The sequence below is a fragment of the Comamonas testosteroni genome, from assembly GCF_014076415.1.
Taxonomy (GTDB): domain Bacteria; phylum Pseudomonadota; class Gammaproteobacteria; order Burkholderiales; family Burkholderiaceae_C; genus Comamonas; species Comamonas testosteroni_F.
Map to the genome: position 1 here is coordinate 1,017,131 of NZ_CP043568.1, position 112,779 is coordinate 1,129,909.

The 112,779-nt window shown below is 62.2% G+C and carries 100 protein-coding genes, 5 tRNA genes and 1 pseudogene (2 of these 106 only partly in view); 52 read left to right on the top strand and 54 right to left on the bottom strand.

Annotated features, from left to right (window positions below):
- Positions 1-380, bottom strand: the 5' portion of a protein-coding gene (locus F0P97_RS04605) for a YfiR family protein (protein ID WP_182285801.1). 172 nt of this gene lie to the left of the window's left edge; the window shows 380 of its 552 coding nt (coding positions 1-380); its start codon is at positions 378-380; its stop codon lies off the left edge, out of view.
- Positions 377-1,636 (bottom strand): sensor domain-containing diguanylate cyclase, encoded by a 1,260-nt coding sequence (locus tag F0P97_RS04610; protein WP_182285802.1) that lies wholly within the window; start codon positions 1,634-1,636, stop codon positions 377-379. The genes F0P97_RS04605 and F0P97_RS04610 overlap by 4 nt, the downstream gene beginning before the upstream one ends.
- 243 nt (positions 1,637-1,879) lie before the next feature.
- Here F0P97_RS04610 and F0P97_RS04615 point away from each other — a divergent pair.
- Positions 1,880-3,214 (top strand): annotated as a pseudogene (locus F0P97_RS04615) (IS1182 family transposase).
- 602 nt (positions 3,215-3,816) lie between these two features.
- Positions 3,817-3,893, top strand: a tRNA-Arg gene (locus F0P97_RS04620).
- A gap of 53 nt (positions 3,894-3,946) precedes the next feature.
- Here F0P97_RS04620 and F0P97_RS04625 read toward each other — a convergent pair.
- The 5 genes from F0P97_RS04625 to F0P97_RS04645 form a co-directional block, all read right to left on the bottom strand.
- Entirely contained in the window at positions 3,947-6,292 is a 2,346-nt protein-coding gene (locus F0P97_RS04625) for a CHASE2 domain-containing protein (protein WP_182285803.1), read from the bottom strand.
- Between the two features lie 116 nt (positions 6,293-6,408).
- A complete protein-coding gene (locus tag F0P97_RS04630; RefSeq protein WP_182285804.1) occupies positions 6,409-8,115 on the bottom strand; it encodes a FecR domain-containing protein in 1,707 nt (568 codons plus the stop codon).
- 74 nt (positions 8,116-8,189) lie between these two features.
- Positions 8,190-8,900: a response regulator transcription factor gene (locus F0P97_RS04635; RefSeq protein WP_182285805.1), complete on the bottom strand. Its 711-nt coding sequence runs from the start codon at positions 8,898-8,900 to the stop codon at positions 8,190-8,192.
- Positions 8,901-8,979: 79 nt separating this feature from the next.
- Entirely contained in the window at positions 8,980-10,281 is a 1,302-nt protein-coding gene (locus F0P97_RS04640) for a tryptophan--tRNA ligase (protein ID WP_182285806.1), read from the bottom strand.
- A gap of 42 nt (positions 10,282-10,323) precedes the next feature.
- Positions 10,324-10,992 (bottom strand): site-2 protease family protein, encoded by a 669-nt coding sequence (locus F0P97_RS04645; RefSeq protein WP_003073892.1) that lies wholly within the window; start codon positions 10,990-10,992, stop codon positions 10,324-10,326.
- 226 nt (positions 10,993-11,218) lie between these two features.
- Here F0P97_RS04645 and F0P97_RS04650 point away from each other — a divergent pair, with 226 nt between their 5' ends.
- Positions 11,219-12,475, top strand: a complete 1,257-nt coding sequence (locus tag F0P97_RS04650) for a methyl-accepting chemotaxis protein (RefSeq protein ID WP_182285807.1) — start codon at positions 11,219-11,221, stop codon at positions 12,473-12,475.
- A gap of 1 nt (position 12,476) precedes the next feature.
- On the opposite strand, the gene F0P97_RS04655 is transcribed toward F0P97_RS04650, so the two are convergent.
- Genes F0P97_RS04655 through F0P97_RS04665 form a run of 3 tightly spaced genes read right to left on the bottom strand, consistent with a single transcriptional unit; the run spans position 12,477 to position 14,337 of the window.
- Positions 12,477-12,800, bottom strand: coding sequence for a hypothetical protein (locus tag F0P97_RS04655; protein WP_182285808.1), 324 nt, complete (start codon positions 12,798-12,800; stop codon positions 12,477-12,479).
- Between the two features lie 10 nt (positions 12,801-12,810).
- Positions 12,811-13,455 carry an L-threonylcarbamoyladenylate synthase gene (locus tag F0P97_RS04660; protein ID WP_182285809.1) on the bottom strand — a complete coding sequence of 215 codons (645 nt, stop codon included), beginning with the start codon at positions 13,453-13,455 and terminating at the stop codon, positions 12,811-12,813.
- A gap of 18 nt (positions 13,456-13,473) precedes the next feature.
- Positions 13,474-14,337: a 3',5'-nucleoside bisphosphate phosphatase gene (locus F0P97_RS04665; protein WP_182285810.1), complete on the bottom strand. Its 864-nt coding sequence runs from the start codon at positions 14,335-14,337 to the stop codon at positions 13,474-13,476.
- Positions 14,338-14,526: 189 nt separating this feature from the next.
- Here F0P97_RS04665 and F0P97_RS04670 point away from each other — a divergent pair, with 189 nt between their 5' ends.
- Positions 14,527-16,272 carry a methyl-accepting chemotaxis protein gene (locus tag F0P97_RS04670; protein ID WP_182285811.1) on the top strand — a complete coding sequence of 582 codons (1,746 nt, stop codon included), beginning with the start codon at positions 14,527-14,529 and terminating at the stop codon, positions 16,270-16,272.
- A gap of 310 nt (positions 16,273-16,582) precedes the next feature.
- A complete protein-coding gene (locus F0P97_RS04675) occupies positions 16,583-18,289 on the top strand; it encodes a methyl-accepting chemotaxis protein (RefSeq protein ID WP_182285812.1) in 1,707 nt (568 codons plus the stop codon).
- A gap of 67 nt (positions 18,290-18,356) precedes the next feature.
- Here the strand turns inward: F0P97_RS04675 and recJ are convergent, their stop codons facing one another.
- Genes recJ through F0P97_RS04695 form a run of 4 tightly spaced genes read right to left on the bottom strand, consistent with a single transcriptional unit; the run spans position 18,357 to position 23,490 of the window.
- Positions 18,357-20,096 (bottom strand): single-stranded-DNA-specific exonuclease RecJ, encoded by a 1,740-nt coding sequence (gene recJ, locus F0P97_RS04680; RefSeq protein ID WP_182285813.1) that lies wholly within the window; start codon positions 20,094-20,096, stop codon positions 18,357-18,359.
- Positions 20,093-21,064, bottom strand: a complete 972-nt coding sequence (locus F0P97_RS04685) for a phosphoglycerate mutase (protein ID WP_182285814.1) — start codon at positions 21,062-21,064, stop codon at positions 20,093-20,095. The genes recJ and F0P97_RS04685 overlap by 4 nt, the downstream gene beginning before the upstream one ends.
- A 52-nt stretch (positions 21,065-21,116) precedes the next feature.
- The gene (locus F0P97_RS04690; RefSeq protein ID WP_182285815.1) at positions 21,117-22,442 is read right to left on the bottom strand and encodes a sulfatase; all 1,326 of its coding nucleotides are present in this window, start codon (positions 22,440-22,442) and stop codon (positions 21,117-21,119) included.
- A 46-nt stretch (positions 22,443-22,488) separates the two neighbouring features.
- The gene (locus F0P97_RS04695; protein ID WP_182285816.1) at positions 22,489-23,490 is read right to left on the bottom strand and encodes a Bug family tripartite tricarboxylate transporter substrate binding protein; all 1,002 of its coding nucleotides are present in this window, start codon (positions 23,488-23,490) and stop codon (positions 22,489-22,491) included.
- 160 nt (positions 23,491-23,650) lie between these two features.
- On the opposite strand from F0P97_RS04695, the gene F0P97_RS04700 reads away from it, so the two are divergent.
- From F0P97_RS04700 to lolD, 3 genes are all read left to right on the top strand, one after another.
- Positions 23,651-24,121, top strand: coding sequence for a MarR family winged helix-turn-helix transcriptional regulator (locus F0P97_RS04700; RefSeq protein ID WP_182287105.1), 471 nt, complete (start codon positions 23,651-23,653; stop codon positions 24,119-24,121).
- A gap of 76 nt (positions 24,122-24,197) precedes the next feature.
- The gene (locus F0P97_RS04705) at positions 24,198-25,451 is read left to right on the top strand and encodes a lipoprotein-releasing ABC transporter permease subunit (protein WP_003066109.1); all 1,254 of its coding nucleotides are present in this window, start codon (positions 24,198-24,200) and stop codon (positions 25,449-25,451) included.
- Positions 25,444-26,133 (top strand): lipoprotein-releasing ABC transporter ATP-binding protein LolD, encoded by a 690-nt coding sequence (gene lolD / locus F0P97_RS04710; protein WP_182285817.1) that lies wholly within the window; start codon positions 25,444-25,446, stop codon positions 26,131-26,133. Before F0P97_RS04705 ends, lolD begins: the two co-directional genes overlap by 8 nt.
- 83 nt (positions 26,134-26,216) lie before the next feature.
- On the opposite strand, the gene F0P97_RS04715 is transcribed toward lolD, so the two are convergent.
- On the bottom strand, positions 26,217-27,641 hold the full coding sequence (locus F0P97_RS04715; protein ID WP_182285818.1) for a methyl-accepting chemotaxis protein: 1,425 nt from the start codon (positions 27,639-27,641) through the stop codon (positions 26,217-26,219).
- Positions 27,642-27,810: 169 nt separating this feature from the next.
- On the opposite strand from F0P97_RS04715, the gene F0P97_RS04720 reads away from it, so the two are divergent.
- From F0P97_RS04720 to F0P97_RS04760, 9 genes are all read left to right on the top strand, one after another.
- Positions 27,811-28,632: a TatD family hydrolase gene (locus F0P97_RS04720; RefSeq protein ID WP_232538128.1), complete on the top strand. Its 822-nt coding sequence runs from the start codon at positions 27,811-27,813 to the stop codon at positions 28,630-28,632.
- 99 nt (positions 28,633-28,731) lie between these two features.
- On the top strand, positions 28,732-29,268 hold the full coding sequence (locus F0P97_RS04725) for a DNA-deoxyinosine glycosylase (protein ID WP_182285820.1): 537 nt from the start codon (positions 28,732-28,734) through the stop codon (positions 29,266-29,268).
- Positions 29,269-29,283: 15 nt separating this feature from the next.
- Positions 29,284-30,147 carry a spermidine synthase gene (locus tag F0P97_RS04730; protein ID WP_182285821.1) on the top strand — a complete coding sequence of 288 codons (864 nt, stop codon included), beginning with the start codon at positions 29,284-29,286 and terminating at the stop codon, positions 30,145-30,147.
- Between the two features lie 67 nt (positions 30,148-30,214).
- The gene (locus tag F0P97_RS04735; protein WP_182285822.1) at positions 30,215-30,577 is read left to right on the top strand and encodes a FlxA-like family protein; all 363 of its coding nucleotides are present in this window, start codon (positions 30,215-30,217) and stop codon (positions 30,575-30,577) included.
- A 117-nt stretch (positions 30,578-30,694) separates the two neighbouring features.
- Complete coding sequence (locus tag F0P97_RS04740) at positions 30,695-32,497, top strand: GspE/PulE family protein (RefSeq protein ID WP_182285823.1); 1,803 nt, start codon at positions 30,695-30,697, stop codon at positions 32,495-32,497.
- Positions 32,498-32,688: 191 nt separating this feature from the next.
- Positions 32,689-33,177: a tripartite tricarboxylate transporter TctB family protein gene (locus F0P97_RS04745; RefSeq protein WP_182285824.1), complete on the top strand. Its 489-nt coding sequence runs from the start codon at positions 32,689-32,691 to the stop codon at positions 33,175-33,177.
- Positions 33,178-33,192: 15 nt separating this feature from the next.
- The gene (locus tag F0P97_RS04750) at positions 33,193-34,704 is read left to right on the top strand and encodes a tripartite tricarboxylate transporter permease (RefSeq protein ID WP_012837170.1); all 1,512 of its coding nucleotides are present in this window, start codon (positions 33,193-33,195) and stop codon (positions 34,702-34,704) included.
- Between the two features lie 126 nt (positions 34,705-34,830).
- Entirely contained in the window at positions 34,831-36,138 is a 1,308-nt protein-coding gene (locus tag F0P97_RS04755) for a DUF3422 family protein (protein WP_182285825.1), read from the top strand.
- A gap of 106 nt (positions 36,139-36,244) precedes the next feature.
- The gene (locus F0P97_RS04760; protein WP_182285826.1) at positions 36,245-37,042 is read left to right on the top strand and encodes an SDR family oxidoreductase; all 798 of its coding nucleotides are present in this window, start codon (positions 36,245-36,247) and stop codon (positions 37,040-37,042) included.
- A gap of 66 nt (positions 37,043-37,108) precedes the next feature.
- Here the strand turns inward: F0P97_RS04760 and F0P97_RS04765 are convergent, their stop codons facing one another.
- Positions 37,109-38,008 (bottom strand): DMT family transporter, encoded by a 900-nt coding sequence (locus tag F0P97_RS04765; protein ID WP_182285827.1) that lies wholly within the window; start codon positions 38,006-38,008, stop codon positions 37,109-37,111.
- Positions 38,009-38,158: 150 nt separating this feature from the next.
- Here F0P97_RS04765 and F0P97_RS04770 point away from each other — a divergent pair, with 150 nt between their 5' ends.
- Positions 38,159-38,974, top strand: coding sequence for an NUDIX hydrolase (locus F0P97_RS04770; protein WP_182285828.1), 816 nt, complete (start codon positions 38,159-38,161; stop codon positions 38,972-38,974).
- Positions 38,975-38,987: 13 nt separating this feature from the next.
- Here the strand turns inward: F0P97_RS04770 and F0P97_RS04775 are convergent, their stop codons facing one another.
- Positions 38,988-40,652, bottom strand: a complete 1,665-nt coding sequence (locus tag F0P97_RS04775; protein WP_182285829.1) for a Na/Pi cotransporter family protein — start codon at positions 40,650-40,652, stop codon at positions 38,988-38,990.
- Positions 40,653-40,863: 211 nt separating this feature from the next.
- Here F0P97_RS04775 and F0P97_RS04780 point away from each other — a divergent pair, with 211 nt between their 5' ends.
- Entirely contained in the window at positions 40,864-41,616 is a 753-nt protein-coding gene (locus F0P97_RS04780) for a hypothetical protein (protein WP_182285830.1), read from the top strand.
- Between the two features lie 60 nt (positions 41,617-41,676).
- On the opposite strand, the gene lspA is transcribed toward F0P97_RS04780, so the two are convergent.
- From lspA to F0P97_RS04795, 3 genes are all read right to left on the bottom strand, one after another.
- Positions 41,677-42,192 (bottom strand): signal peptidase II, encoded by a 516-nt coding sequence (gene lspA, locus F0P97_RS04785; protein WP_182285831.1) that lies wholly within the window; start codon positions 42,190-42,192, stop codon positions 41,677-41,679.
- Positions 42,193-42,309: 117 nt separating this feature from the next.
- Positions 42,310-45,165 carry an isoleucine--tRNA ligase gene (ileS, locus tag F0P97_RS04790; protein WP_182285832.1) on the bottom strand — a complete coding sequence of 952 codons (2,856 nt, stop codon included), beginning with the start codon at positions 45,163-45,165 and terminating at the stop codon, positions 42,310-42,312.
- A gap of 105 nt (positions 45,166-45,270) precedes the next feature.
- Positions 45,271-46,332: a bifunctional riboflavin kinase/FAD synthetase gene (locus F0P97_RS04795; protein WP_182285833.1), complete on the bottom strand. Its 1,062-nt coding sequence runs from the start codon at positions 46,330-46,332 to the stop codon at positions 45,271-45,273.
- A gap of 182 nt (positions 46,333-46,514) precedes the next feature.
- Between F0P97_RS04795 and F0P97_RS04800 the strand changes: the two genes are divergently transcribed.
- A complete protein-coding gene (locus F0P97_RS04800) occupies positions 46,515-47,072 on the top strand; it encodes an HNH endonuclease (RefSeq protein ID WP_003066139.1) in 558 nt (185 codons plus the stop codon).
- A gap of 62 nt (positions 47,073-47,134) precedes the next feature.
- On the opposite strand, the gene F0P97_RS04805 is transcribed toward F0P97_RS04800, so the two are convergent.
- From F0P97_RS04805 to F0P97_RS04820, 4 genes are read right to left on the bottom strand one after another with little or no spacing between them, the layout of a single operon-like run.
- Positions 47,135-47,623 (bottom strand): nucleoside deaminase, encoded by a 489-nt coding sequence (locus tag F0P97_RS04805; protein ID WP_182285834.1) that lies wholly within the window; start codon positions 47,621-47,623, stop codon positions 47,135-47,137.
- Positions 47,624-47,647: 24 nt separating this feature from the next.
- Positions 47,648-47,983, bottom strand: a complete 336-nt coding sequence (gene uraH, locus F0P97_RS04810) for a hydroxyisourate hydrolase (RefSeq protein ID WP_182285835.1) — start codon at positions 47,981-47,983, stop codon at positions 47,648-47,650.
- A gap of 29 nt (positions 47,984-48,012) precedes the next feature.
- Positions 48,013-48,528, bottom strand: coding sequence for a hydroxyisourate hydrolase (locus F0P97_RS04815; protein WP_182285836.1), 516 nt, complete (start codon positions 48,526-48,528; stop codon positions 48,013-48,015).
- A gap of 14 nt (positions 48,529-48,542) precedes the next feature.
- A complete protein-coding gene (locus tag F0P97_RS04820; protein ID WP_182285837.1) occupies positions 48,543-49,880 on the bottom strand; it encodes an MFS transporter in 1,338 nt (445 codons plus the stop codon).
- Between the two features lie 130 nt (positions 49,881-50,010).
- On the opposite strand from F0P97_RS04820, the gene F0P97_RS04825 reads away from it, so the two are divergent.
- The 3 genes from F0P97_RS04825 (at position 50,011) to F0P97_RS04835 (ending at position 52,734) form a co-directional block, all read left to right on the top strand.
- Positions 50,011-50,943 carry a LysR family transcriptional regulator gene (locus F0P97_RS04825; RefSeq protein ID WP_182285838.1) on the top strand — a complete coding sequence of 311 codons (933 nt, stop codon included), beginning with the start codon at positions 50,011-50,013 and terminating at the stop codon, positions 50,941-50,943.
- A gap of 68 nt (positions 50,944-51,011) precedes the next feature.
- Positions 51,012-51,563 (top strand): 2-oxo-4-hydroxy-4-carboxy-5-ureidoimidazoline decarboxylase, encoded by a 552-nt coding sequence (uraD, locus tag F0P97_RS04830; RefSeq protein WP_182285839.1) that lies wholly within the window; start codon positions 51,012-51,014, stop codon positions 51,561-51,563.
- Between the two features lie 223 nt (positions 51,564-51,786).
- On the top strand, positions 51,787-52,734 hold the full coding sequence (locus tag F0P97_RS04835) for a bestrophin family protein (RefSeq protein ID WP_182285840.1): 948 nt from the start codon (positions 51,787-51,789) through the stop codon (positions 52,732-52,734).
- 74 nt (positions 52,735-52,808) lie between these two features.
- Here F0P97_RS04835 and F0P97_RS04840 read toward each other — a convergent pair whose 3' ends face one another.
- From F0P97_RS04840 to F0P97_RS04855, 4 genes are all read right to left on the bottom strand, one after another.
- Positions 52,809-53,303, bottom strand: coding sequence for a nucleoside deaminase (locus F0P97_RS04840; RefSeq protein WP_182285841.1), 495 nt, complete (start codon positions 53,301-53,303; stop codon positions 52,809-52,811).
- A 162-nt stretch (positions 53,304-53,465) separates the two neighbouring features.
- Complete coding sequence (locus tag F0P97_RS04845) at positions 53,466-54,581, bottom strand: acyl-CoA dehydrogenase family protein (RefSeq protein WP_182285842.1); 1,116 nt, start codon at positions 54,579-54,581, stop codon at positions 53,466-53,468.
- A 131-nt stretch (positions 54,582-54,712) separates the two neighbouring features.
- Positions 54,713-55,894 carry an acyl-CoA dehydrogenase family protein gene (locus tag F0P97_RS04850; RefSeq protein ID WP_182285843.1) on the bottom strand — a complete coding sequence of 394 codons (1,182 nt, stop codon included), beginning with the start codon at positions 55,892-55,894 and terminating at the stop codon, positions 54,713-54,715.
- Positions 55,895-56,127: 233 nt separating this feature from the next.
- Entirely contained in the window at positions 56,128-56,814 is a 687-nt protein-coding gene (locus F0P97_RS04855) for a YceH family protein (protein ID WP_182285844.1), read from the bottom strand.
- An 86-nt stretch (positions 56,815-56,900) separates the two neighbouring features.
- On the opposite strand from F0P97_RS04855, the gene purN reads away from it, so the two are divergent.
- Positions 56,901-57,479 carry a phosphoribosylglycinamide formyltransferase gene (gene purN, locus F0P97_RS04860; RefSeq protein ID WP_182285845.1) on the top strand — a complete coding sequence of 193 codons (579 nt, stop codon included), beginning with the start codon at positions 56,901-56,903 and terminating at the stop codon, positions 57,477-57,479.
- Positions 57,480-57,529: 50 nt separating this feature from the next.
- Here the strand turns inward: purN and F0P97_RS04865 are convergent, their stop codons facing one another.
- Positions 57,530-57,787 (bottom strand): DUF1653 domain-containing protein, encoded by a 258-nt coding sequence (locus F0P97_RS04865; RefSeq protein ID WP_182285846.1) that lies wholly within the window; start codon positions 57,785-57,787, stop codon positions 57,530-57,532.
- A gap of 140 nt (positions 57,788-57,927) precedes the next feature.
- On the opposite strand from F0P97_RS04865, the gene F0P97_RS04870 reads away from it, so the two are divergent.
- Together F0P97_RS04870 and F0P97_RS04875 are read left to right on the top strand one after the other, a co-directional pair.
- Positions 57,928-59,259, top strand: a complete 1,332-nt coding sequence (locus F0P97_RS04870; RefSeq protein ID WP_182285847.1) for an RsmB/NOP family class I SAM-dependent RNA methyltransferase — start codon at positions 57,928-57,930, stop codon at positions 59,257-59,259.
- A 123-nt stretch (positions 59,260-59,382) separates the two neighbouring features.
- Positions 59,383-60,603 (top strand): fatty acid desaturase, encoded by a 1,221-nt coding sequence (locus F0P97_RS04875; RefSeq protein WP_182285848.1) that lies wholly within the window; start codon positions 59,383-59,385, stop codon positions 60,601-60,603.
- On the opposite strand, the gene F0P97_RS04880 is transcribed toward F0P97_RS04875, so the two are convergent.
- Entirely contained in the window at positions 60,578-60,973 is a 396-nt protein-coding gene (locus F0P97_RS04880; RefSeq protein ID WP_182285849.1) for a hypothetical protein, read from the bottom strand. The two genes, F0P97_RS04875 and F0P97_RS04880, sit on opposite strands and share 26 nt — an antisense overlap.
- Before the next feature lie 198 nt (positions 60,974-61,171).
- Between F0P97_RS04880 and F0P97_RS04885 the strand changes: the two genes are divergently transcribed.
- Positions 61,172-62,698, top strand: a complete 1,527-nt coding sequence (locus tag F0P97_RS04885; protein ID WP_232538129.1) for a PLP-dependent aminotransferase family protein — start codon at positions 61,172-61,174, stop codon at positions 62,696-62,698.
- 15 nt (positions 62,699-62,713) lie between these two features.
- Here F0P97_RS04885 and F0P97_RS04890 read toward each other — a convergent pair whose 3' ends face one another.
- The 4 genes from F0P97_RS04890 to trxB form a co-directional block, all read right to left on the bottom strand.
- A complete protein-coding gene (locus F0P97_RS04890) occupies positions 62,714-63,472 on the bottom strand; it encodes a hypothetical protein (RefSeq protein ID WP_182285850.1) in 759 nt (252 codons plus the stop codon).
- A 139-nt stretch (positions 63,473-63,611) separates the two neighbouring features.
- Positions 63,612-63,782: a 50S ribosomal protein L33 gene (gene rpmG, locus F0P97_RS04895; RefSeq protein ID WP_003058233.1), complete on the bottom strand. Its 171-nt coding sequence runs from the start codon at positions 63,780-63,782 to the stop codon at positions 63,612-63,614.
- A 20-nt stretch (positions 63,783-63,802) separates the two neighbouring features.
- On the bottom strand, positions 63,803-64,036 hold the full coding sequence (gene rpmB, locus F0P97_RS04900; RefSeq protein ID WP_003058229.1) for a 50S ribosomal protein L28: 234 nt from the start codon (positions 64,034-64,036) through the stop codon (positions 63,803-63,805).
- Positions 64,037-64,313: 277 nt separating this feature from the next.
- Positions 64,314-65,267, bottom strand: a complete 954-nt coding sequence (gene trxB, locus F0P97_RS04905; protein ID WP_182285851.1) for a thioredoxin-disulfide reductase — start codon at positions 65,265-65,267, stop codon at positions 64,314-64,316.
- Between the two features lie 258 nt (positions 65,268-65,525).
- On the opposite strand from trxB, the gene F0P97_RS04910 reads away from it, so the two are divergent.
- Positions 65,526-67,892 carry a DNA translocase FtsK gene (locus F0P97_RS04910; protein ID WP_182285852.1) on the top strand — a complete coding sequence of 789 codons (2,367 nt, stop codon included), beginning with the start codon at positions 65,526-65,528 and terminating at the stop codon, positions 67,890-67,892.
- A gap of 22 nt (positions 67,893-67,914) precedes the next feature.
- Positions 67,915-68,550 (top strand): outer membrane lipoprotein chaperone LolA, encoded by a 636-nt coding sequence (gene lolA, locus F0P97_RS04915; protein WP_182285853.1) that lies wholly within the window; start codon positions 67,915-67,917, stop codon positions 68,548-68,550.
- 112 nt (positions 68,551-68,662) lie between these two features.
- Here the strand turns inward: lolA and brnQ are convergent, their stop codons facing one another.
- The gene (brnQ, locus tag F0P97_RS04920) at positions 68,663-69,991 is read right to left on the bottom strand and encodes a branched-chain amino acid transport system II carrier protein (RefSeq protein WP_182285854.1); all 1,329 of its coding nucleotides are present in this window, start codon (positions 69,989-69,991) and stop codon (positions 68,663-68,665) included.
- 398 nt (positions 69,992-70,389) lie between these two features.
- Between brnQ and F0P97_RS04925 the strand changes: the two genes are divergently transcribed.
- The 5 genes from F0P97_RS04925 to F0P97_RS04945 all read left to right on the top strand — a co-directional run bounded on the left by F0P97_RS04925 (position 70,390) and on the right by F0P97_RS04945 (position 75,673).
- On the top strand, positions 70,390-71,730 hold the full coding sequence (locus F0P97_RS04925) for a replication-associated recombination protein A (protein WP_182285855.1): 1,341 nt from the start codon (positions 70,390-70,392) through the stop codon (positions 71,728-71,730).
- A gap of 350 nt (positions 71,731-72,080) precedes the next feature.
- Entirely contained in the window at positions 72,081-73,010 is a 930-nt protein-coding gene (locus F0P97_RS04930) for a branched-chain amino acid ABC transporter permease (RefSeq protein WP_182285856.1), read from the top strand.
- 9 nt (positions 73,011-73,019) lie between these two features.
- Positions 73,020-74,099 (top strand): ABC transporter permease subunit, encoded by a 1,080-nt coding sequence (locus F0P97_RS04935; protein ID WP_182285857.1) that lies wholly within the window; start codon positions 73,020-73,022, stop codon positions 74,097-74,099.
- A gap of 30 nt (positions 74,100-74,129) precedes the next feature.
- A complete protein-coding gene (locus F0P97_RS04940) occupies positions 74,130-74,912 on the top strand; it encodes an ABC transporter ATP-binding protein (protein ID WP_003067855.1) in 783 nt (260 codons plus the stop codon).
- A gap of 2 nt (positions 74,913-74,914) precedes the next feature.
- Entirely contained in the window at positions 74,915-75,673 is a 759-nt protein-coding gene (locus tag F0P97_RS04945) for an ABC transporter ATP-binding protein (protein ID WP_034362735.1), read from the top strand.
- A 146-nt stretch (positions 75,674-75,819) separates the two neighbouring features.
- On the opposite strand, the gene F0P97_RS04950 is transcribed toward F0P97_RS04945, so the two are convergent.
- A complete protein-coding gene (locus F0P97_RS04950; RefSeq protein WP_182285858.1) occupies positions 75,820-76,086 on the bottom strand; it encodes a hypothetical protein in 267 nt (88 codons plus the stop codon).
- Positions 76,087-76,173: 87 nt separating this feature from the next.
- On the opposite strand from F0P97_RS04950, the gene F0P97_RS04955 reads away from it, so the two are divergent.
- Positions 76,174-76,821, top strand: coding sequence for a DUF47 domain-containing protein (locus F0P97_RS04955; RefSeq protein WP_003067851.1), 648 nt, complete (start codon positions 76,174-76,176; stop codon positions 76,819-76,821).
- 19 nt (positions 76,822-76,840) lie between these two features.
- Positions 76,841-77,851 carry an inorganic phosphate transporter gene (locus F0P97_RS04960; protein WP_003076798.1) on the top strand — a complete coding sequence of 337 codons (1,011 nt, stop codon included), beginning with the start codon at positions 76,841-76,843 and terminating at the stop codon, positions 77,849-77,851.
- A gap of 105 nt (positions 77,852-77,956) precedes the next feature.
- On the opposite strand, the gene F0P97_RS04965 is transcribed toward F0P97_RS04960, so the two are convergent.
- A complete protein-coding gene (locus F0P97_RS04965) occupies positions 77,957-79,738 on the bottom strand; it encodes a putative bifunctional diguanylate cyclase/phosphodiesterase (protein ID WP_182285859.1) in 1,782 nt (593 codons plus the stop codon).
- 218 nt (positions 79,739-79,956) lie between these two features.
- A complete protein-coding gene (locus tag F0P97_RS04970; RefSeq protein WP_182285860.1) occupies positions 79,957-80,442 on the bottom strand; it encodes a TM2 domain-containing protein in 486 nt (161 codons plus the stop codon).
- Between the two features lie 282 nt (positions 80,443-80,724).
- Here F0P97_RS04970 and rpsP point away from each other — a divergent pair, with 282 nt between their 5' ends.
- From rpsP to F0P97_RS05000, 6 genes are all read left to right on the top strand, one after another.
- Positions 80,725-80,979: a 30S ribosomal protein S16 gene (gene rpsP, locus F0P97_RS04975; protein WP_003058210.1), complete on the top strand. Its 255-nt coding sequence runs from the start codon at positions 80,725-80,727 to the stop codon at positions 80,977-80,979.
- Positions 80,980-81,081: 102 nt separating this feature from the next.
- On the top strand, positions 81,082-81,651 hold the full coding sequence (rimM, locus tag F0P97_RS04980; RefSeq protein ID WP_182285861.1) for a ribosome maturation factor RimM: 570 nt from the start codon (positions 81,082-81,084) through the stop codon (positions 81,649-81,651).
- A gap of 53 nt (positions 81,652-81,704) precedes the next feature.
- The gene (gene trmD / locus F0P97_RS04985; RefSeq protein ID WP_182285862.1) at positions 81,705-82,484 is read left to right on the top strand and encodes a tRNA (guanosine(37)-N1)-methyltransferase TrmD; all 780 of its coding nucleotides are present in this window, start codon (positions 81,705-81,707) and stop codon (positions 82,482-82,484) included.
- Positions 82,485-82,623: 139 nt separating this feature from the next.
- On the top strand, positions 82,624-83,010 hold the full coding sequence (gene rplS, locus F0P97_RS04990) for a 50S ribosomal protein L19 (RefSeq protein WP_182285863.1): 387 nt from the start codon (positions 82,624-82,626) through the stop codon (positions 83,008-83,010).
- 111 nt (positions 83,011-83,121) lie between these two features.
- On the top strand, positions 83,122-83,820 hold the full coding sequence (locus tag F0P97_RS04995) for a CoA pyrophosphatase (RefSeq protein WP_182285864.1): 699 nt from the start codon (positions 83,122-83,124) through the stop codon (positions 83,818-83,820).
- A 47-nt stretch (positions 83,821-83,867) separates the two neighbouring features.
- Entirely contained in the window at positions 83,868-84,851 is a 984-nt protein-coding gene (locus F0P97_RS05000; RefSeq protein ID WP_182285865.1) for a CobD/CbiB family protein, read from the top strand.
- A 146-nt stretch (positions 84,852-84,997) separates the two neighbouring features.
- On the opposite strand, the gene F0P97_RS05005 is transcribed toward F0P97_RS05000, so the two are convergent.
- From F0P97_RS05005 to F0P97_RS05020, 4 genes are all read right to left on the bottom strand, one after another.
- Complete coding sequence (locus F0P97_RS05005; RefSeq protein ID WP_182285866.1) at positions 84,998-85,888, bottom strand: lytic transglycosylase domain-containing protein; 891 nt, start codon at positions 85,886-85,888, stop codon at positions 84,998-85,000.
- Between the two features lie 143 nt (positions 85,889-86,031).
- Entirely contained in the window at positions 86,032-87,018 is a 987-nt protein-coding gene (rsgA, locus tag F0P97_RS05010; RefSeq protein WP_182285867.1) for a ribosome small subunit-dependent GTPase A, read from the bottom strand.
- A gap of 5 nt (positions 87,019-87,023) precedes the next feature.
- Positions 87,024-87,362, bottom strand: a complete 339-nt coding sequence (locus F0P97_RS05015) for a 4a-hydroxytetrahydrobiopterin dehydratase (protein WP_182285868.1) — start codon at positions 87,360-87,362, stop codon at positions 87,024-87,026.
- Between the two features lie 19 nt (positions 87,363-87,381).
- A complete protein-coding gene (locus tag F0P97_RS05020) occupies positions 87,382-88,683 on the bottom strand; it encodes a M48 family metallopeptidase (protein WP_182285869.1) in 1,302 nt (433 codons plus the stop codon).
- Between the two features lie 30 nt (positions 88,684-88,713).
- On the opposite strand from F0P97_RS05020, the gene orn reads away from it, so the two are divergent.
- Both orn and F0P97_RS05030 read left to right on the top strand, forming a co-directional pair.
- The gene (gene orn / locus F0P97_RS05025) at positions 88,714-89,322 is read left to right on the top strand and encodes an oligoribonuclease (protein ID WP_003067823.1); all 609 of its coding nucleotides are present in this window, start codon (positions 88,714-88,716) and stop codon (positions 89,320-89,322) included.
- A 283-nt stretch (positions 89,323-89,605) separates the two neighbouring features.
- Entirely contained in the window at positions 89,606-91,681 is a 2,076-nt protein-coding gene (locus tag F0P97_RS05030; RefSeq protein ID WP_182285870.1) for a DEAD/DEAH box helicase, read from the top strand.
- 179 nt (positions 91,682-91,860) lie between these two features.
- Here F0P97_RS05030 and F0P97_RS05035 read toward each other — a convergent pair whose 3' ends face one another.
- From F0P97_RS05035 to F0P97_RS05070, 8 genes are all read right to left on the bottom strand, one after another.
- Complete coding sequence (locus F0P97_RS05035; RefSeq protein ID WP_182285871.1) at positions 91,861-93,093, bottom strand: multidrug effflux MFS transporter; 1,233 nt, start codon at positions 93,091-93,093, stop codon at positions 91,861-91,863.
- Between the two features lie 158 nt (positions 93,094-93,251).
- Positions 93,252-93,327 (bottom strand) — tRNA-Lys (locus F0P97_RS05040).
- Positions 93,328-93,376: 49 nt separating this feature from the next.
- Positions 93,377-93,452 (bottom strand) — tRNA-Lys (locus F0P97_RS05045).
- Between the two features lie 49 nt (positions 93,453-93,501).
- Positions 93,502-93,577: transfer RNA gene (locus F0P97_RS05050), tRNA-Lys, on the bottom strand.
- A gap of 49 nt (positions 93,578-93,626) precedes the next feature.
- Positions 93,627-93,702: transfer RNA gene (locus F0P97_RS05055), tRNA-Lys, on the bottom strand.
- A 79-nt stretch (positions 93,703-93,781) separates the two neighbouring features.
- Positions 93,782-94,660: an NAD(P)-dependent oxidoreductase gene (locus F0P97_RS05060; protein ID WP_182285872.1), complete on the bottom strand. Its 879-nt coding sequence runs from the start codon at positions 94,658-94,660 to the stop codon at positions 93,782-93,784.
- Between the two features lie 199 nt (positions 94,661-94,859).
- Positions 94,860-95,837 carry a GMP reductase gene (locus F0P97_RS05065; RefSeq protein WP_182285873.1) on the bottom strand — a complete coding sequence of 326 codons (978 nt, stop codon included), beginning with the start codon at positions 95,835-95,837 and terminating at the stop codon, positions 94,860-94,862.
- Between the two features lie 199 nt (positions 95,838-96,036).
- Positions 96,037-96,684 (bottom strand): TetR/AcrR family transcriptional regulator, encoded by a 648-nt coding sequence (locus F0P97_RS05070; RefSeq protein ID WP_182285874.1) that lies wholly within the window; start codon positions 96,682-96,684, stop codon positions 96,037-96,039.
- A gap of 106 nt (positions 96,685-96,790) precedes the next feature.
- Here F0P97_RS05070 and F0P97_RS05075 point away from each other — a divergent pair, with 106 nt between their 5' ends.
- The 4 genes from F0P97_RS05075 to F0P97_RS05090 all read left to right on the top strand — a co-directional run bounded on the left by F0P97_RS05075 (position 96,791) and on the right by F0P97_RS05090 (position 103,835).
- Entirely contained in the window at positions 96,791-98,287 is a 1,497-nt protein-coding gene (locus F0P97_RS05075; protein ID WP_182285875.1) for an efflux transporter outer membrane subunit, read from the top strand.
- A 121-nt stretch (positions 98,288-98,408) separates the two neighbouring features.
- The gene (locus tag F0P97_RS05080; protein WP_182285876.1) at positions 98,409-99,581 is read left to right on the top strand and encodes an HlyD family efflux transporter periplasmic adaptor subunit; all 1,173 of its coding nucleotides are present in this window, start codon (positions 98,409-98,411) and stop codon (positions 99,579-99,581) included.
- A gap of 7 nt (positions 99,582-99,588) precedes the next feature.
- Positions 99,589-101,169 carry a DHA2 family efflux MFS transporter permease subunit gene (locus tag F0P97_RS05085; RefSeq protein ID WP_054073547.1) on the top strand — a complete coding sequence of 527 codons (1,581 nt, stop codon included), beginning with the start codon at positions 99,589-99,591 and terminating at the stop codon, positions 101,167-101,169.
- Between the two features lie 182 nt (positions 101,170-101,351).
- Positions 101,352-103,835, top strand: coding sequence for a UvrD-helicase domain-containing protein (locus tag F0P97_RS05090; protein WP_182285877.1), 2,484 nt, complete (start codon positions 101,352-101,354; stop codon positions 103,833-103,835).
- A gap of 67 nt (positions 103,836-103,902) precedes the next feature.
- Here the strand turns inward: F0P97_RS05090 and F0P97_RS05095 are convergent, their stop codons facing one another.
- The 4 genes from F0P97_RS05095 to F0P97_RS05110 form a co-directional block, all read right to left on the bottom strand.
- Complete coding sequence (locus F0P97_RS05095; RefSeq protein WP_182285878.1) at positions 103,903-105,906, bottom strand: PhoX family protein; 2,004 nt, start codon at positions 105,904-105,906, stop codon at positions 103,903-103,905.
- Between the two features lie 231 nt (positions 105,907-106,137).
- A complete protein-coding gene (locus F0P97_RS05100; RefSeq protein ID WP_182285879.1) occupies positions 106,138-106,968 on the bottom strand; it encodes a BPSS1780 family membrane protein in 831 nt (276 codons plus the stop codon).
- Between the two features lie 111 nt (positions 106,969-107,079).
- On the bottom strand, positions 107,080-108,036 hold the full coding sequence (locus tag F0P97_RS05105; RefSeq protein ID WP_182285880.1) for a homoserine kinase: 957 nt from the start codon (positions 108,034-108,036) through the stop codon (positions 107,080-107,082).
- A 112-nt stretch (positions 108,037-108,148) separates the two neighbouring features.
- On the bottom strand, positions 108,149-108,511 hold the full coding sequence (locus tag F0P97_RS05110; protein ID WP_003076753.1) for a hypothetical protein: 363 nt from the start codon (positions 108,509-108,511) through the stop codon (positions 108,149-108,151).
- A gap of 100 nt (positions 108,512-108,611) precedes the next feature.
- Here F0P97_RS05110 and polA point away from each other — a divergent pair, with 100 nt between their 5' ends.
- From polA to F0P97_RS05130, 4 genes are all read left to right on the top strand, one after another.
- Positions 108,612-111,425: a DNA polymerase I gene (gene polA / locus F0P97_RS05115; RefSeq protein WP_182285881.1), complete on the top strand. Its 2,814-nt coding sequence runs from the start codon at positions 108,612-108,614 to the stop codon at positions 111,423-111,425.
- Positions 111,426-111,639: 214 nt separating this feature from the next.
- The gene (locus F0P97_RS05120; protein WP_198424709.1) at positions 111,640-112,320 is read left to right on the top strand and encodes an AzlC family ABC transporter permease; all 681 of its coding nucleotides are present in this window, start codon (positions 111,640-111,642) and stop codon (positions 112,318-112,320) included.
- Complete coding sequence (locus F0P97_RS05125; RefSeq protein WP_182285882.1) at positions 112,317-112,628, top strand: AzlD domain-containing protein; 312 nt, start codon at positions 112,317-112,319, stop codon at positions 112,626-112,628. Before F0P97_RS05120 ends, F0P97_RS05125 begins: the two co-directional genes overlap by 4 nt.
- Positions 112,629-112,760: 132 nt before the next feature.
- On the top strand, positions 112,761-112,779 hold the 5' end (the start) of the coding sequence (locus F0P97_RS05130; RefSeq protein WP_182285883.1) for a dienelactone hydrolase family protein. The gene runs 887 nt beyond the window's last position; the window shows 19 of its 906 coding nt (coding positions 1-19); its start codon is at positions 112,761-112,763; its stop codon lies off the right edge, out of view.

Here is a 112,779-nt window from a genome sequence, read left to right on the forward strand (position 1 = left end):
AAAATACCGTGCTTCTGGGCGTAGCCTATTGCGGCAAGACGAGCTGAATAACTGGTCAGCGTGATAAACAGCACATCGGTTTCACCGACTTGTTCAAGCCGGTTTGCGTAGCGCAACTCGATGGGTTTGTTATGAATTCGTTTATCCTGATACAAATGATCTAGCAACTGACCGAAAGGGTTGTCGTCGAGCAACGTTATGACGAACTTGTCGCGCGGCTTCACCGGCCACTCAATATAACTGGCGAAGCGACCAATGAATACTGCCTCCAGTTTTCGCTCCACGTCACTTGCCCAAGTCACCGAGGCCTGCATGAGTATAAGCAAGGCTGCCATCCATAATTTACTCAGCAAGACTCTCACTCCAATATCGACCGTCATGCCAAGGCATGACGGTTACGCCCCATATTTTTGGCGCGGTACAATGCTTGATCAGCTGCATAAATCCACTGTTCAATGGAATTATTTTCTTGCGGCGTTGTGGAAAACACCCCTAGGCTCACCGATACGTTCATGAACTCCCCAGGTGCATACTCGATCCTGCGTTCTTCCACGGCCAGGCGAATTCGCTCGGCAACGGCCACAGTGGTTTCCGACGTACCGCCATCGCAGAGCACAATAAACTCCTCGCCTCCAAAACGCGCGGCTAGATCATATTCACGAGCGCTGGCCTGCAATATGGAGGCAATTTCCCTGATAACCTTATCGCCAACAGGGTGCCCGTAGCGGTCATTGACGTGCTTGAAAAAATCGATATCCAACATTATCACGCCCAAGGCTTCCCTCTTGCGATAGGCGCGCGTCGCCATGGTTCGCATGGTTTCAATGGCATGGCGGCGATTGGCTAGGCCTGTGAGCGGATCGGTTGTCGCCAATTTACTCAGGCGCTCGTCACGCTCGCTAATCTCCGCGAGCATGGCGTTGAAGCCCTGATAGAGATCGTCGAACTCATCTCGGCGGCGGGAGTTTAGTCTGGAATGGTAATTCTTGGTCGCTGCCACTGTCTGCATGGCAGAAATCAAATCTGTGATCGGCTGAGTAAACAAGGCTCGCCATCGCAAGGACAGGAACAGAAGCATCACCAGGGTCACGATGGATGCAGTAATTTGCATGTAAATGAAATTACGTATTTTTGTCCAGAGCAACTCTGTATCAGAAACTAGCACCAGCGAACCGATGGACTTGCCTTCGAAGACAATCGGCAGCCGTACGCTCATATAGTTTTCTTCTATGAGCTCAACGAAATGCTCCTGTGAGCCCAGCTTGTCTGCTTGATTCAGCCGTTTATCTTGCAGTGCTAGCTTCAACAATTGCTCTGTCTCCCCTGCCAGCTTGAGGGAGCGATGTTCGGCCAGCGTCTGCCCGGATTCGTCGTTGACTGCGGCAAATAGGATGTGTGGGTCGGCATGCAAGGGCGCCAACATGTTTCTCGCACTGGCGGAATCGCTGAAAGCCAATGCGGCACGCATGTTTTCGCTGACGATGGCTGAAATTTGGTGCAAAACACGCAATGATGCTTTCGATTCACTGACATAAGTCGAATAAATCGCAATGATTGAGGATGTCAGCAACGCAAGCGCAGCGCTTAGACCAAGCAAAACAATCAGCTTGTGGCGAATGGACAATCGATCAAACATCGTCCAATTTTATCGACCAACAGGTTGATGCAGAACAGGTTAACGATGCCAATTTACAGCCAATGACTGCTCTACGGAAAAGCAGTCATCGGTATTTCCATAGCAAGCGCTCACAATTATCATGAACCCGCTGTTCGCGACCACGCGCCGGATGACTGCTGAGGGTCGAGGCTGTGTGAAAACCCTCTCGTAGCCAACCCATGACCTGAATAAAGTCAATTCATCTCGGTTTCGGGAGATGGCATGCCTCGATTCATTGAAGGTCAAGCGCGGCAGCAAGTGACGCTGATGCCGGAATGTCTGGAGGACTTTATTGCTGGAGACAACCCGGTACGTGTTGTCGATGCCTTTGTCAGCGAACTCAATCTGCAGGCTTTGGGTTTTGACGGTGCAGAACCTGCCTGTACGGGCAGACCTTCTTACCACCCAGCCGTGCTGCTCAAGATCTACATCTACGGCTATCTCAATCGGCTGCAATCGAGCAGACGGCTTGAACGTGAATGCCAGCGTAACGTTGAACTGATGTGGCTGACTGGGCGCCTGGCTCCTGACTTCAAAACGATTGCAGACTTCCGCCGTGACAACGGCTCCGGCATTCGCAATGTGTGCCGCCGATTCGTACTTCTCTGCCGTGATCTGAAACTGTTCAGCCAGGCGCTGGTGGCCATTGATGGCAGCAAATTCAAAGCCGTCAACACGCGTGACAAGAACTTCACCTTGGGCAAGATCGACAAGCGGCAGCAGCAGATCGAAGAAAGCATCCAACGTTATCTGACGGCTTTGGATACAGCGGACCGCACGCAGCCTGTGGAACTCGAAGCCAAGACCACAAGGCTCCAAGACAAGATCGCCATGTTGCGCAAGCAAATGCGGGTGCTCGATGCAGTGAAGGAGCAACTCAAAGAGCAGCCCGAGAAGCAACTCTCGATGCAGATCCTGATGCACGGTCCATGGCAACCAGTGGTCGAGGCTCGGGCATGGTGGCCTATAACGTGCAGGTGGCGGTCGATGCCAAACATCACCTGATCGTCACTCATGAGGTCACCAACCAAGGGCATGACAGAGCTGCTCTGGCATCCATGGCTCAAGCAGCTCGCAAGGCAATGGGAAAACGCAAACTGCAAGTTATTGCAGATCGTGGCTATTACAGCGGTGAGCAAATCAAAGCGTGTGAAGACACAAGCATTGCAGCCATTCTTCCCAAGCCCAACACATCAAGAGAACGGCTTACAGATGCGTCGTTACTGGAGCAGTGCGTGTACGCAATGCACGATAAAAGCCCAATGCACACCGAGCGACTACCGCCGCATCAGCCGATGGGAGCACGAAGACGTGCTGGAGCGAGCACAACGGCGCTTGGACCAAATGCCCGACGCCATGATGGTGAGAAGAAGGACAGTCGAGCACGTGTTTGGCACCCTCAAGCATTGGATGGGGTACACGCACTTCCTGACCAGGCGACTGCGCAACGTCAGCACGGAGATGAGCTTGAATGTGCTGGCTTACAACCTCAAGCGAGTGCTTGGAATCCTCGGGTTCGACAAAACGATGACGGCGATGCATCTGGTGGGCGGGTGAGCCCTTTTAAAACCGGGAAATTAGCGACCTCAAGGGCTCTGGAATGCAATGAGAAGGCTGAGGGTGCTCTTTGCGTCGAAGGCGCCTCAGTCGTGCTTGCCTGAAATCTGCCAGTTGGATTGTTCAGCCATTAATAGTTTTTTGCGTTTCCACACAGCCTCGGTCGAAAGCAGCCGTCAAAGTTACAGTCAACATGGCCACCAAATTGTGGTTCACTGTCCATGTAATTTCAGCCGCCTGTCTACGAAGCACTGGAATGGGTGCTCAAGTAAGACCGGAATCTGCATTAGCTGCCGGTCGTTTTCCGGTCCATAGCTGGGTGGCTGGTGCTTGTCTGGTGCAGCAATCGTGGACCGACGACGGACCAGACGAGTTGTGGAGGCCTTGCGGCACAAGGCTTGATGGACGAGACAAAAGGATTGTCAGTCCTTTTTTCCAGAACTCATAATCCTTTGGTCGTCGGTTCAAGTCCGCCACGCCCTACCAAGCTGCATGAAAGCCTGCCGTCTGTATCGATGGCAGGCTTTTTCTTTGCATGAGCGCGAAAAAGTTGCCGATTTCGTCCGAGAGCCGTTTTTGCACTGCTAGAATACAACCCTGTTGCGGCTGTAGCTCAGCTGGATAGAGTACTTGGCTACGAACCAAGGGGTCGTGGGTTCGATTCCTGCCAGCCGCACCACAAAACGTCAAGCCTCAGAACTGAAAAGTTCTGAGGCCTTTTCGTTTCTTGGCTCAGGCCTTGGGTATCAGCAAGGTGAAGCTGCTGCCTTGGCCCAGCTGGCTGCTTATCTGCAGACTGCCGCCATGGCGCTGTGCCACGGTACGCGTGAAGGCCAGGCCCAGGCCCACGCCATCCATGCGCTGGTGTTGCTGCAGGCGCTCGAACGGCTGGCTGAGTCTGGCCAGCGATGCTTCGTCCATGCCGGAGCCGTGATCGCGCACGGCGATGCCCCATTGGCTGTCTTGCTCGACAACAGCGACTTCCACTTGGGCACCGCCATCCCCAGTCTGTGGCTTGCCGTATTTGATGGCATTGCTCAGCAGGTTGATGACGGCGCGGTGCAGCAGACCGGGATCGCCATGTACGCAGGCTTCGGCATCCGGCAGCTGGAATACCAGTTGCATGTTCTGCTGCTGGGCAAGGGCCCAGCAATCCGAGACGGCCTGATCCGCCAGCAGACCCAGATCCAGGACTTCGTGGCGGTATTGCTGCTGCTGGGCTCTGGCCAGATGCACAAAATCGTCTGCCAGCTGAAGAGACGACTGGGCATAGCCCTCAATGCGGTCAAACAGTGCATCTTGCGACTCGATGCGCTTGCCTGTGCGCTGCATCTCCAGCAAGGTGATGATGGAGCCTATCGGGGCACGGATATCGTGGGAGATGAACTGCATGGCCTGATCGCGCTGCGCCTGTGCACTGCGCAGGTCGCTGATATCGACCAGGGTGATGAGCCAGCCTGAGGTGGGCGGTGCCTCGAAGCTCTGGCTCAGCAGCATCAGATGGCGGCCCTGGGTGTCGCGCCCTTCGCTCTGGTGTGACAGAGTGGCTTGCTGCAATGCGCTGTGCGTGAGCAGTGGCGTGCCGCTGGCAGTGCGGCCGCCGTCGCTGCCGGCGCTGCTCAAGCCGCGGAGCAGGGCGACGAGATCGTCACCTTGCTGGAGTTTGTGTCCCAGGCTTTCGATATAGCGGTGCGCGGCCGTGTTGGCAAGCAGCAGCAGCCCTTCGCGGTCGCAGACAAAAGTGGCCGAGGGCAACTGGCGCAGGCTTTCGCTGACGAAGTGATGCAATGCGCGCAGCTGGCGCGAGGCATGCTCCACAGCGCCGATCCGCTGATCGAGTGCATCGCTCTTGAGCGAGGGCGTGGGCAGGCCCTGGCCTTGCAGGTCGCGCAGCTCCAGCGCCAGAAAGCGTGTGGCGGCGCGCAGACGCAGCCAGCTCCAGAGCGGGTAGGCAAGCGACAGGCTCAGCAGTGCCGCAGCGGGGGCTGTCTGCACATGACCCCAACGCGGCGCCAAACCGGCTATCGACAGACTGAGCAAGGCCAGCAGAATGCTGGAAATCAGCCCGCCAGAAGGGCCGAGCCAGGCCAGGGCCAGCAGGCCCAGCAGCACGGGCAGCACATTGAGGCTGCGGTTGAGTGTGGCAGTGGCTGGCTCCAGATGTGTGTCCTGAAGGATGCCGTTGAGCACATGGCCCAGCATTTCCACATTCGAGATCAGGCGCGCATCAAAGCCGATGGGGGCTGTGAATTTTTCGCCAAGACCAGCGGCAGTGGCTCCAATCAGCACGTATTTGCCGCGAAAAGCGACTGCAGGGATATCGCCGCGCAGGATGTCGATATAGGAGTAGGTGGTGAACGGCGAGCCCAGGCTGTTCTGGCGGTCCCGCGAAGCCCGGGCAAAAGCGATGAACTGGGGCTGCAACCTTTGCCAGGAGTTGGCTGCAACCGGGTTTGCTGGAGTCGAAACAGATGGTTGGCAGGGGTGGGTGGTCTGGCCCACGCAGTGCAGGCTCAGCGCCATGTGCCACCAGAGCTGGCCGGCCTTGCCTTCCTGCGCATAAAAGCGTCGCACCACACCGTCGGCATCCACAGGCATCTGGGTGTGCCCCAGAGCAGCAGCCTCGCTGGCAAGGCTTTGTAAAGGGGCGGTGGCAGCGCTTTGCGCGGCGCGCGTGACGGGCAGCACTACATTGCCGCTTTTTTGCAGTGCTCGTTGCAGCAGCAGATCGTCGCCGGGGTAGTCCCAGTCTTCCTCGCTGAAGACCACGTCCATGCCGATGGCGCGGGGCTGCCCTTGAGTGATGCGCTCCAGCACGGCGGCGTGCAGTGCACGCCGCCAGGGCCAGCGGCCTATGCTGCCGATGCTGTCATCGTCGATGGCCACGATGACAACATCGGGCGAGGCAGGGCGCTGGTGCAGCCAGGCCGAGGTGTCCTGAATAAGGCCGTTGAGACGTGCCAGCTGCCCCGGGCCGCTGAGCCACCAGGTCATGCCGAGCAGGAAAGCGCTGAGCAGCAGCCAGCTCAGGCGCAGGTCCTGCAAGCGGTTTTTACGCAGGTTGGGAGCTTCAGCCATGTGGGTGATTCGGTGAGAAGCTCATAAAACAGTAGCTTCCAGCGCTTGCCACATAAGCGATCAAGATATGAATCCTATGAAGCTTCATGGAATTCAGGCGCTGGCAGCTATGGTTTTTACTGGCGCATCAGGCGTGAACCGTCGCCGGAAGTCAGCGCCTGCCCCTCGGACGAGGTCACCCAGTTGCCGGTCTGGAATTGGCGTGCGACGGAGAGATTGCTGCGCAGGCCGTTGGCATCCTCGACCTGCATCTGCAGATAGTAGGTGCCAGGAGGCAGGCCCTGCGTGCTCCACTGAGGCTGGGTCATCCAGGTGTCGATCAGGGGCGCAGTAAAACCGGCGTCGCTGGCCACCACGATACGGTAGCGTTGACCCTCTTCACCTGCCCAGTGAATATGGCTGCTGCCTTCGCCGGGCGCGCCGCCGATCTGCAGCTCGGGCGATTTGGGTGCCAGGGCCAGTTTCATCTTTTGCGGGGCTGCGAAGGGGCCCGCGTCTGGCTGGCCGTTGCCGAGCTTGCGGATGCTGCCTACGCGCCACATATATTCGCCGACAGGCAGCTTGGCCAGCGCCTCGGCAGGCAGGGCACAGTCCTTGAGGTCGCTGGCGTCGATGAGCGGCTGGGCAAAGCTGCCGTCGGCGGTGGCCACCTGGATGCGGTAGGCCGAGGCTTCCGCCACCCGGGTGCATTGCAGGCCGTGCTGGCCCTGTCCGATGGTGGCTTCAGGTGCTGGAGACGCATAGAGCGGCGGCACCGGATGAGCCTTGACGCGCAATGCTTGCAGGCTGCGTTTGCCGGGAATGCCGTTGGCGTCGATGGCGCGAATGGCCGCAATGTAGCTGCCGTCTTCCACACCCGTCAGGCGTGCAGGTGACCGTGTGAACAGGCCACCGCGCACGATCTGGGTCAGATCCTTGTCCTGAGCCAGCAGCACTTGGTAGCGCACTGCACCAGCCATGGCAGGCAGGGGCAGGCTGACCCAGTTGGCGTCTTCGACAAGAGCGGGCCAGGCCGCAATATCGGGAGCCACCAGCATGGCTGTGGGCCTGCCGATCTGACCGTTTGCGGAAACGGACAGACCTTGACCTGGCCTGAGCAAGGCTGAGGGCTGGCCCGTTTGCACGGCGACCGAGCCTTCGTCGACGGCAGCAGCCGTGCGGCCCTCGTCATCGCTCATTACCAGAAACTGGGTGCCGCGCACGCTGGTCGAGGCTGCCGGGGTGCGCACCTCGAAGCGGCGCTCGCCATTGGCCTGCCTGGACACTTTTGCTTCGATCGCTCCCTCACGCAAATCGATGACGGACTGCAGACTGCCGGCTCGGCCTTTGCGGCGCATCTGGCGCAGCTCGACATCGGATTCGGACTGCACGCGCACCAGTGAGCCATCTGCCAGACGCACGGAGACAAAGGCATTGGCCGGAACCTGGAGCGAATCGCCTTCCTGCAGCAGCTGGCCTTTTTGCACGGGCTGAGGTGGCGGGTTGACGGAGTCTGCGAGATGGCTCACAGAGCGTGTGCTTTGCACATCGCCTTGCACAAACACCACCGAAGCCATTGCGGCGCGCAACAGGCGCGTGGGAATCTCCAGCAACGAACCGGGACGCAGACGCAAGGGGTCTTCCACCTTGTTGTGGCTTTGCAGCGCTGTCCAGCGCTTGTGGTCGCCCAGATAGCGTGCTGCCAGCATCTCCAGCGTATCTCCAGTCACCACGCGGTGGGCAATGGCATCGTTGCCGCGGGGCGTGATCTGGGCATGGGCCAGACCTGTTGCCGTCATCCCTCCAAACGCCACCCACAGCATGCCTGCACCCAGAATGGGCATGGGGGAGCGGACGGAAAAGAGGTTTTGACGTAAATCAGGCATTTTTGGAAGCGGGGTTATGGGGGCTGCCGGACTCAGGCAGCTGGGGCTGCGGGCTGCGCAGCTTCGGGGGCGTCCAGGCGGTAACCATAGCCATAAACGGCTGAAATGGCATAGGGCTGACCAGCGCGCAGGTTCAGCAGATTGCGCAGGCGCGAGACATGGGTGTCCAGCGAGCGCGACTGCACCTCGGCGTTATGGCCCCAGACGACTTCGCGCAGATGATCGCGCGAGAGCAAGCGGCCCTGGTTCTGGAACAGCGTCAGTGCCAGCGTGTATTCACGGTGCGTGACCTCCACGGGCTGGCCGTCCATCTCTATGTCATTGGTAGTGGTGAGAAAGCGGTAGGGGCCGAAGTCCAGCACGCTTTGTGCGGTCAGCGGATAGGCGCGGCGCAGCAGAGCGGAGATGCGAGCACGCAGCTCGCCCGCACGTACGGGCTTGATCATGAAGTCATCGGCGCCGCAGGCCAGGCCTTCGACAATGTCGGCCTCTTCGCTGCGGTGGGTCACGAAGATGATCGGCACTTCCTTGCTGATCTGCTCGCGCACCCAGCGCACGATATCGGGTCCCTTGACATCGGGCAGCTCCCAGTCAATCAGCAGCAGATCGAAGCTTTCGCGGCGCAGGGCTTGCTGCAGGGCAGCCCCCTTGAGGTAGGAGTGACAGCTGTGCCCGGCTTCCGTCGCGACTTGTTGCAACAGTTCCAGTTGTAGTGGATCGTCATCCAGGGCAGCAATGCGCATCGGTAGTTCCTTTATTGCGAAGGATTAAATCCGCGCTGCCTCGCGAGTGCAGAGGCAGCGTCCATCGGGCAGCGAGGAGCTATTGCTCGGCCGCCTCACGCAGTTGTTCCAGAGCCTGGATCACCAGATCATCGCTGACACCATCCAGTATTTGCAGGCGCGGCTTGATGGCCGCCAGAGCCGTCGCGCCTTCACGCTGCAACTGGGCAATGTTCTGGCCCGCTTCCTTGGGGGCTGCAAAGCCCAGGCTTTGCAGCAGCAGTTGACCGTCAGCGGCCACCAGTTTGAAGTAGAACTGGCCATCGGATTCGCGATACTGCTTGAACTGGGGCAGTGCAGTCTTGGCGGCCTTGGTCTTGGCCTTGCTGGCCTGCGCCAGATTGCGGATGCCCACGGCGCCGCGCAGCTGCTGCAGCAAAGGAGTCGCCAGCTTGCGTGCCTTGACGGCACCGGCCTGAAGAATCTCTTCCAGCTCTGCGGGGTGGGCAATCAGGTATTCATAGCGCTCGCGCATGGGGGCGATTTCACGGTCGATGCGCTCGAACAGTGTCTGCTTGGCATCGCCCCAGGCAATGCCTTCGGCATATTGCTGGCGCAGGGCGGCGCTTTCCTCTTCGCTGGCAAAGCCCTGATAGATCTGGAATAGTGCCGAGCCTTCGACTTCCTTGGCCTCGCCGGGGGCGCGCGAGTCGGTGGTGATGCTGTTGATGAGCTTCCTGAGCTGTTCACGCGGCGCAAACAGCGGAATCGTGTTGTTGTAGCTCTTGCTCATCTTGCGGCCGTCAAGGCCGGGCAGGGTGGCTACAGACTCCTCCACCACGGCCTCAGGCAGCGTGAAGTACTCGCCGCCGTAGATATGGTTGAAGCTTGACGCCATGTCGCGCGCCATCTCAAGATGCTGCACCTGATCGCGGCCCACAGGAACCTTGTTGGCGTTGAAGATCAGAATGTCGGCACCCATGAGCACGGGATACATGAAGAGACCGGCGGTCACGCCGTCGTCAGGTTCGCTGCCGGATGCGTTGTTCTTGTCCACCGCCGCCTTGTAGGCGTGGGCACGGTTGAGCAGGCCCTTGCCGGTCACGCAGGTCAGGAACCAGGTCAGCTCCGGAATCTCGGGGATGTCCGACTGGCGGTAGAAGGTCACATGCTCGGGGTCGAGACCGGCGGCCAGCCAACTGGCGGCGATTTCGATGGTCGAGCGCTGCACGCGCTCGGGGTCCTGGCACTTGATGAGCGCGTGGTAGTCGGCCAGAAAGTAGAAGTTCTCCACATTCTTGTCGCGACTGGCTTCGATGGCGGGGCGCATCATGCCTGCGTAGTTGCCCAGGTGTGGGGTGCCGCTGGGGGTGATGCCGGTCAGAAAACGGGTGGTGCTCATAGGGATCAACAACAGATATCAGTAGCAGACCAGGTGCGGGGTTCAGCGCAGCAAGGCCATGAAGGGGTAGAGGATCAGATCGATGGCCGAGTAGCCCAGGCTCATCAACGGGCGCAGCCAGTAGCTGCCGACCACACCGGCAATCACCAGTGCCATGACGATGAAAAAGCCATAGGGCTCGACACGCGCCACCAGTTGCGCCTGCTTCCAGGGCAGCAGACCGACCAGAATGCGGCCGCCGTCCAAAGGCGGCAGCGGAAAGAGATTGAAGGCCCACATCACCAGATTGACCAGAATGCCGGCGCGGCACATCTCGAGGAAGAAGCGCTCGTGCAGACCTGAGCCTACCAAGACGATCAGCAGCAGGCCCCAGAAAACGGCCTGCACGAAATTGGAGGCGGGACCGGCCAGCGCTACCCAGATCATGTCGCGCTTGGGGTGGCGCAGATGGTCAAAGCGCACGGGCACGGGCTTGGCGTAGCCGAAAAGAAACGCGCCAGAGGTAGCGAAATACAGCAGCAGCGGCATCAAGATGGTGCCGATAGGGTCGATATGCTTGATGGGGTTGAGCGTGATGCGGCCCATCATGGCTGCCGTGTTGTCGCCAAAGTGACGCGCAGCATAGCCGTGCGCCGCCTCATGGATGGTGATGGCGAACAGCACGGGCAGTGCGTAAATCAGTACGGTTTGTATGAGTTCGGTGAGTTCCACGCACTGATTGTCTCAGACGCCGCGCCAAGCTGCTGTCTTGTGCCGGGACAAGCCGTTTGCTGTTGCAGAAATACGGGTTGCACATAGTTGTGTGGTAAACCAGATGTTGCAAAATGCAACTCGCGCAAATCCGTGGTTGCTGCCTGCACAGCGGAACAGGTTTTGTGCGGGTTGACGAAATCAATACATAACACGGCGTTCGGCAGGACAGGGCAAGGGGATCAATATGACGGTAAGCAAGCGACTGGTGATTGCATTTGTCAGCATCAGTGTTTTTGTCCTGGCTTTGATGGGAATTGCCTGGTCAGCGATGTCTGATGTGCTGGATGTGTTGAAGGCGGGCTCGCTCACGGCGCAGCAGTCGCAGAACTTGATGGCGGAAGTCGAGCGTTCGCGCTGGTGGTTGCTGGCACTGGGTGCCTGGGTCTGCATTTCCTGCACCTGGTCCTGGATCAGCCTGCGCCGCCGCATCGTGGCTCCCTTGCAGGAAGCCATCCTGATTGCCGAGACCGTGGCGGCAGGTGATTTGAGCAAGGAATTCTCTTCGAATGCCGAAGGCGAGTTCGGCCGTCTTCTGACTGCGCTGAGCACCATGGAAGACACGCTGACCGAGCTGGTGGGCCGTATCAAGCAGTCCACCGATTCGCTGGCTGTTTCGGCCTATGAAATCGATGCGGGCAACATCAACCTCTCCAGCCGCACCGAGCAGCAGGTCAGCGCGCTGACCGAAACCGCAGCCAGCATGGAGCAGCTCACCGTCACCGTGCGCCAGAACGCAGAGCGCGCTCACTCGGCCAGCTCTCTGGCGGTCGCTGCATCGGCCACGGCCGGACGTGGCGGTAATGTGGTGGACCAGGTCGTTCACACCATGGATGCCATCAGCGGCAGCTCGCGCAAGATTGTGGACATCATTCAGGTCATTGAAGGCATCGCCTTCCAGACCAATATCCTGGCCCTCAATGCGGCCGTGGAAGCGGCCCGCGCCGGAGAGCAGGGGCGCGGCTTTGCCGTGGTGGCCAGCGAGGTGCGCTCGCTGGCGCAGCGCAGTGCCGAAGCAGCCAAGCAGATCAAGGAGCTGATCACGGCCAGCGTGACTCAGGTGGAAAGCGGCTCTGGCCTGGTGGGCCAGGCCGGCAGCACCATGAAGGAAATCATGCAGTCCGTGGGTCAGGTCACAGGTCTGCTGAGCGAAATCTCCGGGGCGCTGCAGCAGCAAAGCGAGGGCATCGCCCATGTGAATACGGCCGTGGCTCACATGGACAGCACCAATCAGGAAAATGCGGCCCTGGTCATGCAGGCCACGCAAGCCGCTGCTGCGCTCAATGCGCGCACACAGGATCTGCAGCAGGCGGTGGGGGCCTTCAAACTCGATGACGATGAGTCACCTGGTCTGGCTCCTGCTGCCATGCCGGCTCCGCGCGGAGTTGGGGCCGCTCAGGCGCGTCCAGCTCGTGCCCGCGAGCTGGCCTATGAAGAGCTTTGATTCAGCGAATTTCGTGCAAATGGCCGTAAATGGCTGCGACGGTAAAGCCGAAATGGAGGCAGATAGCCGTTCCCAGCAGGACTCTGCGGCGCAGTATGGAGTCATCCGCCTGTGCCGACAGTCCTGGCGAGACATGGAATGACTTGCCTCTGGCATAAGCCAGAATCGTCCAAGCCGTCCAGAGGGTGGCGAGGGCATAGACCGTCCATAGCTGGGATGTCTGCCGAAACGCCAGCGCCACGACCAAAGAGCAAGCGCACAAAGAGACGATGAGCCAGGGCCAGCGGCGCTGAACAAAGTCTTGCGGTCGCTGCTCTTCTTGCATGAGGCCGTGCCTATTCGGCCTGAAGGCCTATGTCTTTCAGGCTGCCCATGCCCTGGCGCACCACGACGGGCGAATTGTTCAAGGCCATGGGCGTGAGGTCCAGCACCGTGGTGGGTTGCTGAGGACAGGCGCCGGAGTCGACCACGGCGTCCAGCTCATGGGGGAAGCGCTCCAGAATCGACTCGGCATCATTGAGCGGCTCGGTCTCGCCGGGCGCAATCAAGGTGGTGGCCAGCAAGGGCTCGCCCAGTTCTTCCAGCAGCAGTTGCAGACCTTTGCGATCCGGCACGCGCAGGCCGATGGTCTTGCGCGAAGGGTGGCTCAGGCGCTTGGGCACTTCCTTGCTGGCTTCAAGAATGAAGGTGTAGGGGCCTGGCGTGGCCAGCTTGAGCAAGCGGTACTGGCGGTTGTCCACTCGGGCATAGTTGGCCAGCTCGGACAGGTCGCGGCACAGCAGCGTGAGGTGGTGCTTGTCGTTGATCTGCCGGATGCGGCGCATGCGGTCCACGGCATTCTTGTCGTCCAGGTGGCAGACCAGGGCATAGCTGGAGTCGGTGGGTACGGCAAGAATGGCACCCTTGCGCAGCATGTCCGCCGCCTGCTTGATGATGCGCGGTTGCGGGTTCTCTGGATAGACTTCAAAAACGGTGGTCATGCCATCTCTCTCTGTGATTTATGCACGCTGTATGCGGTCCTGCAGCAGCTCCCAGACGGGAGTGAGCTGGCTGGGCAGATAGGGCAGCTGCCCCAGGTCTATCTGCGATTCATCGGGGCTGTGAAAGTCGCTGCCGCGTGATGCGGCCAGGCCGAATTCCAGGGCCAGATCGGCATAGATCGCATATTCGTGCGGGCGGTGGCTGCCGGTCACGACCTCCACGCCCTGGCCGCCGAGTTCCTTGAACTTGGAAAACAGCGCATATTCCTCGTTATGGCTCAGGTCGTAACGCGCCGGGTGAGCAATCACGGCCACGCCGCCGGCATCCACGATCCAGCGCACGGCGTCCTCCAGATTCGCCCAGACATGGGCGACATAACCGGGCTTGCCTTCTGTCAGATAGCGTTTGAAGACTTCATAGGTGTCGCTGCAGACTCCGCTTTCGACGAGAAAGCGCGCAAAGTGGGTGCGCGAGATCAGCTCGGGGTTGCCTGCATGGCGCAGTGCTCCTTCATAGGCGCCTGCAATGCCGGCCAGTTCCAGCTGCCTGGCCATTTCGCGGGCGCGTGGACCGCGGCCGTTGCGCGTGTCGTACAGGCCTTGGGTCAGAGCGGCGTTGTCGGCGTCAAAGCCCAGGCCCACGATGTGTACGCCGCTGCCCGAGAAGCTGACGGAAATTTCAGTGCCTGTCAGATAGTCCAGCCCTGCTGACCTGGCTGCGGCTGCTGCCCGGTGCTGGCCGCCGACCTCGTCGTGATCGGTCAGCGCCCAGAGCTCCACCCCCCGCTCGGCAGCACGCAGAGCCAGTTGCTCGGGCGTCAGAGTGCCGTCGGAGACGACGGAGTGGCAGTGCAGATCGGCGTTCAGATAGGTTTTGGACACGGCTTGATTGTAGGCGGCTGTACGCAATCATGATTTGTGTCATGGCACTAGCGCTGTTGCGGTCGTGGCTTGTAACAAAGCTTAAATCTCCGGCCAGTATGCCGATTAAGGATTGGCTACAGCGCTTGTGAGTTTCTGAATTCGTTAAGGCTGCCACGGTGTTGCTTGATCTATTGAGATGGATAAAAAATGAAATTGAATCAGTTCTCTGTGTCACAAAAGCTGTGGGCTTTGGTGATTGGCTTGCTGGCGGGCTTGCTGCTGGTGTCTGCAGGCAGTCTGATCTATCTGGATCGCGTGTACGTGAGCATCTCCAAGGAGGCCACGCGTACCCGAATGGCAGCCAATATTGCCAGCGAGTGGCGTCATTTGACCGAGCAGAGCGTTGATCGCTCCATCGTCGCGGCCATTTCTTCCGAGGAAAACCTGGTGGAGCAGCAGCGAAAGCTGATGAGTGACGGGATTGCGCATATCACCGAGCTGCAGAAAAAGCTCAACGAGCTGGTCACTGACGAGGAATCACGCAAGGTGCTGGACGAGGTCGCCGAGCACAGGCGCGCGACGCTGGAGAGTAATGCCGCCGTGCAGGCCGCGCGCAAGGACAATGATTTTGCGGCGGCCTTCGATCTGGTTGAAAAGCGGCTGCGTCCCAACGCCAAGGTCTACGTGGATGCGCAGCGCAAGTTTGTGCAGTTGCAGGAGCAACACAGCCAGCGTGCGATTGCCGATGGCGAAGCACGCCAGTCTCAGGCCTATGTGGCTATCGGTCTGGTTTGCGGCCTGATCGTTCTGCTTGGCCTGGCGATGGCGGCTCTGATCCTGCGCTCGATCATCGCTCCGTTGAATGAGGCGGTAACTCTGGCCGACTCCATCGCTGCCGGCGATTTGACGGCAACGGTACGCAATGACCGTCATGACGAACTGGGTCGTCTGCTCAAGTCCCTGAACGCCATGGCCGAGCGCCTGCGCTCCGTCGTTGGCCAGGTGCGCTCGGGTGTGGAATCCGTCTCTTCGGCCTCGGGTCAGATTGCCACGGGCAACCAGGACCTGTCGGCCCGTACCGAGCAGACTGCTGCCAATCTCGAAGAAACGGCGGCCAGCATGGAAGAGCTGACGGCCACCGTCACCCAGTCTGCCGATACTGCGCGTCAGGCCAATCAGCTGGCATCGACAGCCGCCCAGGCGGCCGAGCAAGGCGGTCGCGTGGTGCAGCAGGTGGTGCAGAGCATGGGTCAGATCACCGACAGCAGCCGCAAGATTGCCGACATCATCGGCGTGATCGACTCCATTGCCTTCCAGACCAATATCCTGGCCCTGAATGCGGCCGTGGAAGCGGCACGTGCCGGTGAGCAGGGCCGTGGCTTTGCCGTGGTGGCGGGCGAGGTGCGCAGCCTGGCGCAGCGCAGTGCCGAGGCGGCCAAGGAGATCAAGCAGCTCATCACCACCAGCGTGGACAATGTGCAGTCGGGCTCGCAGCAGGTGGAGCTGGCGGGCCAGAGCATGAGCGAGATCGTGGCCAGCGTGCGTCGCGTCAGCGACCTGATCGGGGAGATCACGGCTTCGTCCACGGAGCAGCGCGACGGCATCAATCAGGTCAATCAGGCAGTGAGCAATCTGGACCAGATGACGCAGCAGAACGCGGCGCTGGTGGAGGAGTCCAGTGCGGCGGCACTGTCCATGCAGGAGCAGGCACGTCGCCTGGCCGAAGTGGTGTCTGTCTTCAAGCTCGGCCATGAAACCGGCTATGCCAAGGCTGCAGCACCCCAGCGTTCGACCAACCGTGCCATGCCAGCCATGGCGCCAGTGAAGCAGACTGCTGCCCCAGTCAGACCCGCGATCAAGAAAGCGCCTGCTGGACCGGCTCCCACTGCACTGAGTGCCGGCAAGGCCAAGCCTGCTGCGGACTCTGACGATGGGGACTGGGAAACCTTCTAAACCGCAGGCTGACACCCGCTTGCAAGCCCGCCGCTTCTGACAGGAGGCGGCGGGCTTTTTCATTCTGGCTCGCCAACTCCAGCTGTGTCGAAAAGCGGGAAAGTACTGAGAACTTCAGTCGTGCGCAATATGCAAAGCAGTTGTAACAATTATTAATATATTGAAGCAGCCTCGGGGAGAGTGCCCCGTGGAGGTGGAGGGAGGACGTCAGGGGCCAGGAATTGACCGGCAGAGTCATGCACAAGCCAGCCCGTAGTTCACGATGAGGACGTGCCTGTGTGTGGGTTCTTTTGTCTGGATTGGTTGGTTCATGAAGTTGTTTCAATTCACCGTGGCCCGGAAGCTGTGGGTATTGGTGATCGGTCTTCTGGCGGGCATGTTGTTGCTGGTGGCAGGCAGCCTGGCTTATTCCAAACGTGTCAACGAGGGCGTTCTTACGGCGGTGGTGGAGGCGCAGACTGCTGCTGCGCAGGCCAGGGAGTGGCGTATCCTGACCCAGATGAGCATGGATCGCTTCACGGCGGCTGCCATGTCCACGGAAGAGAATCTGGTCGAGCACCAGTACAAGGCCATGGCCGGCCTGATCTCCAGCATCAACGAGTTGCGCGACAAGGTGCTGGCACAGGTTCATACGCAAGAGGCCAAGAGCCTGATGGCCGATGTGAACACGCATAGAGATGCCTTGTTTGCGGTGAACAAGGAGGTAGATCAGGCCCGTCAAGCCAAGGATTTCGAGCGTTCGCAAAAGCTGATCGAAGAGCGGCTCAACCCGATGGCGCAAAAGTACTATGCGGCCCTGGATTCCTATGTGCAGCTGCAGGATCGTTACCGGGTGCAGGCGCTGGAGCTGGGTGAGTCCAGCCGCTCCAAGGCCTATGTGGTGATAGCCGTCGCTTGCTGCATCATCATGTTGCTGGGATTGGTGACTGGCCTGATCATCATGCGCTCCATCACCCAGCCTCTGCTCAAGGCCGTGGAGCTGGCAGATGCGATTGCCGAAGGCGATCTGAGCTTCAGAACCGGGCATGGCCGCGAAGACGAACTGGGCCGTCTGCTCAAGTCCCTGAACGCCATGGCCGAGCGCCTGCGCTCCGTCGTTGGCCAGGTGCGCTCGGGTGTGGAATCCGTCTCTTCGGCCTCGGGTCAGATTGCCACGGGCAACCAGGACCTGTCGGCCCGTACCGAGCAGACTGCTGCCAATCTCGAAGAAACGGCGGCCAGCATGGAAGAGCTGACGGCCACCGTCACCCAGTCTGCCGATACTGCGCGTCAGGCCAATCAGCTGGCATCGACAGCCGCCCAGGCGGCCGAGCAAGGCGGTCGCGTGGTGCAGCAGGTGGTGCAGAGCATGGGTCAGATCACCGACAGCAGCCGCAAGATTGCCGACATCATCGGCGTGATCGACTCCATTGCCTTCCAGACCAATATCCTGGCCCTGAATGCGGCCGTGGAAGCGGCACGTGCCGGTGAGCAGGGCCGTGGCTTTGCCGTGGTGGCGGGCGAGGTGCGCAGCCTGGCGCAGCGCAGTGCCGAGGCGGCCAAGGAGATCAAGCAGCTCATCACCACCAGCGTGGACAATGTGCAGTCGGGCTCGCAGCAGGTGGAGCTGGCGGGCCAGAGCATGAGCGAGATCGTGGCCAGCGTGCGTCGCGTCAGCGACCTGATCGGGGAGATCACGGCTTCGTCCACGGAGCAGCGCGACGGCATCAATCAGGTCAATCAGGCAGTGAGCAATCTGGACCAGATGACGCAGCAGAACGCGGCGCTGGTGGAGGAGTCCAGTGCGGCGGCACTGTCCATGCAGGAGCAGGCGCGTCGCCTGGCCGAAGTGGTGTCTGTCTTCAAGCTGGGACGCAATGTCGAGGCTTTCGCGACCACACCTATATCGCTTGCGAAAGTGTCTGCGACGATCAAGGCGATCAAGCCTGCGGCAGCCCTCCCCAGGCTGACAGAGTCCAGGCCCAAGGCCCGGTTGGTCGCGAGCACTGCGGATGACGAGAGCTGGGCACAGTTCTAAGTGTTGGGCAGCGTGAAAAGGGCTGCTGCCACGTTCGCTGTGGCGGCAGTCTTGGCTGGTGCGAAGATCAGAAGCCCATGTTGCCGGCACCACCCTCGAAGTCCTGCGCGGCTTCCACGAGAAACTGCACCTTGCGTTCGCCGCGCCATTCGTTGATGTCCAGGCGATAGGCCAGGGTGGTGCGCGCGGGCAGCGGGTCGGTGTGGTTGAACCAGATGCCGTCGATCTTGGAGCCATGGTGCAGCAGCTCCAGCTTCAGATGCTTTTCGCCGACCAGGCGCTGCGAGGTGATTTCCAGCTCTTCGCTGAAAGTCGGCGCGGCAAAGCCCTGGCCCCAGACGGCCAGCTGCATTTGTTCGATCAGGCTGGTGTCCAGCCATTGGGGCGAAAGCGGCCCGTCGGTCTCCAGCCTGCGCGTCAGTGTGGCTGCATCCAGCCACTCCCTGGCGACCTGGGCAAAAGCCTGCTCGAACTCGTCAAAGTGCGCTTCCTCTATGGTGCAGCCTGCTGCCATGGCGTGGCCGCCAAAACGCAGTATCAGACCGGGGTGGCGCTTGCTCACGAGGTCCAGCGCATCGCGCAGATGAAAGCCTGGAATGGAACGACCCGAGCCCTTGAGCTCATGCTCCTTGCCTGGAGCGCCACTGGCTGCAAAGACAAACGTGGGTCGGTGCAGCTTGTCCTTGATGCGCGAGGCCACCACGCCGACCACGCCTTCGTGAAAGTCGGGGTCGAACACGCTGATGGCCGGTGGCGGCGTCATGCCGTCCTCGCACAGACCTTCGGCCATGAGCAGGGCGTGCTCGCGCATGCTGACCTCGATCTCGCGGCGCTCGCGGTTGATGCTGTCCAGCATGCGTGCCAGATTGTCGGCGCGGCTGACATCTTCCGTGGTCAGGCACTCGATGCCAATGGTCATGTCGGCAAGCCGTCCTGCCGCGTTGATGCGCGGGCCCAGGGCAAAGCCGAAGTCGATGGTGGAGGCCATGTCAAAGCGGCGGCCCGATGCCTCGAACAGCGCGCGTATGCCGGGCTGCATGCTGCCTTTGCGAATCTGCTTGAGGCCCAGTGCCACCAGGCGGCGGTTGTTGGCGTCGAGCTTGACCACATCGGCCACCGTGCCCAGCGCGACCAGGGGCAGCAATTGCTCCAGCCTGGGCTGGTTGTGGCGATCAAAGCGGCCGCGGTTGCGCAGCTCGGTGCGCAGGGCCAGCAGCACATAGAACATGACGCCCACGCCGGCCATGGACTTGCTCGCGAACTCGCAGCCAGGCTGGTTGGGGTTGACGATGGCGTCCGCTGGCGGCAGGTGGTCGCCAGGCAAATGATGGTCGGTCACAACGACCGACATCCCAAGCTCCTTGGCCACGGCCACGCCTTCCACGCTGGCAATGCCGTTGTCCACGGTGATCAGCATGTCGGCACCGGTCTCCTTGACGCGCCGCGAGATGGGGGCGGTCAGGCCGTAGCCGTCGACCACGCGGTCGGGCACGAGATAGTCGGCATGGGCCGCGCCCAGCATGCGCAGGCCGCGCAGGCCCACGGCGCAGGCGGTTGCGCCATCGCAGTCATAGTCGGCGACGATGCACAGGCGCTTTTGCGCGGCTATGGCATCGGCCAGCAGTTGCACGGCAGCATCGATGCCGCGCAGGCCCGAGGGGGGCAGCAGCCGGGCCGGCGCATCGTCCAGCTCGTCGGCCGAGCAGACGCCTCGCGCTGCATAGAGCTGGGCCAGCAAGGGATGAATCTTGGCTTGCAGCAGTGCGGAGACACTATCGCTGGGGACAGATCTGGGAATTATTTTCATAGCATTTCCCGTAGATCAGGCAGGCGCTTCGTGCCAAAAACACTCTTTATCCTGTCCATCAGGCCGCGTGGCTGGCTTTGCCACTGCACGGCATTGCGCTCGCCGCAGAGCGTGAGCCTGACCGGTTCGCCGCGGGCAGCCCGCTGCTGCAGCTTGGCGATCAGGCCGTTGTCCAGCGCCTGCCAGGCCTTTTGCCAGCCTTGCACATTGCCTTGCAGAGCGGTGTGGCGCAGATCATCCACGCACACCGCCCGAGAGCTCGCAGTGGGCAGGCTGGCGAGGTCTCCCGTGCCATGCACCCAGAAGGAGTTGATGGGCGGCAGGCCGCGTTCGGCACGTCGGTCATTGAAGACATGGGTGTACAGCAGCATCTGCAGCTCGGTCTGCAGACGCTGAATGATGGCTCCCTGAATCGGGTCGGGCATCCAGGGACGCACGTCGCGGCCCAGCGCACGGTCCATCGATGCGGTGGCCAGGCCCTTGAAAGCCGCACCACGTGCCAGCCAGAGGTCGGCGCGCAGATATTCCAGCGTGATGCCGTCGTCGCTGAACCAGGGCGCGATCAGCGCCAGCAGCTGGCGGGATTCGTCTTCTTCCAGTGGCGCGCTGGCCGGGTCGGTCTGATGGACCTGGTCCGGCGTGATATGCCAGTGGCAGGGCGTGATGAAGGCACAGGCCTGGCTGCTGTCTCCAGCCGCCAGCGCAGCCCAGGGAATCAGCCCGGGTGTATCGGGCAGCTGCATGCCACGGGCCAGGGCTCGCTCGTGCGGGGGAGAGAAGTCCATCTCGTCGCCCTGCACCAGCGAGGTCGGCGTCAGTGTTGCCAGCAAGGCCTGCAGGTAAGGGAGTTGCAAACCGTCCCAGGCCTGGGGAATGTCGGCAGGGCCGCTGGCATAGGCAACAATGATTTCAGAGGCGCCTGTGCCCAGGGCTTGGGCGGCAGGCAGCAAAGGCGCGGTCAAAGACATGGGCGCTATTGTCGGGCATGGCCGCCGCCCGGGCATGGTGCGGGGTGCTTTGTCACCTCGCGGGCATATTTTTCAGGGTGTAGACCAGGCTGTAGCTGGCATCATCGGCGATGGCGGGCATGCTGGCATTCCAGTCGTCCCAGCGCTGGCGCATGGCCTGCAGGCGCTCGGGCTGCTGTCCGGCCAGATTGGCACGCTCGCGCTCGTCCTGCGCCAGATTGAACAGGTATTCGTTGTCTTCCACGCGCAGGTATTTCCATTCGCCTTCGCGTAGTGCGCGCTGGTTGCGGTAGAGCATGCGCCAGTACAGAGGCCGGGCAAACTCCGCACCGTCGGTGCGCAGCAGGGGTAGCAGGGAGATGCCGTCCAGCGGGTAGTCGGGGTCGGCGCTCACACCGGCTGCATCCAGCACAGTGGCCGACCAGTCCATGGTCATGCATGGCTGGGCACTGCTGCGATGGGCCTCGATCACGGCAGGCCAGTGGGCGATCCAGGGCACGCGGATGCCGCCTTCGGTCAGGTCCATCTTGCCGCCCACGAGAGGCCAGCTGTCCGAGAAGCGCTCGCCGCCGTTGTCGCTGGTGAAGACGATCAGGGTGTTGTCGAGCTGGTCGTTCTTGCTCAGTGCTTCGACGATCCAGCCAATGCCCTCATCCATGTGATGAATCATGCGGCGGTACTGGTGAATATTGCCTCCTTCCAGATGCGTGATGCCTGCTCCCAGTTGCTCGGCGGTCTCTCGGTCATCACGGGTTTCCCAGGGCCAGTGCGGGGCCGTGTAGTGCAGGCTCAGGAAGAAGGGGGCATCGCCCGCGCTCATGCGGTTGACGAAGTCCACGCTGCGCTGGGACAGCAGGTCGGTCAGATAGCCTTCGTCGTGGTGCTCCTCTTCGCCCACCCACAGGTCGTGCTGGCCCGAGCTGCTCAGATGGGTGAAGTAATCCACGCCGCCCGACATGGGGCCGAAGTATTCCTCGTAGCCTGAGCGCAGCGGGCCGAAGTGGGGAGGGTAGCCCAGATGCCATTTGCCTATCAGTGCCGTGCGGTAGCCCGCGCCCTTGAGCAGCGAGGCAACGGTGGGGATCTCGGGCGGCAGGCCCAGCCTGGCGCCCAGCGGCGTACCGCGCGTCTTGCTGTTGATGGGCTCTTCGGCCGCACCGCGCAAGCGGTATTGATAGCGCGCCGTGGCCAAGGCAAAACGCGTGGGCGAGCACACGGGTGAGTTGGCATAGCCCTGGGTGAGCCTGAGGCCGTTGGAGGCCAGGCGGTCGAGCACCGGGGATACCGGGCCGAACTCGGCATCGCGGCCGCCGTAGCAGCCCAGGTCGGCATAGCCGAGATCGTCGGCGACGATAAAGATGATGTTGGGGCGAGTCATGAAATGCGGGTCGTTGTTGTTATTGGCTGTAGGTCGGCTGGAGGCCTTATTCCATCTTCATGCCGGTGGCCTGGGCCAGGACGCGATAGCGGTCGGCCAGGGCCTGAATGCGCTTGACGGCCGCATCGCCTGTCAGCCCTTCGTAGACCATGTCGTTGACACGCATGCGCTCGCGCAGCGTGCCGTCCTTCATGGCCTTCTCGAACTGGGCCCGGATTTTCTGAACCAGCGGCTCAGGTGTGCTGCTGGGTACCCAGGCAGCGAAAAGCACTTCCTGCTGCAGCTCCTTGTGTCCCAGCTCTGCCACCGAGGGAACTTCCGGCAGCAAGGGGTTGCGCTGGGCCGTGGTCACCGCCAGCGCCGTGATCTTTCCAGTGGTCACATGGGGCAGCATGGCGGTGGAGCTGATGACGCCGCCATCCACTTCGCCCGAGAGCATCGCCAGCGTGGCAGGTGCATTGCCTTTGTAGGGCACGTGGTTGACCTTGGCCCCGGTGGCGTAGGTCAGGATGCTGGAGGCCAGATGGCCGGGGGTTCCATAGCCGGCGGAGCCCAGGGTCAGGCCCTTGTCCTTGCCGCGGGCGATGAACTGCTCCAGTGTCTTGATATTGGTTTTGGGACTGACAGCCATCAGCATGCCTTGCGAGGCGAACACCATGACGGGACGCAGGTCGCCATTTTTGAACGGCATGCTTTTGTAGATCTGCGGGTTGACGGTGAAGCTCGTGTCCAGGCCGATCAGCATGGTGTAGCCGTCGGCGGCAGCCTTGGCGACGTAATCGGCTCCTATGTTGCCGCCGGCGCCGGTGCGGTTTTCAACAACGAAGGGCTGCCTGGTTTCGCGTTGAAGTACTTCTCCTACGCCGCGCGCCAGTATGTCCACAGCCCCTCCGGGAGCGAAGGAGGCGATCAGTCGAACCGGCTTGCCGGGCCAGGCAGAGGCGGCGGCGCCATCGGCAGGCTGGCCCTGGGAGGCGAATGCCGTGCAGCCCAGCAGCAGAGCCAGGCTGGTTTGAAGAAGGCGGCGGGGTGCAGTCAGGCGGGCCATGGAATCACTCTCTGGTCTGAGGAAAGTGCTGGCATTTGCGAAAATCCCCAGCACTCCCCTTTGTCTCTGTATTGGGAATGCCCACTGTAGAAGTGACATCCATAATTGATCTAATCAACTCATCCCCGTGAATACCCGACAACCCACCTCCATTCAGCAGATGCTGTTGTTTCGCATCAGCCGCTTCTTTGGTGTGGCGGGCGGAATGGCCATGCGCATGTGCGAGGCCCGCTTCGGCCTCACGCGTCGCGAATGGGGCGTGATGGCGACGCTGGCGACCGAGGAGGGTTTGCTGTCCTCCGAGTTGGCACAGAAGGTGCAGCTGGACAGGGCGCGCACCTCTCGGGCGCTGAGCGGTCTGGAGGAGAAAGGCTGGGTGCTGCGCAAGCCTCTGGATGGAGACCGCCGGCGCGTGGCCATGTATCTGACCGATGAGGGGCGGCACATGTACGGCCTTATCCTGCCCGAGATGGTCAAGATTCATGCCGACATCGTGTCTGTCCTCAGCGATGAGGAGCTGGCCTTGTTTGACGACCTGCTGGCCAAGCTCCAGGCCCATTCGGTGACGCTGGAGCAGCAGGAGCAATACGCGGATCTGCCGCGCATAGGGCGCAGCAGGCCGCCTCGATAGAGGGGGCGGGCAGTCAGATTGCATAAGGCTGGCGCCGCCGGCAGGGCATTACCGGCAATGCCACAATGCTGGCAACATGCAATTTCCCTACGAACTGGCCGTGGGCTGGCGCTATACCCGTGCAGGGCGCGCCACACGCCGCAATGGCTTCATCTCCTTTATCTCGGGTGTCTCCATGCTTGGCATTGCGCTGGGCGTGGCGGCGCTGATCATTGTGCTGAGCGTGATGAACGGCTTCCAGAAGGAAGTGCGGGATCGCATGCTCAGCGTCGTCTCCCATGTGGAAATCTACGCCCCGCAGGGCGCGCCGCTGCCCGATGTGGAGCGCACCATGCGCGAGGCCAGAGCCAACCCCGACGTGGTGGGGGCCGCGCCTTTTGTGGCGGCTCAGGCATTGCTGGCGCGCGGCGAGGATATGAAAGGCGCCTTGGTGCGCGGTATCGATCCGGCGCGTGAAGGCGAGGTGACCGATCTGGCAGCCACCAGCGGGGAGGTGCTCAAGCGTCTGGTGCCCGGCGAGTTCAAGGTGGTTCTCGGCATCGAGCTTGCGCGCAACCTCGGAGTGAGCGAAGGCGATGTGATCACGCTGATCGCTCCCAGCGGACAGGTCACCCCGGCCGGCGTGCTGCCGCGCATGAAACAGATGACGGTGGCCGGTACTTTCGATTCCGGTCACTACGAATATGACTCGGCGCTGGTGATGATGCATTACGAGGATGCACAGCGCATCTTCCGCCTGGAAGGGCCGACCGGCATTCGCCTCAAGCTCAAGGATTTGCATGAGGCTCCGCGCGTGGCACATGAGCTGGCGGACACCTTGACGGATCGTTTGTTCATCCGTGACTGGACGCAGCAGAACAAGACCTGGTTTGCCGCCGTGCAGCTCGAAAAACGCATGATGTTCATCATCCTGACCCTGATCGTGGCCGTGGCGGCTTTCAATCTGGTGTCCACCCTGGTGATGAGCGTGCAGGACAAGCGTGCCGACATTGCCATCCTGCGCACCCTGGGGGCCTCGCCCTCGTCCATCATGGGCATCTTCATGGTGCAGGGCGCCATGGTCGGCGTCATCGGCACCTTGGCCGGTCTGGCGCTGGGGCTGGCGATTGCCTTCAATATCGACGTCATCGTGCCGGCCATAGAGCAGGCGCTGCATGCCAACTTCCTGCCCAAGGACATCTACCTGATCAGCAAGATGCCCAGCGAGCCGCAGTCCACGGACATCGTGCCGATCGCCGTGATTTCCCTGATTCTTTCTTTTGTGGCAACGATTTACCCCAGCTGGCGTGCCAGCCGCGTGAACCCTGCGGAGGCACTGCGTTATGAATGATGTTGTGATGGACCGGACCGTGCTGGAGGCACGCGGCCTGACCAAGCGCTTTGCCGAAGGCAAACTGGATGTGACCGTGCTGCAGGGCGTGGACCTGCAGGTTCAGGCGGGCGAGACGCTGGCAATCGTCGGAGCCTCGGGCTCGGGCAAGTCCACCTTGCTGCACTTGCTGGGCGGGCTGGATGCGCCCACCACCGGCAGCGTCAGCCTCATGGGCCAGCCCCTGCACCAGCTCAGCCCGCAAAAGCAGGGCGCGCTGCGCAACCGGCACCTGGGCTTCATCTACCAGTTCCACCACCTGCTGGCCGAATTTTCGGCCCAGGAGAATGTGGCCATGCCGCTGCGCATCCGACGCGACGCCAAGGAGGACTGCATGGACCGCGCGGCCGAGATGCTGCGCGCCGTGGGCCTGGGCCAGCGCATGGCGCATCGTCCGGCCGAGCTGTCGGGTGGCGAGCGTCAGCGTGTGGCCATTGCGCGTGCCCTGGTCACGCGTCCGGCCTGCGTGCTGGCCGATGAGCCCACGGGTAATCTGGACCGCGGTACGGCCGATACGGTGTTTGCGCTGATGCTGGAGCTCGCACGCAGCCACGGCACGGCGTTCGTGATGGTCACCCATGACGAAGGACTGGCCGCGCGCTGCGATCGCATGGTCAGGTTGGGGCTGGGACAGCTGGGTTGAATACGTCCAGATAAATCAAGGCCCGAGCCACTGCCTGTGCAGCGGCTCGGGCCCAATTTGTGAAACATGCCTGAAGCGCTTTATCAATAAGCGCTGACAGCTGCATTTCTGATAGCGATCGTGGCTTGCTCGCGAGCCGATGCCTGCAGCGGCACGGCGGGGCGCGGCTTGCCTGAGCCATGGTTGCTCGAGACATCCTGAGCCGTCAGGTCGTCGGTGACCTCGCGCAGCCTGGCGGACTGGGTCAGCGAAGTCTGTACCACTTCGCCCATGATCTGCGTGACCTGGCGCGATGAGTTCACGATCTCGGCCATGGTGGTGCCGGCTTCGCGCACCTGCGTCACCCCCTGGGTGACCTGGGTGACCGAGGTCTGGATCAGCTGCTTGATCTCCTTGGCGGCTTCGGCGCTGTGCTGGGCCAGCTGGCGCACCTCATTGGCCACCACGGCAAAGCCGCGCCCCTGGTCACCGGCGCGGGCCGCTTCCACGGCGGCGTTGAGCGCCAGCAGATTGGTCTGGAAGGCGATGGAGTCCATCATGCCGATGATGTCGCTGATCTTGCGCGAGCTGGCGCTGATGGATTCCATGGTGGTCACCACATCCTGCACGGTGCGGCCGCCGGCCTCGGCCACGCTGCAGGCGTCCTGGGCCAGCTCGTTGGCCTGGCGCGCATGGTTGGCGCTTTCGGTCAGCCCCTCCACCGTGGCGCGCAGGGTTTGCGCCGCGGTCACGCGGCGTGTGATGTTGGTGGCGAACTTGACGACCTTGAAGGGGCGGCCTTCGGCATCGAGTATGGGGTTGTAGCTGGCTTCGATCCAGATCTGGCGGCCAGCCTTGCCTATGCGCAGGTACTGGCCCGCATCGTGATGCCCCAGGGCCAGCTTGTGCCAGAAATGCTGATAGGCCGGGGATTGGCGCTCGTGCGGCTGGACAAACATGCTGTGGTGCCTGCCAACGACTTCGGCGAGGGAGTAGCCCATGGTCTGCAGGAACAGATCGTTGGCCGTGAGGATGTTGCCGTTCAGATCGAACTCGATGATGGCCTGTACCTTGGCAATGGCTTGGAGCTGGCCTCGGGCATCGTCTTCATGCTGCTGCTGCTCGGTGATGTCGGTTGCGTACTTGATGACTTTGCGCGGCTGCCCCTGGCTGTCAAAGATCGGGTTGTAGCTGGCCTGCAGCCACACATCCTCGCCCTGGCTGTTGATGCGGCGGTAGCGGCCGCTGTCATGCAGGCCTGCCGCCAGGCGCTGCCAGAACTGGGCGTACTCGGCAGAGGCTCGGGTCTCCTCATCCACAAACATGCGGTGATGCTGGCCGATGATCTGCTCGGCGCTATAGCCCATGGTGCGCAGAAAGTTGTCATTGGCCGTCAGCACATGGCCTTGAAGATCGAACTCGATCACGGCCTGGACCTGATCCAGCGCGGCCAGCTTGCCCTGCATGTCGGCGCGTTGATGACTTTGGCTCAGGCGTTGCCAGAGCGTGCTTTGCAGAAGTCCCGTCATAACTCGCTCCTTTGGCCGATCGCGCAGGGCAGTGGGTAAAGTTGCTTAATGTTTTATTTGTTTCAATGTGTGAATCGTAGGACAAGGCTGGAAACTGTCTGTAGTCACTTGACGTGTCGTCGGCCGAGGCCGGGCTGCGCAGGCAGGCCAGCCGATGCATGATGTGAGGATGCCAACCTGGATAGATACCCATTGCCATCTGGATGCCCCCGAGTTCGCGCCTGACAGGGATACCGTGCGCGCCGCTGCGCAGGCCGCAGGCGTCACGCATCTGGTCATTCCTGCCGTGCAGCGCAGCCACTGGCAGGACGTGATTGCGCTGGCCCATCGCCATGGCGACAGCTATGCGCTGGGCATTCATCCGCTCTACACGCCCGGCGCACAGGAGTCCGATATCGCGGCGCTGCGCGATCTGCTGAGTCAGCAGCTCGGGGATCCGCAGCTGGTGGCGGTGGGCGAAATCGGTCTCGACTTTTTTGTCCCCGGACTGGATGAGCAGCGCCAGATCTGGTTCTACGAGCAGCAGATCCGGCTGGCATGCGAGTTCGAGCTGCCCGTCATCCTGCATGTGCGCAAGAGCAGCGACCGTCTGCTCAAGACCTTGCGCCAGCACAGGGTTGTGGGTGGCATTGCCCATGCGTTCAACGGCAGCGCCCAGCAGGCGCAGGCCTTCATCGATATGGGCTTCAAGCTGGGCTTTGGCGGCGCCATCACCTATGAGCGTGCGCTCAAGCTGCGTGAGCTGGCGGCCAGCCTGCCGCTGCAGGCGCTGGTTCTGGAAACCGATGCACCCGATATTCCGCCGCACTGGCTCTACACCACGGTCGAGCAGCGCGCGGCCGGTCAGCCCCAGGGGCGCAACAGCTCCGCCGAGCTGCCGTGCATTGCGGCGGAGATCGCGCGGCTGCGCGGCATGGACATTGAGCAGCTGGCGCAGGCCAGCACGGCCAATGCACGTAAGGCGCTCAAAGGGCTGCCGGCACTCCCGTAGATGGGCAGTAGCTATCCTTTGCACGCAAAGAGGCTGATGCTCATCTTTTTGAATATCAGCCCAAGATCTAGGCCGATGATGGCTGGGCGACAATAGAGCATGACCGAGGATTCTTCTGCCACTCCAACAGAGACTGGCCTGCGCTGGCAGGGGCTGGCAGCCGTGGCCGATGAGCGCACGCGTGCGCTGGTTCTGGGCAGCTTTCCGGGCCTAAAGTCGTTGCAGCAGGTGCAGTACTACGCCCATCCGCAAAACCAGTTCTGGCCGTTGTTGCAGGCCTTGTGGCCCCGGAACCAGCAGCCGCCACGTACTGATTACGCGGGCCGCTGCGAATGGCTGCTGGCACGCGGGCTGGGCCTGTGGGATGTGTATGCGAGCTGCGAGCGTGAGGGCAGTCTGGACAGCGCCATTCGCGCGGCCCAGGTCAACGACTTTGCCGGGCTGCGTCAGCGCTGTCCTGATCTGCAACTGGCGTTGCACAACGGCGGCGAGAGCTACAAGCATGCCCGTCAGACAGAGGCGCTGGGGTTGATCGCCCTCAAGCTGCCATCCACCAGCCCGGCCAATGCCAGCTGGTCGTTCGATAGAAAACTGCAGGCCTGGCGCCATGCGCTGGCGGCTCATGGCCTGCTTTGAAGATTGGTGTGAAACGTGATCCGTAAAACCCGTGGCGGTGCCAAATCCGCGCAAGACAAGAATGTGGCCAGCGTGCAGGAACTGCCCGAAGTCAGCGTCTCCGACGACGGCGATATTCGCTATCTGCATCTGGGTACGCCCTGGGTGCAGGGCTCCATGCGCATTCGCGACCCTTTTGATATCGACCTGGAATATGTGCAGCGCATGATGGGCTGGCTGCTGTTTGCCGAGCCAGCCGAAGTGCCCCGGATGCACGCCATGCAACTAGGTCTGGGGGCAGCCGCCATCACCAAGTTCTGCCACAAGAAGCTGCGCATGAAGACCACGGCGGTCGAGCTCAATCCCCAGGTGCTGGCTGTGTGCCGCAGCTGGTTCAAGCTGCCGCCCGACAGCAGCACGCTGCAGGTAGTGCTGGCCGATGCAGCTCAAGAGATCAAAAAGACCGAATGGCAGGGCACGGTCGATGCACTGGCCGTCGATCTCTATGACCATGAGGCGGCGGCTCCCGTTCTCGACAGCGCAGAGTTCTATGCCGATTGCCGCAATCTTCTGACCGAGGACGGCATCATGACCGTCAACCTCTTTGGCCGCTCCTCAAGTTTTGACAAAAGCCTGGATCAGATGGCCCAGGCCTTTGGCGAGGACGCGCTCTGGGCCTTCCGCCCCACGCGCGAAGGCAATACCGTGGTGCTGGCACAGCGCACACCGCGTGTTCTGCAGGGCACGGAGCTGGACCTGGCCTGTGACCAGGTGCAGGCCCGTTGGGATTTGAACACCACGCGCTGGGCCAAGGTGTTCGTGCCGGCCCGCGATGCCGAGGCCGGCAGCAAGACGGCCAAAGCCAAAGTCAGCCGCATCGGCCGGGGCGCTACCGTGTAATTGCAAAGCCTGAGTAAATTGATGGTGCTGGCCTTGAGGGCGGCGGTTTTCTGCCGATGATATGGTCATGACGATCAGTGCCATCTCCTCCGGTTCTGTCAGCTCAGCCTCTTCGGCGGCCGGCGCAGCATCGCGTATCCAGCAACTGCAAAAGCAGATCAAGGATGCCACCAACGAACTCAAAGAAGTTGCCAACAGCGATGCGGATGCCAAGACCAAGGAGCAGCGGGCGCAGTTGCTGCAGACCAAGATCCAGATGCTGCAGGCCCAGATCGAGGCCTTGCAGAACCAGCAGGCACAGCAAGCCCAGCAGGCTGCTCAGCGTGGCGCCGAAGCCGTCCGGCCAAAGCAGGACGAAGCGGTGCAGAGCAGAAGTCGCAGCAATCCGGGCCAGGGCAGCCTCGGCGGTCTGCTGGACGAATACGCCTGAGCTGCATCAGACAAAAGGGATAAAAAAAGGTCTTCATCGGTTTCTTATGCACCGTCCTGATCGGGTGCATGGGCCGATGGCGGTACAGTCAAGGCAGTTTTGTTGCCACAGCCGCCCATGTCATTGACTGAATCCATCCTGCCCCGATCCGTCAAGCCAGCCCAGTACCAGGGGCCTCTGGACTGGCGCACGCTGGTGCAATGGCTGCAGGAAGACGGTGTGATCACGGCGCATGAGGCAGGGCGCACGGTGGCGCGCTGCTCGGCGGCCGAGAGTGCTCAACTGCCGCTGGTGCGCCTGGCCAATGTGGGCGTTGTCGGCGCCCAGACCCATCAGCCGCTGGATCTGGAAACCCTGACCCAGTACCTGGCCCAGCGCAGCGGCCTGGCCTATCTGCGCATCGACCCGTTGCGCGTGGATGTGGGCCGGGTGGGCGAGGTCATGAGCGCCAGCTATGCCGAGCGCCACAAGGTGCTGCCCGTGCAGGTGACCGCCAAGGAGGTGGTGATTGCCACGGCCGAGCCCTTCATCACGGACTGGGTGAGCGAAGTCGAGCGGCAGGCCCACCGCAGCGTGCGCTGCGTGGTGGCCAATCCGCAGGACATCAAGCGCTATACGGCAGAGTTCTTTGCACTGGCCAAGTCCGTGCGTGCTGCCGAGAAAGCCGGCGGTGCGACCGGTGGCGCGAGCTTCGAGCAGTTGGTGGAGCTGGGCAAAAGCAACAAGCAGCTCGACGCCAATGACCAGGGCGTGGTGCGCGTGGTGGACTGGCTGTGGCAGTATGCCTTCGACCAGCGCGCCAGCGACATTCACCTGGAGCCCAGGCGCGAGCAGGGCGTGATCCGCTTTCGCATCGACGGTGTGCTGCATCCGGTCTACCAGATGCCCATGGGGGTGCTGAACGCGATGGTGGCCCGCGTCAAGCTGCTGGGGCGCATGGACGTGGTGGAAAAGCGCCGCCCGCTGGACGGGCGTATCAAGACGCGCAACCCGCACGGCGAGGAGGTGGAAATGCGCTTGTCCACCTTGCCCACGGCCTTTGGCGAGAAGATGGTGATGCGCATCTTCGATCCGGAGAATACGGTCAAGAACCTGGATGCCTTGGGCTTCAGCGCCCATGATGCCCAGCGTTGGGAAGAGCTGGTCAAGCGTCCGCACGGTATCATTCTGGTCACCGGCCCCACGGGCTCGGGCAAGACCACCACGCTGTATTCCACGCTCAAGCGGGTGGCGACCGAGGAGGTCAATGTCAGCACGGTGGAAGACCCCATCGAAATGATCGAGCCGAGCTTCAACCAGACCCAGGTTCAGCCCCAGCTCGACTTCGGCTTCACCGAAGGCCTGCGCGCGCTGATGCGCCAGGACCCGGACATCATCATGGTGGGCGAGATCCGCGATCTGGCCACGGCCGAGATGGCGGTGCAGGCTGCGCTGACCGGCCATCTGGTTTTCTCCACGCTGCACACCAACGATGCTCCCAGCGCCGTCAGCCGCCTGATGGAGCTGGGCGTGCCCTCCTATCTGATCAACGCCACCTTGCTGGGTGTGCTGGCCCAGCGGCTGGTGCGCACGCTGTGCTCCAGCTGCAAGGTGCGCGATGAAGACGCAAAACCCGAGGATCTGGCCGAGTCGGTCAGGCCCTGGAAGCTGACCGGCAGCTACCAGCCCTACAAGCCTGTGGGTTGCGAGGACTGCCGCATGACAGGCTACCGCGGTCGCATGGGCCTGTACGAGCTTCTCACGGTCACCGAGGCCCTCAAGAAGCAGATTCACGATGCCCCATCCATGGACGTTCTGCGCCGTCAGGCCGTGCAGGACGGCATGCGTCCCCTGCGTCTGGCAGGGGCCCTGCGAGTGGCAGAAGGTGTGACCACCTTGCCCGAAGTGCTGGCCTGCACGCCGCTGATGAGCGAAATCTGAGAGTCTGGGTGCAAGTGCTTGCTTCTGGTTTTTCGTAGTAAGAAAAGGCCGGTACTGGCCTGGGCTGAATGCGGTAAATGTGTACAAAACGTCGGCATTAGGGTATGCCCTTTGTAGGTGGAATCCACATCAATTTGGCATATCTATGAAACGAGAATCGCCAAGTCGTGATTTCCGTAAGGAGACGTTTTGTGAAAATCAAGAGCCAAAAAGACTTTTTCTCCGGTCTGATGTTCTTGGCCGTCGGTCTCGCATTTGCGATCGGCGCGTCCAACTACACCATTGGCACCGGCGCCCGTATGGGTCCAGGTTACTTCCCTCTGATCCTGGGTGTGCTCATGGCCATCCTGGGTGCAGCCATCTGCGTCGGCGGCCTGACCAAGGGCCCCGAAGGTGGTGACAAGATCGGCAAGTGGGCCTGGAAGCCTGTGTTCTTCATCCTGGCTGCCAACTTTGCCTTCGGCATCTTGTTGGTGGGTGTGCCTGCTGTGGGTATCCCTCAGTTCGGTCTGATCATCGCCATCTACGCGCTGGTCTTCATCGCCAGCCTGGCAGGTCAGACTTTCAACCTCAAGGAAACAGCAGTCCTGGCCACCATCCTGGCCGTGGGCAGCTATTTCGCTTTCGTGTGGGCGCTGAATCTGCAGTTCCCCGTGTGGCCTAGCTTCATCGCTGGCTAATCAGGAGCATCGTCCATGGATCTGATTCAGAACTTGTCGACGGGTTTTGGCGTGGCTTTCACGTTCCAGAACCTGATCTACTGCTTTGTGGGCTGTCTGCTCGGTACGCTGATCGGTGTGCTGCCAGGTATTGGCCCAGTGGCGACCATCGCCATGCTGCTGCCCGCCACTTACGCTCTGCCCCCTGTGGCGGCGCTGATCATGCTGGCTGGTATTTACTACGGCGCCCAGTACGGTGGCTCCACCACCGCCATTCTGGTGAACCTGCCAGGTGAATCCTCGTCGGTGGTGACCGTGATCGACGGCTACCAGATGGCGCGCAAGGGCCGGGCGGGGCCCGCGTTGGCGGCAGCCGGTATCGGCTCCTTCTTCGCTGGCTGCGTGGGCACCGTCATCCTGGCTGCCTTCGCTCCTCCGCTGACCGAAGTCGCTTTCAAGTTCGGCCCTGCCGAGTACTTCTCGCTGATGACCCTGGGCCTGATCGGTGCCGTGGTGCTGGCTTCCGGCTCGCTGCTCAAGGCGATCGCCATGATCGTGCTGGGTCTGCTGCTGGGCATGGTCGGTACCGACGTGAACTCCGGCGTGGCTCGTTACAGCTTCGACATTCCTGAGTTGACCGACGGCATTGACTTCGTCGTGATCGCCATGGGTGTGTTCGGTTACGGTGAAATCATTGCCAACCTGTCCAAGCCCGACGACGAGCGCGAAGTGTTCGCCGCCAAGGTGACCGGTCTGATGCCTACAGGCGAAGACTTCAAGCGCATGATTCCTGCCATGCTGCGCGGTACGGCCCTGGGTTCGGCCCTGGGTATCCTGCCCGGTGGCGGTGCCATGCTGTCGGCCTTTGCCGCCTACACCATCGAGAAGAAGACCAAGCTGAAGCCCGGCGAAGTTCCTTTCGGTCAAGGCAATATCCGTGGCGTGTGCGCTCCCGAGTCGGCCAACAATGCCGGTTCGCAGACATCGTTCATTCCTCTGCTGACTCTGGGTATCCCTCCCAACGCCGTGATGGCGCTGATGGTGGGTGCCATGACGATCCACAACATCCAGCCCGGTCCTCAGGTGATGACCAGCAACCCAGAACTGTTCTGGGGTCTGATCGCCTCCATGTGGATTGGCAACCTGATGCTGATCATCTTGAACCTGCCGCTGATCGGCGTCTGGATCAAGCTGCTGACCGTGCCCTATCGCTGGCTGTTCCCGTCCATCGTGCTGTTCTGCGCGATCGGCGTGTACGGTACCAACAACAACGCATGGGACGTGTGGATGGTCGGTATCTTCGGCTTCATCGGCTATGTGTTCCACAAGCTGGGTACCGAACCCGCTCCCCTGCTGCTGGGCTTCATCCTGGGCCCGATGATGGAAGAAAACCTGCGCCGAGCCCTGCTGCTGTCGCGTGGTGACTGGTCCGTGTTCGTGACGCGTCCCATCTCCGCCTGCCTGCTGGCTGCCGCCGTGGTGCTGCTGGTGATCGTGCTGATGCCCGCAGTGAAGAACAAGCGTGAAGAAGCTTTCGTGGAAGACTGATCGTCAACCTGATCGCTGATCATCGTTAAAGCGGCCCTTCCGGGGCCGCTTTTTTTATATGAGGACCTTTGTTTCTGGGACTATGGATTCGGGCGGCAAAATAGCTGCAGTTATTCGAAAGATTGCATGGCCTTGTCTTTATTGCCCGCGCAGCACCCTCAGCGGGTCTTGCTACACAACGAAATTCATGCCCGTCCTGCGGAAATCATGCAGGCCCCTCTGGCCATCTCGCATATCGTGATGCTCACCGATGCGGCCCAGCGTGAAGCCAGCCGCGAGCATGTGGCCGCCCTGCTGCGCAACCACCATCGCCCTTTGCCCGATGCGGCAACCACCCATGTGCTGATCGATCTGGGGGCGTTTCGCCTGCGTTGGGAGCAGCACACCGAGTTCGTGGCCTGGACCTTCACCACGCCCATGGCGCAGGCCGGTGTGGCCGATGTGCGCGAGCCCGAGACAGCCATCGACGCCGTGCCGCGCGACTGGCTGGCCGCCCTGCCGGGGCAGTGCCTGAGCAGCCTGCATCTGTGGGCGCTGAACGAGCAGGATGTGGACCCGCAGTATCTGATGCGTCATATGTTGCAGGCCGATACCCTGGTCGGCTCGCGCGTCTCCGGCGGTGCAGGGGCCATCTACACCGACTTTGCGATTCACCCCGATGGTTTCTCGCGCATGCTGCTGCTGGCGGGTGCCGATCTGTCCCCGCGCCGCCTGGGTCGTCTGGTGCAGCGCGTGCTGGAGATCGAAACCTATCGCATGGCGGCGCTGCTGGGCCTGCCCGCCGCACGCAAGGCAGCAGCCGTGCTGGCCACGGCCGAGCGTGAACTGGCCGAGCTGGCCAATGCCATTCGCGCGGCCGACCGCGACACCGAGCCGGCGCTGCTGGACCGCCTGACCCGGCTGGCCGGCCAGGTGGAGAGCGAGTATGCGGCCACGCATTCGCGTTTTTCAGCCAGTTCCGCCTATTTCGAGCTGGTAGACAGGCGTATTCAGGAAATTCAGGAGACGCGGGTGGATGGCATCCAGACCATCCGTGAATTCATGGACCGGCGACTGACGCCTGCGCGCGCGACCTGCGAATGGGCGACACGCCGCCAGAATGCATTGTCCGAGCGAGTCTCCCGTGTCAGCAGTCTGTTGCGCACGCGTGTCGAGATCGAGCAGCAGCAAAGCAGCCAGCAGCTGCTGGGCACCATGAACGACCGCCAGGGCACCCAGCTCAAGCTGCAGTCCACGGTGGAAGGCCTGTCGGTCGCGGCCATCACCTACTACATCACCGGCCTGATCAGCTATCTGGCCAAGGGCGGGCAGAAGCTGGGCTGGCCCTGGTCGCCCGAGTCGACGGCGGCCGTGGCCATTCCGGTTGTGGCACTGGGCGTCTGGTGGTCGCTGCGCAGGCTGCACCACAAGCTGTTTCATGGTCGCAGTCATTGAGCATGAAATTGGATGCCAGCGCTTTCTGATAAAGCTCTAGCAGTTATTGATTTTGATAGCGTCGGGCAGTTTGTCCGGCTTGGAAACTGTGTGAAAGGACACTGACATGGACTTTGGTATCGCCGGGCGCTGGGCTCTGGTCTGCGGCGCCAGCAAGGGTTTGGGTTTTGGCTGCGCCAAGGCCCTGGCCGAAGAGGGCGTGAATCTGGTCATCAACGCCAGAAATGACGAGGCATTGCAGCTGGCCGTGCAGAAGCTGCAAGCCGTTGCTCCTCAGATCAAGGTCATCGGTGTCGCTGCAGACATCACCACGCCAGAAGGTCGCACGGCAGTGTTCGAAGCCGCCGGCGGCCCGGGCAAGGATTACGACATCGTCGTGACCAACGCCGGCGGCCCGCCTCCCGGCGACTTCCGTACCTGGGATCGTGAGGCCTGGATCAAGGCCGTGGACGCCAATATGCTGACCCCCATCGAGCTGATCAAGGCTACGGTGGATGGCATGGCCGAGCGTGGCTTCGGTCGCATCGTCAACATCACCTCCAGCGCGGTGAAGGCGCCCATCGACATCCTGGGCCTGTCCAACGGTGCGCGCAGCGGTCTGACGGGCTTTGTGGCCGGCCTGGCGCGTTCGGGCATTGCCGCCAAGGGCGTGACCATCAACAGCATACTGCCCGGCAAGTTCGACACCGACCGTCTGGTGGCAACCCATCAGGCAGCGGCCAACAAGACCGGCCAGGACCTGGATGCCGTGCGCCAGGCCCAGGCTGCCCAGATCCCTGCCAAGCGCTTTGGCACGGCCGAAGAGTTCGGCGCCATCTGTGCCTTCCTGTGCAGCCGCCAGGCCGGCTATATGACGGGCCAGAATATCCTGCCCGACGGCGGGCTGTATCCCGGCACTTACTGATCGCTGATCAACGGCCGAAACGACAAAGCCCCGCAATGCGGGGCTTTTGTCTGGGTGGGCGGCCGTTTATTTGCGGGATGACACGACGATGCCGATCACGATCAGCGCAAACGCAAGCGCGTGGTAGAGGTGCGGGGTTTCGCCGAGCACGGGAATCGACAGCAGGGCCGTGAACAGCGGAATCAGATTGCCGAAGAAGCCCGCAATGGCGGGCGTGGAGCGCTGAACGCCCATGCCCCAGAAGCGATAGGCCAGAATGGCCGGGCCCACGGCGATGAACAGCAAGCTGCCCAGCAGCGGCCAGCCCGGCACGAAGCGGAACTCGCCCAGCAAGGCTTCGCCGCCCGTGAAAAGGCCGGACCAGAGCAGGCCGAAAACGATCTGCGTGAGCAGAAAGCTGGCCCAGTGCGATTTCACTTCCTGCGGGCCGCTGCTGCGCGACAGCAGCCAGGTGTAGAAAGCCCAGGCGATGGTGGCCAGCACCATGAACAGGTCGCCGGGTACAAAGCGCAGAGCAAGCAGCGTCTGCCAGTCGCCGCGCGACATCACCACCGCCACACCCAGCACCGACAGCAAAGCTCCGCCCATCTGCCGGCGGCTGATGCGAATGCCCCAGCACAGCCGGCCTATGGCCAGCATCCAGACCGGCATGCTCGAGCTCACCAGCGTCACATTCAGCGGGGTCGAGGTCTTCAGCGCCAGGTACAGCAAGGCGTTGTAGCAGCCTATGCCCAGCAGTCCCAGCAGCATGTACTGCCGCCACAGCGGCCAGATCGGACTGTCTTTGCGCAGCACCCGCCATGCCAGCGGCAGCAGCAGCACAAAGGCGATGCACCAGCGCAGGAAGTTGAGTGCAAAGGGCGAGATCAGATCGTGAGCAAGGCGGCCCACGATGGCATTGCCGGCCCACAGTGCCGGAGCCAGGCTGAGCATGGCGACCGTGGCGGGTTTCAGGGGGGAATTCATGGGTTGCCACTGTAACGTGCGACCGTTGGTCTTTGGGCCTGTCACACCGTGTGGCGGCGGCAGTTGGCGGCAAACTGGCGAGCATCAATAGTGATGCAAGCCTTCCCGTTTTGCGAAGCTGAGCACAATGCAGTGCATGGGAGATTTTTCATGAAGCAGCAAACCACGTCGCTCCAGCAGCAATGGCTGCAAGCACAGCATGCCATGGCCTGCAGGCAGCCTCTGCGTCCGCGCCAGCCGCTGTGCATTGATGATCAACAGATCGGCAGTATCGAGGAAGACTTCGCTCGGAAGCTGGGGGAGGAGCTGCTGGCGGTGCACGAGGTCGACTTGCAGTCGGTTGCCGGGCAATGGCTTCTGATGGGCGAGGGCGGGGCGACCGAGAATCTGAACCGGCTGGCCCTGGCCATGCGCAGTGCCGGCCTTGCCGGGGCCTGGCGCAATGAACAGTTGGCGGTCTGCAATGCGCAAGGCCAGCAACTGGCAACCGTCGAGCGTGGTGCCGTGCGGCCACTGGGCATCGCCACCAGAGCCGTGCATCTGGTGGGCGTTTGTGCGGATGGCTCGATCTGGGTGCAGCAGCGCTCGGAGGACAAGGCCAACAACCCCGGCATGTGGGATACCCTGATGGGCGGCATGGTCTCGGCGGCAGATGGTTTGGCCGAGGCGCTGGCGCGTGAAACCTGGGAGGAGGCCGGTCTGCATGTGGCAGAACTCGGCGAGCTTCGGCACGGCGGAAATGTGATGTTCGCAAGACCCAGCGACGAAGCAGAGGGGCAGGGCTATATGGTCGAGCGCATAGACTGGTTCTCGGCCCTGGTGCCCGATGCGCTGCAGCCTGTGAATCAGGATGGCGAGGTACAGCGTTTCGAGCGGCTGGAGCTGACCGAGGTCCAGGGCTGGATGCTGCAGGGTCGTTTCACCCCCGAGGCCTCCCTGGTGCTTGCCGCCTACATGGGATGGTAGGGCGGCAGAGCAGCTAGCGCTGGCTCTCCAGTGCGGTGGACTTGAGCCGGCTGGGCGCCAGGGCTCCGGCCTGCTCGAGAATCGGGTAGGCCACCGAGCACAGCAGCGAGTTGATGCGTTTGAGGTCGCTGATCATGTCGATATGCAGAGAGCTGGTTTCTATGCTCGAAACCGTGTGCTGTGACAGGCGCTCCAGGTGGGTGGCCGAGTAGGCCAGCTCCAGATCGCGAAAGCGCGCTTTTTCCTCGAGCAGCTTTTGTGCTTCGCGCACATTGCCGTTGAGAAAGACACTCATGGCCAGACGCAGATTGTCCAGCAGATGCTGGGTCAGCTCGTGAATCTCCTGCTTGCCGGCGGCTGAGAACTGGCGGCCCTTCTTGATCTTCTTGTCTTCCAGATCCAGCAGCACGCGCTCGATGATGTCGCCTATCTGCTCCATATTGATGGTGAAGCTGATGATTTCCGTCCAGCGCTGACCTTCGCGCTCGTCGAGTTCGGCGCGCGAGATCTTGGTCATGTAGTACTTGATGGCCGAGTACAGATCGTCCACCGTGCCTTCCAGGTTACGCACTTCCTCGGAGAGCTTGGCGTCGTCGGTTTCGGCCACTTTTTGCAGGCCGATCAGCATGGACTCCACCACGTCGGCCTGATGCAGTGATTCGCGCACGGCACAGGTGATGGCCAGCGAAGGCGTGGACAGGGCCGAGGGGTCCAGGTGGCGTGGGCGCAGCAGCTTGGCCGCACTTTCTTCCTCGGGCTTGGGCAGCATGGCGGTCACCCAGCGGGCCACGAGCTGGGTCAGGCCGATGAAGCACAGGCTGTTGAAGACATTGAACGCCAGATGGAACATCACCACGTTCTGGCCGGCGTTGGGCAGATAGGGCTGGGCGTACTGCGACCACAGCCCGATAAAGGGCGCGACGATGGCCACGCCCATGATCTTGAACAGCAGATTGCCTATGGTGACCTGGCGCTCCTCGACCGCCGATTTGGCGGTGGTGAGCGCCGCGACCAGGCCGCTGCCCAGGTTGGCCCCCAGGGTCAGGCCCAGAGCCACATCCAGTGGAATGGCGCCTGAGCTGGCCATGGCCGCAATCAGCAGCACCACGGCCAGGCTGGAGTAGGCCAGCACAGCCAGTACCGCGCCCAGCAGCAATTCCATGAACAGATCGCTGCTGACCGAGGCCAGCAGGGTGCGCACGGCAGGGGCCTGCAGCAGGGGCTCGGTGGCTTCCACCACCAGGCGCAGGGCCAGCAGCATCAGGCCCAGGCCGATGAGCACGCGGCCGATACGGCCGGGCTTGGAGTCCTTGCGCGAGATATAGAGCACCACGCCGACAAAGATGAACAGCGGCGACAGCCAGGAGAGGTCGGTGGAGAACAGCACGGCCATCAGAGCCGTTCCGACATCGGCACCGCGCATCACGGCAAGGGCCGAGGGCAAGGTGATCAGACCCTGGCCTACAAAGGACGAGGTCATCAGCGAGGTGGCTGTACTTGATTGCACCAGGGCCGTGACGCCCATGCCCGATAGCGCTGCCGAGAAACGGTTGCTCATGCTGCGGGCGAGAATATTGCGCAGGTTTGCGCCGAAGACCTGCAGAACGCCGGTGCGAACCATCTGAGAGCCCCAGATCAAGAGGGCAATGGCTGCTAAAAGATTCAATAAATGCTTCATGTTCTGCCCGCGAAGGAGCGACCTAATATACCCCTGAGTGAGGCCAGTCTGCCCGGATGGCTCACTCTTCACGCACAAATAAGTGCGGAATAAGGAACACAATAGAACAAAAACGAATTATTCCAAACATCGTTTCTACGGATATAAATTCAGAAAAAACTGAAACTTTTTGATGCTGACGCTGCTTACGCTGCTATCAAAAGGTGATTTCATGACTGTTCCCATGCCCGGTGCCGTCCCCGTAGGCTTTCTTTTGATGCCGTTGTCGTTCATGGCGGGCACGGGTCTGCTGCTGTGGTGGGGCTGGCGGCTGTGGCATCTGCGGCGCGGCCGGCCCAGGCCGCCGATGCGCATCTGGCAATGGGTGCTGGCCGTGTGGCTGTCCATATTGCTGTTTTCCACGCTGCTGGGGCTGGTGCAAATGGTCTGGAGCGACCACCGTCAGGCGCAGCAGCTGAGTCGCCTGCAGCGGCTCACGCACATCACGCTGGAGCGGCCCATGGCATGGGGCGACATCACCTTGCCCGCGGGCAGCCATATCCAGCGCGATATGCCACAAGGCTCGGCAGACGGGACCGATGGGCAGCCCGATCTGCGGGGGCTGCAGGAAATACGCTTTCCCCATCCTGTGCCGCTGGGCGATATATGGGTCAATGCCCTGAGCGTCCACAGCCAGGTGCTGCTGGAGCTGGCCCGGCCCTACAGTTTCACGGGGCCGGGCCTGCGGACATTCCGATGCGAACCCGGAAACATGTTGCTGCTGTCCGCTGCCGAGCAGCCCACGAGCTTCGACAGGAACATGTTTCCCAGGCGCCTGAACGGTCTGGTGCTGGCGGACTGGGTGTTCGATGCCTGCTTTGTGACCACGTCCATTGGCGTGCGCTACTGGACGGATGGGCGGCTGGTCTGGGCCGCCGAACCTCTGTACGAGCCGGCCGAGACCGGGCAGGGCAGGGCTCCATGAACAAGGCCCGCAGTCTGCTTTGGTGACAGCGGGCCTTGTTCATGGGGGGGCAGCAGGTGCCTATGGCTTGCGAGTTCTGGTGCGTCTTGCGCGCAGCAGCTCGTCGAGGATCAGGAGGACGGCGCCCAGCGTGATGCCAATATCGGCCACATTGAAGGCCGGGAAATGGCTGCTGCCCCAGTAGAAGTCCAGAAAGTCCACCACATAGCCGTGCTGCAGGCGATCCACCACATTGCCGATGGCTCCGCCCAGGATGCTGGACAGCGACAGGCAGAACATCTTCTCGCCGGGGTGCTTGCGCAGCTGCCAGATGATGAGCACGGTGGCAATCACGCCGATGGCCACGAACAGCCAGCGCTGCCAGCCGCTGCCGCCCGCAAGAAAGGAGAAGGCTGCACCCGTGTTGTGCGCGCGCACGATGTTGAAGAAGCTGGTGATGGGAGTCCAGTCCCCATACTGGTAGTGGCTCAGAATCATCTGCTTGGTGATCTGATCCACGCCGATGATGACAAGCGCCCACAGCAGCCAGGGGCAGATGCGGCCAAGGCTTGCGGAGGATGTCTGGGTGTTGCTCATGACAGCTCTTTGCTAGGTTTTTTTGATAGCGGTTGGCGCTTGACTCAAAATGATTCCAGAAGGATATGCATCCGAAAGTGGCTACCAGCAGGTGCTGGCAGCTCACTTTTTTAAGGCTCAAGCCTTGGTGCGGACTTCGCCCGTGCCGTGCAGATTGCTGTCGCAGCGACCGCAGATCGAGGGGTGCTCGGGGTTCACGCCCACGTCTTCACGGTAGTGCCAGCAGCGCTCGCACTTGGCGTGCTCGCTGGCCTTCACCGTAGTGCTCAGCGCATCGCCGGCCACGGCAGTCGCTGCCGAGGTGATGAAGACGAACTTCAGATCGTCCTTGAGGCTTTGCAGCAGGGCCAGGTCTTCGGGCTCGGCCGTGAGCGTGACTTCGGCCTGCAGGGAGGAACCCACGGCGCCGGTGGTGCGCACCACTTCGATGTCCTTGTTGACTTGGTTGCGGATCTCGCACAGGCGCGTCCACTTGGCCAGCAGGCCTTCGTCGCCGGCGGGCAGCTCGGTGAACTTCTCCAGGAAGATGGATTCGCTGTGGCCTACGATCTTCCAGGCTTCCTCGGCCGTGAAGGACAGGAAGGGCGACATCCAGCGCAGCAGCGCCTGGGTGATCTGGTAGAGCGCGGTCTGGGCCGAGCGGCGAGCCAGGCTCTTGGGGGCGCTGGTGTAGAGGCGATCCTTGAGCACGTCCAGGTAGAAGCCGCCCAGGTCTTCGGAGCAGAACAGCTGCAGCTTGGCGACCACAGGGTGGAACTCGTAGACCTTGTAGTGGGCCAGGATCTCCTGCTGCAGCTGGGCCGAGCGCGCCAGCGCGAACTGGTCGATCTCCAGCATCTCGCCATAGGCCACGGCATCCTTGCTCGCATCGAAGTCGCTGGTGTTGGCCAGCAGGAAGCGCAGCGTGTTGCGGATGCGGCGATAGGCGTCCACCACGCGGGCCAGGATCTTGTCGTCGATGCCCAGGTCGCCCGAGTAGTCGGTCGAGGCCACCCACAGGCGGATGATTTCCGCGCCCATCTTGCTCGACACGTCCTGTGGCGCCACGGTGTTGCCCAGCGACTTGGACATCTTCTTGCCCTGGCCGTCCACGGTGAAGCCGTGGGTCAGCAGGCCGCGATAGGGCGCGCGGCCGAAGATGGCCGATGCCAGCAGCAGCGAGCTGTGGAACCAGCCGCGGTGCTGGTCGTGGCCTTCCAGGTACAGATCGGCCTCTGGGCCGTGGTCGTGGTGGTGCTCGGGGTGGGTGCCGCGCAGCACATGCCAGAAGGTGGAGCCCGAGTCGAACCACACCTCCAGGATGTCGGTGCTCTTGGTGTAGTGCTTGGCTTCCTCGGCACCCAGGATATCTTCGGTGCTCACGCGGCTCCAGGCCTCGATGCCGCCTTGCTCGATCATGGCCGCAGCCTGGTCGATGATCTCCATGGTGCGCGGGTGCAGAGCGCCCGTGTCCACATGCAGGAAGAAGGGGATGGGCACGCCCCACGAGCGCTGGCGCGAGATGCACCAGTCGGGACGGCCGGCGATCATGGCGCGCAGACGGTCCTGACCGTTTTGTGGGTAGAAGCTGGTCTGCTCGATGGCGTCCAGCGCGATCTGGCGCAGGGTCTTCTCGGGCTTTTGCGCGGGATCGGTGAACACGCCTTCGCCTTCGTCCATGCGGATGAACCACTGGGCGGCAGCGCGGTAGATGACGGGCGTCTTGTGGCGCCAGCAGTGAGGGTAGCTGTGGCTGATGGTGGTGGTGTCCATCAGGCGGCCCGCGACCTTCAGGGCGTCGAGGATGACGGGCACGGCCTTCCAGATATGCTGGCCGCCGAACATGGGCAGATCGGCTGCGTACACGCCGTTGCCTTGCACGGGGTTCAGGATCTGCTTGTAGTCCATGCCGTTGGACATGCAGCTGTTGAAGTCGTCCACGCCATAGGCGGGGGCCGAGTGCACGATGCCGGTGCCGTCGTCGGCGGTGGCGTATTCGGCCAGGTAGACGGGGGAGATGCGGTCAAAGCCCTTGTCCACATGGGCCAGGGGGTGCTTGAAGGGCATGTGGTCGAGCTTCTCGCCCTTGGCGGTGGCGAGCACGCGGCCCTCCAGCTTCCAGCGGGCCAGGCATTTCTCGACCAGGGCGGAGGCCACGATCAGCAGGCCGCGCTCGGTCTCCACCAGGCTGTATTCCAGATCGGGGTTGACGTTGAGCGCCTGGTTGGCAGGGATCGTCCAGGCCGTCGTCGTCCAGATGACGATGAAGGCTTGCTTGTCGAGCTTGTCCAGGCCGAATGCTGCGGCCAGCTTGGCGGGCTCGGCTGCGGGGAACATCACGTCAAGGGTCTGGCTTTGCTTGTCGGCGTATTCGATCTCGAACTCGGCCAGCGAGGAGGCACAGTCAAAGCACCAGTACACGGGCTTGAGGCCGCGGTAGACAAAGCCACGCTCCATCACCTTCTTCAAGGCACGCAGCTCGGCGGCCTCGTTGGCGTAGTTCATGGTCTTGTAGGGGTGATCCCAGTCGCCGAGCACGCCCAGGCGCTTGAAGTCCACCATCTGCTGCTCGATCTGCTCGGCGGCAAAGGCGCGGCTCTTGGCCTGCATCTCGTCGCGCGGCAGGTTGCGGCCATGCAGCTTTTCGATGGCGTTCTCGATGGGCAGGCCGTGGCAGTCCCAGCCCGGTGCGTAGAGCGCGTCGAAGCCTTCGAGCTGGCGGCTCTTGACGATCATGTCCTTGAGGATCTTGTTCACCGCATGGCCGATGTGCAGCTTGCCGTTGGCGTACGGAGGGCCGTCGTGCAGGATGAACTTGGGCGCGCCGCTGCGGGCGTCGCGCAGCTTCTTGTAGATGCCTTGGTCATCCCATTCCTTGGCCCAGGCAGGTTCGCGCTTGGGCAGGTCGCCGCGCATGGGGAAAGTGGTGTCGGGCATGTTCAGCGTGGCGCGGTAAGCGGACGCTTCGGGCTTGTTGGACTTCGAATCAGACATGGGAAACCTTGAAAGCAATGCGGTGCCCGGGCAGTTCTGCCTGGGCGTGAATGGTGAGGTGAGCGCCAGTGCGCTGCTGCGCCTGGGACGTGCGAGCAGCGAGCTTCAAATTCGGTCGCGCGTGGTCTGGCGACGGGTCTCTGTGTGCGACGAGGTGTGAGACGGTATGTGGGCCGAGGCGAAAAACGCGCGCGCGTCATCGCAGTCCTTGGCGATGCCGACCGTCAGGGCATCGAGACTGTCATACTTCAGCTCGTCGTGCAGTTTGTGCAGAAGTTCCACGCGGATGATTTTACCGTAGGCACCTTCTCCACCCAGTTGGGCGGGCCAATCGAAACAGTGGGTCTCCAGCAGCACCCGGCCGCCGTTGATGTCGTTGGGGTCCAGCGAGGGGCGTACGCCCAGGTTGGCCACGCCCTGCAGCGGCTTGTCCGTCAGCCCGTGCACCAGCACGGCAAAAATGCCACTGGCGGCCGGTTTCCAATGGTCGAAGCGCAGATTCAGCGTGCGAAAACCGTCCTCGGCTCCGCTTTGGGATTCGGCCAGCTTGCGGCCCAGCTTGCGGCCATGCACCACATGGCCCGAGATGCGGTAGGGGTGGCCCAGCAACTTGGCGGCCTGCTGCATGTCGCCGGCGGCCAGCGCCTCGCGTACGGCCGTGCTGGAGACGCGCAGGCCATGGACTTCATAGCTGTTCATGCGCGCCACATCAAAGCCAAGGGCCTGGCCGGCGTTGTCCAGCATGGCGTAATCGCCGGCGCGCTTGGAGCCAAAGCGGAAGTCGTCGCCCACCAGCACGTACTTGGCCCCCAGGCCCGAGATCAGCACGTCCTGAATGAAATCTTCGGGGCTCTGGCTGGCCAGGGCCTGGTTGAATGGCAGGATCACGACCTGGTCGACGCCGCAGACCTCGAGCTGGCTGAGCTTGTCACGCAGCGTGCCCACGCGGGCCGGAGCCAGCTCCGGCTTGCCCAGCTTCTGGGCAAAGTAGTCGCGCGGGTGCGGCTCGAAGGTCATGGCGCAGCTGGGGATGCCGCGCTGGGCGGCCTCGGCCTTGAGCAGACCCAGCATGGCTTGATGTCCCCGGTGTACACCATCAAAATTGCCAATGGTCACAGCGCAGGCCGGGGCCAGGCCGGGATGATTGATGCCGCGGAAAATCTTCATGGACTGCTTTGTTATTTATAGCAACTGGCGCCGATGCATGCGACACAAGCCGTCAATTTGACATAGTTTCAGAGTATATTGCTTCAAATCAGGCAGCTGTGGAGGCTGCACGATTGTGCTCAAAAGCGCCAAGACGCTTGTCCGTTTTCCGTGGTCCAAGTTTGACTGTATGGAGGCTGGTTGTGAAAGTCTTGAAGCTGACAGCCCAGGGGCTGCCGCAGTCCTGGGTAACGCTGGAGCAGGCGGCGCTGCATTACGCAGCAGAAGATGTGCGCTGGGAAGCCGGTGTCGAAATCGCCTGCTTTCGCGGTGGCCACAATGCGGTGACCGGCAAGCAGTCAGTCATTCACATCAACTCCATCATCGGCACCAAGGGCATGCCGAACATCAACCCGCATGAGCTGCTGCCGGGTCTGACCAATGGCAAGCTCTTTGCTCGTGACCGCTGCGTCTGCGCCTATTGCGGGCGGCGCTTCCATGAGAGCGATCTCACGCGCGAGCACATTGTCCCCGTGAGCACTGGCGGGCAGCACAGCTGGATGAACCTGGTCACGGCCTGCCGCGCCTGCAACCACCGCAAGGGAGCCAGAACCCCCGAGCAGGCCCGTATGCCCTTGCTCTACACGCCCTACACGCCCACGCTGTGGGAGGACTTCATCCTGAGAAACCGCCGCATTCTGGCCGATCAGATGGAGTTTCTCGTGGCCCATGTGCCGCGTGGATCACGCTGGCGCAGCTAAAGGAGCATGAAAAAAGCCCCGGGCTGGCGCCGCGGGGCAGGAGCAAGAGGACAGAAACGCGTTCAGACGGTGGTGGAGACGGCTTTTTGCCAGGCTTCGTAGAGGTCTTCACCCTCGTCGCGCACGCGCTGGCCGATCAGGGCCATCTCGCGCTGCTCTTCGGGCTTGGCCAGTTCCACATAGCCGCGCGCAGCCGACAGATCGTAGGGCTCGCCGTCTTCGTTGGAGTAGGCGAAGTACACCTGTTTCACGCCGGCCAGCAGCATGGCCGTGTAGCACATGGAGCAGGGATAGCCGCTGGCATACATGACGGCCCCCGACAGATCGGTGCTGCCCTGGGCCTTGGCTCCTATGCGCAGGGCCTGCATCTCGGCGTGAGCCGTGGGGTCGCAGAGCTCATCGACCTGGTTGACGGCGCGGGCCAGGACCCTGCCCTCACGTACCAGCACGGCGCCGAAGGGCCAGGTGGGCTGCCGGCGGCCTTTGACATTGCCCATGGCCAGGCGGATGGATTCGAGCAGGTATTTGCCTGTGTCGTTATCGTTGTTCATCCAGTCGTTCTCCTTGGTAAAAAATCAGCTGCCACGGTAGGTGGTGAAAAACCAGGGCGAGCACAGCATGGGCACGTGGTAGTGCTGGGTCGCGTCGAAGATGGAAAAGCGCACCAGCACTTCTTCCGACAGCGCCGTGGGTTCCTTGAAGTGCTCGCCGGTGTAGAAGCGCAGCTCGAAGTCCCCGGTGCGGGCCGCGGCGGCGGGCAGCATGGGGGCGTCGGTGCGACCGTCGGCATTGGTACGGGTGCTGTTGATGCGCTGCGCGGGCGTCTGCGCCACATCGTAGAGCTCGACCCGCAGGCCGGCAATCGGCCGGCCGGTGGTGACATTGAGTACATGGGTGCTGATGCCTGCCATATCTGCCTTTCTATGGGGGGTGCGGCGGCTCAGCTGCCGCGCGAATAGGTGTAGCTCCAGGGGCCGAACTGGATGGGCAGATGGATGCGCTCTGCCGTGTTAACGATCTGGAAGCGCACCGGCACCTTGGACAGAAAGGCCGGGCGCGGCAGCTTGGCGCCCCTGGCCGCAAAATACTCGTCCACGTGCAGCAGCATTTCGTAGCGGCCGCTGCAGTAGCTGTCGTCAATCAGCAGCGGCTCGTCGGCCCGGCCGTTGGCGTTCACGACAAAGCTGCGTATCGGCACATAGGCTTCGCCGTCGAAGCGCGAAAAGTCGATGCGCAAGCCCGTGGCTGCAGAGCCATGGAAGGTGTCCACGGCATGCATTGTCAGGCGCGGGCTGACACCATGCAGCACGATGGGACCGGTGGCCTGGGCGGGCGCTGCCGGGTGTGTGTCGGCGGCCAGCGCGCCGTGTGTGCCCGTCAGGGCCGAGGCGCCGAGCACGAGGCCCGAGAGTGCGAACTGTCGGCGCGACGGGGTCGGTGTGGGTGTGGGATGCATGCGGGGTGACTCCTTCAGACGTTCTTGCGGCGTTGGAGGCGGGCGACGAAGGCGATGGCGAGAACGGCTGCCAGGGCTTCCACAATGGCCACCAGGTACAGGCCCGGAGCGACCTTGCCGGTGGAGGCCTTGATCACGCCCATCAGATAAGGGGCGCCGAAGCCGGCCAGATTGGCCACCGAGTTGATCAGCGCCACGCCCACGGCAGCGGCGCCGCCGCTGAGCAGCATATTGGGCATCTGCCAGAAGACGGGAATCGCGCTCATGGTGCCCACCAGTGCCAGGACCATGGCCGTCAGCGCCACGATCACGGGGATGCTGTCCATGCCCATGGTGACGGCCAGGGCCAGCATGCCCACGGCGCCCAGCAGGACCGAGCCCGCGAAGTGCCAGCGCACCTCGCCACGGTGGTCGGAATGGCGACCGTTGATGATCATGCCTGCCGCACCGAGCAGGTAGGCAGCACCGGCGATCCAGCCAACCTGCATGGGCGAGGTGAAGCCTGCTTCACGGATCACAGTGGGAATCCAGAAGGTCAGCGTGGAGTTGGCGCACAGCAGGCAGAAGAACACGGCGATCAGCAGCCACACCATGGGGTTGCCGAACAGGGTGCGCCAGTCGCTGTGGCGCTCGCCCTGGGCCTTCTGGTCGATCTCGAGCTGCTGGCGCACGACGGCGCGGTCCGTGTCGGTGAGCCATTTGGCTTCCTCGGGACGGTCGGTCATGTAGAAGTAGGCAAAGATGCCGGCCAGCACCGAGGGGATGCCTTCGATGATGAACAGCCACTGCCAGCCGTGCATGCCGTGCGCGCCTGCCGCCCAGGTCATGATGCCGCCGGCCAGCGGGCCGCCGATGACGCCGGCGATGGCCGAGGCCGACATGAAGGTGCCAAAGGCCTTGGCACGGCGCTTGGACGGATACCAGTAGGTCAGGTAGAGGATGATGCCGGGGTAGAAGCCCGCCTCGAACACGCCCATCAGAAAGCGCAGGATGTAGAACTGGGTCGGTGTCGTCACCCAGGCCTGCAAGATGCAGATCAGGCCCCAGCCTATGGTGATGCGCATCACCGTCTTCTTGGCGCCTATCTTCTGCAGCAGCAGGTTGGACGGCACTTCGAACAGGAAGTAGCCGATGAAGAAGATGCCGGCACCCAGGCCGTAGACGGCTTCGCTGAACTTCAGGTCGTCGAGCATCTGCAGCTTGGCGAAGCCGATATTGACGCGGTCCAGCCAGGCCAGCACCCACAGCACGCCCAGAAAGGGCAGCAGGCGCCAGGAAATCTTGGAATAGGTGGCGTCGACCTGATCGACGGACGCAGCAGTGCCGCTGATCGGCACATGGTGAGCACTCATGGCAAGTCCTTGTCTCGGAAATTTGTTGTTGGGTTGGCGGACACTTGCATGGTCGCGACTTGTGGCGATATGCGAAACTAAGCGCCTGCTATGAGCCGCATAGCAAAATGCATATCTCTAGGGAAAACACGTGTCTCGCAGCGAAGAACCGTTCGATACCTATTTGCTGCGCGTGCTGTGCACCTTGATCAGCGAAAAAAGCGTATCGCGCGCGGCAATACGCCTCAATCAGTCACAGCCGGCCATCAGCGCGGCGCTGCGGCGATTGCGGGCCATCTTCAACGACCCGCTGCTGGTGCGCGACAAGAATCGCATGGTGCCGACGGCGCGCGCGCTCCAGGCCGTGGAGCAGGCACGTGCGGCGCTGGGGCTGATCGACGGTCTGCTGAGCGTCGGCAAGGAATTTGTGGCTGAGACCACCCAGCTGCGCTTCACCATCGCCATGCCCGACTATCTGGCGCCGCCCTTCATGGCGCGCGTGGTTCAGCTCATGCGTGCGCAGGCTCCGGGCGCGAGACTGGTCCTGCTGCCGCTGGGCCAGAACTTCGACTACGAGCAGGCCCTGCAAAGCGGCGAGGTGGATATCGTCATCGGCAACTGGCCAAGCCCGCCCGAGCATTTGCACATGTCCACGCTGCTGGAGGACGAGGTGGTCTGCCTGCTCGATGAAAAGCATGCCCTGGCCGAGCCGGGCCGGCTGACAGCCGAGCACTATCTGCAGGCCGCGCATGTGGTGTTCACGCCTTATTCGCCCGATCAGCGCGGCGTGGTGGAAAGCAGCCTGGGCACCATGCGGGTGAGCCGTGACGGCCGCGTGCAGTGCTCGCATTTCTCGATGGCGCCGGACCTGCTGGTGGGTACAGACCTGCTGCTGACCACCAGCCGCCATTTCGCGGCCTACCACGCCAGGCGGCTGCCGCTGGCCATGGTGCCTCTGCCCATGGGCAACCGCGTCATGCGCTTCTATCAGCTCTGGCATTCGTCCCGGCACCGGGATGCCTCCCATATCTGGCTGCGCGCCCTGCTGAATCAGGCCTCGCAGGTGCTGACGGCGTCGACGTAGCCGGCTGCTATACGGGCTATAACAAGCCAGCACTGTGAGGCGGGAAGTGCGCTTCCTACACTGGCCTCATGACCAGCACCACTACCTCCTCCATCCCCACGCTCGACGAGCTCAACATCATGACGACCGCAGCCTTTGCGGCTGCGCTCGGCGAGGTTTTCGAATACGCCCCCTGGGTGGCCGAGGCGGCCGCGCATCGGCGCCCTTTCGCCAGCCTGGATGCTTTGCACCAGGCCATGCTGGCCGCCGTGCATGACAGCCCGCGCGAGCAGACCCTGCGCTTTCTCTGTGGCCACCCCGAGCTGTCTGTCAGCGCCGTGCGCTCCGGCACACTGACCGTTGACTCCCAGCAGGAGCAGCAAAGCGCAGGGCTGGGAGATCTGGCGCAGGAGCAGGGCGAGCGCCTGGCCGCGCTGAACCAGGCCTATCGCACGCGCCATGGCTTTCCCTTCATCGCCTGCGTGCGCCACTACACGCGCGTCGGCCTGTTTGCCGAGCTGGCCTCGCGCACGGAGCGAGGCACCGAGCAGGAGTTTGCCGAAGCCCTGCGCCAGATCGGCTTCATCAGCCGTCTGCGCCTGTCGCAACGGGTGAATGCTGGCTGCCTGCAGGCCGCCTGAGTGTCCATCGCGCCACCCAAGCCCCGCATCGCGGGGCTTTTCTTATGCTGGATGGCGGGTTGGCACCATATGTCGGGGTTTGCTGCCCATGTGCATCAGATGCCGCATGGGCCGTTCTGGCGCGGCCCAGGCTGCCTACTGCCGCAGTGGGAGTTCTCGGCGCTGGCTGAAATCCCCGGATGCTTGTGATTGAATTCGGGTTTAGACCTCATTTCTCGTTTTCATGATCGTCAGAGATCGCCCGTCGGGCTTCAAGCTGCTGTGGATTGTCCGGGGCTCGGTGCTGCAACGCATCAAAGGTGTGCTTGCCGTCAACATCGTGCTGGCCATCATCGTCACCGTGGCGCATGGCACGCTGTTTCACACCAAGATCCCCATTACGCCGATTCCGTTCACCCTGATCGGTCTGCCGCTGGCGATTTTTCTGGGCTTTCGCAACAACACCGCGTATGCGCGCTACTGGGAAGGACGCAAGCTCTGGGGAGAGATCGTGATCTATGCACGCACGCTGGCCCGCCAGTGCCTGAGCCTGATCGAGCTCGATCACCCCATAGACCCGCGCCAGCGGGCCAACGATGTGCGGGTGCGCATGGTGCATCGGGCCGTGGCTTTTTCTCATGTGCTGCGGGCCCAGCTGCGCGGCCTCAAGGACGATGTGGCGGCCCAGCAGTGGCTGACCCATGCCGAGTGGCAGCGCCTGCAGCTGCTGCCGCTGAATCAGCGCACCGATGCGCTGATGCTGGCCATGGGCAAGGAGCTGGGCCAGTGCGTGCGCGACAGGCGCATAGACCCCTGCCTGGCCGTGGAACTGGACCGCACCCTCAATGGCTTCACCACGGCCGCAGCCTCATGCGAGCGCATCCGCAATACGCCGATTCCGTTTTCCTACACCTTGCTGCTGCACCGCACGGCCCATCTGTACTGCTTTTTGCTGCCGTTCGGTCTGGTGGACATCACGGGCTTTATGACGCCGTTTGTCGTGGCCATCGTGGCCTATACCTTCTACGGCCTCGATGTGCTGGGTGACGAACTGGAAGAGCCATTCGGCATGGAAAGCAACGACCTGGCCCTGGACAGCATCTGCCGCAGCATCGAGATCAGCCTCAGCCAATCGCTGGGCGACCCCCAGGTGCCGGCACCGCTCAAGCCGGTGGACTATCTGCTGACCTGAGACTCTTCGCAATGCAAAGCCCTGAACTCCTCATTCAGGGCTTTGTTCTTGATGGCGGCTGAAGCCAGTGCTGGCTAGACCGTGGCGCGATCCTCGTCCACGGCTTTTTGCCAGGCTTCGTAGAGGTCTTCACCCTCGTCGCGCACGCGCTGGCCGATCAGGGCCATCTCGCGCTGCTCTTCGGGCTTGGCCAGTTCCACATAGCCGCGCGCAGCCGACAGATCGTAGGGCTCGCCGTCTTCGTTGGAGTAGGCGAAGTACACCTGTTTCACGCCGGCCAGCAGCATGGCCGTGTAGCACATGGAGCAGGGATAGCCGCTGGCATACATGACGGCCCCCGACAGATCGGTGCTGCCCTGGGCCTTGGCTCCTATGCGCAGGGCCTGCATCTCGGCGTGAGCCGAGGGGTCGCAGAGCTCATCGACCTGGTTGACGGCGCGGGCCAGGACCTTGCCCTCGCGCACCAGCACGGCGCCGAAGGGCCAGGTGGGCTGCTCGCGGCCTTTGACATTGCCCATGGCCAGGCGGATGGACTCCAGCAGATACTTTTCGCTGTCTCGGGTGCTCATGCATGTCTCCTTGATCTTTGTGAATGGCGCAAAGATCATAGGAAGACCCGCAGTGTCCATAGTGCATGCAGGAAGCAAAACAGCACGCCGAAGCGTGCTGTTGACTTTTAGTTTTGGGTTGAATGCAGTTGCCGTGATTTTGATGTATGTTGATGCAGGCTTTCAGGCAAAGACGCCGGCGCTGTCCTGCATGTGGGCCGATACCGTGCCCAGGTGGTGCAAGGTGTCGCCGCCTGTCATCTCCATCTGGGTCAGGCGCTTGAAATAGTGGCTGCCCACATATTCGTCCGTCACGCCGATGCCGCCATGCAGCTGTACGGCCTGCTGGCCCACATAGCGCATGGACTGGCCCAGCTGTACCTTGGCGCGCGCGATGGCGACATGGCGCTCCTCGGCAGGCGCCACCAGCTTGAGCGTGCCGTAGTAGCTCATGGAGCGGGCCAGCTCCAGCTGCATCTTCATATCGGCCACGCGGTGGCGCAGGGCCTGGAAGCTGGAGATCACCACGCCGAACTGCTTGCGCTGGTTCATGTATTCGGTGGTGAGCTTGAGTGTCTGCTCCATCACGCCCACGCCTTCGGCGCAAAGAGCGGCATTGGCCACATCCTGTGCCAGGGTGAGGGCCGCCACGCCGTTGGTGGTGATCAGGGTGGCCGATGCGGCATGGCAGACCAGGTCGGCCGCGCGCCCTTCGTCCTGGGTGGCATAGGGTTTGCTGCTCACGCCCTCGCGGCCGTTCTCGACGAGGAAAAGCGCAATCTTGCCGTCGAGCTGGGCCGGCACGATGAAGGCATCGGCCTGGTCGCCTGCAGGAACAATGTTTTTCGTAGCATCTACCGCATAGCCATCGCCGGATTTAGAGGCTTTTGCAGCGCAAACATCAATCTGGTAGCGCGCCTTGCGCTCCTGTGATGCGAGCACGACCAGCTTTTCACCGCTGGCGATGCGGGGCAGCCAGGCTTGCTTGACGGCCTCGTCGCCGAACTGACCGAGCAGGGCGGAGGCCACGAAAGCCTGGCTCAGAGGTTCCATCACCAGACCGCGGCCCAGCTCCTCCATGACCACCATCACATCGACTGCGCCCTGGCCCAGGCCGCCATATTGCTCGGGCACCGTGAGGGCCGTCAGGCCCAGTTCGGCCAGCTCGTTCCAGACCTCGCGCGAGAAGCCGCCCTGCCTGGCAATGCTCTGGCGGCGCTCAAAGGTATAGCCCTTGTCCACCCAGCGGGCCACGGCATCGCGCAGTTGCTGCTGGTCGTCGGAAAAATCGAAATCCATATTTGTCTCCTGCCACCAGGCCGCAATTGGCGCGAAGCGCCAAACCAGCCCGGCGAAGCTCAATCTAGAACCCCCTCCCGGAGGGGGCACGGGGGAGTAGTCCTGTTTCGCGAAGCGAAGACGGTTCCTGGCTAGCCAAGAACCGTCTGCGCGACGATGTTTCGCTGCACCTCGTTGGAGCCGCCATAGATGGTGGTCTTGCGCATATTGAAGTAGGTCGCGGCCAGCGGCGCATTGCCCAGCACATCGCCGGGAAAGTCACCCTGGTAGCCGGCTTCCATGGCTTCCTGGATATAGGGCAGGGCATAAGGGCCGGCGGCCAGCATCATCAGCTCGGAGTAGCGCTGCTGGATCTCGCTGCCCTTGATCTTGAGCAGGCCGGCGATGTCCAGCGGGTTCTTGCCCGATTTCATGGCCGACAGCACGCGCAGCACCAGCATTTCCAGCGCGATCACATCGATCTCCAGCAAGGCGATCTGATCTCGGAAGCGCTGGTCTTCCCACACGCCTTCGGTCTTGGCGATGCGCTTGAGGCGCTCCAGCTCCCGCTTGGCACGGTTCACATCGGCGATATTCGTGCGCTCGTGGCTGAGCAGGTGCTTGGCATAGGTCCAGCCCTTGTTTTCCTCGCCGATCAGTTGGTCGGCAGGTACCTCCACATTGTCGAAAAAGACCTCGTTGACCTCGTGCGAGCCGTCCAGCAGCTTGATGGGGCGCACGGTCACGCCGGGCGACTTCATGTCGACCAGCAGGAAGCTGATGCCGGTCTGGGGCTTGCCCTCGTTGCTGGTTCGTACCAGGCAGAAGATCCACTCGCCGTACTGGCCCAGCGTGGTCCAGGTCTTCTGGCCGTTGACGATGTATTTGTCGCCCACGCGCTCGGCACGGGTCTTGACGCTGGCCAGGTCCGAGCCCGAACCCGGCTCGGAATAGCCCTGGCTCCACCAGACTTCGCCACTGGCGATGCCGGGCAGAAAGCGCTGTTGCTGCTGCGGAGTGCCGTAGGCCATGATCACCGGCGCCACCATCACGGGGCCGAAGGGCACGATGCGCGGCGTGCCGGCGAGCGCACATTCCTCCTCGAACAAATGCTTTTGTACGGCGCTCCAGCCGGGGCCGCCGAATTCCTTGGGCCAGCCGTAGCCGAGCCAGCCTTTTTTGCCCAGAATCTTGGCCCAGCGCTGCATGTCGTCGCGCGTCAGGTGCAGATCGTTGCGCACCTTGTGCGCAATATCCTCAGGCAGATTTGCCCGCACCCAGCTGCGGATCTCTTCGCGAAAAGCCTGTTCTTCAGGGGTGAATGCCAAGTCCATGCGTTGTCTCCTGCAAATGCTGGATATTTGTAGCACGCACGTTCTTTTCCTGGCTGTCCGGGTTGCGACAAATGGCGGGAAACCCCAGGGATGAGCACTCCTGAGCGGCTGCGCCTGCCCGCTTTCCCTTGCTTGACGCGCGCCAGCTTTCGGCGCTGGCGGGTCGTTGGTAATGAAGCAGGCCGCCAGCGCTTATTGGATAAACGCTGGCAGCTATCAGGTTCTGTTTGAATTTATTCAGCCGGTGCAGCAGGCGGTTCCACGCCCAGCGATTCGCACAGCATCTGCACGGTGGCGCGCAGCTGGGCGACTTCAGCTTCGAGCGCATCCACACGCTGCTGCAGGGCCGATGCATTGCTGCCCGTGCTGGCGTTGCTGGTGCTTGCCAGGGCGTTGACATCCACCGGGCCACAAAGCAGGTGGGCCCAGCGCTGTTCACGGGCACCGGGGGCGCGCGGCAGCTGCACGACCAGCGGGCCGCCTTTTTCCTCGCTGCGTTCGCGCAGTTCGTCGAGAAAGGCTTCGACCGAGGAGATGTCGGCAAAGCGGTGCCAGCGCTCGGAGTTGATGCGCAGCTCGCCAGCGGTCTGGGGGCCGCGCAGCATCAGCAGGGACAGCAGCACGGCCGACTGGTCGGGCACGCCAATGCCGCGCGGGAAGTTGTGCTCCCAGCGCGTGGAGCGCACGCTGCTGATCTGTACCGACAGGGTCTTGAGGCGCAGGCTGTCCAGTGCCTCCTGGGCTTCGCCCTCGCTGACCTCCATCACCGGGTCGCGGCTGGACTTCTGGTTGCAGCCCGTGACCAGGCTGTTGAGCGTGAGCGGATAGCTGTCGGGCACGGTGCGAGCCTTTTCCATCAGCGTGGCCAGAACGCGGGCTTCGATGGCGCTCAAAGGGGTGTTGCGTGGGTCAAACGGCATGGGATCTCCTCTAAAGTCTTAGGGCAGCGCACAGGAACTGGTGCAAACCCGATAGGGTTTGTCCGTCAATGCGACAATCGCCGCCCATGAAAAACATCGTGATCCTCATCTCGGGCGGCGGCTCGAACATGGCTGCCATTGTGCGTGCATCCCAGCAGCAGAACTGGGCAAAGCAGTACAACGCCCGCGTGAGCGCCGTGGTGAGCAACAAGGCCGAGGCCAAGGGCCTGGTGTTCGCGCGGGACAACGGCATCGCCACCGAGGTGCTGGATCACAAGCAGTTCGACAGCCGCGAGGCCTTTGATGCCGAGCTGGCGCAGGTCATCGATCGCCATGCGCCCGATCTGGTGGTGCTGGCCGGCTTCATGCGCATTCTCACTCCAGGCTTTGTTGCGCACTATGAGGGCCGGCTGATCAACATCCATCCCTCGCTGCTGCCGGCCTTCACCGGTCTGCACACCCATCAGCGTGCGATTGATGCAGGCTGCAAGTTTGCGGGTTGCACCGTACACCGCGTGACGGCCGAGCTCGATGTGGGTCCCATCCTGGAGCAGGCCGTGGTGCCCGTGCTGCAGGGTGACACAGCCGAGCTGCTGGCTGCACGCGTGCTGGTGCAGGAGCACATCATCTATCCGCAAGCCGTGCTCAATCTGATCAAGGCTTGATCAGATTTGATAGCTTCTATTTCTTTATAGGTAAGCGATAGAGCCTATCTTTATGCTGATTTCTGCTCCTCGGCGGGCAGGCGGCGAAAGCGTGGCCGTTCCACGCCGTCGATTACCACCATCTCGTTGAACATGGCAGCCGGGCGCACCCACAGGCCATGTTCGCCATAGAGCGCGCGGTAAAGCGTCATGGGCTCCAGCGTTTCGCTGTGGCGCACCGTGGCTATGACTTCGTAGCGCATGCCTTTGTAGTGTTCGTAGAGACCGGGCTCGGTGGTGATGAGTGCAGGCAGATCGTGGTCGGACATGATGCTTTAAAAAGATGAGCTGTCAACGCTTGAAGGAAAAGGGCTGAAGCCTGTTTTTACTACGAATCGTTTGGAGCAGGCCGGCGTCATAGATTTCTGGTGCCAGCCAGGGCCAGGGCGAGAGTGGGACAATTGCGCCCATGCATCCCAAAGCCCTTCTCGACGCTTGCTCTGAACTCGTCAAGCGCGCCCTGACATTTGAACACCCGGCCGATGCCGTGGTGTCCCGCTTTTTCCGCGAAAACCGCTATCTGGGCCCGCGCGAGCGCGCCACCCTGGCCGAAACCGTCTACACCGTGCTGCGCAAGAAGCTGCTGTTCGAAGCGCTGGCGCATTCGGGCAGCGGCGCACGCGAGCGCCGGCTGGCCATCCTGGGCTTTGCCGCCGTGCTGCGCGAGCAGGCCAAGAAGGAAGGCAAGGTCAAGAACAAGGACGGCCAGGACAGCGAGACCTTTATCAAGGCCGCGCTGACGCCCCAGGAACTCAAGTGGCTGGCTGCCTGCGACGGCGTCAAGCCCGAAGAGCTGATGGAGGCGCACCGCCACAATCTGCCCGAATGGCTGGTCGAGCCGCTCAAGGCCCAGCTGGGCGATGGATTCTGGGCACTGGCCGCCAGCATGGAGCAGGCCGCTCCATTGGACCTGCGTGTCAACACGCTCAACGATAAGCGCTCCGATCTGCGCAAGGAACTGGAAAAAGCCGGCATCAAGGCCGAGCCCACGCCGTTCTCGCCCATCGGTCTGCGTGTGGACGGCAAGCCCGCGCTGGCCAAGCTCGATGCCTTCAACCGCGGCGCCATCGAGGTGCAGGACGAAGGCTCGCAACTGCTGGCACTGATGCTGGACGCCAAGCGTGGCGAAATGGTGGTGGACTTTTGCGCCGGTGCCGGCGGCAAGACCCTGGCCATTGGCGCGGCCATGCGCAACACCGGCCGTCTGTATGCCTTCGACGTTTCGGGTCATCGCCTCGATGCGCTCAAGCCTCGTCTGGCGCGTTCGGGTCTTTCCAATGTCCACCCTGCCGCGATTGCCCACGAGCGCGACGAGCGCGTCAAGCGCCTGGCCGGCAAGATCGACCGCGTACTGGTCGATGCTCCCTGCTCGGGCCTGGGTACGCTGCGCCGTAACCCCGACCTCAAGTGGCGCCAGAGCGTCAAGGCCGTGCAGGAGCTGACGCAGAAGCAGGCTGCCATCCTGGAAAGCAGCGCGCGCCTGGTCAAGGCCGGCGGTCGTCTGATCTATGCCACCTGCTCCATCCTGCCAGAGGAAAACGAGGCCATTGCCGAAGCCTTCAGCGCCGCTCACCCCGAGTTTGTGCCGCTGGACGCGGGCGAGGTGCTCGAGCAGCTCAAGATTGCCGACGGCGACAAGCTTTGCAGCGGTGGTGACAAGGGTCGACGCTATCTGCGTCTGTGGCCACATCAGCACGAGACAGACGGGTTTTTCGCGGCTGTTTGGGTGAAAAAGACGTAACTTCGGTGCAAATCCGGTATCTGCTGTCGGGGAATCGACAGCAGGCCGGTCGGCAGCTCACCTAAAATGGCACGACCATGCGTGTCGGATGGGCGCGTTTTTTTGCCAAAGGCTTTGTTATTTATGTCGCTGGATATAGCCTCGATCTGGAATGCCGTCGTGGATTGGATGGCCAATGGCCTGTGGGATCTGTCGTGGTGGCAGCTGCTGCTCTACACCCTGATCACCACCCACTTCACGATTGCGGGCGTCACCATCTATCTGCACCGCAGCCAGGCGCATAGGGCGCTGGATCTGGGGCCTATTCCTTCGCATTTCTTCCGGTTCTGGCTCTGGCTGGGCACGGGCATGGTGACCAAGGAATGGGTGGCCATCCACCGCAAGCACCACGCCAAGTGCGAGACCGCGGACGACCCGCACAGCCCGCAGACCCGCGGCCTGGGCAAGGTGATGCGCGAAGGTGCCGAGCTGTACCGCGCCGAGGCCAAGAACGAGGAAACGCTCAGGAAATACGGTCACGGCACGCCCGACGACTGGATGGAGCGCAATATCTATCGCCATTCGGTGATGGGTCCCTCGCTGATGCTCATCCTGAATGTGGCGCTGTTCGGTGCGATCGGACTGTCGATCTGGGCCGTGCAGATGGTCTGGATTCCATTCTGGGCTGCGGGCGTGGTCAACGGCGTGGGGCATTTCTGGGGCTATCGCAATTACGAGGCGACGGATGCCTCCACCAATCTGGTGCCCTGGGGTCTCATCATCGGTGGCGAAGAACTGCACAACAACCACCATACCTTCCCCACTTCGGCCAAGTTCTCCGTCAAGCCCTACGAGTTCGATATCGGCTGGTTCTATATCAGCCTCATGCAGAAGCTGGGCTGGGCCAAGGTCAAGAAGACCCCACCGCGCCTGCGCATGGGCGCCGTCAAGCCCGTGGCCGACGAGCTGACGCTGGAAGCCATCATTGCCAATCGCTACGAGGTCATGGCCCGCTATGCGCGCGGCGTGCGCGCGGCGGTTCAGCACGAGCTGGATCTGCTCAAGCAGAAGCAGGCGCAGAAGTCGGATGTTTCCCTGCTCAAGGGCGTGCAGCGCTGGCTGCACCGCGATGCCGACAAGGTGCCCGAGCGTGCCCAGGGCCAGCTGGCGCAGGCGCGCGCTGCGCACCCGGTGATTGACCAGATGCTGGTCATGCGTGAAGAGCTGCGCCAGCTGTGGCTCAACACCAGCCTGAGCCGCGAGCAGCTGACAGGCCAGCTGCAGGCCTGGTGTCAGCGTGCCGAAGCCAGCGGCATTGCGGCACTCAAGGATTTCTCCGTCAAGCTGCGCGCTGCCCACGTCTGAGGCCGAGCTTGCCTAGCTGCTGCCAGAGTCTGGCAAGCGCGAAGCTCAGGCCTTTTCCCTCTTCAAGCCGCCTCGCTGCCCTGTTCGGATGGGGGCGGCTTTGCTGTATTCGTGCCGCCGGATATTGAATCCAGGCCGCACCTGCCGCCGTGCTCAGCTGCACCCAGGTGCGATCGGGGCAACGCCAGCTTTGCCCGGTTTGCAGCAACATGACCTGGCCGAAGTGAGTGTCGGTAAAGCTCAGCGGCCCGATGGCCAGACGCAGCGGACCTTGCTGGCAGAACAGCTCGCTGCCTGGTTCAAACAGCAGCGATGCGGCTTGTCCGCTGTTGAGGCTATGTGTTTTCGGGGTGAAGTCCGGCTGTGACATGGTGGCTAGAGGTCTGTGATTCAGGCCCTCAAGCGTAGGGAAGTGAGGCTTGGCAGAACAGGCACAGCAAGCGTTCTGCGCAGGCGTAGCAGCGCGGATTCCGGTGTCTCTGTTCTGCCATGTTTGCTGACAATCTGTATCTGTTGCAGAACAGGGCTTGCTGGCATGATGCCAGTCCGGCCCTGCGTTTTTGCCATCATGCTGACTTCCACCACCTCCGAATCACTGCCTGTCGATGATGCGGCAAGCGATGCGCTGCTGCCGCTGTATCAACGGCTGGCCGCGCACTACAGCGCAGCCATAGAGCTGGGGAGCTTGAAGCCCGGGGAGCGCATGCCGTCGGTGCGCGAGCTGATGACGCGGCATGACATCAGTCTCTCGACAGCCTTGCAGGTGCTGCGTTTTCTGGAAGCGCAGGGCTGTCTGGAGGCCAGGCCCCGCGTGGGCTACTTCGTGTGCGCGACGAGGACGGGCGATATTCCTCTGACCAGCGAACCGGACCTGAGCCAGCCGCTGTCTCCCGGCGCGCATGCGCATTTCGTGGGCATCAACGAGCATATTTCTCTGCTGCTCGAGCGCGGCCGCCAGGCCGAGGTCTATATGGACATCGGTGGCTGCACGCCGCCTGCCTCCTTGTTCGATCATCACTATCTGAACAAGACCGTCACCAGGCTGCTGCGCGAGCATCCGACGCTGCTCTCGCAGGGGCGCTCTCTGCTGGCCAATCAGGGCAATCATCCGCTGTTTCAGCAGGCCATGGCCAGACGGGCGCTGGCCTCCGGTATCCGTGTGGCGCCTGCAGACGTGCTGGCAACCACCGGCAATTCCGAAGCGGTGAGTCTGGCGCTGGCTGCCGTCGCATCCCCCGGGGACATGGTGGCCGTCGAGTCTCCAACCTATTACGGCCTGCTGCAGGTGGTGGAGTCCTTGCAGCTGAAAACGCTGGAGATTCCCTGCAGCCCGCGCACCGGCATGTCCATCGAGGCGCTGGAGCTGGCTTTTCAGACCCAGCCGCGCCTGAAGGCCGTGGTGGTAGTGCCGGATCTGCAGATGCCTTTGGGTGCACGCATGCCGGACGAGAACAAGGCCAGACTCGTGGCTCTGTGCGCAGCCCATGGGGCGGCACTGATCGAGGATGACTCCTACGGTCTGTTTGTCGAAGGGCTGCCGGTGAAGCCGCTCAAGGCCTGGGACAGTGTCTCCGGGCATGTGATCTATTGCCAGGCCTTCAACAAAAGTCTGGCGCCGGGTCTGCGTCAGGGCTGGATGAATGGCGGCCAATGGCACGGCCGTATCCAGATGCTGAAATTTGCGCAAAGCCGCAATACCCAGACGCTGGGACAGCTGGTCGTGGCCGAGGTGCTGGGCTCACCCACCCATCAGCGCAGCCTGGAAAAGCTCAGGCAGCAGCTCAAGCGGCAGCGCGAGGCCATGGCCAGACTGGTGGCACGCCATTTTCCGCTGGGCACGCGCATGAGTCTGCCAAGTGGCGGCCTGTGTCTGTGGCTGGAGTTCCCTGCGCAGATGTCCACCTCGGACTTGTTCACGGCAGCATTGGCGCGCGGCATACGCATTGCGCCGGGCAGCATGTTCTCCAACTCCGGCCGATACGAGCACTGCATGCGTCTGGCCTGCACCCATCCGGTCGACGAACTCATGGAAAGGGCGATGCAGGATCTGGGCGCGATGGCCTGCCGGCAACTGGGGCAGAGTCCGCGCAGCTAGAGCTGCGCTGTGCCTTTAATTCGTCAGCTGACCGGCCATGCACTTGCTCAGGAAGTCGCGGGCCTTGCCGCCCTCCTTGTAGAAGGTGCTGATGACCTCCTTGCCTTCCACGGAGACCTTGAAGCGGGCTTCTTCCTCTTCACCCAGCTCCTTGACCAATGCTTCGGGGCCGCCCAGCGCATAGACGACGGCTCCCCATTTTCCATTGGACATGGTGTAGTTGATGGCGCCAACCTCCTGGGGCCGGTCCTGGTTCTGGGTCAGAGTGGTTCTGATCTTGCGCGGGCTGGCGGGCTGGGGAATGTCCATTCCCAGAAAGGTCAGCAGGGCACCGTTGTGCTTGGCCGTAGGGCCGGAAAGCTGAACGGCACCGGACATGCTGCCAAAGATCGCAGCACATTCAAGACCCGAGCGTGGATTTTTCTCGTCGTGCGAAAACATCCAGTAGCCCTTGCGCAGCTTCTGGTACTGCGGATCTTGTGCAATTCTCTGTCCTTCCCTGATCAGCTCCTGCCCCTCGCGCAGCAGCTCCAGCTGGCCGCGGGCCAGACCGCCCAGGGCATCGGCGGGCGACGGTTCGGTGCGCTGGGTGGCGGCGGGCGCGGAACTGAACTGCTCGCAGACGGGCACCGAGGCCAGACCCGGTGAGCCGCCTGTCATGCCAACCTGGCGCTGGCCGGGGCCGGGACCCGAGGGGCAGATGAAGGTCTGGCCGAAGACGGCTGGCGACACGGCAAGCGAAAAAAGCAATGTGCTCAGCGTCCTGTGATTCATGTGATCCCCCCCTGCTCGTTGCAAAGTGCCAAGTATAGGGAGGGGCGCGGAGCCAGCCCTCGCGCGGTTACAGGCATCGCGAAGGCATAAAAAAACCGCCTGCACTTGCGTGAGGCGGTTTTTCAGGAAACAGGCCGAATTACTTCAGCTTGGTTTCCTTGTACTCGACGTGCTTGCGAGCCTTGGGGTCGAACTTGATGATCGACATCTTTTCAGGCATCGTCTTCTTGTTCTTGGTCGTTGTGTAGAAGTGACCGGTACCAGCAGTGGAAGCCAGCTTGATCTTTTCGCGTCCGCCTTTAGCAGCCATGGTGTTTCTCCTTCAGGAAATTAAGCTTGGCCACGAGCGCGCATGTCTGCGAGCACGGAGTCGATACCGTTCTTGTCGATCAGGCGCAGAGCAGCGCTGGAAACGCGCAGGCGCACCCAACGGTTTTCGCTCTCCACCCAGAAGCGGCGGTATTGCAGGTTGGGGAGGAAACGACGCTTGGTCTTGTTGTTGGCGTGGGAAACATTGTTGCCCACCATGGGCTTCTTGCCCGTAACTTCACATACGCGTGCCATTGGGACACTCCGATAGTTGAATCGGCCGCCGGCTCTGGAATCCTGCAGGAGCAGGAGGTGCCGACAACCTCACCTCGCCAGTTTGTAATGGGTGGCGGTAGCCCGATTGCGGAAGTCCCGAAGCACGGTAAAGCGCGAGCCTGGAATTCAGCAAAGTCTGCGATTATAGCGTTCTCGCAAAAAAGCCCCTGGTGCCGGCCAAAACTGGCCAAACCCAAGGGCTTTTGCGCCGAACATGCGCTAACAGCCGCTCAGACGCCCAAGCGTCCTGGCGTCATCAGGATTCCTGTTCCAGGAAGCGCTGGGCATCCAGGGCCGCCATGCAGCCGGTGCCGGCGCTGGTGATGGCCTGGCGGTAGACATGGTCCTGGCAGTCGCCGGCGGCGAACACGCCGGGCACGCTGGTCTGTGTGGCAAAGCCCTTGAGGCCGCCCTGAGTGACGATGTAGCCGTTTTCCAGCTCCAGCTGACCCTGGAAGATGTCGGTGTTGGGGTGGTGGCCGATGGCGATGAAGGCGCCTTGCAGCTTGACCTCTTCCGTGTGGCCGTCCTGCGTGCTCTTGATGCGGATGCCGGTCACGCCGCTCTGGTCGCCCAGCACTTCATCCAGTGTGAAATGGGTCTTGAGCTCGATCTTGCCTTCCTTGACCTTGTCCATCAACTTGTCCACGAGGATGGGCTCGGCCTTGAATTTGTCGCGGCGGTGCACGAGGGTGACCTTGCTGGCGATGTTGGACAGATACAGGGCCTCTTCCACGGCCGTGTTGCCGCCGCCGATCACGCAGACGGGCTGCTCGCGATAGAAGAAGCCGTCGCAGGTGGCGCAGGCGGACACGCCGCGACCCATGAAGGCCTCCTCGGAGGGCAGATCCAGGTACTTGGCCGATGCGCCGGTGGCGATGATCAGCGAGTCGCAGGTGTAGACGCCGCTGTCGCCGGTCAGGGTGAAGGGGCGCTTGGAGAGGTCAACCTGGTTGATGTGGTCGAAAACGATTTCGGTCTTGAAGCGCTCGGCATGTTCCTGAAAACGCTGCATCAGCTCGGGGCCCTGCACGCCCATGACGTCGGCAGGCCAGTTGTCCACTTCGGTGGTGGTCATCAACTGGCCACCCTGGGCCATGCCGGTAATCAGCAGGGGCTTGAGGTTGGCACGGGCAGCGTATACGGCTGCGGTATAGCCGGCAGGGCCGGAGCCGAGGATGAGAACTTGTGCGTGTTTGGTAGAGGACATGGAGCGGAACTCTGAAAAAAGCAGGCCGACGGCCGGCGCGCGGTCATGAAAACATTGGGAAGATGTGGGAGTATCGCTCCGGATCAAGGTCTGCGCGTGCAGCTGTTTTTAATCACCGGAATTGTTAAAAATGATAGTGATGAAGCGAATCCGGCTACCGTATGGCAGTTTTGTTGCATGTGCTTGCATTACGCTGAGCGATCGTCTTGGCCGAATGTACCGCTTGGATAAGGGCCTAAGGTAAGCTAGCGCCTGCGTATGACATATACATTGAACGCTTCGAACGCGTCTTCTTCCAGCAAATCAAAATCCCGCGCTGCGACTCCGCGCTATGGAGTGATTCGCTTCAGCCAGGAGGTTTTGCTGTTGATCGGCCTGCTGGCACTGGTGTTCTGGCTCATGGCCATGTTCACCTACTCGCCGCAAGATGCAGCCTGGTCCACCTCGGGTGCCGGGCAAAAGCCGTTTGTGCATAACTGGATGGGCCGTGTGGGGGCCTGGCTGGCCGATGCCTGCTACTTCGGCTTCGGCATGTCCATCTGGTGGCTGGTGCTGGCCGCCGTGCAGACCTGGGTGACATCGCTGGTGCGCTGGATGCGTGGCGGGGTGAACAAGGACGGCAGCCCTCTGGCGCTGATGCCGCTGTGGCGCCGCCGCTTTCTGTTCTGGGGTGGCCTGGCCATTCTGATGATTGCCAGCTGCGCGCTGGAATGGACGCGTTTGTACCGTTTCGAGAACTTGCTGCCCGGCCCGGCCGGTGGCGTGTTTGGTTACATGATGGGCTTTAATGCCCTCAAATGGCTGGGTTTTGCGGGTTCGGGCCTGATCGGCATCTGCCTGTTCGTGCTGGGCGCAGCCATGGTGTTCGGCTTTTCCTGGGGTAAGCTGGCCGAGGGCCTGGGCGCTCGCCTGGACGGCATGGTGCAGTTTGGCCGCGAGCGTCGCGAAATTGCCAAGGATGTCTCTGTCGGCAAGAGAGCGGCCCGCGAACGTGAGGAAGTGGTGTTTGACCGCACCGAAGGTGCGATCGCTGCACCGGTGCATCAGCCTGTGCAGATCATCGAGCCCGTGCTGCAGGAGACCAGTCAGCCCAGCGCCCGGGTAGTGAAGGAACGCCAGAAGCCGCTGTTCACTGATCATCCGGACAGCAAGCTGCCTCAGGTGGACTTGCTGGACCAGGCCCAGCAGCGCCAGGAGCTGGTGTCTGCCGAGACGCTGGAGATGACCAGCCGGCTGATTGAAAAGCGTCTCAAGGACTTTGGCGTGGAAGTGCGTGTGGTTGCGGCCATGCCCGGCCCTGTGATCACACGCTACGAGATCGAGCCTGCCACGGGCGTCAAGGGCTCGCAGATTGTCAATCTGGCCAAGGATCTGGCGCGTTCGCTGTCCCTGGTGTCGATTCGCGTGATCGAGACCATTCCCGGCAAGAACTATATGGCCCTGGAGCTGCCCAATGCCAAGCGCCAGTCGATCCGCTTGTCCGAGGTGCTGGGCTCGCAGGTCTACCACGACGCCAAGAGCCTGCTGACCATGGGTCTGGGCAAGGACATCGTGGGTAACCCAGTGGTCGCCGATCTAGCCAAGATGCCCCACGTGCTGGTGGCCGGCACGACCGGCTCGGGCAAGTCCGTGGGCATCAACGCCATGATTCTGTCTCTGCTCTACAAGGCAGAGGCGCGCGATGTGCGCCTGCTCATGATCGACCCCAAGATGCTGGAAATGTCGGTCTATGAAGGCATTCCCCATCTGCTGTGCCCCGTGGTCACCGACATGAAGCAGGCGGCCAACGGCCTGAACTGGTGCGTGGCCGAGATGGAGCGCCGCTACAAGCTCATGAGCAAGCTCGGTGTGCGCAACCTGGCCGGCTACAACAGCAAGATCGACGAGGCCAAGGCGCGCGAGGAGTCGATTCCCAACCCCTTCAGCCTGACGCCCGAGGAGCCCGAGCCGCTGCAGCGCCTGCCGCACATCGTCATCGTGATCGACGAGCTGGCCGATCTGATGATGGTGGTGGGCAAGAAGATCGAAGAGCTCATCGCACGCCTTGCGCAAAAGGCGCGCGCGGCCGGCATTCATCTGATTCTTGCGACTCAGCGCCCCAGCGTGGACGTGATCACCGGCCTGATCAAGGCCAATATTCCCACGCGTATTGCCTTCCAGGTCTCCAGCAAGATCGACAGCCGCACCGTGCTGGACCAGATGGGAGCCGAGACGCTGCTGGGCATGGGCGACATGCTGTACATGGCCAGCGGCACCGGTCTGCCGATTCGGGTGCATGGCGCTTTTGTCTCCGATGACGAGGTGCACCGTGTGGTCAGCTATCTCAAGGAACAGGGCGATCCCGACTACATCGAAGGCATACTGGAAGGCGGCTCTGTCGACGGTGAGGGCGGTGATGACGATGGCGAAGGTGGAGGTGGAGGCGAAAAGGACGAGCTCTACGATCAGGCCGTCGAAATCGTGCTGAAAGACCGCAAGGCCAGCATTTCCTACGTTCAGCGCAAACTGCGCATCGGTTACAACCGCTCGGCCAATCTGCTCGAGCAGATGGAAAAGGCCGGCCTGGTCAGCTCGCTCACATCCAGCGGGCAGCGCGATGTTCTAGTTCCGGCTCGCAGCGAGTGAGTCGCGTACAAGAGAGAGAGTCATGAAACGTCTTTTGACTGCAATTTTGATAGCTGGCAGCGCAAGTGCCGCAATGGCTGATGGCCTGAAAAGCCTTGAATCCTTCATGAAGAATGCCCAGGCAGGCAAGGCAGATTTCACCCAGTCCGTGACTTCGCCCCCCAAGTCCGGACAGCAAGCGCGTACCAAGGTGTCCAGCGGCAGCTTTGAATTTCAGCGCCCCGGCAAGTTCCGCTTCAACTACAGCAAGCCTTTCGAGCAACTCATCGTGGCCGACGGAAAGACACTGTGGCTGTATGACGCCGACCTGAATCAGGTGACGGAGCGTGCCCAGGCCCAGGTGCTGGGCAGCACACCGGCGGCCATCCTGACCTCGGCCACCGACCTCAAGGCCTTGAAGGCCGATTTCGAGCTGGGCAACCAGCCTGACGCCGACGGTCTGGAATGGGTGCTGGCCAGCCCCAGGCAGAAAGGCGGCCAGCTCAAGAGTGTGCGCATAGGCTTCACACCGGAAGGCAAGCTGGCGGCGCTGGATATCGAGGACAGCTTTGGTCAGCGTTCGCTGATGCAGTTCAAGGGCCTGCAAACCCAGGCTTCGCTGCCGGCATCGACCTTCCACTTCACGGTGCCCAAGGGGGCCGACGTGCTCAAGCAGTAAAGATTGCGGCACGCATCAGCAAAAAGGCCTGCGGATGGTGTCCGCAGGCCTTTTTTATGCAGGAACCGGGCTTAGCCCTTGTGAGTAGAGCACTGCCGTGGGGCTGTTGTGATCAGGCGCGCGTGGCGTTTGCGGCACTTTGCCTGTTGCCGATGGCGAAGTCCAGCAGGCCTGCAATCACCAGCACACCGACCACGGGGGCGACCCAGCCCATGCCCAGTGCAGCGCCGGGCAGTTTGTCCAGCCAGGCGGGCACCAGGGCATCAAGCTTGGCAGCCTTGGCGGCATCGAACAGGCCAAAGATCAGGGAGACGGTCATTACGGGAATGTAGACGCGCGACGGCTGATTCCAGCGGTGCAGCAGGCTCAGAGCGATCAGGGCGATGGCCACGGGGTACAGCCCCACGAGCACCGGCACGGCGACGGCAATCAACTGGGCCAGGCCCTGGTTGGCCACGGCCGCACTGAAGACCGACAGGCCGATGACCATGGTGCGGTAGGAGATACCAGTCAGCTCGCTGAAGAAGCTGCTGCAAGCGGTAATCAGGCCCACGCCGGTGGTCAGGCAGGCCAGCATGATGACGATGGCCAGCAGCCACAGGCCTGCGGGGCCGAAGGTCTGCTGTACAAAGGCCGTGAGAATCTGCACGCCGGTGGTGGCGTTGACAGCCAGCTCGCTGTTGGTGGCACCCAGATACATCAGCGAGGCATAGACCAGGCCCAGGCAGGTCGCGGCAATGATGCCGGCGTAGATGCAGTAGCGGGTGTGCAGCTTGCTGTCGCTCACTCCAGCCGCCTTGATCGCATTGACGATGACGATGCCGAAGATCAGCGAGGCAAGGGCGTCCATGGTCTGATAGCCCTGCAGAAAGCCTTCGGAAAAGGCGGCTGCCTGCGTGGCATAGGCCTCGGTGCTGAGACTGTAGCCATCCACAGGGGCCAGCACGGCGGAGCCGCCGAGCACGGCAAGCGCCAGAATCAGCACGGGCGTGATGATCTTGCCCACGTTGTCCATGAGCTTGCCGGGGAAGAGCGACAGCAGCGCCACCGCCACGAAGTAAGCGATGGTGAAGGCCAGCAGCATGGCAGGTGTGTTGCCGACAAAGGGAGCCAGGCCCATCTCGAAGGAGACGGTCGCCGTGCGTGGCGTTGCAAACAGAGGGCCGATGGTCAGATAGATGGCCACTGCCAGCACCAGGCCGGCAATGCGGCCTATGGGGCTGGTCAAGGTGTCCAGGCCGCCACCCACGCGTGCGAGAGCGACTACGCCGAGAAGGGGCAGACCGACACCCGTCAGCAGAAAGCCGGTTGAGGCGCCGAGCAGGTTTTCACCGGCTGCCAGGCCCACCATAGGAGGGAAGATGATGTTGCCGGCCCCGAGGAACAGGGCAAAGGTCATGAAACCGAGGGCAAAAATGTCCCAGGTCTTGAGTTTTTTCATACGCTTAGGCTCAGGCGTGCAGCGCTGGCACGCCCTGGAGCAATGTGGAACCAAGGAAAGTTGCGGATGCTTTCGATTGATTTCTGGCTGATGGCGGTAGCCCTATCAGGCACAGGCATTGCGTGGCGCAGATGAGGCGGCCCGCAATGAATCTAGGCGTGCTGCCGGGCCTGGCTGGCCTGGTTTTTGGCAGGCCGGTGGGGGCAGTACCTCCATGGGGCGAGGGGTGGCCTCGTTAATGGAGAGATTGAATCCGTTAAAACGCTATTTTCTCTTATGGGAAATTCTGATAAGTGTGCAGGGGTTAAGGTGGGTAAGTATTGCCTGCCTTCGGTGTGCAGACAGCCCCAACCCATTTGAATGCGCAACTGCCCGGAGCATTGGATACTTGAGGGGTCATGGTCACGCACATCAACTCCCATTCCCCAGCCGTTCCCCATCAGCCCCTGGCCGAGCGCCTGCGACCGCACACTCTGGCCGAAGTCATCGGCCAGCAGCATGTGTTGGGAGAGGGCATGCCGTTGCGCCTGGCCTTTGAGTCGGGGCGCCCGCATAGCTGCATACTCTGGGGCCCGCCGGGGGTGGGCAAGACCACGATTGCGCGCCTGATGGCCGATGCCTTTGATGCGCAGTTCATCTCCATCAGCGCCGTGCTGGGCGGCGTCAAGGACATCCGCGAGGCCGTGGAGCAGGCGCAGGCCGCCCAGAGCGGACTGTTGCAGCAGCGCACCATTGTGTTTGTGGACGAGGTGCATCGCTTCAACAAAAGCCAGCAAGACGCCTTTTTGCCTCACGTGGAAAGTGGGCTGTTCACCTTCATCGGCGCGACGACGGAGAACCCGTCGTTCGAGGTCAACTCGGCCCTGCTTTCGCGGGCAGCGGTCTATGTGCTGCAAAGCCTGACTCCGGACGACTTGAAGCAGATTGTGCTCAAGGCCCAGGCCATCCAGGCGATTCCTGCGATAGAGGACGAAGCTCTGGAGCGCCTGATTGCCTATGCTGACGGCGATGCGCGGCGCTTGTTGAACACGCTGGAGACCCTGTCCATCACGGCCGAGCAGGCCGGGGTGCAGAGCATCACCGATGGCTGGCTGCTCAAGGTGCTGGGCGAGCGCATGCGCCGCTATGACAAGGGGGGCGAGCAGTTCTACGACACCATCAGCGCACTGCACAAATCCGTGCGCGGCTCGGACCCCGATGCAGCGCTTTACTGGTTTTGCCGCATGCTGGATGGCGGCGCCGACCCGCGCTATCTGGCGCGTCGCATCGTGCGCATGGCCTGGGAAGACATAGGACTTGCCGATCCGCGTGCCATGCAGATGTGCAACGATGCCGCTGCGACTTATGAACGTCTTGGCAGCCCCGAGGGCGAGCTGGCGCTGGCCCAGGCCGTGATCTACCTGGCCGTGGCGCCCAAGAGCAATGCCGGCTACATGGCCTACAACAAGGCCAAGGCCTTTGTGAAGGGCGACACTACAAGGCCTGTGCCGCTGCATCTGCGCAATGCACCTACCAAGCTGATGAAGCAGCTGGACTATGGGCGGGACTACCGCTATGCCCACAGCGAGGAGGGCGGCTTTGCGGCGGGCGAGCGCTATCTGCCAGAAGGAATGGAGGACCCAGGCTTCTACCAGCCCGTGGCGCGCGGGCTGGAAATCAAGATTGGCCAGAAGCTGGCAGAACTCAAGGCGCTCAACGACGCCGCTCGTGCGGCAGATGACGAGCCGGCAGACCTGTAAAGAGCGAGTTGCCCAGGTGTTGCACAACTGGCACTAGTTGAATGCTGCATTTTTTGCGGTGTTTTCAGGGTTTTTCGCTAGATTGAGTAGCAGCCCATGACTAAGTGCCTGTATTTATTGGACTTGCGCTGTCGATGAAATTATTGCACTGCAGCATTTTGGGCCTGCGCACGGGAAACCCCGGCCCTGAATCCTGAAAACAGCTCCCTAGAATCGATTCACTCTTTTGCGACAAGCGGCCCACAAAGCGGCGGACTGCAGAAGGGGAACCATGGCATCGCTGGCTCCGTCGTTCGGGATGAGAGGCTCGCAGTGTCTCCGTCTTGGATCGAGGGAAGGGGAGCGCGCTTATGGATATCTTGCTGCAGCAGATCATCAATGGTCTGGTGTTAGGCAGCATGTATGCCTTGATAGCCCTGGGCTACACCATGGTGTACGGCATCATTCAGCTGATCAACTTCGCGCATGGCGAGGTGCTGATGGTGGGGGCTTTGACCAGCTGGAGCTGCATCGGCCTGATGCAGGAGGCCATGCCTTATCTGCCGGGTTGGCTCATGCTTTTGATTGCCGCCATCATCGCCTGCGTGGTGGCCGCATCGCTGAACTTCGTGATCGAGAAGGTGGCCTACCGGCCGCTGCGCAGCAGCCCGCGCCTGGCACCGCTGATCACGGCCATCGGCGTCTCCATCCTGCTGCAGACCCTGGCCATGATCATCTGGAAGCCCAACTACAAGGCTTATCCCACGTTGCTGTCGTCCACGCCCTATGAGATCGGCACGGCGGTGATCACACCCACGCAGATTCTGGTGCTGGTGGTCACGGCGATTGCGCTGGCCACGCTGATGTACCTGGTCAACTACACCAGGCTGGGGCGCGCCATGCGGGCCACGGCCGAGAACCCGCGTGTGGCGGCGCTGATGGGCGTCAAGCCCGATATGGTGATTTCCGCCACCTTCATCATCGGTGCCGTGCTGGCGGCGATTGCCGGCATCATGTACGCCTCCAACTACGGCACGGCTCATCACACCATGGGCTTTCTGCCGGGTCTCAAGGCCTTTACGGCGGCCGTGTTCGGCGGCATCGGCAATCTGGCCGGGGCCGTGGTGGGAGGCCTGCTGCTGGGGCTGATCGAGTCCATTGGCTCGGGCTATATCGGCGACCTGACGGGAGGCGTGCTGGGCAGCCAGTACACCGACATCTTTGCCTTCATCGTGCTCATCATCATCCTGACGCTGCGCCCTTCGGGCCTGCTGGGTGAGCGTGTGGCGGACCGTGCCTGAGGAGTGCCCATGCACAACAACAAGACACTCCACTGGATTCTGGGCGGCATAGGCCTGCTGGTGCTGCCGCTGATCCTGCAGTACTTCGGCAACGCCTGGGTGCGCATCGCCGATCTGGCCCTGCTCTATGTGATGCTGGCGCTGGGCCTGAACATCGTGGTCGGCTACGCCGGCCTGCTGGATCTGGGCTATGTGGCCTTCTATGCAGTGGGCGCGTATATGTTTGCGCTCATGGCATCGCCGCATCTGGCCGAGACCTTCGAAGGCTTTGTGGCCATGTTTCCCAACGGACTGCACACTTCGATCTGGCTGGTGATTCCGCTTGGAATGCTGCTGGCCGCCTGTACGGGCGTGCTGCTGGGGTTGCCGGTGCTGCGGCTGCGCGGGGACTATCTGGCCATCGTGACACTGGGCTTTGGCGAGATCATCCGCATCTTCCTGAACAACCTGGATCAGCCGGTCAACATTACCAACGGCCCCAAGGGGATTGGCCAGATCGACTCGGTCAAGATCTTGGGCTTCGACCTGGCCAAGCGCCACGAAATCTTCGGCTACGACATCGCCTCCGTCACGCTGTACTACTACCTGTTTCTGGTGCTGGTGCTGGCCACCATCGTGATCTGCTACCGCTTGCAGGATTCGCGCATAGGCCGTGCCTGGATGGCGATCCGGGAAGATGAAATCGCCGCCAAGGCCATGGGCATCAATGTGCGCAACATGAAGCTGCTGGCCTTCGGCATGGGCGCTTCGTTCGGCGGCGTGGCCGGCTCCATGTTCGGCGCCTTCCAGGGCTTTGTATCGCCCGAGTCCTTCAGCCTCATGGAGTCCGTGATGATCGTGGCCATGGTCGTGCTTGGCGGTCTGGGCCATATTCCCGGCGTGATTCTGGGGGCCGTGCTGCTCTCGGCCCTGCCCGAGGTGCTGCGCTATGTGGCGGGGCCGCTGCAGCAGATGACCGATGGGCGCCTCGATGCCTCCATATTGCGCCAGTTGCTGATTGCCCTGGCCATGATCGTCATCATGCTGATGCGCCCGCGCGGCCTGTGGCCCACGCCCGAGCATGCCAAAAGCCTGGATCGCCAGTCCTGATGACTGCACAGACAAGGAATGTGAACTGATATGGCAGAGAGCACGACTTCCGCGGTCCTTCATGTCTCGGACATCTCCAAGCGCTTTGGCGGTTTGCAGGCGCTGTCCGGCGTGAGCATGAAGATTGATAGAGGCCAGGTCTATGGTCTGATCGGCCCCAATGGCGCAGGCAAGACCACGTTTTTCAACGTGATCACCGGCCTCTATACGCCCGATACCGGCAAGTTCGAGCTGGCCGGAAAGCCCTATGAGCCGACGGCGGTGCACAAGGTGGCACGGGCCGGCATTGCCCGGACCTTCCAGAACATCCGCCTGTTTGCCGAGATGACAGCACTGGAAAACGTCATGGTCGGGCGCCATGTGCGCACGCATTCTGGCCTGCTCGGGGCAGTGTTTCGCACCAAGGGCTTCAAGGCCGAGGAGGCCGCGATTCGGGCCCGCTCGCGCGAGCTGCTCGACTATGTCGGCATCGGCAAATATGCGGACTTCAAGGCGCGCACCCTGTCCTATGGCGACCAGCGCCGCCTGGAGATTGCCCGTGCATTGGCGACGGACCCGCAGCTGATCGCGCTCGATGAGCCGGCCGCCGGCATGAACGCGACCGAGAAGCTGCAGCTGCGTGAGCTGATCGACCGCATTCGCAACGACCATCGCACCATCCTGCTCATCGAGCACGATGTGAAGCTGGTCATGGGTCTGTGCGACCGCGTGACGGTGCTGGACTATGGCAAGCCGATTGCCGAAGGCACGCCTGCCGAAGTGCAGAAGAATGAAAAAGTGATTGAAGCCTATCTGGGCACGGGAGGCCATTGAAGATGCAGGATCAAGTGCTGGAACAGGCGCAGGCCTCCAAGTCCACGGCCCCGGTATTGCTGCAGGTCAAGGGCCTGAAGGTGGGCTATGGCGGTATTCAGGCTGTCAAGGGCGTGGACTTTCAGGTGCATCAGGGCGAGCTGGTGTCGCTGATCGGCTCCAACGGCGCTGGCAAAACCACGACCATGAAGGCTGTCACGCGAGGTCTGCCGATTGCCGATGGCGAAATTCTCTACCTGGGCCAAAGCATCAAAGGCAAGGGCGCCTGGGATCTGGTGGCCGAAGGCCTGGTCATGGTGCCCGAGGGGCGCGGCGTGTTCGCACGCATGACGATTACCGAAAACCTGCTCATGGGGGCCTACACGCGCAAGGACAAGGCGGGCATACAGGCGGATATCGAGCGCATGTTCGGCATCTTTCCGCGCCTGAAGGAGCGCAAGGATCAGCTGGCGGGCACCATGTCCGGGGGCGAGCAGCAGATGCTGGCCATGGCCCGCGCACTCATGAGCCAGCCCAAGGTGCTGCTGCTGGACGAGCCGTCCATGGGTTTGTCGCCCATCATGGTGGACAAGATCTTCGAGGTGGTCAGCGATGTCTATGCGCTGGGCGTGACCATGGTGCTGGTGGAGCAGAATGCCAGTCGCGCGCTGGCGCTGGCCGATCGAGGCTATGTCATGGAGTCCGGCATCATCACCATGACGGGGCCGGGCCAGACCTTGCTGAGTGATCCGCGCGTGCGTGCGGCTTACCTGGGAGAGTAAGCCTTGACGAGACTGCTGGCGCTTTCGATCGCAGTGCGCTATCCCGCCGTCACGCTCTGCTGCAGTCAAGGGTGAACCCTAATTCCCCTTAAATTCAAGAAAATGACAAAAAAATGACGTTTTTCATGGTTCTTTGATTGTTTTATTCATTTCTTTTTAGTTCCTTTTAATTCTTTTTTGTCATTTAATAGAATTTGCTTATTACAAAAAGAAGTATTTGGAACGTTTTCGCGTGGCTCAGTGAAATGCTCAAGGAGTCGGCGCGTTGGGTGGGCGGATTGCTGCTCTCCGGTGTTGTCTGGAGGAATCACAGGCTTCTTGACAGCGCCTAGCATGGCGAAGAGCTTGTATTTTATTTTTCGTGGTGCCCGAAGGGGTGTCTTGAAGACGCGCTGAAACGCACAATGACTCAAGAGTAAACTCCGCCCCGTTTAAGCCGGGAGCCATGCACTTTTTTTGCAGTGAGTCGCCTGGTTTCTTTTCCCCGGTAAGGAGCATTCATGCTGTTTGGCAAGCTATTGCCGCGCGAAGGTAATTTTTTCGAGATGTTCAATCAACATGCAGACCGCATCGTTGAAGCAGCTCATGCCTTCTCGCAACTCGTTGCAAATTACAACGATCCCCATCTGCGCGAAAAATACAACGCCGATGTGGACAACGCCGAGCGCGCAGCCGACCGTGTGACCCATGATGTCACCAAGCTGCTGCACAAGACCTTCATCACGCCCCTGGATCGCGAACATATCCACTCGCTGATCAACACCATGGACGACGTGGCCGACCTGATCCAGGACTCGGCCGAGACCATGGCCCTGTATGACGTGCGTCACATGACAGACGAAATCACACGTCTGACCGATCTGTGCGTGCGCTGCTGCGAGCGTCTGCGTGATGCCGTCAAGCTGCTGGACCGTCTCTCGGACCCCACGATTGTGGATGCCGCCAGCAAGACCTGCGACGAGATCGACCGCCTGGAAGGCGATGCCGACCGCGTGATGCGCGCGGCCATGAGCAAGCTGTTCCGTGAAGAGCCCGATGTGCGTGAGGTGATCAAGCTCAAGGCCATCTATGAGCTGCTGGAAACCATCACGGACCGCTGCGAAGACGTGGCGAACCTGATCGAGGGCATCGTCCTCGAGAATTCCTGATTCTCGCTGGAGTCCGATCATGGAGCCGGTACAGGCAGCCCTCTGGGTTGTGATTTTGCTGGTGGTGCTCGCCTTGCTGTTCGATTTCATGAACGGCTTTCACGACGCTGCCAATTCGATTGCCACCGTGGTTTCCACGGGGGTTCTCAAACCTACTCAGGCCGTGGCATTTGCCGCGTTCTTCAACGTTGTGGCGGTTTTCGTCTTCCACCTCAGTGTGGCGGCAACCGTGGGCAAGGGGATTGTTCAGCCGGGCATCGTTGACACGCATGTCGTGTTTGGCGCTCTGGTGGGGGCCATCACCTGGAACGTCATCACCTGGATCTACGGCATTCCCAGCAGCTCCTCGCATGCCCTGATTGGCGGCATCGTGGGTGCGGTGATTGCCAAGGCCGGTGCGGGCGCGCTGATCGCCAGCGGCATCTGGAAGACTGTGGCCTTCATCTTCGTCTCTCCCGTGCTGGGCTTTCTGCTGGGTTCGCTGATGATGGTACTGGTGGCCTGGATTTTCCGCCGCGCCAGCCCCAATCGCGTGGACAAGTGGTTCCGCCGTCTGCAACTGGTGTCTGCCGGTGCCTACAGCCTGGGTCACGGTGGTAACGATGCGCAAAAGACCATCGGCATCATCTGGCTGCTGCTGATTGCCACGGGCTATGCCAATGCCGGTGATGCCGAGCCTCCCTTGTGGACCATCGTGAGCTGCTATCTGGCCATCGGCCTGGGCACCATGTTCGGCGGCTGGCGCATCGTCAAGACCATGGGGCAGAAGATCACCAAGCTCAAACCCGTCGGTGGCTTCTGCGCCGAATCCGGTGGTGCTCTGACATTGTTCTTTGCCACCTTCCTGGGTGTTCCCGTCTCGACCACGCACACCATTACCGGTGCCATCGTGGGCGTGGGCTCCACGCAGCGCGCGAGTGCCGTGCGCTGGGGCGTGGCTGGCAATATCGTCTGGGCATGGATTCTGACGATTCCTGCCAGCGCCTTTGTGGCATCCATTGCCTACTGGGTCAGCTTGCAACTGTATTGAGCTTGTGTACTCCTTGATTGATAGCTGTTGACGCTTTTCAATAAAGGGATTGGCACCAAAAAGGCTTCGCATTGCGAAGCCTTTTTTCATGGCTGAAACATGGGCTCAGGCCACGGTTTCCTGCAGGCTGGATATGGCCTGCCGCTGCAGCAGCGATCTGAGCTGGCCGACCGGTGCCGGAGGGCTGAGCAGATAGCCCATGAAATGCTCGCAGCCATATTGCGCGAGCAGGGCACGCTGCTCCAGTGTTTCCACTCCTGCGCCGACTATCGTCATCTGATGGCGGGCGGCCAGCGCGATGGCCGCCTGCACGGCAGCTTCGGCGGCATTGTTGGGGCCCAGGCGCTGCACCAGGGAGTGCGAGAGCTTGAGCTGGTTCAGGGGAAGCTGCTGCAGCGCTTGCTGCATATGGGAGCTGTCACCAAAGTCGTCGAGTGACAGCCGCAGCCCCATGGAGCGAAGACGGGTGAGGGTCGGAACGATATCCGCGTGCGAGGGGCTCAGCGCTTGGGTGGAAAGCTCCAGCAGCAGCAAGGCCGGGTCGGCTCCTGTCTGGCTGATGATGTCCTGTACCTGATCGGCCAGGTCGGCTTGCCTGAGCTGCTTGGCGCTGATGTTGACGCAGATGGGCAGCTTGCCTAGTTGCGGATCGACCTTCCATCCGGCCAATTGCTCGCAGGCGGCCTGAATGCTCCAGCGGCCCAGCGGAACGATGATGTCGGTTTCCTCGGCCACGGACAGGAAAATGCTCGGGGGTACCAGACCTCGCCTGGGATGGCGCCAGCGCAACAAGGCTTCCAGACCGTTGACATCGCCGCTGGCGGAGTATTGCGCCTGGTAATGCAGCTCAAACTGGCCCAGGCGCAGGGCTTCGCGCAGCTCCTGCTCAAGGCGCTGGCGATCATTGGCCAGGATGCGCTGCTCGGGGCTGAAGAAGTGCAGGCCGCGGGCTTCCTCGTCACGCAGGCGGTACATGGCGATCTCTGCCTGCTGCAGCAACTCGGTGGCGGAGCGGGAGTGCGGGCCGAATAAAGTGGCTCCGATATTGGCCTCCAGCATCGCGCTTTTGTTGCCGAGCTGGTAGCTGCCGTTCAGGCTTTCCTGCAGACGCTCTCCAAGACGCTCCACCAGCACCGTGGTCATTTCGATATCCGGGGAAAGATCCGAGACCATGATGACGAAGTGTGCCGCATCCAGTCTGGCCACGGTATCGCAGGAGCGCACGCAGCCGAGCAGGCGCTGTGCGATGCTCGGTGCCAGGCAGGACTGGCTGTCTCCCGTGCTGGTGGCCGGGCCTGCCACCGACTCCATGTCTATGGTCAGCAAGGCGCCGCGCCAGCCCGTGCGCTCGGACTGGATCATGGCCTGGGACAGCCTGTCCAGCAGCAGGCGCCGGTTGGGTAGATTGGTCAGCACATCGAAGAAGGAAAGGCTTTCTGCCTCGTTGCCATGAGGCAGCAGTTCCTTGCAGGCCAGCACGGTGTAATTGGCTGATAGGGCGTGAGCCGACAGATTGAGCTTGCGCCCATTGGGCAGCTGAAACTGGGCATTGGCTTGCTGGCGCGTAATCAGGGTTTGATGACTTTCGGCGATATGGTTCAGGGCCGGTGCCGCGTTGGCCGGGGCTGCTGTTGCGGCAGCTTGCAGAGCGGCTTGCAGAGGTATGCCTACTTTGAGGAAGGGAGCCAGCCAGGGGAATATCCGCAGATAACCATCATTCCAGCGTTGTGCCCGGTTCTGAGCATCCAGCAACACATAGCCGCTGCTGGTTTGCTCAAGAATGCGGAAAAGCTGTTCTCCGTACACACCCACCAGGCTGGTGGCAGCTGGAAAGGCGTTTTGCCCATGTACTTCGGATCTGGCAGACTTTTCGTTGGTTGCAGACATAAGACCTCTTCGGACTGGTGCAGCAAAGCCGTCGTAGTGCAAATGCTGCTTGGGTGCAGTCTTTGCAGGAAGTTCGTCAGTTGGGCATTGTGAGTTCTGCGGAATCGGCAGGCGCCGCTTTGCGCCCAGTAGGTGAAAAATTAGACATTCGCTTACAAAAGCGGCGAGGCCGAAGCCGCCTTGGAGCGGGTGAGAACCCCTGGTTCGGAGCGCTGCAGCTACTGCGAAATCTTGCGTGCCTCTTCGACCTGATATTCAAAGTAGTGCTGGAAGCTGTAGGCAATACTGGCCATCAGCACGGTGGCCCCCAGCATCAGGGACAGGCTTACGGCAAAAATCGTGGTCCATTGGGTGCGCCCTGCAGGTGCGTCGGCATCCATCCGGGGATTGAAGAGCCGGTTCCAGTTTCCTTGCTCCATCAGGCCGTAGAGAATGGCGCGCAGGGCACAGCCGGCGATGGTGAAGCCGAGAAGGGGGATCAGCAGCCAGCTCAGCCTGTCGTCCTGCCCAAGCTGCTGCACGCGCTCGATGCCGTAGATGCCAAGTGCAGTGGGAATGGGCAACAGCCAGCCCAGCCAGTCCCCGAGTCCGTGCAGGTAGAAGCGATGCAGCCCCAGCGGACCGCCGATCAAGGCCAGCCAGGAGGCAGTCGTCTTGTTTTTGGGGCGAGGGGTCGGGGTGGAGGCGGGAACAAGTTGGTTCATGGTCTGGTGCGCGGGCAGAAAACGAAAGAACCCGTCCATTATTCCCTTCGCGCGAAATGCGGGGCTCAGGGCAATTGCGGTTCACTTTCGGGGAGTCCTCTGTGCCGACTATGCCCATTTGCCGCAGCTATAGGCAGCTTTGGCAGAACTCGATATAATTTCCGGTTTTACGGCGTGTCGCTGGCCGGGTGGTCATGTCGCGTGTCTCAAACGCTGTAAGAAAACCTGCGCAGCTGGTCAAATTTTTGATGGCACTGGCTGTAACCACCCGAAGGAAACATCATGGTTGTTATTCGTCTCTCCCGCGGCGGCTCTAAGGCTCGTCCCTTCTACAACATCGTTGCAGCTGACAAGCGCGTGCGTCGCGACGGTGCTTTCATCGAACGTCTGGGTTTCTACAACCCTAGCGCTCGTGGCGCCGAAGAAGGCCTGCGTCTGGCTCTGGACCGCGTGAACTACTGGAAGAGCGTTGGTGCTCAAACTTCCGATACGGCTGAACGCCTGATCAAGGAAGCTGCAAAGAAGGTTGCTGCCTAATTTAGGCGGTTGCTCTCTAGGCACCTTTACCAAAGCGGGTTCCGTTGGCTTGCCTGACGGGACCCGTTTTTTATTGAAATTCTGCATTTTTCTGCTGATCCCATGAGCCACATGCCTGTTCTTCAAGCCACGAGCTTGCCTGCTGATGCCATTGAAGTCGGTCGCATTGCCGATGCCTGGGGAATCAAGGGCTGGTTCAAGGTTCATGCCTTCAGCAGCGCCCCAGAGGCCCTGTTTGCCGCCAAGGACTGGTTTTTGCAGCCTGCCGAGAAAGGCGCCAAGCATTTCACGGGCACCTTGGTGCTGCCCGTCAAGCAGGCCCGCTTCCATGCCGACACCATCGTGGCCACCTCGCTTGAAGTCGCCGACCGCAACGCCGCAGAGGCTCTGCGCGGCGCCCGCGTCTTTGTGGCGCGCGAGCATTTTCCCAAGACCGAGGACGGTGAGTTCTACTGGGTGGATCTGATGGGGCTGAACGTGGTCAACCGCGAAGGTGTGGCCCTGGGGGTGGTCAAGGACTTGATGGCCACCGGCCCGCAGACTGTTCTGGTGCTGGGCTATGAACAGGACGGCAAGGAGCAGGAGCGTCTGATACCCTTTGTCGATGCCTATGTGGATTCGGTGGATCTGGCCGGCAGGAAGATTGTGGCCGACTGGCAGCCCGATTATTGAACTGGAATGCTTTTTTTGCTATTTGGTTTGTAGCTTAAATCGCTTTTATATCAATGCGTTTCGACATTATTACGCTGTTCCCTGAGCTGTTCGCTCCATTTCTGGAGAGCGGGGTGACGCGCCGCGCCTACAGCTCGGGTCAGGTGGCTGTGCATCTGTGGAATCCGCGTGACTGGGCCGAAGGCAATTACCGCCGTGTGGATGATCGTCCATTTGGCGGTGGCCCCGGCATGGTGATGATGGCCGAGCCGCTGCAGCGCTGCCTTGAAGCGATTCGCTTGGCACGCGCCGAGGTCGATGCTCGGGAACAGGCAGAGCCTGCTCCTGTGGTGTTGTTTTCGCCCATAGGTACAACCCTCAAGCATGCCGTGGTGGCCGATTGGGCCGAAAGCCGGGGTGCGGTGCTGCTCTGCGGTCGCTACGAGGGCATTGACCAACGTTTTATTGATAGAAATGTCACTCATCAACTGAGTCTGGGTGACTTTGTACTTTCGGGCGGTGAGCTGGCAGCCATGGTGCTGCTGGACTCCTTGGCGCGTCTGCAGCCCGGTGTGCTTAACGATGAAGGCAGCTTTCAGCAGGACAGTTTCAATCCTGCGCTTGACGGCTTGCTGGATTGCCCCCACTACACTCGCCCAGAAGTCTGGAATGAGCAGGAGGTGCCAGCCGCGCTGCTCTCTGGCCACCACTCCAATATCGAGCGCTGGCGTCGCGATCAGCGCTTGCGCATCACGGCCGAGCATAGGCCCGAGTTGATAGAGCAGGCCCGCGAACAGGGGCTGCTCAATGCCAGGGATGAGGGTTTTTTGGCAAAAACTGCGTCCAAGCTATAATTGCAGGTTCTTTGATCCTCTATCCGGCCGCTGCAAGGAAATAGCGGGACAGCTTTCGGGCTGTTCTTGTAATGCAGCAATAGCACCAATCCCGGCGCTTGCCAATTCTGGCGCGGACAAGATCAAGGTGGACTAAATCATGAATCTGATCCAGACCCTCGAGCAAGAAGAAATCGCTCGCCTGAACAAGACCATCCCCGAATTCGCCCCCGGTGACACCGTCATCGTGAGCGTGAACGTGGTGGAAGGTAACCGTAAGCGCGTGCAGGCTTACGAAGGCGTGGTGATTGCCAAGCGTAATCGTGGCCTGAACAGCGGCTTCACAGTGCGCAAGATCTCCAGCGGTGAAGGCGTGGAACGTACGTTCCAGACCTACTCTCCTCTGATCGCCAAGATCGAAGTCAAGCGTCGCGGTGATGTGCGTCGTGCCAAGCTGTACTACCTGCGTGAGCGCAGCGGCAAGTCTGCTCGTATCAAGGAAAAGCTGCCCCAGCGCGTTAACAAGACTGCTGCTGCAGCCGTGTAATACGCGTATCGGAAGCGATTCCGTAAAAGCCGCTACAGTTCGCTGTGGCGGCTTTTTTTATGCCGGCCTTGGCTTTGTGATTCTTGCTTTTGGTTTTGGCTGAGCACCTACATGCCTGCAACTGATAATTCTTCGCTCCCCGTGGTGGGCATTGTTGATCCGCGCAAGGCTCGCCTTCTGGGCATCGATAGCCAGTTGCCGGCTGTGCCGCTGGCTGCTCAGACGCCTCAGGCCTTGCGCACGCGCTTTGCCCAGCCGCCGCTGTGGCTGCCCGAGGCCATGCAGGAAAAACGCATCACGGCCAGGCAGCCTTCCGATGCGGCCGTGCTCGTGCCCATCGTCATGCGCGAGCAGCCGACCGTGTTGCTGACTGTGCGCTCGGCCAGGCTGTCCACGCACTCGGGTCAGGTGGCTTTTCCGGGCGGTAAACGTGACCCGCAGGATGTTTCGGCCGAGGCCACGGCATTGCGCGAGGCGCATGAGGAAGTGGGACTGGCTCCCAAGAATGTCGAGGTGCTAGGTCGTTTGCCTATTTATGTGACGGGTACGGCGTTTCACATCACCCCTGTGGTGGCGCTGGTTCACCCGCAGGCCAGTTACTTCCCCAATCCGGGAGAGGTGGCCGATCTGTTCGAGGTCCCGCTGTCCTATCTGCTCAATCCCGCGCATCATGAGCGTCATGCCATGCAGTGGCAGGGCGTGGATCGCGAATGGTTTGCCATGCCCTATCAGGATGGTGAGCAGCAACGCTATATCTGGGGTGCGACAGCGGGCATGTTGCGCAATCTTTACCGTTTTTTGGCGGCTTGAGACAGCAGTTGTAACGAGCCGACAAACAGCGCCGCTATGATGAAACAATGAGCTTTTTTGCCATCCTGATCGCACTGCTGCTGGAGCAGGCTCGTCCGCTGGCCCGGTCCAACCTGGTGCAGGCCGGTTACCGCGCCTGGACCGTGACCGTGCGCAGCAACTTCGATGCCGGCAAACCCCATCACGGCTGGCTGGCCTGGGCCATGGCCGTGCTGCTGCCCAGTCTTATCGTGCTGGGCATATTCTGGGCGCTGATGGAGTTCATTGGCTGGCCTGCAGCCATGCTGTGGAATGTCGCGGTACTCTATGTCACGCTGGGTTTTCGCCAGTTCAGCCATCACTTTACGCGGATTCGCGATGCGCTCGATGCCGGCGATGAATTTGCCGCCCGTCAGGCCCTGGCCGACTGGCAGCAGGTCGATGCCAGCGAGGTGCCACGCAGCGAAGTGGTGCGTCATGTCATCGAGTACTCGGTGCTGGCAGCGCACCGTCATGTGTTTGGCGTGCTGTTCTGGTTTTCGATTCTTTCGGCCCTGGGACTGGGTCCGCTGGGCGCCATTCTCTACCGCATGGCCGAATACCTGTCGCGAGCCTGGTCGCGCAAGGGGGCGGAAGGTCTTAGGGCACCGACCAGCGAGCGTTTGCAGTCCGCTGCAGCCAAGGCCTGGTATGTGATCGATTGGCTGCCAGCGCGGCTGACGGCGCTGTCCTTTGCCATGGTGGGCAGCTTTGAGGAGGCCATAGACAACTGGCGCGTCTATGCCCAGCGCTTTCCCAATGACAACGATGGCGTGATTCTGGCTGCCACGGCGGGTGCCATCAATGTACGCCTGGGGGGCGAGGCCTTGCGCCGCCGCGATGCGGCTGACGGCGAAGAGGGCGACGATGCACTGTGGACGGGCAGCGATGTCACTCCGGGGCGAGAGCCGGAAATGGCTCATCTTCGCAGCGTAGTAGGGCTGGTCTGGCGTTCGGTCGTGGTCTGGCTGCTGCTGCTGGCCTTGCTGACCTTTGCCCGTCTGCTCGGGTGAGCACTAGCGCATTGTCTTGCGCGCGGCTGCAGCTTGGCGCATGAGCGCTCAAGCCGCAGCGGGTCACCGAAGTCCTGTGTTGCGCGGTGCCACATCCCAAGGTGGCTCAGGTGCGGCGGGCATGCGGGGCACTGTTCAAGGAGCCATCAGCGAGCAGGGCGCTCGTGGCGCTTGGCGCGATAGAAGCTGAGTATGCGTCGGACATACTCACGCGTCTCAGCATAAGGAGGCACGCCGCCATATTGCTGCACGGTTCTCTCGCCTGCGTTGTAGGCGGCCGATACCAGTGCCACATCGCCCTCGAAGCGTTCCAGCAGCCAGCGCAGGTAGGCCAGGCCGCCACGCACGTTCTGCTCGGGATTCCAGGCATCGCGCACGCCAAAACGCTCGGCCGTCTCGGGAATGAGTTGCATGAGGCCCTGAGCGTTGCGCGGCGACAGCGCCTGTGCCTCGAAATTCGACTCCGAGCGCACGATGGCCAGTGCCAGTCGCGGATCAATGGAGAAGCGTGGCGCGAGGCGCTGAACCAGCTCGGCCATGCGCCGTTTTTCCCTGGGCAGGCTGCTCACATAGCTGGCCACCACCTCGTGGGGGACGGCCTCCTGGCTGGCTTCCAGAAACTCCTGAGCGGGCGCATCACCCTGGGTCAGGCAGTCGGGCAGCCGGTCGCCAGGGAGCTTGCCGGCCAGCAGCAAGCGGGCTTTCTCATGGCCGCGCTGGGCGGCCAGGGCCAGCAGCGTCGTGCCCGTGGCAGGGTCGGGAGTCAAGCCTCGCCCCAGCAACAGCAGCCGGCCCAGCCGGTATTGGGCTTCGAGGCTGCCATAGCGTGCTGCCGCGCAATAGCGCTGCGCTGCGCGCCATGGCTGCCGGCTCAGCTCGGCCTTGTAGCCTTCTTCGATCCAGCGAGACAGCGTGGGTGGCTCGTCTTCCCAGCTGGGGGCGGAGTCCGTGCCCTGGGCCCAGGCCAGGCCCATGCCTGCATATAGCGCGACGGCGAGGGCGGCTTGCAGGCAGGGCTGTAAAACTCTGGGTTTCATGACGTGAACACCGGGTTGTGGCCGGCAGCCAATCCCGGAGGCGGAGCACTCGTGCCGGCGCTCATCGGGCTTGGAATGGCTGCGTGGCAAACGCTGAAATTGCTCTCATATGGCGCGGCCCTCCGGCTTGGCTGGCCTCGCACTCAGTAGCGGGGTTCCTGACTCAGTTCATCGAACAGCTCGCCATAGATCCGGTAGCGGTTGGCACTGATGGAGTGAGGGCTATCCTGCGCTTCGACCTGGGCCATGACGGCGCAGCCAGGCTCATGCAGATGGGTGCAGTTGTAGAACTTGCACTGGTCCGCCAGTGCGCCGATGTCGGGCATGCAGGCGGCCAGTTGCGTGGCTGCAATGTGATAGAGGCCGAACTCCTGAAATCCTGGCGAGTCGATGATGGCGGTGGTGCGTGCCTCATCCACCCAGTACAAGGTGGTGCTGGTGGTGGTGTGCTTGCCGGTGTTCAGCGCCTGCGAGATTTCGTTGGTCGCCACCCTGGCGTCGGGCAGCAGCAAGTTGATCAAGGTGCTCTTGCCTACGCCCGAAGGGCCGAGAACCAGTGTGGTCTTGCCTTGCAGCAGACCGATGATGGCGTCGCGATCCTCATCGTCTGCATCTTCCAGCGACAGCGGCAGCACCATATAGTGCGGCGCAGCGTTCGCGGCATCACGCATGGTCCGGTAAGGCTCCAGCCGCTGCCAGGCGCGCAGGAAAGGCTCTTCCAGGTCCATCTTGTTGAGCGCAATGATGGGCTTGATGTGTGCGGCCTCGGCGGCGATCAGCGCGCGGGCGAGCTGCACTTCGCTGAATACCGGCTCGGCGGCTATCAGAATCAGGAGCTGGTCCAGGTTGGCAGCAAAGGTCTTGGTGCGAATGTCATCCTGGCGGTAGAAGACGTTGCGGCGCTCCACAATTTTTTCGATCGTGCCCTCATCGCCCTGGCCGGGTGGGGGAGCCAGCCATTGCACATGGTCGCCCACCACGGCCTGGCTTTTCTTGCCGCGCGGGTGGCAGATGCGGCGCTCGCCGTCCGGGGTCTCGACCACGCAGTGGCGGCCATAACTGGCGACCACCAGGCCTGTCTGGGTGCCGCCTGTTGCTGGGGCGCCTGGGCGCCGTCCTTGTTTTGCCATAAGGATCAGGCCGGATTCAGCAGCGCTTCGATGCGGCGTGCGCAGTCGATGTCGGTCTCGGAGATGCCGCCCACATCATGGGTATTGAGGCTGACCTTGCAGCGGTTGTAGCCCACCTCCAGATCGGGGTGGTGGTCCTGCTGATGGGCAATCAGGGCCAGCGCGTTCACAAAGGCCATGGTCTCGTAGAAATTCACGAAACGGAAGGTCTTGCTGATGGCTGCGTGGCCGGCCAGCAGCTCCCAGCCCTCAAGGGTTGTCAGCTGCTCTTGCACTTGCTCTATGCCCAAGGCGCTGCGCGTGAGTTGGGACCAGTCTTTTTGTTGCAGTGTGGGTGTGCTCATGTCTGAATTCGTTGTGGTGTTACAAGCTGCCTGCAGGAGCCGGCATGCGCGCCAGGCGATCCACGGCAGGAGGGTGTGAATAGTAAAAGCTCACATACCATGGGTCTGGTGTGAGTGTGGAAGCATTGTCCTCGTAAAGCTTGAGCAGTGCCGAAGCCAGTTGTGCTCCATCGGTCTGCTGCATGGCATAGGCATCGGCCTCGAACTCGTCGCGGCGCGACATGGCGGACATCAGCGGTGTGACGAAGAAGCTGAATACCGGCACGGCCAGCATGAACAGCAGCAGCGCCAGCGCATTGTTTTCGGCAGTCACGTCGAGGTTCGGGCCCAGCAGCACCGAGACTCCGAGTCCGGTGTAGAACCACATTTGCTGGCTGAGCCAGCCCAGCAGCGCAAAGCCCAGCAGCGAGACGCCGAACATCAGGACCATGCGCTTGCTGATGTGCTTGTGCTTGAAGTGGCCCAGTTCGTGAGCCAGCACGGCTTCGACTTCGCCGGGGTTGAGCTGCCTGAGCAGGGTGTCAAAAAACACCACGCGCTTGGAATTGCCGAAACCCGTGAAATAGGCGTTGGCATGCGCCGAGCGGCGGCTTCCGTCCATCACGAACAGTCCCTTGGCCGCAAAGCCGCAGCGCTCCATCAGCCGGGTCACGCGGCTCTTGAGGCTTTCATCGGCCAGCGGCTCGAACTTGTTGAACAGCGGTGCAATAAAGCTGGGGAAAATCCACATCAGCAGCAGATTGAAAGCCGTCCAGGCGCCCCAGGCCCAGAGCCACCACAGCGGACCGGTCGATCCCATGAGCCAGAGAATCAGGGCCGCCAGCGGCAGGCCGATGACGGCGCCCACCAGCGTCGACTTGAGCAGATCGCCCAGCCACAGGCCTGGCGTCATCTGGTTGAAGCCGAAGCGCTGCTCCAGCCTGAAGGTCTGATAGAGCGACAAAGGCAGCTCGATCAGGGCCGAGATCACGGCAAAGCTGGCAAGCAGTGCCAGTTGCTGCCACAGGCCGGGGCTGATGAACTCCAGCAGCCAGCGGTTGAGCCAGTCCAGCCCGCCCAGCAGCGTCCAGCACAGCAGCACGGCGGCCGACAGCGTGATGTCGATCAGCGACACCTTGGCCTTGGCCAGCGTGTAGTCGGCCGCCTTCTGGTGGGCGGACAGGCTGATGCGATGGGCAAATACGGGAGGCACGGCGCCGCGGTGGGTGGCCACATGGCGCACCTGGCGCGAAACAAGCCACACGCGCAGCAGCCATTGCAGGGCCACGGCCGTCGCAAACAGCAGCGAAAGTGCCAATGTGAAATCTAGTTGGGAAGCCATGTATTGGCAGTGTAGGCGACAATTTGCGCCATGTCTGAAGCTTCCTGTACGAATTCCGTCAGCGCCGCACCCGTGGCCGCTACCCCACCGGTTCTGCCCAAATCCGATCTCAATATGGTGTGGCTGGACTGCGAAATGACGGGGCTGAACCCCGACCGCGACCGCATCATCGAGATTGCCGTGGTGGTCAGCAGCTCCGATCTGCAGATTCGCGTCGAAGGCCCGGTGTTTGCCATTCATCAGTCCGACGAGTTGCTGGGCGGCATGGATGCCTGGAACAAGGGCACGCATGGCAAAAGCGGCCTGATCGACAAGGTCAAGGCTTCGACCATCAGCGAAGCCGAGGCGGAGGCCGCGCTGATTGCCTTTCTGGGCAAATACGTGCCCAAGGGCAAGACGCCGCTGTGCGGCAACAGCATTGGTCAGGACAGGCGCTTCATGGAGCGCTACATGCCCAAGCTCAACAATTTCTTTCACTATCGCAATATCGACGTGAGCACGCTCAAGGAACTGGCCAAGCGCTGGAAGCCCGAGGCCTATACCTCCTTCAAGAAGGCGCAGCGCCACACGGCCCTGGCCGATGTGCACGAGTCGATCGACGAGCTGCAGCATTACCGTCAGCAACTGCTCAGTGTCTGATGGCGCGGTGGCGGGATGGTATAGCCCTGCCACTTGCGGGAAAACCCGGTACATGCGACAATGCGCTGCTTACCCGATCAATGGGTAATTTTTGCGCATCTCCATCACACACCGGGTTCTTACTTGCGTGCAACGGCCTGCCCAGCGCCGACACGACAAGCCATAACACCCATCTGCCCCGTTTTGCGAACGGGCCAGTCAAAGTCTGACGGTGGATGTTGATAACCAACCGTCAAAGAAGCGAGCAGCACGCTGACTGCGTCGCTTTTTGCGTGAGCTATTCATGACAGAAAACTCCCTGGAGCAGGGCCAAGTGGCCGCTGCTGATATTGCTTTGTCTTCTCCCGAACTCGATTCCCGTCTGGACGCTATGTTGGCCGACATGGACGCGGAAGACGCCGCTGTCGAAGAAGTCCAAGCCGCCGACGAACCCAATGGCTTCGTCGAACTGGGTCTGGCCCCCGAACTGATCCAGGCCGTGACCGACCTGGGCTATACCCAGCCTACCGCTGTGCAGCTGCAAGCCATTCCCCTGGCCATGGGCGAAGGCGCCGATGCCGACGGCTTCATCGACCTGATGGTGTCCAGCCAAACTGGCTCGGGCAAGACTGCAGCCTTCCTGCTGCCCGTGCTGCACACCCTGATCAAGCAGCGTGCCGTGGCCGATGCGGCCGCCAAGGCTGAATTCGAGCGCCTGTGCGCCGAAGCTGCGGCCAAGGGCGAGCCCGCTCCCAAGCGCAACAAGCGCAAGGACCCCACCAACGCCCGCAACTTCAAGGCCGCCGTGCCCGGCGCCCTGGTGCTGTGCCCCACGCGTGAGCTGGCCCAGCAGGTGGCGCATGACGCCATCGAGCTGGTCAAGCATTGCCGCGGCATCCGCATCGCCAACGTGGTGGGCGGCATTCCTTACCAGCTGCAGATCGCCAAGCTGCAGAACGCCGACCTGGTGGTGGCCACTCCCGGCCGTCTGCTGGACCTGCAGCGTTCCATGCAGATCAAGCTGGACAAGGTGCAGTTCCTGGTGGTCGACGAGGCCGACCGCATGCTGGACCTGGGCTTCTCCGACGATCTGGCCGAAGTCAACCAGCTGACGGCCGAGCGCAAGCAGACCATGATGTTCAGCGCCACGTTTGCTCCCCGCATTCAGCAGCTGGCCATGCGCGTGATGCATGACGGCGGCGCCAACGTGAAGAAGATCACGATTGCCACGCCTCAGGAAAAGCACGCCAACATCAAGCAGGCGCTGTTCTGGGCCGACAACATGCAGCACAAGCGCAAGCTGCTCGACCACTGGCTGCGTGACAGCAGCATCAACCAGGCCATCGTGTTTGCGTCCACCCAGGTGGAATGTGACGGTCTGGCCAACGACCTGCAGCAGGACGGTTTCTCTGCCGTGGCCCTGCACGGTGCTCTGAGCCAGGGCCTGCGCAACCGCCGCCTGATGGCGCTGCGCAACGGCCAGGTGCAGATCCTGGTGGCCACCGATGTGGCTGCTCGCGGTATCGACGTGCCCACCATCACCCACGTCTTCAACTACGGCCTGCCGATGAAGGCCGAGGACTACACCCACCGTATCGGCCGTACCGGTCGTGCCGGTCGCGAAGGCGTGGCCGTGACGTTTGCGGAATTCCGCGACCGTCGCCGCGTGTTCGACATCGAAGGCTATACCCGCCAGCAGTTCAAGGCCGAGACCATTCCCGGCATGGAACCCCAGCAGCGTTTCCCCGCCTCTGGCGAGCGTGACGGTCGTCGTGGCGGCGGCGCCGGTGGTCGCGGTGGCTTCGGTGGTCGTCGCGATGGCGAAGGCTATGGCCGCAAGTCCGGCTTCGGCAGCTTCGGCGGCGGCCGTGGCAATGATCGCGGCGGCTTCGGTGGCGACCGTGGCGGTGACCGCTTCGGTGGCGATCGCGCCGGGTTTGGCGGCGCTCCTCGCGGTGATCGCTTTGCTGATCGCGGCGGCGACCGTGGTGGTGATCGCGGCTTCGGCGGCGGTCGTCCCGGCTTCGGTGGCGAGCGTCAAGAGCGCAGCTTCGAGCGTCGTGATGATCGCGGCAGCTTCGGCGGCGGCGATCGCGGCGGCTTCCGCGGTGGCGAATCGCGTGGTGGCTTTGGTGGTGCCCAGCGCCGTGAAGGCGGCGATTTCGGTCGCAAGAGCTTTGGCGGTGGCCGTGAAGGCGCTCATGCAGGCGCTCCCCGCGAAGGCGGTTTCCGCGGTGGCGAATCGCGCGGCTTCGGCGGCGGCGATCGTCGTCCTGCCTTTGGTCAGGGTGCCGGCAAGCCTTATCAGCCTCATGGCGAACGTGGTGGCGAGCGCAGCTTCGAGCGCAAGCCCCGTGCACCGCGTCGCGATGAGCGTTGATCGCTGATTCGGGCTGCGGCCCGAAGCATGAAAAAGCCGGCTCTAGCAGCCGGCTTTTTGCTGCCCGTACAGGGCTGGAATCTTGATTAAAAAGTGAGCTGATAGCGAATGTAATTCAAGGGTTTCAGATACTTTTCAATCTGAAATCTATGAATGGCGTGCGGTAGATGCTCCTTTTTTTAATGCTCTGAGGCATGGCGGCCGATGTCCGGCCAGCGGTGGTGCAGATAGATCCAGGCGACCAGACCGATCAGCATCATGAGGATCGAGCCCGTGGCCAGCAGTGCGGCCGAATGCATGACCAGTGGCGCAATCACGCCGGCCACAAAGCCGTTGGCCACCGAGCCCACCACGGCCTGTAGCGAAGAGGCCAGGCCGCGCCGCGCAGGGTGGATGTCCAGCACCAGCAGCGTCACCACGGGCACCATCAGCGCCCAGCCGTAGGCGAACAGGCTGATGGGAATCAAGGCCCAGCTCACATGGGCGGGCCAGATCAGATTGGCCACCAGATTGATGATGGAGGTCACGCACATCACCAGAAAGCCGTGGCGGATCTGGCGCTTGGGCGGGATGCGTCCGGCCAGGCGGCCGCTGGTCCAGCTGCCGGCCATGATGCCGCCGATGGTGGCGATGAAGAACCAGAAGAACTGCGTGGGCTCCAGCTGCAAGATGTCGCCCAGAAAAGCCGGGGCCGACAGCAGATAGAGAAACATGCCGTTGAACGGAATGCCGCTGGCCAGGGCCAGCAGCAGAAAGCGCGGATCGGTGAGCAAGATGCCATAGCCCTGCATCAGCGGTCTGAACTGGAAGGGCTGGCGTTTTTGCGGTGGCAGCGATTCGGGCAGAAACTTCATGTTGATGAGCCAGAGCAGCACGCCCACGATGCTCAGGAACCAGAACACGGCCTGCCAGCTCAGGTGCACGAACAGCCAGCCGCCGATCACGGGAGCCAGCGCCGGCGCCACGCCGAAGAATATGGTGATCTGCGCCATCACGCCCTGGGCCTGGGTCGGCGGAAAGATGTCGCGCACGATGGCGCGCGAGACCACGATGCCGGCGCCGGTGGACAGGCCCTGCAGCGTGCGGAAGATCACCAGCTGGGTGATGTTCTGAGACAGCGCGCAGCCGGCCGAGGCGATGGTGAACATCACCAGTCCCCAGAGGATGACTGGGCGGCGTCCGAAGCTGTCGGCCAGGGCGCCATGAAACAGGTTCATGAAGGCAAAACCCAGCAAGTAGGCAGACAGGGTCTGCTGCATTTCTACAGGGGTTGCGCCCAATGCCTTGGCAATGCCCGAGAAGGCGGGAATATAGGTGTCAACCGAGAACGGGCCCAGCATGCCGAGAATGGCAAGCAGCATGGCCAGAGTCCAACGCGGTCCGCGCCAGAACGTGGAGAGGTCGTTTTGCATAGTGAGTCTTGGGTGGGCAAATACTGCCCGGGGATGTCTGCATGATGCCTGATATGGCGCGGCCCCGGTGTCGGCGCCCATGCTTTTGCAGATTCGGCGGCGCTCAGGCGCGGCCAAGAAAAAAGCCAAAGTTCCTGAGAACTTTGGCTTTTGAATTATGGTGGGCCCTGAGTGATTCGAACACTCGACCAACGGATTAAGAGTCCGCTGCTCTACCAACTGAGCTAAGAGCCCGCCGGATAAACCGGAGGATCAATCTGAAGAATCAGACCGAATAAATTTTTGGTGGGCCCTGAGTGATTCGAACACTCGACCAACGGATTAAGAGTCCGCTGCTCTACCAACTGAGCTAAGAGCCCGCCGGATAAACCGGAGGATCAACCTGAAGAATCAGACTGAAGAAATTTTTGGTGGGCCCTGAGTGATTCGAACACTCGACCAACGGATTAAGAGTCCGCTGCTCTACCAACTGAGCTAAGAGCCCGCCGGAGTAAATCCGGAGGATCAACCTGAAGAATCAGACTGAAGAAATTTGGTGGGCCCTGAGTGATTCGAACACTCGACCAACGGATTAAGAGTCCGCTGCTCTACCAGCTGAGCTAAGAGCCCCACACAACGCCTGCGCTGCAAGCGAGACCGCAATTATGCGCTAATTCTGGAGGGCTTGCAGGAAAACCCGCGGGTTTTTTTAATCCAGTGCGTTGCGGCGTTGCAATTCCACGAACAGGCCTGCCTGGTCCAGGTCGCCCAGGCCGTTTTTCACACCCTCGGCATAGAGCTGCTCCAGCAGGCCGGTGATGGGCGCGTCAAAGCCGATTTCCTCGGCAGTGGCGATGGCGTTGCGCATGTCCTTGAGCTGCACCGTCATGCGCCCGCGCGGTGCAAAGTCGTGCTTGACCATGCGTTCGCCATGTACTTGCAGAATGCGGCTGTCGGCAAAGCCGCCGGAGATGGCTTCGCGCACCTTGGCAGGGTCGGCGCCGCCGCGTTCGGCCAGCAGCAGGGCTTCGGCCACGGCACCGATGGTGATGCCCACGATCATCTGGTTGGCCAGTTTCGCCAACTGGCCTGCGCCATGCGGGCCCACATGGGTGGCACGGCCCAGCGCCGCAAAGACGGGCAGGGCTTGCTCGAAATCCGCAGCCTCGCCACCGGCCATGATGGCCAGCGTGCCGGCTTGCGCACCCAGCGTGCCGCCCGAGACGGGGGCATCCAGATGCCGCACGCCCAGCGCGGCAAGCTTGCCGGCATGTTCACGCGCTTCGCGTGGCTGGATGGACGCCATGTCGATGAACAGCGAGCCCTTGGGCATGGCATCGGCAACTCCCAGTGTGAACAGCACTTCGCCCACGATGGCGCCGCTCTCCAGCAGGCTCACGGCAAAGTCCACGCCGCGCACGGCATCTGCCGCGCTGTCGTGGATGCTCACGCCATCGGCAGCCAGCGGCTCGGCCTTGGCGCGGGTGCGATTCCAGACGTGGACCTCATGGCCGGCCTGAGCCAGACGGCGGGCCATGGGCAGGCCCATCATGCCCGTGCCCAGAACTGCGATCTTCAATGTGTTCATGGCGTTGTTCCCCTGGAGCTTTTATGAATGACGACATGCTAAGCCCTGACGAAGGCAGCAATCGCGGCCATGATCTCAGATCAGTTGTGCGCGCAGGATGCAGAAAAAGGGATAGCCGAAAACAACAAGGGCAGCCTGAGCTGCCCTTGATGCTTTTTTTGGAGGTTCACCTTCGCGCTGGTGAGTCGCGCCTGACGGCCTACATCAGCAGATGCTCGCCGGCGTTGTCGCCGCCGAGGATGACGTAGTTGACCTTGCGGATGTCCATGAGCTTGGTGCCGCCGGAGTAGCTGATGGAGGACTGCACGTCCTGCTGCATCTCGACCAGCGTGTTCATCAGCGGGCCCTTGATGGGCTCCAGAATGCGCTTGCCTTCCACATGCTTGTACTCGCCCTTGTTGAAGTCGGAGGCCGAGCCGTAGTATTCCTTGAACAGCTGGCCGTCCACTTCCACGGTCTTGCCGGGCGACTCTTCATGGCCTGCAAACAGGGAGCCGATCATCACCATGGTGGCACCGAAACGGATGCTCTTGGCGATGTCGCCGTGGCTGCGGATACCGCCGTCGGCAATGATGGGCTTGGTGGCCACGCGGGCGCACCACTTGAGCGCCGACAGCTGCCAGCCGCCTGTGCCGAAGCCGGTCTTGAGCTTGGTGATGCAAACCTTGCCGGGACCGACGCCGACCTTGGTGGCGTCCGCACCCCAGTTTTCGAGGTCGATCACGGCTTCGGGCGTGGCGACGTTGCCGGCAATCACGAAGGCCGCAGGGATCTTGGCCTTGATGTAGGCAATCATGTTCTTCACGCTCTCGGCATGGCCGTGGGCAATGTCGATGGTGATGTATTCGGGGCAGATGCCGTCGGCCACGAAACGGTCCACCGTCTCGTAGTCCGGCTGCTTCACACCCAGAGAGATGGAGGCAAACAGTCCCTGGGACTGCATGTCCTTGGTGAAGGCCACGTTGTCGATGTCAAAACGGTGCATCACATAGAAGAAACCGTTTTGTGCCAGATAGGTGCAGATCTTCTCGTCCACCACCGTCTTCATGTTGGCGGGCACCACAGGCAGCTTGAAGCTGCGGCTGCCCAGCACGACACTGGTGTCACATTCCGCACGGCTTTCCACGCGGCACATGCGGGGCAGCAGAAGAATGTTGTCGTAGTCGAAGATTTCCATGGTTCCAAGCTCCGGAAAAGGTCACGGCGGGAATCTCACCCACCTCAATTTTCAAGGATAGGCGCTTGGCTTGGAGCCCGGTTTTTGGCAGTGCCGGCATGCAGCAGGCAAAAAAAACCGGACCTCAAAAAACTTGGGCCCGGTGATTGATTCTATACGGCGCCGGCGCAAATCGTATGTTCCGACATCGTTATGAGGGTTATAAGGATTTTCTTATAGCGTCGCTTTTGCCCTGCATGTCACCCGGTGTGCCATAGACCCGCATGAAGGCATCCACGGCACGCTCGGTGCACAGGGCAATCTCCTGCACCGTAGGGGCGGGCAGGTGCTGGAACATGAAGCGCGGCAGCAACTCGGCCTCCAGCAGCGCCAGCAGATGATGGCGCATGACCTCGGTGTCGGCATTGCGCAGCAGCCTGCGCTCTATGCCCTGCTGCAAAAAGGCATTGATGGCGGCGTTGCCGCGCGCCGGCCCCATGTCCCAGCAGCGCTGGCCGATATTGGCGCGCCCGCCTTCGGAAACCAGCAGGCGGCGCACGGCCATCACCTCCGGCGAATACAGCAGGCCGAGGAAGCGTTGGCCGAAGTTGCACAGCGTCTGCGCGGCATCGTCATTGCCGGTCTGCAGCGCCAGCATGGTGTTCTGGAAGTCGGCTTCGGAGGCCTGGAACATCACCTCCAGAAACAGCGCTTCCTTGGACGGAAAGTAGTTGTACAGCGTGGCCTTGGAGCCGCCCAGCCGCGTGCAGATCTCGGACATGGAAGTGCGCTCGAAGCCCAGTTCGCCAAAGGTGGCTGCTGCAACATCAATGATGGCTTGCCGCTTTTCTTCCGTTTTGGTGCGCATGGGGCGAAATGTCCTGGGGCGGTTGTGATGTCTTTCAGTGTAGCGCTTGCGATCTCAAACGCTGGAAACATATACTGTACCGTACAGTTCATTATTAAAGTATTTCATGACTCAATGCATAGCCGCCGCGCCGCAGAGGACTCGGCGTGGGCGCCATGGCTGGTGGGTTCTGGGCTTGCCTGCACTACTGTCAGCCTGCGCCCAGATTCCCGAATGGGAGGGCAAGGCTGTATTGGCGCAGCTCGTGCCCGAGACTTTGCAGGCTGCAAGCCATGCTCCGCCCATGGAATGGCCCACCCAGCAATGGTGGCAGCGCTATGGCGACGCACAGCTTGATCAGCTGATCGCCCAGGCTCTGGAGGGCGCTCCCGATATGACGGCCGCTGCGGCCCGCGTGCAGCAGGCCAGGGCCATGCTGGGCGTGAGCGAGGCGGCCTCTGCGCCGGAGCTTTCCGCCCACGCCTCGGTCAGCGAGGACAAGCTCAGCTACAACCATCTGACGCCAGAGGCCTTCGCGCCGCGCGGCATGAATGACTACGGCCGCGCCACGCTGGACCTGAGCTGGTCGCTGGATCTGTGGGGAAAGCAGCGCGCCGCCGTGGCCGCCGCTGCCGGCGAGCTGGCAGCGCGCGAGGCCGATGCCGCCCAGGCGCGTCTCGTGCTGTCCAGCAATGTGGCCCTGGCCTATGCGCAGCTGCTGCGCCTGGCCGCCAATGTGCAGACGCTGGAGCAATCGGTGCAGGTGCGCCGGACCACGGCCGAGCTGTTTGAGCAGCGTTATGCCAACGGGCTGGAAAACCAGGGCAGCGTGCACAGCGCCAGGGCGCGTCTGGCAGCCACGCAGGCCGAGCTGGCACAGATGCAGGAACAGGTCGCCTTGCAGCGCAACAGCATTGCTGCGCTGATGGGCGCTGCTCCCGATCGTGGTGCGGCCATCGTGCTGGATGCTGGGCGTCTGCAATCACCGTGGCAGCAGCAATGGGCCTTGCCGCAGCAGTTGCCGGCGCATCTGCTGGGCCGTCGCCCCGATGTGGTGGCTGCCCGCCTGCAGGCACAGGCGCTGGAGTCGCGCGTGGCATCGCAGCAGGCCGAGTTCTATCCCGATGTGAATCTCAGTGCCTTTGTCGGCGTGCAGTCGCTGGGCCTGGACATGCTGACCCGAAGCGGCTCCGGCATCGCAAGCCTGGGTCCGGCCGTCAGCCTGCCGATCTTCAATGGCGGCCGCTTGCGCTCGCAACTGGGTGCCGCGCGTGCCCGTTATGACGAGGCCGTGGCCCAGTACCGCAGCACGCTCAACCGGGCCTTGCAGGAGGTGGCGGACAACGCCGTCAGCCAGCGGGCGCTGCAGCAGCAACTGAAGGCCATGCAGCAGGCCGTGACGGCCGCGACCGAGGCGCATCGCGTGGCGCGCAATCGCTACGAGGGCGGGCTGGCGCGCTATCTCGATGTGCTGTCGGCCGAAGACCAGCTGCTGGCCAGCGTGCGCCAGCTGGTCGATGTGCAGTCGCGCGCCCTGACGCTCGATATCGGTCTGCATCGCGCACTGGGCGGCGGCTGGAGTGAGTCTGCCGGTGCCCCCGATCCGGTCTCGCCAGAGGCCTGAGCCGCTTTCCTGAACTGAATGACTTATGCAAAACCGGCTCCGGCAAGAGGACAGCCTCAGACGGCAGGCCGCTATTGCATTCCTGTTTGCATAAGTCCCATGAATATCTCCAAGGTTTTGTATGACTGAAAACGCTTCTTCCGTGAGCGCGACTCCTGCTGCGCGCGAACAGCGCCGCAACCGGCTGCTGGCCGGGCTGGCAGGCGCGGTGCTGCTTGCCGGTGCGGCTGCCGGCGCCTACTGGTGGCTGCATGCCTCCCACTTCGTCTCCACCGACAACGCCTATGCGGCGGCCGAGGTGGCACAGGTCACGCCATCCATAGGCGGCACGGTGCTGGAGGTACTGGTCAGGGACACCCAGGCCGTCAAGCAAGGCGATGTGCTGGTGCGCATCGATCCCACCGACGCCAGGCTGGCACTGGCCCAGGCCGAGGCCGAGCTGGCCCGCGCCACGCGCCGCGTCAAGGGCTATGTGGCCAATGATGGCGGCCTCAAGGCCCAGGTGACGGCACGCGAGGCCGATGAAAAGCGCGCGGCCGCGCAGCTGCTGGCGGCCGAGGCCGATATGGAGCGTGCCACCATCGACCTGCAGCGCCGCCAGGCCCTGGCCAAGAGCGGTTCGGTCTCGGGCGAGGAGCTGACGCAGGCGCAGAACGCGTTTGCCGCGGCCAAGGCGCAGCTGGCATCGGCCGTGGCCGTGCAGGCCCAGGCCAGGGCCAACCGCGAAGCGGCCGTGGGTGCCAAGCAGGTCAACGCCACGCTGATCGAGGGTGCGGATGCCGAGACCAATCCCGAGGTGCAACTGGCGCAGGCGCGTCGCGATCAGGCCCAGGTCGATCTGGATCGCAGCACGGTGCGCGCTCCCGTCGATGGCGTGGTGGCCAAGCGCAGCGTGCAGATCGGGCAGCGCGTGCAGGCCGGCGCGCCCTTGATGACGGTGGTGCCGGTGCAGCAGATCTATGTGGATGCCAACTTCAAGGAAGGCCAGCTGGGCAAGGTGCGCGTGGGCCAGCGCGTGCAGCTGCAGTCCGATCTGTACGGCAGCGATGTGAAGTACAGCGGCACTGTGGTGGGCTTCAGCGGCGGCTCCGGTGCGGCGTTTGCGGCCATTCCCGCGCAAAATGCCACGGGCAACTGGATCAAGGTGGTGCAGCGCCTGCCCGTGCGCATTCAGCTCGATGCCGCCGAACTGGCCAAGAACCCGCTGCGCGTGGGCCTGTCCATGCAGGTGACGGTGGACACCCGCAGCGGCCCTGCCGACGCAGCCGGCGTGGCGACCACGGCCGCGCAGTGAGTGCCTCATGAGCGATCACAACGCAAGTGCGGCCGCAGCGGCCGATGCGCCTGCCGTGCCCATGGCCGCCGGCATGGTGCCGCTGACGGGGGGCACGCTGTGGCTGGCGGCCCTGGTGCTGGCCGCGGCCAATTTCATGGCCGTGCTGGACATGACGGTGGCCAATGTCTCCGTGCCCAGCATCGCCGGCAATCTGGGAGCGACCACCAGCCAGGGCACCTGGGTCATCACCAGCTATGCGGTGGCCGAGGCCATCACCGTGCCGCTGACCGGCTGGCTGGCGGCGCGCTTCGGCGCGGTGCGCGTGTTTGCCACGGCCATGGGCTTGTTCGGCCTGGCATCGCTGCTGTGCGGGCTGGCCAATTCGCTGGGCATGCTGGTGTTTGCGCGTATCTTGCAGGGGCTGGCCGGCGGCCCGCTGATGCCGCTGTCCCAGTCGCTGCTGCTGCGCATCTTCCCGCCGCGCATGGCGCCCGCAGCCATCGGCCTGTGGTCCATGACCACGCTTATCGCGCCTGTGCTGGGCCCCATCGTGGGCGGCTGGATCTGCGACGAATACACCTGGCACTGGATCTTTCTGATCAACATCCCGGTAGCCCTGGTCTGCGCGTTCGCGGTCTGGCATCTGGTCAGGCGCTATGAGCAGCCGCTGCTCAAGAACCCGATAGACACCGTGGGCCTGATTCTGCTCATCGTCTGGGTGGGCTCGCTGCAGCTGATGCTGGACGAAGGCAAGAACCTGGACTGGTTTGCCTCGCCCATGATCGTGGCGCTGGCTGCGGTGGCCGTGGTGGGCTTTGCGGCCTTCATGATCTGGGAGCTGCATGCCGAGCACCCGATCGTGGACCTGCGCGTCTTCAGGCACCGCGGCTTTTCCATGGCCGTGCTGACCATCAGTCTGGCGTTTGCGGCCTTCTTCGCCGTCAATGTGCTCACGCCGCTGTGGCTGCAGAGCTTCATGGGCTACACGGCCACGCTGGCGGGTCTGGTCACGGCATGGACGGGGCTGTTCGCGCTGTTCGTGGCGCCGGCCGCGGCCGGGCTGGCGGCCAGGGTGGATCCGCGCCGGCTGATCTTTGGCGGCGTGTTCTGGATGGGGGTGATCACCTGCTGGCGCGCATTTGCGACCACGGACATGGGCTATTGGGACATTGCCCTGCCGCTGATGTTCATGGGGCTGGGTCTGCCGTTCTTCTTCATTCCGACCACAGGGCTGGCGCTGGCCAGCGTGGAGCCGCAGGAGATGGACAACGCGGCCGGTCTGATGAACTTTCTGCGCACTCTGTCGGGCGCGGCAGCGGTCTCCGTGGTCAACACGGCCTGGGAGAACGGCACGACGCGCAAGCATGCGGATCTGGTGGGTTTGAGCGATGCCAGCGGCGAGGTGCTGCACGGGCTGCAGCAGTCGGGCATGAGTGCCGATGCGGCGCTGTCGGCGCTCGATCAGCTCATCACCAGCCAGAGCGTGATGCTGGCCACCAACCAGATCATGTTCATCATTGCGGGCGGCTTTGTGCTGGCGGCCTGTGCGATCTGGCTGGCACCGAGGCCGAGCCGCACGGTCGAGCCCGGTGCGGGCGGCCACTGAGTGTGAGTGCCGTGACTTGAATGAATTGATAGCTGCTTGCGCTTGATATCCATGAATTTCAGATATGAAAGTATCTGGAATCAATATTTATCAAGCGCAGGCAGCTTTTCTTTCAGGAGCATGATGCCGCGAAAGCAGCAGCAAATCGCAGGGAGTCGCCAGCATTTCTACAATGGGGGGCTATGTTCCCGATCGACCTGCTTGACTCCGCGCCAGACGGTGCAAATTCCGGCGCCAACCTCGCCTCTCACTCGCCCCTGCTGACCGGCCTCAACGATGAGCAGCTGGCCGCAGTGACCCTGCCTGCGGGCCATGCGCTGATTCTGGCGGGTGCCGGCTCGGGCAAGACGCGCGTGCTGACCACGCGCATTGCCTGGCTGCTGCAGACCGGGCAGGCCACGCCCGGCTCCATCATGGCCGTGACCTTCACCAACAAGGCTGCCAAGGAGATGCTCACGCGCCTGTCGGCCATGCTGCCCTACAACGTGCGCGGCATGTGGATAGGCACGTTTCACGGCCTGTGCAACCGTCTGCTGCGCGCCCACTATCAGGCAGCGAAGTTGCCTCAGGCGTTCCAGATTCTGGACACCCAGGATCAGCTCTCGGCCATCAAGCGCCTGTGCAAGCAGTTCAATGTCGATGACGAGCGCTTTCCGCCCAAGCAGCTGATGTACTTCATCGCGGGCTGCAAGGAAGAGGGCATGCGCCCCGGCGATGTCGTGGCCACTGATCCGGACACCCGCAAAAAGGTCGAGATCTACCAACTCTATGAAGAGCAATGCCAGCGCGAGGGTGTGGTCGATTTCGGCGAGCTGATGCTGCGCAGCTACGAGCTGCTGCGTGACGATGCCCATCTGCGCCACCATTACCAGCACCGCTTCCAGCATATCCTGGTGGACGAGTTCCAGGACACCAACAAGCTGCAGTACCAGTGGCTCAAGCAACTGGCGGGCGACGATGTGGGCGGGCGCTACGAGTCGGCTGCCAGCGTGATTGCCGTGGGCGACGACGACCAGAGCATCTATGCCTTTCGCGGCGCGCGCGTGGGCAATATGGCGGACTTCATCCGCGAGTTCGAAGTCAGGCACCAGATCAAGCTGGAGCAGAACTATCGCTCCTTCAGCAACATCCTCGATTGCGCCAACGCGCTGATCAGCCACAACAGCAACCGCCTGGGCAAGAATCTGCGCACCAGCCAGGGCCCGGGCGAGCCCGTGCGCATCTACGAAGCGCCCAGCGATCTGGCCGAGGCCGCGTGGATGGTCGACGAGATCAAGCAGCTGGTCAGAAACGACGGCTTCACGCGCCAGGAAATCGCCGTGCTCTACCGCAGCAATGCGCAAAGCCGGGTGATCGAGTCGGCGCTGTTCAATGCCGCCATTCCCTATCGCGTCTATGGCGGCCTGCGCTTTTTCGAGCGTGCCGAAATCAAGCACGCCCTGGCCTATCTGCGCCTGCTGGAGAACCCGCACGACGACACCAGTTTCCTGCGCGTGGTGAACTTCCCCGCACGCGGCATCGGCGCGCGCACGATCGAAGTCCTGCAGGACACGGCGCGCAGCAGTGGCACTTCGCTGAGCGACGCCGTCACCGCCGTGGGCGGCGCGGCCGGCACCAAGCTGCAGGGCTTTGTGGCCCAGATCGATGTGCTGCGCGAGCAGACGCAGGGGCGCACGCTGCGTGAAATCATCGAGACCGTGGAAGAGCAAAGCGGCCTGATCGAGCATTACCGCAACGAGAAAGAAGGCGCGGACCGCATCGAGAACTTGCAGGAACTGGTCACGGCTGCCGAGAGCTTTGTGACCCAGGAAGGCTTTGGCCGCGATGCCGTAGCCATGCCGCTGGACGAGCAGCAGAATGCGCCGCAGCTGAGCCAGTCGCCGGTCAGCCAGGGGCTGGACCCGAATCAGCCGCTGCTGGACGAGGCGCTCAGGGCGCCGGCCGGTACGGCGGCTTCCATGGTCAATGCCGACACCGGCGAGACGCTGTCGCCGCTGCAGGCCTTTCTCGTGCATGCGGCGCTGGAGGCGGGCGACAACCAGGCCCAGGCCGGCCAGGATGCCGTGCAGCTGATGACCGTGCACGCCTCCAAGGGCCTGGAGTTTGATGCCGTGTTCATTGGCGGCGTCGAGGAAGGCCTGTTCCCGCACGAGAACGCCATGATGGATCGTGGCGGCCTGGAGGAGGAGCGGCGCCTGGCCTATGTGGCCATCACGCGTGCGCGCAAGCGTCTGTATCTGAGCCATTCGCAGACGCGCATGCTGCACGGCCAGACGCGCTACAACGTCAAGAGCCGCTTCTTTGACGAGCTGCCTGAAGAGGCGCTCAAGTGGATCACGCCCAGGCAGAGCGGCTTTGGCAGTTTTGCGCCTTCTTCAGGCGCCGGTGGTGCCTGGGGATCAAGGGCTGGAGGTCAATACGGTTCGGGCTCGGGCTGGGGCGGCAAGCAGACCGAAGTCTTTGCCAGCCCGCCGGTGCCACAGCAAAAGGCCGAGCCTGCGCATGGCATCAAGGCCGGTATCGCGGTGTTCCACAACAAGTTCGGCGAGGGCAAGGTACTGGCGGTGGAAGGCACGGGTGACGATGCGCGCGCGCAGGTCAGCTTCGGCCGCCATGGCACCAAGTGGCTGGCGCTGGCGATTGCCAAGCTGACGATTGTGGACTGAGGCATGGCGCCTTTGCCCAGTAAAAAGCCGCCTTGTAGAAGGCGGCTTTTTTATGAGGCGTTGGCGCTTACTTGGCGCTGAGCTTCATCTGGGCGGGCGAGGCCGTGATGTAGCCCACGGCGGAGCCGAACTTGTCCTTGTAGTTGGCCTTGATCAGCGGATCCAGCTGGGTCTTGACATTGGCGTGGATGCCGCCCCAGTCGCCAGCGTGCTGGAAGTTGCTCATGATGTAGGTCCAGCCGTTGATCTCGTCCACGGCATGCAGGCCGGTGGATTCACCACCTGCGGGCACGGACAGCACGCGCGACAGCTGCTTGGTGTCCACGTTGTAGGCCCACATGAAGTTGTTGACGTGCTGGCTGCTGTCCTCGCCGATGAACAGGGTGCGCATTTTCTCCGAGAACTTGAGGTTGTCGGGGTTGGCAATCTTGTTGGGGTTGGCGGTGTTGCCCAGGGCGTCGCCCTTGAGGGTCTTGCCGTCGCTGTCCAGCAGATCCTCGCCAGCCAGCAGGGGCGCCGTGTCCACGGGCATCCATTCGCTGTTGATGGCCGTGCCGGTCGTGTCCTTCTGGCCGCCCTTGAGGTTCAGCGCCATGACCACGCCGGCGACCAGCTGCTTGGGCACGGAGACGCCGTTGCCAGGCACGTTGGCGGCATTGCCGGCCACCATGGAGGACTGCACGTTCTGCAGGGCGGAGTAGGCAATCTTGTCCTTGGCGTTGACGGTCGTGCCTTCCATCTTGGTGAAGCCCAGGCTGGCGCCCTTGAAGGCGGCATAGCGATGGGTTTCGAGGAAGGCGGCGGCCTTGTCCATGCCGGGGTTGATCTTGATCCACTCGGTCTTGCCGTTGGCCACGATCTTGGTGTAGCTGGAGTCGCTGGGGTCGGTCTTGGACACGGTCAGGATGTCCGTAGGCTTGAGCGTGTTGGCCAGGTTCTCGATCTCGGTGCTGGTGGCCGAGCCCAGCTTGATCCAGGTCAGCGGCGCGGCGCTCTTGGCAGCGGGGTCGATGGAGAAGCCGGCGCCTACCTTGGCGGCATACAGCGTGCCCGAGGACAGGTCTTTTTCCTTGTCTGCCACGAAGACGAAGTAGCCGCTGTTGGTGGCGTCGTCACCCATGAGCGCGGTGCGCTGGTCGGGCATGACCTGCACCAGCTCGTGCGAGATGCGGCCCATGCAGAAATGCTTCTTGATGGTGGCCGTGCCGTCGACGTTGACGATCACTTCGGGCATGTGGCCGTAGTGGTAGGGGTTGGCCTTGCTGGAGTCACCGTAGAGGTTCTGGCTATAGGCCTGGAACATGGTGTTGGTGCCGATGCTGAAGGCATCGGGCTCGTACTCTTCCGACGACAGATGGGTGCCCCAGGGCGAGAGGCTGGCGCCGCAGGTGATCCACAGGCCGTGGACCTTGGAGGTATCCACATTGTGGTACTTCACCAGGCTCAGCTTGCCGGTGCTCTGGTCCTGGTCCAGCGTCAGCACGGCGATGGGAGAAGGCAGCTTGCCGTACATATCGGTCGTGCCGTCCTGGGCCCAGGTGGTGTACTCGAACTGCACCACGGCAAACACGGGCTTGCCCTTGACGCCGTCCACCTTGGCATTGGGCACGGTCAGCAGCGAGGTGCCATCGGGCGAGTCGGAGAAGAAGTGACGCTCCTTGCCGGAGACGGTCTTGTCGATGATCTTGTTGTTGTAGATGTCGTAGTAGCCGCCGGCCAGCAGCTGGCCGCCCTTGCCGTCGGAGACCATGTCGCCGGTCACGAAAAAGGGCTGATAGCCCAAGTCGTAGACCTGCTCGCTCTTGTCGTCGAAAGCGACCTTGAGCTGCGAGGCCGCATACATGGTCGCCATATTGGCAGGCGTGCTCAGCGTAGGCGCGGCCATGCTGGTGAAGGTGGCGGAAACATAGTTCTTGGTGACAGGAGGCGTTGTCGGCGTTGTGTTGTCATCGTCACCACCACCACATGCGGCCAGCAGGCTGGATGCGGACACGACCGAACCCAGTGGGAGCAGAGGAGCGCCGGAAAAGAGTTGCAGGGCCTTACGACGGCTGAGCAGATTTTGTGCCATGAGAGTTTCGCAGTGTGGGGTGAAGCGCAGACTTGGGGCCGCGCTGAATTGGATGAATGCCAGGACATGAGATGCATGCCTTGGTCAGTCCTGCGAATCCTAGGAAACGAATATGACAGTGCCGTGGCGGCTTGATGACGCCGGGATGAATGATCTGCTGGCGCGGGCCTTTGTTCAGCCCATAAAAAAGCCCCGACCTGGGGCCGGGGCTGGTGCTGGGAGTGCTCGAGCTTAGGAATCCGATGATGGCGGCGCTGTGGCCGACGAGGAGTCAATCAGAGTCTGGTCGTCATCGGGCGGGCTGAAGCTGTCACGGAAGGTAAACACGATCGAGGTAAAAAAGATGGCTGCCAGCATCAGTGCCGTTGCCACCATCAGGCCACCGGCAATGCTGCCGATGAGCATGGCCAGTATGCCGGTCACGATGGCCAGGGCCATGCCTGAGACGATGAACACGCCGATCCAGCAGACACCGAAGACCAGATAGGCACCGATATTGCGAATGCAGCCGACAAAGCTGAAGAACAGCGACTTGACGGGGCTGATGCCATGCCAGTGGATGAGCGCCGGTGCATGCCAGAAGGCCAGCGACAGCGGCAGGTAGAGAAACATGCTCAGCCACATGGCCGACTGGAACTCGGGCTCTTCGGCCAGTTCGCGGGTCATGGGAGTCTGGCCCAGGTAGACGCTGGCAAACGTGCCGCCGTCGACCAGGCTGGAGGCACCGATGATGAGCAAAAAGCCTGCGGCATACAGGCCGCCCAGCATCAGCATGGAGTGCAGATGCTGGCTGCCGGAGCGAAAAGCCACCAGCAGCAGCGCAGGAGTGGGCTTGCGGCCGTGGGCGGCTTCGGATGCAGCGACCATCATGGTCAGCGAGATGCAGGGCAGCAGTGCCAGTGCAATGACGGGGCCGATCAGCGGCAGGGCCGAGATCAGAGACATGCTGGCCATGCCCAGAAAGAACAGGGCAGCCAGGGCCAGAGGCTGGCTTTTGAAGGTGCGCAGACCCTGCAGCACCCATTGCAGACCGGTGCCGGGTGGAACGATTTGAAGTTTCATGGAAGAGGCTGAAATACTTTTGCGAGAGCGTGCAAAAGTCGCTTCTTGCACTGTACCCGAGACGGCTGAGTGGGGCCATCAAAAGCCCCGGCGCAATTAGCTGCTTGGTACTCAGTCCAGCGTCAGCGGATGAGCGATGCGCTGGTTCAGCACACGCTCGAAGTGGGTGGGGTCGTGGGGCTGCAGCAGTGCGGCTTCACGCGGCAGATGGAAGTCCCAGAGGCGGGAGATCCAGAAGCGCAGGGCGCCGGCACGCAACTGGGCGTTGAGCAACTCGCGCTCGGCCCCGGTCAGCGGACGCACGGCCTGGTAGGCCGCAAGCATGGCTTTGGCGCGCTCGGCATCATGTGCACCTGTTGCGTGATCGATACACCAATCGTTGAGGCAGACCGCAAGATCGAAGAGCCAGGTGTCCACGCCTGCGAAATAGAAGTCGAAAAAGCCGGTCAGCCGGTCACCATCGAACATCACGTTGTCGCGGAACAGGTCGGCATGGATGGGGCCGCGCGGCAGGGCCGCGTAGCTGGCCGAGGCTGCGATATGGTTCTGGTAGGCCAGCTCGGCACGCAGCATGGCGGCGGTTTCCTCGCCCAGATGGGGCAGGACCACGGGCACGGTTTCATTCCACCAGGGCAGGCCGCGCAGATTGGGCTGCTGGCGGCTGTAGTCCTGACCGGCCAGATGCATGCGCGCCAGCATCTCGCCCACGGCAGCGCAGTGCACGGCAGCCGGGGTCAGCTGGCTTTTGCCGGCCAGGCGGTTGACGATGGATGCGGGCTTGCCGCACACCTTGAGCAGAATGTCGCCGCTGCGTGTCTCGCCCTGCGGGTCCGGCACCGGAATCCCGGCTTGTGCCAGATGCTTCATCAGGTAGAGGTAAAAAGGCAGCTGCTCGGCACTCAGGCGCTCGAACAGTGTCAGCACCCACTCTCCCTGGTCGGTCGTCAGAAAGTAGTTGGTGTTTTCAATGCCGCCTTGAATGCCGCGCAATTCCTTGAACGAGCCTAGGGACATGCGGCGCAGCAGCTCGCGCGCATCTTTATCGGAAACTTCGGTGAAAACAGCCATGGTGAATACGCCGGTCTGGGGCGACCGACCGAACTAGCGGGGAGAAGGTGTCTATATGCAACAGGGCAGTGAAGCACTGCCCTGTCATGAATGGGGGGAAGCGCGCCGCGCTTCAGAATTTGATGAAATTCCAGACGCGGGTGCCCGTGGTGTCGCCGCTGTTGTTGTCACGGTTGCGGGCTGCGCGGGCGCCGTCGTTGGACTGCACCTCGTACTCGGGCATGGAGCCGACCTTGGGTTGCACGGTGATGCTCTGGGTCTGACCGCCGACACGGGTTTCATCCACACGGCTGCCGGCGTCTTCCACACGGATATGTTCGATACGCTGGTTGTGCTTGCCGGTCGCCGCCGCGTTGTCCTGTTGACCCTGGGGCGCAGGAGCGACCACGGCATTGGCCGGAGCAGGAGTGGGGGACTGGGCCAGAACGGATCCGGCAGCCAGGCTCAGGATGATGAAAAGTGGTGCAGCGCGCATGATGCATAGATTGTAGGGCGACTTCGAATTGTCCCACCAGGCGCAGCCCGTCTTTGGGCTGCAGACCGCAGGAGCCGGGCACGCGTGCACAATCCGGGGTATGAGCAATTCCAAGACCCTGGTGCTGGTGGACGGCTCCAGCTACCTCTACCGCGCCTACCATGCCATGCCCGATCTGCGGGCGATTCCAGGCGACCCGGCCAGCCCGGCCACGGGCGCTATCCGCGGCATGGTGAACATGATGCAGGCGCTGAGGAAGGATGTGCAGGCCGATTACGCCGTCTGCGTGTTCGATGCCTCGGGCCCGACCTTCCGCGACGAGATGTATACCGAGTACAAGGCCACGCGATCGCCCATGCCCGATGATTTGCGCAGCCAGATAGAGCCCATCCACGAGGTGGTTCAGCTGCTGGGCTGGAAAGTGGTGGCCGTGCCCGGCGTGGAAGCCGATGACGTGATTGCGACCTTGGCGCAGACCGCGGCGGCCCAGGGCATACAGGTCATCGTCTCCAGCGGCGACAAGGACTTGAGCCAGCTGGTGGGCGAGCATGTGACCATCATCGACACCATGAACGGCAAGAAGCGCGACGTGGCTGGGGTGACGGCAGAGTTCGGTGTGCCGCCAGCACTGATGATCGACTACCAGGCGCTGGTGGGCGACACCGTGGACAACGTGCCCGGCGTGACCAAGGTCGGGCCCAAGACCGCTGCCAAGTGGCTGGAGGAGTTCGGCTCCCTGGACAATCTGATTGCCAATGCGGCAGGCATCAAGGGCGTTGCCGGTCAGAACCTGCGCGATGCGATTGCCAGCGGTCAGCTGGCGCTGAGCCGCCAGTTGGTGACCATGAAGACTGATTGCGATCTGTCCTCCTATATCAGCGGCCTGCCGCAGCTCGATGCCATCACGCTGGCCGAGCCCGACAGCGCAGCGCTTGCGCCCTTCTACGAGAAATACGGCTTCAAGGGGCTGGTGCGCACCCTGGGCGCCGCAGCGGCCGAAGCCAGGGCGGCCAAGCCAGGCAAGGCCGCCAAGGTCGATAGCGCCCAGGGCGGCCTGTTCGATGCCGACGACGCGGCGGCGACCGAGGTCGCCGTGGCGGCCCAGCAGCGCGATGTGCTCTACACCACGATTCTCGACGAGGCGCAGCTCGACGAATGGCTGGCCAAGATCAATACAGCCGAGCTGACCGCGCTGGATACCGAGACCGATTCGCTGGACGAGATGGTGGCCCGCATCGTCGGCATCTCCTTCAGCGTGGCCGTGGGCGAGGCTGCCTATATTCCGCTGCGTCACGAGGGCATGGATGTGCCAGAGCAGCTCGATATGGACAGGGTGCTGGCCAGGCTCAAGCCCTGGCTGGAAGACGCCAGCCGCAAGAAGCTGGGCCAGCATGTCAAATATGACCAGCATGTGTTTGCCAATCACGGCATCACCGTGCGCGGCTATGCGCACGACACCATGCTGCAGTCCTATGTGCTCGAAGCCGACCGCCCGCACAATCTGACCAGCCTGGCGCTGCGCCATGTGAACCGCAGCGGCATCAGCTACGAAGACCTGTGCGGCAAGGGCAAGAGCCAGATTCCGTTTGCCCAGGTGCCCGTGGACAAGGCCGCTGCATACAGCTGCGAGGACTCCGACCAGACGCTGGACGTGCACAACACCTTGTGGCCGCGCATCCAGGCCCATGCCGGGCTGCTGCATATCTACGAGCTGGAAATGCAGACCAGCGAAGCGCTGTTCCGCATCGAGCGCAATGGCGTGAGCATCGACGCGGGCGAGCTGGCGCGCCAGAGCAATGATCTGGGCGCACGCATCCTCAAGCTCGAGGAAGAGGCTTACGAGATTGCGGGCCAGCCCTTCAACCTGTCCTCGCCCAAGCAGCTGGGAGAGATCTTCTTCGACAAGCTGGGCATGCCCGTAGTGAAGAAGACCGCCACCGGCGCGCGCAGCACGGACGAGGAAGTGCTGGAAAAGCTGGCCGAGGACTATCCGCTGCCAGCCAAGCTGCTTGAGCACCGCTCACTGTCCAAGCTCAAGGGGACCTACACCGACAAGCTGGCCCAGATGGCCTTGCCAATCGACGGTCGCGTGCACACCCACTACGCCCAGGCCGTGGCGGTGACGGGGCGCCTGTCCAGCAACGACCCCAATCTGCAGAACATTCCCGTGCGCACGCCCGAAGGCCGCCGCGTGCGCGAAGCCTTTGTGGCCCCCGAGGGCAAGCTGATTGCCAGCGCCGACTATTCGCAGATCGAGCTGCGCATCATGGCCCATCTTTCGGGCGACGAGGCCCTGCTGAGTGCCTTCAAGAACGGCCTGGACGTGCACCGTGCCACGGCCGCCGAAGTCTTCGGCGTGAGTGTGGACGAGGTCAGCAGCGAGCAGCGCCGCTATGCCAAGGTGATCAACTTCGGCCTGATCTACGGCATGAGCAGCTTCGGCCTGGCCAAGAACCTGGGCATCGAAACCAAGGCGGCGGCTGCCTATATCGACAAATACTTCCAGCGCTACCCCGGCGTGAAGCGCTATATGGACCAGACCGTGGAGCTGGCCCACGCCCAGGGCTATGTGGAGACCGTGTTCGGCCGCCGCCTGGTGCTGCCCGAGATCAACGGCGGCAACGGCCCACGCAAGAAAGCGGCCGAGCGCGCCGCCATCAACGCCCCCATGCAGGGCACGGCGGCCGATCTGATCAAGAAGGCCATGGTGGCCGTGCAGGCCAGGCTGGATGCCGAAAAGCCCGAGGTGCTGGTCATCATGCAGGTGCATGACGAACTGGTGTTCGAGCTGCCCGAGTCCGCCAGGGACTGGGTGCAGGCCGAGATACCGGCCATCATGGCCGGCGTGGCCGATCTGTCCGTGCCGCTGCTGGCCGAGATCGGCTTTGGCAGCAGCTGGGAAAAAGCGCATTGAGCTTTTCACCAAAAAGCGCATTGAGCTTTTACCCAAAGGCGCACTGATACGCTTTCGTCCCGGGGGCGCCTAGGTTTTGCCGAGGTGGCCCCTTAAAAAAAAGAGAGCTGCTTGCGCTTTCTGAAAAATCACTTCAGGTTATTTTTGACCTGAAATGCTTTGTTCACAAGCGCTGCCAGCTCCTGAATTGTTCTAGCTTGATCCAGGAAACATCTTGTTCAAAGGCTTTGCAATGACGCCCGCCGTGCGCATGGGGCTGTCGATTTCGGTGGCAACGGGGCTGTACGGCATCTCCTTCGGTGCGCTGTCCGTGGCGGCCGGCCTCAGCCTCTGGCAGACCATGGCACTGAGCGCGCTGATGTTCACGGGAGGTTCGCAGTTCGCCTTCATCGGCGTGGTTGCGGGTGGCGGCAGCGGCATGGCGGCCGTGAGCGCGGCCTCGCTGCTGGGCGTGCGCAATGCCATCTACGGCATGCAGATGAGCCGTCTGCTGGGCGTCAAAGGGCTGCAGCGCTGGCTGGCCGCGCACTGGACCATCGACGAATCTGCGGCCACGGCATCGGGGCAGGAGGAGCTGGCCGAGCAGCGGCGCGGCTTCTGGGTCGCCGGGGCGGGTGTGTTTGCGCTCTGGAATCTGTTCACCTTGCTGGGCGCGCTGATGGGCAATGCGCTGGGCGACACGCGCCGCTTCGGTCTCGACGGGGCTGCCGTGGCGGCCTTTCTCGGCCTGCTCTGGCCGCGCCTGAATGCGCGCGAGCCGGTGGCGCTGGCGCTGGCCTGCGGGCTGGTCACGGCCCTGGCCATATCCTGGGTGCCCCCAGGCGTGCCGATCCTGCTGGCTGCGGCCCTGGGCGCCTTCTGGGGTTGGGTGCGCCCCTCGGAGGCCGAGCAATGACGCTGTCTTTGTGGCAATGGATTTTGCTGGCCTGTGCGCTGGCCTTTGTGACCAAGCTGCTGGGCTACAGCCTGCCCGAACGCTGGATGCGTAGCCCGCGCATGGCCCAGATCGCGGCCTGTCTGACGGTGGCGCTGCTGGCTTCGCTGACGGTGATGAACACCCTGGCCAGCGGCACGCAGATCGGTCTCGATGCACGCCTGGCGGCCTTGCTGGTGGCGGCGCTGGCCCTGTGGTTGCGGGCACCATTCTTGCTGGTGGTGATTCTGGGCGCGGCCGCAGCGGCGCTGCTGCGTTGGCTGGTCTGAGAACGTCAACATGTTCTGGGTGCCTGAAACGCACTGGCCTTAGACTGCTTGGCCAGCCCGGCTTGCTGTGCGAGCCGGGCTGGCTGGAGATCGTCAACATGTTCTGAAATTCCATCATCCCAAGGAGGATCCATGAAGTACGAAGACATCG

Bases quoted from the DNA above. Each gene is read 5' to 3' on its own strand.
- F0P97_RS05085 (WP_054073547.1), top strand. From the start codon at position 99,589: ATGAGCGATCACAACGCAAGTGCGGCCGCAGCGGCCGATGCGCCTGCC.
- F0P97_RS04675 (WP_182285812.1), top strand. From the start codon at position 16,583: ATGAAGTTGTTTCAATTCACCGTGGCCCGGAAGCTGTGGGTATTGGTG.
- F0P97_RS05105 (WP_182285880.1), bottom strand. From the start codon at position 108,036: ATGGCTGTTTTCACCGAAGTTTCCGATAAAGATGCGCGCGAGCTGCTG.
- F0P97_RS05125 (WP_182285882.1), top strand. From the start codon at position 112,317: ATGACGCTGTCTTTGTGGCAATGGATTTTGCTGGCCTGTGCGCTGGCC.
- F0P97_RS04885 (WP_232538129.1), top strand. From the start codon at position 61,172: ATGCTGACTTCCACCACCTCCGAATCACTGCCTGTCGATGATGCGGCA.
- polA (WP_182285881.1), top strand. From the start codon at position 108,612: ATGAGCAATTCCAAGACCCTGGTGCTGGTGGACGGCTCCAGCTACCTC.
- F0P97_RS04970 (WP_182285860.1), bottom strand. From the start codon at position 80,442: ATGAACCAACTTGTTCCCGCCTCCACCCCGACCCCTCGCCCCAAAAAC.
- F0P97_RS05000 (WP_182285865.1), top strand. From the start codon at position 83,868: ATGAGCTTTTTTGCCATCCTGATCGCACTGCTGCTGGAGCAGGCTCGT.
- F0P97_RS04780 (WP_182285830.1), top strand. From the start codon at position 40,864: ATGACTGTTCCCATGCCCGGTGCCGTCCCCGTAGGCTTTCTTTTGATG.
- F0P97_RS04935 (WP_182285857.1), top strand. From the start codon at position 73,020: ATGCACAACAACAAGACACTCCACTGGATTCTGGGCGGCATAGGCCTG.
- trmD (WP_182285862.1), top strand. From the start codon at position 81,705: ATGCGTTTCGACATTATTACGCTGTTCCCTGAGCTGTTCGCTCCATTT.
- F0P97_RS04910 (WP_182285852.1), top strand. From the start codon at position 65,526: ATGACATATACATTGAACGCTTCGAACGCGTCTTCTTCCAGCAAATCA.
- F0P97_RS04695 (WP_182285816.1), bottom strand. From the start codon at position 23,490: ATGGCCCGCCTGACTGCACCCCGCCGCCTTCTTCAAACCAGCCTGGCT.
- F0P97_RS04670 (WP_182285811.1), top strand. From the start codon at position 14,527: ATGAAATTGAATCAGTTCTCTGTGTCACAAAAGCTGTGGGCTTTGGTG.
- F0P97_RS04650 (WP_182285807.1), top strand. From the start codon at position 11,219: ATGACGGTAAGCAAGCGACTGGTGATTGCATTTGTCAGCATCAGTGTT.
- uraH (WP_182285835.1), bottom strand. From the start codon at position 47,983: ATGGCAGGCATCAGCACCCATGTACTCAATGTCACCACCGGCCGGCCG.
- F0P97_RS04890 (WP_182285850.1), bottom strand. From the start codon at position 63,472: ATGAATCACAGGACGCTGAGCACATTGCTTTTTTCGCTTGCCGTGTCG.
- rpsP (WP_003058210.1), top strand. From the start codon at position 80,725: ATGGTTGTTATTCGTCTCTCCCGCGGCGGCTCTAAGGCTCGTCCCTTC.
- F0P97_RS05080 (WP_182285876.1), top strand. From the start codon at position 98,409: ATGACTGAAAACGCTTCTTCCGTGAGCGCGACTCCTGCTGCGCGCGAA.
- brnQ (WP_182285854.1), bottom strand. From the start codon at position 69,991: ATGAAAAAACTCAAGACCTGGGACATTTTTGCCCTCGGTTTCATGACC.
- F0P97_RS04815 (WP_182285836.1), bottom strand. From the start codon at position 48,528: ATGCATCCCACACCCACACCGACCCCGTCGCGCCGACAGTTCGCACTC.
- F0P97_RS04765 (WP_182285827.1), bottom strand. From the start codon at position 38,008: ATGAATTCCCCCCTGAAACCCGCCACGGTCGCCATGCTCAGCCTGGCT.
- F0P97_RS05015 (WP_182285868.1), bottom strand. From the start codon at position 87,362: ATGAGCACACCCACACTGCAACAAAAAGACTGGTCCCAACTCACGCGC.
- F0P97_RS05035 (WP_182285871.1), bottom strand. From the start codon at position 93,093: ATGCAAAACGACCTCTCCACGTTCTGGCGCGGACCGCGTTGGACTCTG.
- F0P97_RS04835 (WP_182285840.1), top strand. From the start codon at position 51,787: ATGATCGTCAGAGATCGCCCGTCGGGCTTCAAGCTGCTGTGGATTGTC.
- rpmB (WP_003058229.1), bottom strand. From the start codon at position 64,036: ATGGCACGCGTATGTGAAGTTACGGGCAAGAAGCCCATGGTGGGCAAC.
- F0P97_RS04850 (WP_182285843.1), bottom strand. From the start codon at position 55,894: ATGGACTTGGCATTCACCCCTGAAGAACAGGCTTTTCGCGAAGAGATC.
- F0P97_RS04820 (WP_182285837.1), bottom strand. From the start codon at position 49,880: ATGAGTGCTCACCATGTGCCGATCAGCGGCACTGCTGCGTCCGTCGAT.
- F0P97_RS05065 (WP_182285873.1), bottom strand. From the start codon at position 95,837: ATGGAAATCTTCGACTACGACAACATTCTTCTGCTGCCCCGCATGTGC.
- F0P97_RS04805 (WP_182285834.1), bottom strand. From the start codon at position 47,623: ATGAACAACGATAACGACACAGGCAAATACCTGCTCGAATCCATCCGC.
- F0P97_RS04625 (WP_182285803.1), bottom strand. From the start codon at position 6,292: ATGGCTGAAGCTCCCAACCTGCGTAAAAACCGCTTGCAGGACCTGCGC.
- F0P97_RS04640 (WP_182285806.1), bottom strand. From the start codon at position 10,281: ATGAGCACCACCCGTTTTCTGACCGGCATCACCCCCAGCGGCACCCCA.
- F0P97_RS05100 (WP_182285879.1), bottom strand. From the start codon at position 106,968: ATGAAACTTCAAATCGTTCCACCCGGCACCGGTCTGCAATGGGTGCTG.
- F0P97_RS04855 (WP_182285844.1), bottom strand. From the start codon at position 56,814: ATGCCGTTTGACCCACGCAACACCCCTTTGAGCGCCATCGAAGCCCGC.
- F0P97_RS04945 (WP_034362735.1), top strand. From the start codon at position 74,915: ATGCAGGATCAAGTGCTGGAACAGGCGCAGGCCTCCAAGTCCACGGCC.
- uraD (WP_182285839.1), top strand. From the start codon at position 51,012: ATGACCAGCACCACTACCTCCTCCATCCCCACGCTCGACGAGCTCAAC.
- F0P97_RS04685 (WP_182285814.1), bottom strand. From the start codon at position 21,064: ATGTCTTTGACCGCGCCTTTGCTGCCTGCCGCCCAAGCCCTGGGCACA.
- F0P97_RS04880 (WP_182285849.1), bottom strand. From the start codon at position 60,973: ATGTCACAGCCGGACTTCACCCCGAAAACACATAGCCTCAACAGCGGA.
- F0P97_RS04715 (WP_182285818.1), bottom strand. From the start codon at position 27,641: ATGACGGGACTTCTGCAAAGCACGCTCTGGCAACGCCTGAGCCAAAGT.
- F0P97_RS04770 (WP_182285828.1), top strand. From the start codon at position 38,159: ATGAAGCAGCAAACCACGTCGCTCCAGCAGCAATGGCTGCAAGCACAG.
- F0P97_RS04795 (WP_182285833.1), bottom strand. From the start codon at position 46,332: ATGAAGATTTTCCGCGGCATCAATCATCCCGGCCTGGCCCCGGCCTGC.
- F0P97_RS04655 (WP_182285808.1), bottom strand. From the start codon at position 12,800: ATGCAAGAAGAGCAGCGACCGCAAGACTTTGTTCAGCGCCGCTGGCCC.
- F0P97_RS04960 (WP_003076798.1), top strand. From the start codon at position 76,841: ATGGAGCCGGTACAGGCAGCCCTCTGGGTTGTGATTTTGCTGGTGGTG.
- F0P97_RS05005 (WP_182285866.1), bottom strand. From the start codon at position 85,888: ATGAAACCCAGAGTTTTACAGCCCTGCCTGCAAGCCGCCCTCGCCGTC.
- F0P97_RS04955 (WP_003067851.1), top strand. From the start codon at position 76,174: ATGCTGTTTGGCAAGCTATTGCCGCGCGAAGGTAATTTTTTCGAGATG.
- purN (WP_182285845.1), top strand. From the start codon at position 56,901: ATGAAAAACATCGTGATCCTCATCTCGGGCGGCGGCTCGAACATGGCT.
- F0P97_RS04735 (WP_182285822.1), top strand. From the start codon at position 30,215: ATGACGATCAGTGCCATCTCCTCCGGTTCTGTCAGCTCAGCCTCTTCG.
- F0P97_RS04760 (WP_182285826.1), top strand. From the start codon at position 36,245: ATGGACTTTGGTATCGCCGGGCGCTGGGCTCTGGTCTGCGGCGCCAGC.
- F0P97_RS05060 (WP_182285872.1), bottom strand. From the start codon at position 94,660: ATGAACACATTGAAGATCGCAGTTCTGGGCACGGGCATGATGGGCCTG.
- lolD (WP_182285817.1), top strand. From the start codon at position 25,444: ATGAATGATGTTGTGATGGACCGGACCGTGCTGGAGGCACGCGGCCTG.
- F0P97_RS04660 (WP_182285809.1), bottom strand. From the start codon at position 13,455: ATGACCACCGTTTTTGAAGTCTATCCAGAGAACCCGCAACCGCGCATC.
- F0P97_RS04840 (WP_182285841.1), bottom strand. From the start codon at position 53,303: ATGAGCACCCGAGACAGCGAAAAGTATCTGCTGGAGTCCATCCGCCTG.
- F0P97_RS04925 (WP_182285855.1), top strand. From the start codon at position 70,390: ATGGTCACGCACATCAACTCCCATTCCCCAGCCGTTCCCCATCAGCCC.
- rimM (WP_182285861.1), top strand. From the start codon at position 81,082: ATGAGCCACATGCCTGTTCTTCAAGCCACGAGCTTGCCTGCTGATGCC.
- F0P97_RS05095 (WP_182285878.1), bottom strand. From the start codon at position 105,906: ATGGCACAAAATCTGCTCAGCCGTCGTAAGGCCCTGCAACTCTTTTCC.
- orn (WP_003067823.1), top strand. From the start codon at position 88,714: ATGTCTGAAGCTTCCTGTACGAATTCCGTCAGCGCCGCACCCGTGGCC.
- F0P97_RS04870 (WP_182285847.1), top strand. From the start codon at position 57,928: ATGCATCCCAAAGCCCTTCTCGACGCTTGCTCTGAACTCGTCAAGCGC.
- F0P97_RS04635 (WP_182285805.1), bottom strand. From the start codon at position 8,900: ATGCGCATTGCTGCCCTGGATGACGATCCACTACAACTGGAACTGTTG.
- F0P97_RS04875 (WP_182285848.1), top strand. From the start codon at position 59,383: ATGTCGCTGGATATAGCCTCGATCTGGAATGCCGTCGTGGATTGGATG.
- F0P97_RS05030 (WP_182285870.1), top strand. From the start codon at position 89,606: ATGACAGAAAACTCCCTGGAGCAGGGCCAAGTGGCCGCTGCTGATATT.
- F0P97_RS04720 (WP_232538128.1), top strand. From the start codon at position 27,811: ATGCCAACCTGGATAGATACCCATTGCCATCTGGATGCCCCCGAGTTC.
- F0P97_RS05075 (WP_182285875.1), top strand. From the start codon at position 96,791: ATGACTCAATGCATAGCCGCCGCGCCGCAGAGGACTCGGCGTGGGCGC.
- F0P97_RS04750 (WP_012837170.1), top strand. From the start codon at position 33,193: ATGGATCTGATTCAGAACTTGTCGACGGGTTTTGGCGTGGCTTTCACG.
- F0P97_RS04700 (WP_182287105.1), top strand. From the start codon at position 23,651: ATGCTGTTGTTTCGCATCAGCCGCTTCTTTGGTGTGGCGGGCGGAATG.
- F0P97_RS05020 (WP_182285869.1), bottom strand. From the start codon at position 88,683: ATGGCTTCCCAACTAGATTTCACATTGGCACTTTCGCTGCTGTTTGCG.
- F0P97_RS04930 (WP_182285856.1), top strand. From the start codon at position 72,081: ATGGATATCTTGCTGCAGCAGATCATCAATGGTCTGGTGTTAGGCAGC.
- F0P97_RS04725 (WP_182285820.1), top strand. From the start codon at position 28,732: ATGACCGAGGATTCTTCTGCCACTCCAACAGAGACTGGCCTGCGCTGG.
- recJ (WP_182285813.1), bottom strand. From the start codon at position 20,096: ATGAAAATAATTCCCAGATCTGTCCCCAGCGATAGTGTCTCCGCACTG.
- rsgA (WP_182285867.1), bottom strand. From the start codon at position 87,018: ATGGCAAAACAAGGACGGCGCCCAGGCGCCCCAGCAACAGGCGGCACC.
- F0P97_RS04630 (WP_182285804.1), bottom strand. From the start codon at position 8,115: ATGCCCATTCTGGGTGCAGGCATGCTGTGGGTGGCGTTTGGAGGGATG.
- F0P97_RS04740 (WP_182285823.1), top strand. From the start codon at position 30,695: ATGTCATTGACTGAATCCATCCTGCCCCGATCCGTCAAGCCAGCCCAG.
- F0P97_RS04610 (WP_182285802.1), bottom strand. From the start codon at position 1,636: ATGTTTGATCGATTGTCCATTCGCCACAAGCTGATTGTTTTGCTTGGT.
- F0P97_RS04690 (WP_182285815.1), bottom strand. From the start codon at position 22,442: ATGACTCGCCCCAACATCATCTTTATCGTCGCCGACGATCTCGGCTAT.
- lolA (WP_182285853.1), top strand. From the start codon at position 67,915: ATGAAACGTCTTTTGACTGCAATTTTGATAGCTGGCAGCGCAAGTGCC.
- F0P97_RS05090 (WP_182285877.1), top strand. From the start codon at position 101,352: ATGTTCCCGATCGACCTGCTTGACTCCGCGCCAGACGGTGCAAATTCC.
- trxB (WP_182285851.1), bottom strand. From the start codon at position 65,267: ATGTCCTCTACCAAACACGCACAAGTTCTCATCCTCGGCTCCGGCCCT.
- rpmG (WP_003058233.1), bottom strand. From the start codon at position 63,782: ATGGCTGCTAAAGGCGGACGCGAAAAGATCAAGCTGGCTTCCACTGCT.
- F0P97_RS04865 (WP_182285846.1), bottom strand. From the start codon at position 57,787: ATGTCCGACCACGATCTGCCTGCACTCATCACCACCGAGCCCGGTCTC.
- F0P97_RS04755 (WP_182285825.1), top strand. From the start codon at position 34,831: ATGGCCTTGTCTTTATTGCCCGCGCAGCACCCTCAGCGGGTCTTGCTA.
- rplS (WP_182285863.1), top strand. From the start codon at position 82,624: ATGAATCTGATCCAGACCCTCGAGCAAGAAGAAATCGCTCGCCTGAAC.
- F0P97_RS04705 (WP_003066109.1), top strand. From the start codon at position 24,198: ATGCAATTTCCCTACGAACTGGCCGTGGGCTGGCGCTATACCCGTGCA.
- lspA (WP_182285831.1), bottom strand. From the start codon at position 42,192: ATGAGCAACACCCAGACATCCTCCGCAAGCCTTGGCCGCATCTGCCCC.
- F0P97_RS04940 (WP_003067855.1), top strand. From the start codon at position 74,130: ATGGCAGAGAGCACGACTTCCGCGGTCCTTCATGTCTCGGACATCTCC.
- F0P97_RS04995 (WP_182285864.1), top strand. From the start codon at position 83,122: ATGCCTGCAACTGATAATTCTTCGCTCCCCGTGGTGGGCATTGTTGAT.
- F0P97_RS04775 (WP_182285829.1), bottom strand. From the start codon at position 40,652: ATGAAGCATTTATTGAATCTTTTAGCAGCCATTGCCCTCTTGATCTGG.
- F0P97_RS05070 (WP_182285874.1), bottom strand. From the start codon at position 96,684: ATGCGCACCAAAACGGAAGAAAAGCGGCAAGCCATCATTGATGTTGCA.
- ileS (WP_182285832.1), bottom strand. From the start codon at position 45,165: ATGTCTGATTCGAAGTCCAACAAGCCCGAAGCGTCCGCTTACCGCGCC.
- F0P97_RS04845 (WP_182285842.1), bottom strand. From the start codon at position 54,581: ATGGATTTCGATTTTTCCGACGACCAGCAGCAACTGCGCGATGCCGTG.
- F0P97_RS04965 (WP_182285859.1), bottom strand. From the start codon at position 79,738: ATGTCTGCAACCAACGAAAAGTCTGCCAGATCCGAAGTACATGGGCAA.
- F0P97_RS05110 (WP_003076753.1), bottom strand. From the start codon at position 108,511: ATGCGCGCTGCACCACTTTTCATCATCCTGAGCCTGGCTGCCGGATCC.